General features: G+C 44.5%; 113 protein-coding genes, 1 pseudogene and 3 riboswitches (1 of these 117 running past the window's edge). Of the genes and pseudogenes, 24 read left to right on the plus strand and 90 right to left on the minus strand.

The features are described 5' to 3' along the window. Positions 1–200 precede the first annotated feature (200 nt). From BP97_RS0107310 to BP97_RS0107325, 4 genes are all read right to left on the minus strand, one after another. Complete coding sequence (locus BP97_RS0107310) at positions 201–995, minus strand: HAD family hydrolase (protein WP_028548503.1); 795 nt, start codon at positions 993–995, stop codon at positions 201–203. A gap of 54 nt (positions 996–1,049) precedes the next feature. Then, the gene (locus BP97_RS0107315; RefSeq protein ID WP_028548504.1) at positions 1,050–1,562 is read right to left on the minus strand and encodes a hypothetical protein; all 513 of its coding nucleotides are present in this window, start codon (positions 1,560–1,562) and stop codon (positions 1,050–1,052) included. A 269-nt stretch (positions 1,563–1,831) separates the two neighbouring features. Next, on the minus strand, positions 1,832–2,017 hold the full coding sequence (locus tag BP97_RS0107320; RefSeq protein WP_028548505.1) for a DUF896 domain-containing protein: 186 nt from the start codon (positions 2,015–2,017) through the stop codon (positions 1,832–1,834). A 153-nt stretch (positions 2,018–2,170) separates the two neighbouring features. Continuing rightward, a complete protein-coding gene (locus BP97_RS0107325) occupies positions 2,171–2,527 on the minus strand; it encodes a LysM peptidoglycan-binding domain-containing protein (RefSeq protein WP_156043170.1) in 357 nt (118 codons plus the stop codon). A gap of 150 nt (positions 2,528–2,677) precedes the next feature. Here BP97_RS0107325 and lexA point away from each other — a divergent pair, with 150 nt between their 5' ends. After that, positions 2,678–3,301, plus strand: a complete 624-nt coding sequence (gene lexA, locus BP97_RS0107330) for a transcriptional repressor LexA (RefSeq protein WP_028548507.1) — start codon at positions 2,678–2,680, stop codon at positions 3,299–3,301. A gap of 58 nt (positions 3,302–3,359) precedes the next feature. On the opposite strand, the gene BP97_RS35610 is transcribed toward lexA, so the two are convergent. The 9 genes from BP97_RS35610 to BP97_RS0107375 all read right to left on the minus strand — a co-directional run bounded on the left by BP97_RS35610 (position 3,360) and on the right by BP97_RS0107375 (position 12,186). After that, positions 3,360–4,277, minus strand: a complete 918-nt coding sequence (locus tag BP97_RS35610) for an alpha/beta hydrolase (protein WP_036745638.1) — start codon at positions 4,275–4,277, stop codon at positions 3,360–3,362. A gap of 54 nt (positions 4,278–4,331) precedes the next feature. Beyond that, a complete protein-coding gene (locus BP97_RS0107340) occupies positions 4,332–4,946 on the minus strand; it encodes a TetR/AcrR family transcriptional regulator (protein WP_028548508.1) in 615 nt (204 codons plus the stop codon). Between the two features lie 174 nt (positions 4,947–5,120). After that, positions 5,121–6,458 (minus strand): type I glutamate--ammonia ligase, encoded by a 1,338-nt coding sequence (gene glnA, locus BP97_RS0107345; protein ID WP_028548509.1) that lies wholly within the window; start codon positions 6,456–6,458, stop codon positions 5,121–5,123. A gap of 90 nt (positions 6,459–6,548) precedes the next feature. Continuing rightward, complete coding sequence (locus tag BP97_RS0107350; protein WP_028548510.1) at positions 6,549–6,962, minus strand: MerR family transcriptional regulator; 414 nt, start codon at positions 6,960–6,962, stop codon at positions 6,549–6,551. A gap of 99 nt (positions 6,963–7,061) precedes the next feature. Next, entirely contained in the window at positions 7,062–8,309 is a 1,248-nt protein-coding gene (locus tag BP97_RS0107355; protein WP_028548511.1) for a methionine gamma-lyase family protein, read from the minus strand. Next, a complete protein-coding gene (gene hflX, locus BP97_RS0107360) occupies positions 8,302–9,624 on the minus strand; it encodes a GTPase HflX (protein ID WP_028548512.1) in 1,323 nt (440 codons plus the stop codon). The genes BP97_RS0107355 and hflX overlap by 8 nt, the downstream gene beginning before the upstream one ends. Then, the gene (locus tag BP97_RS0107365) at positions 9,621–10,619 is read right to left on the minus strand and encodes an AAA family ATPase (RefSeq protein WP_028548513.1); all 999 of its coding nucleotides are present in this window, start codon (positions 10,617–10,619) and stop codon (positions 9,621–9,623) included. Before BP97_RS0107365 ends, hflX begins: the two co-directional genes overlap by 4 nt. Before the next feature lie 255 nt (positions 10,620–10,874). Then, positions 10,875–11,489, minus strand: a complete 615-nt coding sequence (locus tag BP97_RS0107370) for a histidine phosphatase family protein (protein ID WP_231506247.1) — start codon at positions 11,487–11,489, stop codon at positions 10,875–10,877. A 19-nt stretch (positions 11,490–11,508) separates the two neighbouring features. Then, positions 11,509–12,186, minus strand: a complete 678-nt coding sequence (locus BP97_RS0107375; protein ID WP_028548515.1) for an HAD family hydrolase — start codon at positions 12,184–12,186, stop codon at positions 11,509–11,511. 227 nt (positions 12,187–12,413) lie between these two features. Here BP97_RS0107375 and BP97_RS0107380 point away from each other — a divergent pair, with 227 nt between their 5' ends. Beyond that, positions 12,414–13,217, plus strand: coding sequence for a GNAT family N-acetyltransferase (locus BP97_RS0107380; protein WP_028548516.1), 804 nt, complete (start codon positions 12,414–12,416; stop codon positions 13,215–13,217). A 7-nt stretch (positions 13,218–13,224) separates the two neighbouring features. Here BP97_RS0107380 and BP97_RS35615 read toward each other — a convergent pair whose 3' ends face one another. The 21 genes from BP97_RS35615 to BP97_RS0107485 all read right to left on the minus strand — a co-directional run bounded on the left by BP97_RS35615 (position 13,225) and on the right by BP97_RS0107485 (position 38,623). Beyond that, the gene (locus tag BP97_RS35615) at positions 13,225–13,929 is read right to left on the minus strand and encodes a YdcF family protein (RefSeq protein WP_051620441.1); all 705 of its coding nucleotides are present in this window, start codon (positions 13,927–13,929) and stop codon (positions 13,225–13,227) included. Position 13,930: 1 nt separating this feature from the next. Further along, a complete protein-coding gene (locus tag BP97_RS0107390) occupies positions 13,931–14,335 on the minus strand; it encodes a VOC family protein (RefSeq protein ID WP_028548517.1) in 405 nt (134 codons plus the stop codon). Then, positions 14,335–15,300 (minus strand): ADP-ribosylglycohydrolase family protein, encoded by a 966-nt coding sequence (locus BP97_RS35620; protein WP_231506248.1) that lies wholly within the window; start codon positions 15,298–15,300, stop codon positions 14,335–14,337. The genes BP97_RS0107390 and BP97_RS35620 overlap by 1 nt, the downstream gene beginning before the upstream one ends. Before the next feature lie 143 nt (positions 15,301–15,443). Next, positions 15,444–16,148: a peptidylprolyl isomerase gene (locus BP97_RS0107400; RefSeq protein ID WP_028548518.1), complete on the minus strand. Its 705-nt coding sequence runs from the start codon at positions 16,146–16,148 to the stop codon at positions 15,444–15,446. A 164-nt stretch (positions 16,149–16,312) separates the two neighbouring features. Further along, positions 16,313–19,132: a transglycosylase domain-containing protein gene (locus BP97_RS35625; RefSeq protein ID WP_064745676.1), complete on the minus strand. Its 2,820-nt coding sequence runs from the start codon at positions 19,130–19,132 to the stop codon at positions 16,313–16,315. 161 nt (positions 19,133–19,293) lie between these two features. Continuing rightward, entirely contained in the window at positions 19,294–19,533 is a 240-nt protein-coding gene (gene hfq / locus BP97_RS0107410) for an RNA chaperone Hfq (RefSeq protein ID WP_028548519.1), read from the minus strand. 11 nt (positions 19,534–19,544) lie between these two features. Beyond that, positions 19,545–20,513: a tRNA (adenosine(37)-N6)-dimethylallyltransferase MiaA gene (miaA, locus tag BP97_RS0107415; protein ID WP_028548520.1), complete on the minus strand. Its 969-nt coding sequence runs from the start codon at positions 20,511–20,513 to the stop codon at positions 19,545–19,547. Next, on the minus strand, positions 20,510–21,307 hold the full coding sequence (locus tag BP97_RS0107420; protein WP_028548521.1) for a class I SAM-dependent methyltransferase: 798 nt from the start codon (positions 21,305–21,307) through the stop codon (positions 20,510–20,512). The genes miaA and BP97_RS0107420 overlap by 4 nt, the downstream gene beginning before the upstream one ends. After that, positions 21,308–23,383 carry a DNA mismatch repair endonuclease MutL gene (gene mutL, locus BP97_RS0107425; protein WP_028548522.1) on the minus strand — a complete coding sequence of 692 codons (2,076 nt, stop codon included), beginning with the start codon at positions 23,381–23,383 and terminating at the stop codon, positions 21,308–21,310. Positions 23,384–23,388: 5 nt separating this feature from the next. Then, positions 23,389–24,843: a S41 family peptidase gene (locus tag BP97_RS0107430; RefSeq protein WP_028548523.1), complete on the minus strand. Its 1,455-nt coding sequence runs from the start codon at positions 24,841–24,843 to the stop codon at positions 23,389–23,391. A 39-nt stretch (positions 24,844–24,882) separates the two neighbouring features. Beyond that, a complete protein-coding gene (gene mutS / locus BP97_RS0107435) occupies positions 24,883–27,654 on the minus strand; it encodes a DNA mismatch repair protein MutS (protein ID WP_028548524.1) in 2,772 nt (923 codons plus the stop codon). A 72-nt stretch (positions 27,655–27,726) separates the two neighbouring features. Then, positions 27,727–29,166 (minus strand): putative amidoligase domain-containing protein, encoded by a 1,440-nt coding sequence (locus BP97_RS0107440; protein WP_028548525.1) that lies wholly within the window; start codon positions 29,164–29,166, stop codon positions 27,727–27,729. Positions 29,167–29,309: 143 nt separating this feature from the next. Then, on the minus strand, positions 29,310–29,876 hold the full coding sequence (locus tag BP97_RS0107445; protein ID WP_028548526.1) for an outer spore coat protein CotE: 567 nt from the start codon (positions 29,874–29,876) through the stop codon (positions 29,310–29,312). A gap of 106 nt (positions 29,877–29,982) precedes the next feature. Continuing rightward, positions 29,983–30,963 carry an aromatic acid exporter family protein gene (locus BP97_RS0107450; protein ID WP_028548527.1) on the minus strand — a complete coding sequence of 327 codons (981 nt, stop codon included), beginning with the start codon at positions 30,961–30,963 and terminating at the stop codon, positions 29,983–29,985. A 141-nt stretch (positions 30,964–31,104) separates the two neighbouring features. After that, positions 31,105–31,956 carry an ABC transporter permease gene (locus BP97_RS0107455; RefSeq protein ID WP_156043171.1) on the minus strand — a complete coding sequence of 284 codons (852 nt, stop codon included), beginning with the start codon at positions 31,954–31,956 and terminating at the stop codon, positions 31,105–31,107. Further along, positions 31,949–32,740 carry an ABC transporter ATP-binding protein gene (locus BP97_RS0107460; RefSeq protein ID WP_028548529.1) on the minus strand — a complete coding sequence of 264 codons (792 nt, stop codon included), beginning with the start codon at positions 32,738–32,740 and terminating at the stop codon, positions 31,949–31,951. The genes BP97_RS0107455 and BP97_RS0107460 overlap by 8 nt, the downstream gene beginning before the upstream one ends. Before the next feature lie 46 nt (positions 32,741–32,786). Next, complete coding sequence (locus tag BP97_RS0107465; protein WP_028548530.1) at positions 32,787–33,800, minus strand: ABC transporter substrate-binding protein; 1,014 nt, start codon at positions 33,798–33,800, stop codon at positions 32,787–32,789. 154 nt (positions 33,801–33,954) lie between these two features. Next, entirely contained in the window at positions 33,955–34,824 is an 870-nt protein-coding gene (locus tag BP97_RS35630) for an ABC transporter ATP-binding protein (RefSeq protein ID WP_051620443.1), read from the minus strand. Between the two features lie 25 nt (positions 34,825–34,849). Continuing rightward, a complete protein-coding gene (locus BP97_RS0107475) occupies positions 34,850–35,893 on the minus strand; it encodes a FecCD family ABC transporter permease (protein ID WP_028548531.1) in 1,044 nt (347 codons plus the stop codon). Position 35,894: 1 nt separating this feature from the next. Continuing rightward, the gene (locus BP97_RS0107480) at positions 35,895–36,902 is read right to left on the minus strand and encodes a FecCD family ABC transporter permease (RefSeq protein ID WP_028548532.1); all 1,008 of its coding nucleotides are present in this window, start codon (positions 36,900–36,902) and stop codon (positions 35,895–35,897) included. 200 nt (positions 36,903–37,102) lie between these two features. Next, positions 37,103–38,623 carry a carboxypeptidase M32 gene (locus BP97_RS0107485; protein ID WP_028548533.1) on the minus strand — a complete coding sequence of 507 codons (1,521 nt, stop codon included), beginning with the start codon at positions 38,621–38,623 and terminating at the stop codon, positions 37,103–37,105. A 131-nt stretch (positions 38,624–38,754) separates the two neighbouring features. Between BP97_RS0107485 and BP97_RS0107490 the strand changes: the two genes are divergently transcribed. Continuing rightward, positions 38,755–39,081 (plus strand): iron-sulfur cluster biosynthesis family protein, encoded by a 327-nt coding sequence (locus tag BP97_RS0107490; RefSeq protein ID WP_028548534.1) that lies wholly within the window; start codon positions 38,755–38,757, stop codon positions 39,079–39,081. Between the two features lie 81 nt (positions 39,082–39,162). On the opposite strand, the gene BP97_RS0107495 is transcribed toward BP97_RS0107490, so the two are convergent. The 5 genes from BP97_RS0107495 to BP97_RS0107520 all read right to left on the minus strand — a co-directional run bounded on the left by BP97_RS0107495 (position 39,163) and on the right by BP97_RS0107520 (position 43,305). After that, on the minus strand, positions 39,163–39,717 hold the full coding sequence (locus tag BP97_RS0107495) for a beta-class carbonic anhydrase (RefSeq protein WP_028548535.1): 555 nt from the start codon (positions 39,715–39,717) through the stop codon (positions 39,163–39,165). A 132-nt stretch (positions 39,718–39,849) separates the two neighbouring features. Continuing rightward, a complete protein-coding gene (locus BP97_RS0107505) occupies positions 39,850–40,455 on the minus strand; it encodes a hypothetical protein (RefSeq protein ID WP_028548536.1) in 606 nt (201 codons plus the stop codon). Positions 40,456–40,599: 144 nt separating this feature from the next. After that, entirely contained in the window at positions 40,600–42,039 is a 1,440-nt protein-coding gene (locus tag BP97_RS0107510) for a sensor histidine kinase (protein ID WP_028548537.1), read from the minus strand. After that, positions 42,032–42,772: a response regulator transcription factor gene (locus BP97_RS0107515; RefSeq protein ID WP_028548538.1), complete on the minus strand. Its 741-nt coding sequence runs from the start codon at positions 42,770–42,772 to the stop codon at positions 42,032–42,034. Before BP97_RS0107515 ends, BP97_RS0107510 begins: the two co-directional genes overlap by 8 nt. Next, entirely contained in the window at positions 42,769–43,305 is a 537-nt protein-coding gene (locus BP97_RS0107520; RefSeq protein ID WP_028548539.1) for a DUF309 domain-containing protein, read from the minus strand. The genes BP97_RS0107515 and BP97_RS0107520 overlap by 4 nt, the downstream gene beginning before the upstream one ends. Before the next feature lie 153 nt (positions 43,306–43,458). Here BP97_RS0107520 and BP97_RS0107525 point away from each other — a divergent pair, with 153 nt between their 5' ends. The 3 genes from BP97_RS0107525 (at position 43,459) to BP97_RS0107535 (ending at position 46,316) form a co-directional block, all read left to right on the plus strand. Beyond that, positions 43,459–43,899, plus strand: coding sequence for a hypothetical protein (locus BP97_RS0107525; protein WP_028548540.1), 441 nt, complete (start codon positions 43,459–43,461; stop codon positions 43,897–43,899). A 29-nt stretch (positions 43,900–43,928) separates the two neighbouring features. Continuing rightward, positions 43,929–44,204, plus strand: a complete 276-nt coding sequence (locus tag BP97_RS0107530) for a YxcD family protein (protein ID WP_028548541.1) — start codon at positions 43,929–43,931, stop codon at positions 44,202–44,204. 174 nt (positions 44,205–44,378) lie between these two features. Beyond that, complete coding sequence (locus tag BP97_RS0107535) at positions 44,379–46,316, plus strand: glycosyl hydrolase family 18 protein (RefSeq protein ID WP_197035425.1); 1,938 nt, start codon at positions 44,379–44,381, stop codon at positions 46,314–46,316. A 120-nt stretch (positions 46,317–46,436) separates the two neighbouring features. On the opposite strand, the gene BP97_RS0107540 is transcribed toward BP97_RS0107535, so the two are convergent. The 5 genes from BP97_RS0107540 to BP97_RS0107565 all read right to left on the minus strand — a co-directional run bounded on the left by BP97_RS0107540 (position 46,437) and on the right by BP97_RS0107565 (position 51,645). After that, on the minus strand, positions 46,437–47,288 hold the full coding sequence (locus tag BP97_RS0107540; RefSeq protein ID WP_028548543.1) for an energy-coupling factor ABC transporter ATP-binding protein: 852 nt from the start codon (positions 47,286–47,288) through the stop codon (positions 46,437–46,439). After that, positions 47,285–48,088 carry a cobalt ECF transporter T component CbiQ gene (gene cbiQ / locus BP97_RS0107545; RefSeq protein WP_028548544.1) on the minus strand — a complete coding sequence of 268 codons (804 nt, stop codon included), beginning with the start codon at positions 48,086–48,088 and terminating at the stop codon, positions 47,285–47,287. The genes BP97_RS0107540 and cbiQ overlap by 4 nt, the downstream gene beginning before the upstream one ends. Further along, complete coding sequence (locus tag BP97_RS0107550; protein WP_028548545.1) at positions 48,081–48,365, minus strand: energy-coupling factor ABC transporter substrate-binding protein; 285 nt, start codon at positions 48,363–48,365, stop codon at positions 48,081–48,083. The genes cbiQ and BP97_RS0107550 overlap by 8 nt, the downstream gene beginning before the upstream one ends. After that, positions 48,362–49,129 (minus strand): energy-coupling factor ABC transporter permease, encoded by a 768-nt coding sequence (locus tag BP97_RS0107555; RefSeq protein WP_028548546.1) that lies wholly within the window; start codon positions 49,127–49,129, stop codon positions 48,362–48,364. Before BP97_RS0107555 ends, BP97_RS0107550 begins: the two co-directional genes overlap by 4 nt. 142 nt (positions 49,130–49,271) lie before the next feature. After that, positions 49,272–49,459: riboswitch (cobalamin riboswitch) on the minus strand. A gap of 113 nt (positions 49,460–49,572) precedes the next feature. After that, the gene (locus BP97_RS0107565) at positions 49,573–51,645 is read right to left on the minus strand and encodes a thioredoxin domain-containing protein (protein WP_442952356.1); all 2,073 of its coding nucleotides are present in this window, start codon (positions 51,643–51,645) and stop codon (positions 49,573–49,575) included. A 181-nt stretch (positions 51,646–51,826) separates the two neighbouring features. Beyond that, positions 51,827–51,907, plus strand: a riboswitch (ZMP/ZTP riboswitch). A gap of 48 nt (positions 51,908–51,955) precedes the next feature. Between BP97_RS0107565 and BP97_RS0107570 the strand changes: the two genes are divergently transcribed. Next, positions 51,956–52,567 carry a DJ-1/PfpI family protein gene (locus BP97_RS0107570; protein ID WP_028548548.1) on the plus strand — a complete coding sequence of 204 codons (612 nt, stop codon included), beginning with the start codon at positions 51,956–51,958 and terminating at the stop codon, positions 52,565–52,567. Between the two features lie 423 nt (positions 52,568–52,990). Here BP97_RS0107570 and BP97_RS0107575 read toward each other — a convergent pair whose 3' ends face one another. The 8 genes from BP97_RS0107575 to BP97_RS35635 form a co-directional block, all read right to left on the minus strand. After that, positions 52,991–53,350, minus strand: coding sequence for a GIY-YIG nuclease family protein (locus BP97_RS0107575; protein WP_028548549.1), 360 nt, complete (start codon positions 53,348–53,350; stop codon positions 52,991–52,993). A 40-nt stretch (positions 53,351–53,390) separates the two neighbouring features. Continuing rightward, positions 53,391–54,350: a cobaltochelatase CobT-related protein gene (locus BP97_RS0107580; RefSeq protein WP_051620445.1), complete on the minus strand. Its 960-nt coding sequence runs from the start codon at positions 54,348–54,350 to the stop codon at positions 53,391–53,393. Positions 54,351–54,481: 131 nt separating this feature from the next. Continuing rightward, a complete protein-coding gene (locus BP97_RS0107585; protein ID WP_028548551.1) occupies positions 54,482–55,597 on the minus strand; it encodes an AAA family ATPase in 1,116 nt (371 codons plus the stop codon). A gap of 27 nt (positions 55,598–55,624) precedes the next feature. Further along, on the minus strand, positions 55,625–56,104 hold the full coding sequence (locus BP97_RS0107590; RefSeq protein ID WP_028548552.1) for a DUF6530 family protein: 480 nt from the start codon (positions 56,102–56,104) through the stop codon (positions 55,625–55,627). Between the two features lie 358 nt (positions 56,105–56,462). Next, the gene (locus BP97_RS0107595) at positions 56,463–57,110 is read right to left on the minus strand and encodes a DUF2306 domain-containing protein (protein WP_028548553.1); all 648 of its coding nucleotides are present in this window, start codon (positions 57,108–57,110) and stop codon (positions 56,463–56,465) included. Between the two features lie 119 nt (positions 57,111–57,229). Beyond that, positions 57,230–57,862: an NAD(P)-dependent oxidoreductase gene (locus BP97_RS0107600; RefSeq protein WP_028548554.1), complete on the minus strand. Its 633-nt coding sequence runs from the start codon at positions 57,860–57,862 to the stop codon at positions 57,230–57,232. Further along, on the minus strand, positions 57,859–58,698 hold the full coding sequence (locus tag BP97_RS0107605; RefSeq protein ID WP_028548555.1) for an SGNH/GDSL hydrolase family protein: 840 nt from the start codon (positions 58,696–58,698) through the stop codon (positions 57,859–57,861). Before BP97_RS0107605 ends, BP97_RS0107600 begins: the two co-directional genes overlap by 4 nt. Before the next feature lie 28 nt (positions 58,699–58,726). Beyond that, positions 58,727–59,080, minus strand: a complete 354-nt coding sequence (locus tag BP97_RS35635) for a DUF6220 domain-containing protein (protein ID WP_036745639.1) — start codon at positions 59,078–59,080, stop codon at positions 58,727–58,729. Between the two features lie 198 nt (positions 59,081–59,278). Between BP97_RS35635 and BP97_RS0107615 the strand changes: the two genes are divergently transcribed. The 3 genes from BP97_RS0107615 to BP97_RS0107625 all read left to right on the plus strand — a co-directional run bounded on the left by BP97_RS0107615 (position 59,279) and on the right by BP97_RS0107625 (position 62,322). Further along, entirely contained in the window at positions 59,279–59,971 is a 693-nt protein-coding gene (locus BP97_RS0107615; RefSeq protein ID WP_028548556.1) for a response regulator transcription factor, read from the plus strand. Further along, positions 59,968–61,290 carry a sensor histidine kinase gene (locus tag BP97_RS0107620; protein ID WP_028548557.1) on the plus strand — a complete coding sequence of 441 codons (1,323 nt, stop codon included), beginning with the start codon at positions 59,968–59,970 and terminating at the stop codon, positions 61,288–61,290. Before BP97_RS0107615 ends, BP97_RS0107620 begins: the two co-directional genes overlap by 4 nt. 144 nt (positions 61,291–61,434) lie before the next feature. Beyond that, positions 61,435–62,322 carry a fructose bisphosphate aldolase gene (locus tag BP97_RS0107625; RefSeq protein WP_028548558.1) on the plus strand — a complete coding sequence of 296 codons (888 nt, stop codon included), beginning with the start codon at positions 61,435–61,437 and terminating at the stop codon, positions 62,320–62,322. Positions 62,323–62,477: 155 nt separating this feature from the next. On the opposite strand, the gene BP97_RS0107630 is transcribed toward BP97_RS0107625, so the two are convergent. From BP97_RS0107630 to BP97_RS0107660, 6 genes are all read right to left on the minus strand, one after another. After that, complete coding sequence (locus tag BP97_RS0107630; RefSeq protein ID WP_028548559.1) at positions 62,478–62,792, minus strand: hypothetical protein; 315 nt, start codon at positions 62,790–62,792, stop codon at positions 62,478–62,480. A gap of 120 nt (positions 62,793–62,912) precedes the next feature. Next, positions 62,913–63,116 carry a cold-shock protein gene (locus BP97_RS0107635; RefSeq protein WP_028548560.1) on the minus strand — a complete coding sequence of 68 codons (204 nt, stop codon included), beginning with the start codon at positions 63,114–63,116 and terminating at the stop codon, positions 62,913–62,915. 569 nt (positions 63,117–63,685) lie between these two features. Next, positions 63,686–63,880, minus strand: a complete 195-nt coding sequence (locus BP97_RS0107645; RefSeq protein WP_028548562.1) for a hypothetical protein — start codon at positions 63,878–63,880, stop codon at positions 63,686–63,688. Positions 63,881–63,901: 21 nt separating this feature from the next. After that, a complete protein-coding gene (locus tag BP97_RS0107650) occupies positions 63,902–64,141 on the minus strand; it encodes a cold-shock protein (protein WP_028548563.1) in 240 nt (79 codons plus the stop codon). Between the two features lie 78 nt (positions 64,142–64,219). Beyond that, a complete protein-coding gene (locus BP97_RS0107655) occupies positions 64,220–64,420 on the minus strand; it encodes a cold-shock protein (protein ID WP_028548564.1) in 201 nt (66 codons plus the stop codon). Between the two features lie 206 nt (positions 64,421–64,626). Continuing rightward, on the minus strand, positions 64,627–65,736 hold the full coding sequence (locus tag BP97_RS0107660) for a sensor histidine kinase (RefSeq protein WP_028548565.1): 1,110 nt from the start codon (positions 65,734–65,736) through the stop codon (positions 64,627–64,629). Positions 65,737–65,909: 173 nt separating this feature from the next. Between BP97_RS0107660 and BP97_RS0107665 the strand changes: the two genes are divergently transcribed. Continuing rightward, positions 65,910–66,338, plus strand: a complete 429-nt coding sequence (locus BP97_RS0107665) for a VOC family protein (protein WP_028548566.1) — start codon at positions 65,910–65,912, stop codon at positions 66,336–66,338. Between the two features lie 90 nt (positions 66,339–66,428). Here BP97_RS0107665 and BP97_RS0107670 read toward each other — a convergent pair whose 3' ends face one another. From BP97_RS0107670 to BP97_RS0107700, 7 genes are all read right to left on the minus strand, one after another. Beyond that, positions 66,429–67,301 carry an AraC family transcriptional regulator gene (locus BP97_RS0107670; protein ID WP_028548567.1) on the minus strand — a complete coding sequence of 291 codons (873 nt, stop codon included), beginning with the start codon at positions 67,299–67,301 and terminating at the stop codon, positions 66,429–66,431. Positions 67,302–67,389: 88 nt separating this feature from the next. Then, a complete protein-coding gene (locus BP97_RS0107675) occupies positions 67,390–68,079 on the minus strand; it encodes a DUF7002 family protein (RefSeq protein WP_028548568.1) in 690 nt (229 codons plus the stop codon). A gap of 402 nt (positions 68,080–68,481) precedes the next feature. Continuing rightward, a complete protein-coding gene (locus BP97_RS0107680) occupies positions 68,482–70,629 on the minus strand; it encodes an ABC transporter transmembrane domain-containing protein (protein WP_028548569.1) in 2,148 nt (715 codons plus the stop codon). Positions 70,630–70,858: 229 nt separating this feature from the next. Further along, complete coding sequence (locus tag BP97_RS0107685; protein ID WP_028548570.1) at positions 70,859–72,118, minus strand: ABC transporter substrate-binding protein; 1,260 nt, start codon at positions 72,116–72,118, stop codon at positions 70,859–70,861. Positions 72,119–72,180: 62 nt separating this feature from the next. Beyond that, positions 72,181–75,135, minus strand: a complete 2,955-nt coding sequence (locus BP97_RS0107690) for a hypothetical protein (protein WP_028548571.1) — start codon at positions 75,133–75,135, stop codon at positions 72,181–72,183. 13 nt (positions 75,136–75,148) lie between these two features. Then, a complete protein-coding gene (locus BP97_RS0107695; protein WP_028548572.1) occupies positions 75,149–76,513 on the minus strand; it encodes an ABC transporter substrate-binding protein in 1,365 nt (454 codons plus the stop codon). A gap of 32 nt (positions 76,514–76,545) precedes the next feature. Next, on the minus strand, positions 76,546–79,323 hold the full coding sequence (locus tag BP97_RS0107700; RefSeq protein ID WP_231506256.1) for a glycoside hydrolase family 2 protein: 2,778 nt from the start codon (positions 79,321–79,323) through the stop codon (positions 76,546–76,548). A 150-nt stretch (positions 79,324–79,473) separates the two neighbouring features. On the opposite strand from BP97_RS0107700, the gene BP97_RS0107705 reads away from it, so the two are divergent. Next, positions 79,474–80,406 (plus strand): ArsR/SmtB family transcription factor, encoded by a 933-nt coding sequence (locus tag BP97_RS0107705; protein WP_028548574.1) that lies wholly within the window; start codon positions 79,474–79,476, stop codon positions 80,404–80,406. 120 nt (positions 80,407–80,526) lie between these two features. Here BP97_RS0107705 and BP97_RS0107710 read toward each other — a convergent pair whose 3' ends face one another. Together BP97_RS0107710 and BP97_RS0107715 are read right to left on the minus strand one after the other, a co-directional pair. Further along, on the minus strand, positions 80,527–81,630 hold the full coding sequence (locus BP97_RS0107710) for a hypothetical protein (RefSeq protein WP_051620446.1): 1,104 nt from the start codon (positions 81,628–81,630) through the stop codon (positions 80,527–80,529). A gap of 138 nt (positions 81,631–81,768) precedes the next feature. Further along, complete coding sequence (locus BP97_RS0107715; protein ID WP_028548576.1) at positions 81,769–82,335, minus strand: TetR/AcrR family transcriptional regulator; 567 nt, start codon at positions 82,333–82,335, stop codon at positions 81,769–81,771. Between the two features lie 225 nt (positions 82,336–82,560). On the opposite strand from BP97_RS0107715, the gene BP97_RS0107720 reads away from it, so the two are divergent. Together BP97_RS0107720 and BP97_RS40625 are read left to right on the plus strand one after the other, a co-directional pair. Beyond that, positions 82,561–83,556: an ABC transporter substrate-binding protein gene (locus tag BP97_RS0107720; protein ID WP_028548577.1), complete on the plus strand. Its 996-nt coding sequence runs from the start codon at positions 82,561–82,563 to the stop codon at positions 83,554–83,556. Between the two features lie 225 nt (positions 83,557–83,781). Next, the gene (locus BP97_RS40625; RefSeq protein ID WP_028548578.1) at positions 83,782–83,985 is read left to right on the plus strand and encodes a hypothetical protein; all 204 of its coding nucleotides are present in this window, start codon (positions 83,782–83,784) and stop codon (positions 83,983–83,985) included. 148 nt (positions 83,986–84,133) lie between these two features. On the opposite strand, the gene BP97_RS0107730 is transcribed toward BP97_RS40625, so the two are convergent. Together BP97_RS0107730 and BP97_RS0107735 are read right to left on the minus strand one after the other, a co-directional pair. Beyond that, complete coding sequence (locus tag BP97_RS0107730; RefSeq protein WP_028548579.1) at positions 84,134–84,631, minus strand: DUF1854 domain-containing protein; 498 nt, start codon at positions 84,629–84,631, stop codon at positions 84,134–84,136. Continuing rightward, positions 84,631–86,820, minus strand: coding sequence for an ABC transporter ATP-binding protein (locus BP97_RS0107735; protein WP_028548580.1), 2,190 nt, complete (start codon positions 86,818–86,820; stop codon positions 84,631–84,633). Before BP97_RS0107735 ends, BP97_RS0107730 begins: the two co-directional genes overlap by 1 nt. Positions 86,821–87,196: 376 nt before the next feature. On the opposite strand from BP97_RS0107735, the gene BP97_RS40630 reads away from it, so the two are divergent. After that, complete coding sequence (locus BP97_RS40630) at positions 87,197–87,670, plus strand: HD domain-containing protein (RefSeq protein WP_051620448.1); 474 nt, start codon at positions 87,197–87,199, stop codon at positions 87,668–87,670. A gap of 710 nt (positions 87,671–88,380) precedes the next feature. Here BP97_RS40630 and BP97_RS0107745 read toward each other — a convergent pair. From BP97_RS0107745 to BP97_RS0107790, 9 genes are all read right to left on the minus strand, one after another. Continuing rightward, entirely contained in the window at positions 88,381–88,773 is a 393-nt protein-coding gene (locus BP97_RS0107745) for a DoxX family protein (protein ID WP_028548581.1), read from the minus strand. A 95-nt stretch (positions 88,774–88,868) separates the two neighbouring features. After that, positions 88,869–89,219 (minus strand): VOC family protein, encoded by a 351-nt coding sequence (locus BP97_RS0107750; protein WP_028548582.1) that lies wholly within the window; start codon positions 89,217–89,219, stop codon positions 88,869–88,871. 137 nt (positions 89,220–89,356) lie between these two features. Continuing rightward, positions 89,357–90,058: an FAD-dependent thymidylate synthase gene (thyX, locus tag BP97_RS0107755; RefSeq protein ID WP_028548583.1), complete on the minus strand. Its 702-nt coding sequence runs from the start codon at positions 90,056–90,058 to the stop codon at positions 89,357–89,359. Between the two features lie 115 nt (positions 90,059–90,173). Beyond that, positions 90,174–90,821 (minus strand): DUF1266 domain-containing protein, encoded by a 648-nt coding sequence (locus tag BP97_RS0107760; protein WP_028548584.1) that lies wholly within the window; start codon positions 90,819–90,821, stop codon positions 90,174–90,176. Continuing rightward, a complete protein-coding gene (locus BP97_RS40635; RefSeq protein ID WP_028548585.1) occupies positions 90,818–91,900 on the minus strand; it encodes a J domain-containing protein in 1,083 nt (360 codons plus the stop codon). The genes BP97_RS0107760 and BP97_RS40635 overlap by 4 nt, the downstream gene beginning before the upstream one ends. Positions 91,901–91,914: 14 nt before the next feature. Next, the gene (locus BP97_RS0107770; protein WP_028548586.1) at positions 91,915–92,565 is read right to left on the minus strand and encodes a DUF1266 domain-containing protein; all 651 of its coding nucleotides are present in this window, start codon (positions 92,563–92,565) and stop codon (positions 91,915–91,917) included. Positions 92,566–92,590: 25 nt separating this feature from the next. Continuing rightward, a complete protein-coding gene (locus BP97_RS0107775) occupies positions 92,591–94,585 on the minus strand; it encodes a J domain-containing protein (RefSeq protein ID WP_028548587.1) in 1,995 nt (664 codons plus the stop codon). Continuing rightward, positions 94,585–96,285 carry a molecular chaperone HscC gene (locus tag BP97_RS0107780; RefSeq protein ID WP_028548588.1) on the minus strand — a complete coding sequence of 567 codons (1,701 nt, stop codon included), beginning with the start codon at positions 96,283–96,285 and terminating at the stop codon, positions 94,585–94,587. The genes BP97_RS0107775 and BP97_RS0107780 overlap by 1 nt, the downstream gene beginning before the upstream one ends. A gap of 1,220 nt (positions 96,286–97,505) precedes the next feature. Continuing rightward, a complete protein-coding gene (locus BP97_RS0107790; RefSeq protein WP_028548590.1) occupies positions 97,506–97,973 on the minus strand; it encodes a hypothetical protein in 468 nt (155 codons plus the stop codon). A gap of 129 nt (positions 97,974–98,102) precedes the next feature. Here BP97_RS0107790 and BP97_RS40145 point away from each other — a divergent pair, with 129 nt between their 5' ends. After that, positions 98,103–98,273 carry a hypothetical protein gene (locus tag BP97_RS40145; RefSeq protein ID WP_156043173.1) on the plus strand — a complete coding sequence of 57 codons (171 nt, stop codon included), beginning with the start codon at positions 98,103–98,105 and terminating at the stop codon, positions 98,271–98,273. A 37-nt stretch (positions 98,274–98,310) separates the two neighbouring features. On the opposite strand, the gene BP97_RS0107800 is transcribed toward BP97_RS40145, so the two are convergent. Then, positions 98,311–98,496 carry a hypothetical protein gene (locus tag BP97_RS0107800; RefSeq protein WP_028548591.1) on the minus strand — a complete coding sequence of 62 codons (186 nt, stop codon included), beginning with the start codon at positions 98,494–98,496 and terminating at the stop codon, positions 98,311–98,313. Positions 98,497–98,524: 28 nt separating this feature from the next. After that, complete coding sequence (locus BP97_RS0107805; RefSeq protein WP_028548592.1) at positions 98,525–99,223, minus strand: PIG-L deacetylase family protein; 699 nt, start codon at positions 99,221–99,223, stop codon at positions 98,525–98,527. A gap of 127 nt (positions 99,224–99,350) precedes the next feature. Between BP97_RS0107805 and BP97_RS0107810 the strand changes: the two genes are divergently transcribed. Then, the gene (locus BP97_RS0107810; RefSeq protein WP_028548593.1) at positions 99,351–99,608 is read left to right on the plus strand and encodes a hypothetical protein; all 258 of its coding nucleotides are present in this window, start codon (positions 99,351–99,353) and stop codon (positions 99,606–99,608) included. 43 nt (positions 99,609–99,651) lie between these two features. On the opposite strand, the gene BP97_RS40640 is transcribed toward BP97_RS0107810, so the two are convergent. Next, the gene (locus tag BP97_RS40640; RefSeq protein ID WP_197035426.1) at positions 99,652–99,816 is read right to left on the minus strand and encodes a DUF3973 domain-containing protein; all 165 of its coding nucleotides are present in this window, start codon (positions 99,814–99,816) and stop codon (positions 99,652–99,654) included. A 219-nt stretch (positions 99,817–100,035) separates the two neighbouring features. Between BP97_RS40640 and BP97_RS0107815 the strand changes: the two genes are divergently transcribed. Both BP97_RS0107815 and BP97_RS35645 read left to right on the plus strand, forming a co-directional pair. Then, a complete protein-coding gene (locus BP97_RS0107815; protein ID WP_028548594.1) occupies positions 100,036–100,653 on the plus strand; it encodes a nitroreductase family protein in 618 nt (205 codons plus the stop codon). Between the two features lie 251 nt (positions 100,654–100,904). Then, positions 100,905–101,129 carry a hypothetical protein gene (locus BP97_RS35645; RefSeq protein WP_081823981.1) on the plus strand — a complete coding sequence of 75 codons (225 nt, stop codon included), beginning with the start codon at positions 100,905–100,907 and terminating at the stop codon, positions 101,127–101,129. Positions 101,130–101,168: 39 nt separating this feature from the next. Here BP97_RS35645 and BP97_RS0107825 read toward each other — a convergent pair whose 3' ends face one another. The 5 genes from BP97_RS0107825 to glgB form a co-directional block, all read right to left on the minus strand. Then, positions 101,169–102,008: an HAD hydrolase family protein gene (locus BP97_RS0107825; protein ID WP_028548595.1), complete on the minus strand. Its 840-nt coding sequence runs from the start codon at positions 102,006–102,008 to the stop codon at positions 101,169–101,171. Positions 102,009–102,101: 93 nt separating this feature from the next. Next, a complete protein-coding gene (gene glgA / locus BP97_RS0107830; protein WP_028548596.1) occupies positions 102,102–103,529 on the minus strand; it encodes a glycogen synthase GlgA in 1,428 nt (475 codons plus the stop codon). Positions 103,530–103,591: 62 nt separating this feature from the next. Continuing rightward, positions 103,592–104,692, minus strand: a complete 1,101-nt coding sequence (gene glgD / locus BP97_RS0107835; RefSeq protein WP_081823992.1) for a glucose-1-phosphate adenylyltransferase subunit GlgD — start codon at positions 104,690–104,692, stop codon at positions 103,592–103,594. 15 nt (positions 104,693–104,707) lie between these two features. Beyond that, complete coding sequence (locus BP97_RS0107840; RefSeq protein WP_028548598.1) at positions 104,708–105,871, minus strand: glucose-1-phosphate adenylyltransferase; 1,164 nt, start codon at positions 105,869–105,871, stop codon at positions 104,708–104,710. Between the two features lie 5 nt (positions 105,872–105,876). After that, on the minus strand, positions 105,877–107,802 hold the full coding sequence (glgB, locus tag BP97_RS0107845) for a 1,4-alpha-glucan branching protein GlgB (protein ID WP_028548599.1): 1,926 nt from the start codon (positions 107,800–107,802) through the stop codon (positions 105,877–105,879). Positions 107,803–108,014: 212 nt separating this feature from the next. On the opposite strand from glgB, the gene BP97_RS0107850 reads away from it, so the two are divergent. From BP97_RS0107850 to BP97_RS35650, 4 genes and pseudogenes are all read left to right on the plus strand, one after another. Beyond that, complete coding sequence (locus BP97_RS0107850) at positions 108,015–109,145, plus strand: peptidylprolyl isomerase (protein ID WP_028548600.1); 1,131 nt, start codon at positions 108,015–108,017, stop codon at positions 109,143–109,145. A 126-nt stretch (positions 109,146–109,271) separates the two neighbouring features. After that, entirely contained in the window at positions 109,272–110,135 is an 864-nt protein-coding gene (locus BP97_RS0107855) for a class I SAM-dependent methyltransferase (RefSeq protein ID WP_028548601.1), read from the plus strand. Between the two features lie 3 nt (positions 110,136–110,138). Further along, on the plus strand, positions 110,139–110,840 hold the full coding sequence (locus BP97_RS0107860) for an RluA family pseudouridine synthase (protein ID WP_028548602.1): 702 nt from the start codon (positions 110,139–110,141) through the stop codon (positions 110,838–110,840). A 194-nt stretch (positions 110,841–111,034) separates the two neighbouring features. Further along, positions 111,035–111,800: pseudogene (locus BP97_RS35650) on the plus strand (SDR family oxidoreductase). 120 nt (positions 111,801–111,920) lie between these two features. On the opposite strand, the gene BP97_RS0107870 reads toward BP97_RS35650, so the two are convergent. From BP97_RS0107870 to BP97_RS0107885, 4 genes are all read right to left on the minus strand, one after another. After that, positions 111,921–112,670 (minus strand): ABC transporter permease, encoded by a 750-nt coding sequence (locus BP97_RS0107870; protein ID WP_028548603.1) that lies wholly within the window; start codon positions 112,668–112,670, stop codon positions 111,921–111,923. Then, positions 112,663–113,424, minus strand: coding sequence for an ABC transporter ATP-binding protein (locus BP97_RS0107875; RefSeq protein ID WP_028548604.1), 762 nt, complete (start codon positions 113,422–113,424; stop codon positions 112,663–112,665). Before BP97_RS0107875 ends, BP97_RS0107870 begins: the two co-directional genes overlap by 8 nt. Positions 113,425–113,571: 147 nt before the next feature. Beyond that, a complete protein-coding gene (locus tag BP97_RS0107880) occupies positions 113,572–114,411 on the minus strand; it encodes a bifunctional 5,10-methylenetetrahydrofolate dehydrogenase/5,10-methenyltetrahydrofolate cyclohydrolase (RefSeq protein ID WP_028548605.1) in 840 nt (279 codons plus the stop codon). 63 nt (positions 114,412–114,474) lie between these two features. After that, a riboswitch (ZMP/ZTP riboswitch) is annotated at positions 114,475–114,556 on the minus strand. Between the two features lie 39 nt (positions 114,557–114,595). Beyond that, positions 114,596–115,003 (minus strand): MarR family winged helix-turn-helix transcriptional regulator, encoded by a 408-nt coding sequence (locus BP97_RS0107885; RefSeq protein ID WP_028548606.1) that lies wholly within the window; start codon positions 115,001–115,003, stop codon positions 114,596–114,598. Positions 115,004–115,249: 246 nt separating this feature from the next. On the opposite strand from BP97_RS0107885, the gene BP97_RS40645 reads away from it, so the two are divergent. Continuing rightward, positions 115,250–115,343, plus strand: the 5' portion of a protein-coding gene (locus BP97_RS40645) for a hypothetical protein (RefSeq protein ID WP_197035427.1). The gene runs 74 nt beyond the window's last position; 94 of the gene's 168 nt are visible here — the first part of the coding sequence; its start codon is at positions 115,250–115,252; the stop codon falls past the right edge of the window.

Consider the following 115,343-nt stretch of genomic DNA (forward strand, 5'->3'; position numbering starts at 1 on the left):
CCAATCTCATCTCAATGGCTTTCATCTTCACTTCTACTGGATAGCTTACTCTGGTTGTCAACGAAAAAACACCTCCAAGGTTGTCTCCATATCTTACGACATGGTTGCATTCTCTTGAAGGTGCTTTAATTTGTCTCACATTACGGGGTCAGTCCCTTTAACAAGGCTGAGGGTCTTTTATTATTAATCAAATGAATCCATTAGCCAATCGAATGAATAATGCCTTGAATGTCGCGCAGATTCTTAATTTCGTAAGAAGGGATAATCTCATCTGTACGAGTAAGCTCGTGGCGGTTAATCCACATATTTCGCATTCCCACACGCCCGGAGCCTAAAATATCCGTTATTAATTTGTCTCCAATCATAACCCCTTCATCAGCAGTAATGCCTAAAAGCTCCATCGCATGATTGAAAATAGAAGTTGCTGGCTTGCCTTCGCCAAAATTACCGGAGATAATAATATGATCAAAATAAGGTGCCAAATCAGGTACTCCAGCCAGCTTCTCATTCTGTAAATCCGGTGATCCATTCGTAAGCAGCAGCAGCTTGTACTTTTCTTTCAGCTGCTTCAGCACCTCGAACGTTTCCTCATAAACAATAGGACGATTACGACGCTCTGCTGGGAATAGCTCTCCTAGACGGTATCCAAGCTCAGGATCGTCGATGCCTAATGCTTTAAGCCCCCTTGTCCAAGATTCTGTCCTATAGGTTGGAGCAAGTTTCTGAAGCTTGCGGAAGTTTTCGTTTTCTCCTGCCGTAAAGTTAGCCCATAGCCCTTCGAATGGATTAATTCCAATCATCTTAGTAAACGGGAATGTCTCGTAGGATTCATATAAAGCACGCGCTTCCTTGCGAACCGCTTCTTCCAGAGCCGCAGGCTCCAATGAATAATGCTTAGCGGCTTCCTCACAAGTCGCCTGGAAAGCTTCCTTTACACTTCGATCGTCCCATAACAGCGTATCATCCAAATCAAATAAAACCGCTTGAATGCTCATCCTAGTTCCATCCTTTTCCCCATATAATCTGTAGTTGTCGAGAATGACTTTTATTTATTGTTCGGTTTTTAGCGCTACCGCATTGCGAGATGCAAATTCCTTAACCTGTTCTGACAACTCTTTCATATTAAATTGATGATACAATTTCGTAAATACCCATTTGGTATTGCTTGTTGTTAATGAGATGACAACGGTATCCTTTTCAATGGAAATTTCACGGATTTGTGCTGGCTCCACTCTACGATCTCCGGCAAACCTGCGGGAAACCAAGTAATCCTTACCGATTTTGAGAAAAGGACGACGCACCCAAAATATGAATAGCGCTAAAGCAATGTAGCTGCCCCCAGTAACCCAATACAAGTTATCATTTTCATAGTTGCCACGGAAAGCTATGTAGCAAAAGATACCTACACAAAACAGGAGCAATGGTACTAGCCAGCTGCGACCGCGTACGGTTACAGCGCCATCAGACGGAGTATCGTAAAGTAAGGGCTTACCTTGCTTTGCACGAGTTTTATTGACCTTTTTAGAATTTTTAAGAACCATACGTTCCCATTTACGAGACATGTCCCAATCTCCTTATAGAGGTGCGCTCGACCTCATCACTATACTTTGCTTCCAAACTCTTTCTGAATAAAAGGCTCTCTACCCTTTAACGGAACAAGACTGTACTGCGGTTTGAATGGAAATAATCCAAGCTTATCTGAATAATCACTGCAGCCTAAAGACTCCATTCATCGATACGCCAAAAAGTTGGAGCAACCGATGTGTCTGGTTTTCCAGATGTCACCATGTCCCCCCAAAAATTCAATACTGCATTCAATCTAATTCCTTAATTACTGCTTGTTGTCATCATCAACAAACTTAATGTTATCCAACTGATTGCGCAAGTTGCTTTTGAAAGCATTAATATAACGCTTTCTAAGTTCATTGCGTTCTTCCAGCTCTTCATCCGTCAAGCCAACCGATTTGGCCTTGCGTGCCAATTCATTAATTCGTTTGATGTACTGATCATGTTCCATCTCGTTCATGCGAATCCTCCTGGTATTGTCCGGCTTGTTTCAGCCACACTATGGCTTCCAATCAAGCACAGCAAAAAATGCGTCAAATTATACTTTGACATTACAGGATTCGATTGTCAAGAGCAGGCGATGCGGAACTGATATTCAACAAGCTTAGGGTAAGATCAGAACTTGCCCAACTTGCAATACATTAGACTTTAGGTCATTGATTTGTTTCACTTCGTTCATATATTCACGGACGTTTTGTCCTTTTCCTGCATAATGATTGGCGATACTCCAAAGCGTATCTCCCTTGGTTATTTCTACTGAATGTTTCATATGGCTTCCATTGGCAGCTGCGAACACATCCGAATCTCCGCCGATTAAGGAAACACAAATACTTACAATAAGTATCAAGATGGCTATGGTTAGCAGCCCTAGCATTCTCGTCGCTCTTCTAAACCGTCTCTTCTGCTTAATATGGTTCCCCTTTACCGAAACAACCGAATTCCGAATTAACTGTTCATTCATGTACACAACTTCCGCCCCCAAACATTTGTTCTGTTACCAAAATAACACGAACACTTGTTTGTGTCAACGCGATTTTCGAACTTATGTTTGTACGAACTCCGGTTCTGTGTTATACTTTGGATAATTATTACCAATACTGGAGTGATACTCATGAGCAAACTATCCAATCGGCAGCTGGCGATATTGGAATTTATCAAGAACGAAGTGAAAGATAAAGGTTATCCTCCATCTGTTCGTGAAATCGGAGAAGCCGTTGGACTAGCCTCCAGTTCGACAGTACACGGACATCTGGAACGTTTGGAAAAGAAAGGCCTGATTCGTCGAGATCCGACCAAGCCTCGGGCTATTGAAATAACAGACGGGTCCTCAACAGAAGGAAGCCAATTCGCACTTTCCGTTTCCCGTGTACCATTGATCGGACGAGTCACTGCAGGGGTACCTATTACGGCAACGGAAAACATTGAGGATTACTTCCCGTTACCTACACATTATGTTGGCGATCATAATGTATTTATGCTTAGTGTCATTGGAAACAGTATGATTGACGCAGGCATCCATAACGGAGACTATGTTATTGTTCGTCAGCAGCAATCCGCTAATAACGGCGATATTGTTGTGGCTATGACAGAAGATGATGAAGCAACCGTTAAACGCTTTTACAAAGAAAAAGATCATATTCGTTTGCAACCTGAAAACACAACCATGGAGCCGCTTCGTCTCAAGCACGTAACTATTCTCGGACGCGTTGTAGGAGTATTCCGCGACATTCATTAACGAACGGCTCATGTTAAATGAAAAAGCCAAGTCAGTATGCCTGACTTGGCTTTTGTTATTACTTTGCCCCTTGCAACCCACTCTTAACGAAAAGACCAATGTGTTCAAGAGCCTGCTCGCCTTCAGGCAAAATGCCTGCCAACTGCTGAAAAACACACCACATATGCTCCCATTTCTCCAGCGTGACATCTACTCCTGCAGCTTTTGCCTTATCGGCAAAACGAACGCATTCGTCGAGAAGCACCTCGTGATCTCCCACCTGTATGAACAATGGGGGTAATCCATGTAGATTTTGATACAACGGTGACATAATCTCTGGCTTAGGCATTATCGAGCCCAAGTAATAATCCGCACATAGTCGTGAGCTCGCAAGACTACCCAGTGGATCAAACTCTGAACGAGTAATATAAGACTCGCTATCGAAGTGTAGAAAGTCCGTATGGGGTGACAGACAGAATGCACCAGCCGGGAGCGGATCTCCTTTGTCACGTAAAGTTAACAATGTCATAAGTGCAAGGCAACCTCCAACAGAATCTCCGCCTAGAATAATTTTCTTATTAGAAATTCCTTTGTCTATAAGCCATCGATAAGCCTCCAAACAGTCTTCATTGGCTGCAGGATAGCGATGCTCCGGAGCAAGCCGGTACTCAATAACAAGCACTTTTGTGTTAGCGAACCTGGATATTCTAGCGACTAGATCGCGATGGGTATCACAAGAGCCAGAAATGAATGCTCCTCCATGGAAGTACAATATCGTCTCTGAATCCCCTTCGGGTACATGTTCCGATCTCACCCACTCCGCTTTCATGTTACCGATAGTTACCTGCTCGGTTACGACACCGGATGGCTTAGGGAGCGCGTTTAGAGCTGCGGTTTCTTCTGATCGGATCTCATCCACTGTTTTACCGATAAACGAGAAAGATTGTTTTAAATGCTGCTTAATGGCTGTTATCATTTCCATGCTCGACGATTGCATATTGTTCACCCTCCAAATTACTACTGAATATTCAGTATTATAATTATAAAAAAATTATTGATGATCCTGATGATACGCGCCGTGAGTGGACATCATGATTCTGAGGAAGAGTTCATCAAACCGCTTTTTCTCGACCTCGAAGTAATCAACCCATGAATCAGAGAAGCATAAATAGGAGAACAACGGGATTATGCCAGTAAAAAATTCTGCAATCCGTCTTTCATTAGGATCATAAGAATGATTAGAATTCGAAATAACGGCATTGGCCTGCTCCGCATTGATCATCGCATCGACGACTTTGTAAATAATCGGCTTCCGATTCGATTTCTTTAGGGAGTCTATAAACATGATTCGGATTATATCTGCGTTTCTTATTGCAAAGTCTTTGTATAACGTTTGAAGCCTGCTCTGCATGGTCTCTGCTTTGGATTGATGTGTGTCCTTCTTAGAGGTTTGCAGAAGTTCGCTATACTCCCTTATGAAATCTTCGAACAACACCTCCAAAATATGTTCTTTGCTTTGAAAATGATAGTATATCAATGACTTGGGTACACGTGCTTCTTCTGCAATCTGATCAATCCTTGCTCCTTCAAAGCTTTTCTCTGCAAATATTTGAATGGCTGCTTGCAAAATTCGCTTCCTTGCTTCAGGAATGTTCGTTCTCGGCATCTATTCACCCACCATTTAGTACTGATTGTTCAGTATTATTATATTCAATCACAAAGCATTTGTAAATAAGTGGAACAAACCTTTTTTGTAAAAAATACCTAGTCTGAATTATACTCTAAACATAAAAAAGCCCAGCACCAAAAGGTACCGGGCTTCCTTCGTATTCTATTGATCTTAATAAAGAGTCAGGTATTGCTCACGTTCCCAAGCATGAACCTGGGTACGATAGATATCCCACTCGATCTCTTTCAACTCAATAAAGTGAGCCAGTGCGTGGTCTCCAAGTGCATCGCAGATCACATCGTCGCGAAGCAGCTCATCCAACGCCTGCTTCAAATCAACTGGTAGACTTGGGATACCCTGCTCTTCGCGTTCCTCTTCGGACATGACATAAATGTTACGGTCTGTTGGAGGAGGAAGCTGCATTTTATTTTTAATGCCGTCCAAACCTGCTTTTAACATAACAGCAAGCGCAAGATATGGATTCGCAGCAGGGTCAGGATTACGAACTTCTACACGAGTGCTCAGGCCGCGGGATGCCGGAATACGGATCATCGGACTGCGGTTGCTCGCGGACCAAGCCACATAGCAAGGTGCCTCATAACCTGGAACGAGACGTTTGTAAGAGTTAACCGTCGGATTCGTAATAGCTGCAAAAGCACGAGCATGGCGCAAAATACCTGCCATATAATGTCTTGCTTCAGCACTCAATCCAAGCTTATCGCTCTCATCGTAGAACACGTTCTTTTTGCCGTTAAATAACGATTGGTGACAGTGCATACCGGAACCGTTCACGCCGAACAACGGTTTAGGCATAAAGCTCGCATGCAAGCCGTGCTGTCTAGCAACAGTTTTTACAACCAGCTTAAAGGTCTGAATCTGATCCGCCGCTTTAACGGCACTTTCATATTTGAAGTCGATTTCGTGCTGACCTGGAGCCACTTCGTGGTGGGAAGCTTCAATTTCAAAGCCCATTTCTTCCAATGTCAGTACGATTTCACGACGACAGTTTTCTCCCAAATCCATTGGAGCCAAATCGAAATAACCGCCTTGATCGTTCAATTCCATTGTCGGGTTGCCATTATCGTCTGTTTTAAATAAGAAAAATTCCGGTTCTGGTCCGACATTCATTGCAGTATAGCCCATTTCCTCAGCTTCTTTCAACGCTGCTTTCAGAATACCGCGTGGGTCTCCTGGGAAAGGTCTGCCATCCGGCAAATAAATATCACAAATCAGGCGAGCTACACGGTCTTCTGTAACCCATGGGAAGATGACCCATGTGCTCAAATCCGGATACAGGTACATATCGGATTCCTCGATACGAACGTAACCTTCAATGGAGGAGCCATCGAACATCATCTTGTTGTCCAGAGCTTTCTCCAACTGGCTTACCGGTATTTCCACATTCTTGATCGTCCCCAGCAAATCGGTAAATTGCAAACGAATAAAACGAACATTTTCTTCTTTAGCTATACGTAGAATGTCCTCTTTTTTATATGCTTTTTCAGTCACGGTCAATTTCTCCTCCTTAGATTATGTAAACTGACAGAGCATGTTCTTAAGACGAACGTTTAGGTGTAAACACACTCTGGTGAAGCTTTTTTATTTCTTAAAGAAACGCGATAGCTCGCCTTGGATCAATGATACTTGGCCTGGCCGCTTGCCGCCGCCTAATAACTGCTGCTTCAGCATACGATGCAACTGCGTATCGGTTAACTCTCTTCGCTTCACTTCGGACTGTTCATTCAGAACCGTTGCTTCCTCAGAATCTTTGGAAACAGGCAGGAGTACTTGCTTAATACCGGCAATGTTAACTCCTTTTTCAATTAAATCTTTAATTTCCAACAAGCGTTCCACATCATTAAAAGAATAAAGACGCTGGTTACCGCCTGTTCTTGCTGGTATAACAAGCTCGTGCTGTTCATAATACCGGATCTGCCTCGCGGTCAAATCGGTCAATTTCATTACTATTCCAATCGGAAAAAGCGCCATATTACGGCGAATATCATCACCCATGACCTGATCACCCCTGTAATCTAAAAACCTAGCTTCATTGTAACCTCACTACATAAACATGTCAAGTTATGTTAGGTTTATGCAATGTGTAAGCATTAATTACAGTAGGCCACGGTCCATCATATTCTGCAATGCGGTAAGTACACCCAGCTTGCAGTGGGAGTATGTTAGACCTCCTTGCATGTAGGCAATATACGGCTCGCGTATCGGTGCATCGGCAGATAATTCCAAGCTTCCTCCCTGAATAAAAGTACCCGCCGCCATAATTACAGGATGTTCATATCCCGGCATATCCCAAGGCTCTGGAACGACGTGAGCATCGACCGCAGATGCCTGCTGTATCCCTTGAACGAATGCAATCAGATGCTTGTCGCTGGTGAACTGAATCGCCTGGATCAGATCCGTACGCGGATCGTTCCAATGCGGATGCGTCACAAATCCAAGCTGTTCAAAGACAGCTGCCGCAAACACCGATCCTTTGACAGCTTGTCCAACCAAATGTGGTGCCAAGAACAGCCCTTGATAAATACTGCGGGTAGTACCGAGCATCGCTCCCACTTCCCCTCCGATTCCAGGAGCGGTCAAGCGATACGAGGCAAGCTCCACGTATTCACTTCTTCCAGCAATATAGCCTCCTGTAGCTGCCAGACCTCCGCCGGGATTTTTAATCAGCGAGCCGGCCATCAGATCCACACCTACTTGAGTCGGCTCCTGCATCTCAGTAAATTCCCCATAGCAGTTGTCTACGAATACAATCACATCCTGTTTCAACTGTTTGACGAAGCTAACCATTTCCCCTATTTGCGCAACCGTAAAAGACGGTCTCCACGAATAGCCGCGGGACCGCTGAATACCGATCACTTTAGTTCGTTCATTTATTCGACTGCGGATCTCATCATAATCAGGTGCACCGTCGGGCAGTAACGCTACCTCACCGTAAGCAATGCCCCAATCCTGGAGCGAGCCTTTCCCGTCACCTGGGCTACCAATTACTTTATGAAGCGTATCATAAGGTCTCCCTGTAATCATTAGAAGCTCGTCACCTGGTCTTAGAACGCCAAATAAGGCTGTTCCTATCGTGTGGGTCCCGGACACAAAATGTGGCCGCACCAAGGCGGCCTCCGCTCCAAACACTTCTGCATAAACCAAATCCAGTACTTCGCGCCCCCGGTCGTTATAGCCATACCCTGTCGATCCTGAGAAATGAAAGTCACTAACCTTATGATTCTGAAAAGCACGAATCACTTTCCACTGATTTTGGTCCACGATACGATCAATTTCTTTCATTTCCCCCTCAATTACCTGCTCGGCACGCTCCATCCATGCCGTAATTCGTTCGTTAAACATGTTCCGAATTCTCTCCCTTATCCTCTGCCTGATCCATGGCGTATGCGGCCAACAAATAACCCAGCTTATCATATTCTTTATTGTTCACTCTTACCTGCAGCAGCATGTCGTTGCCGTCCACGTCATTCTCAAGCACTTCCCCAACACGGTAAACAAGTGAAATCACGTCGCCTTTTTCTGCCGGAATGCGGAACGTCTTGCACTCACCCATCAACCGTGACTCGATCAATTCCCCTATTCGCTGCAAATCGGCTTCACGGTAAGCGGATATTCGTAAAAACTCCCCTTCTGTCGTAAGCATTTCCACCTGCTCCGGTGTGCACAAATCTACCTTGTTAAACAAAGTGATTTGTTCCTTCCCGTGAGCTCCCAGCTCCTGAAGCACTTGCTCAACAACCTTCATTTGCGTAGCCATCATTTCCGCTGAACCATCCACAACATGAAGGATCAAATCGGCTTCACAAGCCTCTTCCAATGTGGCACGGAAGGCTGCAACCAGATCATGCGGCAGATTTTGAATAAATCCAACCGTATCCGTCAATACAATTTCTTTTCCACTTGGCAGCTCCAATGTACGTGAAGTCGGGTCAAGTGTGGCGAACAACTGATTCTCCACGTAAACATCAGCTTGAGTCAGCTGCTTCAGCAGCGTAGATTTACCGGCATTAGTATAACCTACAAGCGCCACTTGGAAAACACCTGTCTTCTTGCGTCGCTCTCTATGTAACGTACGGTGCCTAACGACCTCCTGCAGCTGCTGCTTCAGCTCGTTGATACGATCACGGATATGACGGCGATCCGTCTCCAGCTTCGTTTCCCCTGGACCTCTCGTACCGATACCACCGCCAAGACGAGAAAGATTACTTCCTTGGCCCGCAAGTCGTGGCAGTAAGTAGCTTAGCTGTGCAAGCTCCACTTGGATAATCCCTTCACGAGTCTTCGCTCTTCCGGCGAAAATATCCAAAATGAGCTGTGTACGGTCAATAATTTTGACATCCAGAAATTGTTCCAGATTGCGAACCTGCGCACCGGACAGCTCCTGGTCGAAGATTGCCGTATTAGCATTGTGTTCTTCCAATAGCTGCTTCAGCTCTTCTGCTTTCCCTTTTCCAACAAACCATTTGTTATCTACGGATTCTTTATTTTGTGTTAACGTGTCCAGAACCACTACTCCTGCAGTCTCAGCCAGACTAACTAATTCGGATAAAGAATATTCAGGATAATAAGCCTCCTGCCTCTTCAGCTGCGGAGTGACTAGACTGACCAGCACGGCCCGTTCCTGTTCATGCTCGATTTTGTGTGTCGTTGGTTTCATAAATATTTATAATTCTCCTTTGCAGGTTTTCGCTCCAGCTTAACATCTTCAGGTCGAATCGTCATCAGATCCTGCTTGCTTGGCTGCTGAGTATGCTGATTCAGCAACCGCACCGCGTGGTTGCGCATCGCTTTTTCAATCATATTTCGCACATATCGTGCATTACTAAAGGCAACCTCGCTATCGATCAGCTGCTTTTCGCTTACGATTTGCTGGCGTATTTTCATTTCGGTCTGGGGGATCAGCGCATATTCGCGTTCTTTTACCATCATTTCCGCGATTTGCATCAATTGATCGACTGTGTAATCAGGAAAATCCAGCTGGATAGGAAAACGAGAAGGGAGTCCCGGATTGGTTTGCAGAAACTGTTCCATCTCTACCGAATAGCCAGCCAAAATAAGAATAAACTGGTTTTTGTGATCCTCCATCGCTTTGACAAGCGTATCAATAGCTTCCTTGCCAAAATCTTTTTCTCCACCACGGGCCAAGCTGTATGCCTCATCGATAAATAGCACTCCGCCCAGCGCCTTTTTCACTAGTTCTCTTGTCTTTAATGCCGTATGCCCTATGTATTCGCCTACGAGATCGGCGCGTTCTACTTCAATGAGATGCCCTTTGTTAAGCACCCCCATCGTTTGCAGCAGCTTGGCGATAATTCGTGCCACCGTCGTCTTTCCTGTACCTGGATTCCCTTTGAAAACCATATGATACACTTGGTTATTAGCCATTAGCCCAACTTCAGCCCGAAACCCGCCTATTCGCAGCAGGGCATAAATCTCGAAAACGAGCTCCTTTACGTTGTCCAAACCGACCATCCGATCGAGCTCCTTCATGATTTCACCGAATTGTCCTTGTTGAGACAGCGGTTTGCCATGAAAATGAGGCTCTGCCTCGGCGTTCATACTTATTGGTTCAGGATTACGCAATACCACATTGATTTGATGGGCATTCTTCGTAATCTGAATCTGATCCGTCGGTACGACACGTCCACTCATGCGTATCACCTCTTTACTTGGTGTTAGCAGTATACGCGGGAGCCCAGTTGAATGTGACCATTTTCTTTTCTTATTGTAAGGCTATTTTACAAAAATTCAAAATCTGATCGTCAGGAAATGTTTATTTAAATATATTAATCCCATTCATCTCGTTTCAAAACCTCCGTAGGTCTTAATGTCTTACTCTTTCTAAGTATAGTCGAATGGGGAGAAATTATTGAGGTAGAATTTGATTACATTTAATTAATCGCCTTATCAGCTCTGTAATTCACTCCAAATCCGCTCCATATCCTGATAAAGACCTTTAAAAAAAGTGATCCGGTAAACATCCGGGTTGGACAGCCGCTTCCAATGCTCGAAACCAATCCGTTCATCATAATGTTTCAATAACAGAGATATGATATTTCCGTGTGCGGCAACCAAATAGGAACCATGTCTCAGCTTCAGCAGTTCCGTTATTACCGTTACGATACGACCCGTTGCTTGCCTGCTGGACTCCCCTCCGGGATAACATATATCGGGCTCGTCAAACGTCCTTTTCAGACATTGCAGCCAATCAGCCCTGTCTTCTCCGCTTAAAACACGCTCGGCTAGCCCCTCATCCGTATAAATGGTTTTATTCATTTTTTCTGCATAAGGTTTAAGGGTTTGAACCGCCCTGATATATGGACTTGATACGATATAATCTATAGAGTAATCGGATAACCACGAGGATAAACGCTGGGCTTGATAACATCCTTCTGCAGTTAATGGCGCTTCTGCTGACTGTCCCTCCGCCTTGCAATGACGAACGATGTAAAGTGTCTGCAAACCCTCGTGCTGATCTACTTGTTGAAAATCGGCGAAAGTATGAAGTCCCTCCAAAAACATTAGACTCCCTCCTTATGAATCATCGGTCGTTCGAGGATCGGCTGAGAATAGTGGAGATAACTTCCTCCAACGGCATTTCAGCCATGGAATTCAGTCGCAAATCGTGTTCACCAAAGGACAAAGTCTTCGTTATAAGGTTCGGTACAATCACACAGTGCATCCCTGCTCTTTTGGCGGCAAGCGCACCGTTAGGCGAGTCTTCAAATGCAACGGCTTCGTGCGGTTGTACCCCAAGGTCTTCCAGCGCGAGTAAGTATAAAGCGGGGTCCGGCTTAGCTTTGACTACATCGTCTCTCGTTCTTATGCAATGAAATGCATTCAACAGCTCGTGCTTCTTCAAATAACCGGTAACCCATTGACGTGTGGAGCTTGAAGCAAGCCCTATCGGTAACCCCATTTCTTTACCTCGCTCCAAATAATTTAACACGCCGGGACGCGGCAGTTCTTGGTGCATGCGCTCTGAAAAATGTTCCCTTCTCCGTAGTCGAGCCGAGTCCACATCAAAAGGCTTACCAATACATTGCTCCAAATAGGAATAAGGTTCAAAAGATGAACCATCTGTACCAATGCAGCGCCCCCAAATGTCCAGAGACAGCTCCGCCCCATGCTCCTCGAACATCTTCTGAAAAGATTCAAATTCAGGTGTCTCTGTATCTATTATCAACCCGTCAAAATCAAATACGATAGCTTTAATCATCGTTGAACACCTCTGATATATAATTAATATGATTAAATATTAACCTCATGTACAAATGTAGCATATCAAGTGTCACATTCCATATTATACCATGTACGATGACTGGTTGAGGAAAAATTTTCTATTGCTAACTCCCATCATAAGGTTGACGAACTAACAATTACTAATGTATATTTATACATATTTTTGTATTTATATAAATTGAATGGACTGGAGGGTGCTGTTATTTGAATGATGAATTGAAAATAGGTGAACGTCGTCACTTAATTAAACTACTAGAGCAATTATCCTTCAACACTTGGCCGGCTGCTATATGCCATCCTTACGGTGACTGGAAAGTACGTATTTCGGATGGAACGACCAAAAGAGCTAACAGCGTGTGGACTTCATCCGACGGTTTCATTCCTGAATGCTCTACCTGGATGAATGATGTCGGCTCCTTTTACAAGAACACTGGACTGCCGCTTATATTTCAGCTTAACGAAATTTCACCAATGGGCTTGGACTCAGAGCTGGAGGAACAAGGGTTCTCAAAAGAAGCTGCCAGTACAGTCTTTATTGCGAATACGTCGCAAGTTATTGAAAGCACCCGAAATGACTTACACGATCATTCTCTTACCTTTACTGTTCAAGAGCAGCATGACGATATATGGCTCTCAAACTTTATGGAAGCGGAAGGGTTTGATTCCAAAACCTTGTCTTTCTATGACCGAATTTTTACGGCTATCGAGCCCACCAAAGGTTTCGTGAGCCTATACATGAACAATCGCTGCGTTGCCCTTGGCACATCCATAGTGGAAAAGGATTGGGCCGGAATCATCAATGTCGTTGTCCATCCGTCACTTCGAAGACAAGGAATGGGGAGAAGCCTTATTCATCAACTAGCCTGCTGGAGCGCTCATAAAAGAGCAAGCTCGATGTATTTACAAGTCGTAGACGGCAATACTCCCGCTACTAATCTATATCGCAGTTCAGGTTTCAGCCCATTCTATAAATATCATTATCGTGTAGAACCAACACAGGACAAGTAAAAAACAGCTAATGAATAAAGCCGATGATCCTCGCTTTGAGTGCAGAGGTATCCATCGGCTTCGATTCAATTCCAAGGTTGAGTAGCACTTTATCCAATTCCCACTTAGTCCATGCTAAGATCTCTCGACTTTTGTGCCAAGACATCATAAGAACTGCACTGTCCATCGGAGAAGCTATCAATTGATCGTATTCTAGAAACTTTGCGATATCCATCGCTCTGACGGCATGGTACCTGTGGGTAATGATGACTGCAGAATGCCATCCGTACTGCTTGAACAGTCTTTGACTGTATAATAAATTTTCATAAGTGCTGGTAGACTGCTTTTCCATAACTATTGCAGAATTAGGGATGCCTTGCTCAAGCAAATAATTCCTCATTCCTTCAGCTTCAGTAAGCTTGGAATACACTGAGTCCAATCCGCCTGAGACCAAAATCTGTTGAATTTGTCCTGTCCGATAAAGCTCTACTGCCCTATTCAATCTTTCTTTCAAAGCAGGACTGGGTATATTTTGCCATAATGCAGCTCCAAGAACAATACCGACATCTCCTCGAGCTTGAGGATTATCCGGGAAGGATTCCATCCTCCACAGCAAATATACGGTCCATATCAAGCACAGTATGACTAAGACCAGTGCAAGTCTAACTACACGGCTTAACCAGCTCATTAGTCGGGTAAATAAACTCCGCTTCTTGTTAACCTTAGACTGCATACTATTTCCACACCTTCATCCTATCTTCCAATGTACCTGTGAAGAGCTCAAGCTCGATCCCATCGGGATCAAGAAAATTGACACTCCATCCCCCGCCACGATGTATGGGCCCTCTAACCAGAGGGATGCCTGCTGTCTGCAGCTGCTTAACAGCATCAGAAAAATCGTCCTCCGATATGGAAAAGGCCATGTGATCCATACCACCCATTTCATCAGAAGCTGATAGTCTACCATGCTCATCAGAAGGTCGCTCAAGCAAGCAAATCCATGCACAGCCCCATTCCAAATACACGTCGGTTGCCCCGCGATGGACAAGCTTCATTCCAAGAATATCGATATAAAACGGAAGAGACCGCTCCAGTTTAGCGACTTTTAATGTAATATGATTGAAGCCGGTAACAGGGATCATGAGACATTGCCTCTGCTGCTGCCCAGCTCCTCGGAAGCTTGCATTAGTCCAGATGCCATTTGTTCTATATAGGATTTCATCGTGAGCTTGCTCAACCAATGCGAAGGGATCCGATTAACACCGTAGTAAGCACCAGCCAGCTGACCATAAATGGCTCCTGTCGTGTCCGCATCGTCCCCCAAGTTAACAGCCATTAAACAACCTTCCTCAAAGCTTGTGCTATGATAGAACGCCCACAAAGCTGCTTCAAGAGAATCTACGACGTAACCCGTGCCTTTAATATCCGGAGGCTGTTTTGTTTTATAAGATCCAGCGGCAACTTGCTCGATTTCCGGTACCAATGTGCGCTGCTCCCAGTACCCCTCAATGGGTGAAAAATGGTCGGAAAGGAGTTCATTTTTCTCCTTTCCTTGAAGTGCCCCCACAATTAATCCTCCATAATAACGGCATGCATCCACAGACAGCACATTTCCATGAGTCGTAAGGGAGCTGTCTCCAGAGCGATAAATTGCTTCACCCGGATGCTCGGCGAAATACATGGGGACCGGGGCTAGCCTCATCAGTGCTCCATTGCCTGCGGCCATCCTTTTAATGGATCCGCTAAAAGGCTCCAACGTTTGCTCAAACCGTTCCAATGCCGCTCGAACCGTATTGCCGATATCAAAGCAAGTTCCATTAGAACTCATGTACCCTTCGCGATACCACCGGACATAGCGCTGTATTTGATCTAGCGGATGAAACATTCGGCAATGAAGCAAGCTTTCCGCCAAGCATAGTGCCATGGATGTATCGTCGGTCCATTGCCCAGCCTCTAACTGAAATGGTCCTCCGCCAATCAAATCCCGTATCGGTTCAAAGCTTCCGGGCGCCCGAAATTCAAGTGTCGTACCCAGTGCGTCTCCTACTGCTAAGCCTAATAAGCATCCTTGATACCTTTCCGATTTAGGAACTAGTATGGTCACTTGAGTTCTCTCCCTTCGCTCCCTCATATAAACAACGCGAATTATTATGCTCTATGATTAGAGTAGAAGCAAAACAGCGCGGAATTCCTTCCACGCTGCCGATACTACATCTTATGTGAATGCTTCTAGATTGTATTCTTTTATTATTTTTCTGCGATCGTCACAGATTGAATTGTTACTTTTTCCTTCGGTTTACTTACTTCTCTTCCGTTAGATTCAACTGGTGTGGCCGCAATTTTTTGCACTACATCCATTCCCTCGGATACTTTACCAAAAATCGTATAGTTCGGGGTATTGTTCAAGCCTTTGCTGTCTTCACCTGTGCAAATGAAAAATTGACTTCCGTTCGTATTTGGACCTGCATTAGCCATAGCTACAATCCCCGGCTCGTACTTATAGGTCTTTTTCAGCTCGTCCTCAAACTTGTAACCAGGACCGCCCGCTCCAGTACCTTCAGGATCCCCTGTCTGTACCATAAAGGACTGAATGATACGGTGGAACGTGACATCATTATAAAAGCCCTCTTTGGACAAGAAAACGAAGTTATTGACGGTTTTAGGAGCATCTTTAGCAAATAAGTCAATTTTGAAAGTGCCTTTAGATGTCGTAACAGTAGCTTGATACGTCTTGTTCTGATCAATCTTCATTTCTGGCGGTGATGCCCAGCTTTTCTTAGTTTGTGGCTGCGGTGTTGCTTGACTTGCTGGCGGTTGGCTCGCCGAAGGCTGGCTTCCGTTCGTCTTACCTTGATCCGCTGCTGGCTTCGTACCACATGCCGATAGCAATAGTGTACATACTACGGCAACGGAAGCCCATTTTGAAATCTTAGCTGCTAGTGATGCTTTCATGATCCATCATTCAACTCCATACCTGTAATTTATGGACAAGTCCATATTCACTATTATACTACGAATGGCCAAATATTAACAAAACCTCCAAGATGGACTCTTGGAGGTTCCTGTATGGAGCAGCCGCATCGTGCGGCTCGCTTATTCATGCTTGGCACGCACGGTCAGCGCGTGCCTGATGCAGCACCGCTTGGCGGTGGCGTGGCCACTGCCGCATCGGTGCTGCCTAGCCCGGCACCATTGCCGGTGCCGCTGCCTTGCGGCGGGGTAGCGCCTTGCGCGCCCGCCCCAGGCGGTGGCGTTGCAGGGGCTGTGCCCCCTGCTGCGCCACCGCCTCCGCTGCCCGTGCCCGGGGCAGCGGTGTTCCCGGCACCGGAGCCTTGCGACCCGGTGCCTGTGCCATTGCCGGTGCCGGAGGTACCGGCGCCGTTGTTGCTGCCGCCGGGCTTCGGTGTTCCACCCGGCTGCTGCTGGCCGTTCGGGCCTTGTGTTCCGCCATTGTTGCCTTGCCCTTGACCAGAACTACCGTTATTATTGCCTTGACCTTGGGTTCCCCCATTGCCAGATTGTCCTGGTACGACGTTACCATTACCACCTACCGTACCACCGTTATTTCCTTTACCGTCAGAACCATTTCCGGATTGACCCGGTTTGCCTGTCTGCCCTTGATTACCATTTTGACCTTGGTTACCGTTAGGACCTTGGTTGCCCTGACCCTGACCTTGACCGTTCTGCTGCCCTTGATTGAGACCGTCTGCACTGTTATCGGCAGGGACTACCACCGTGGCTACATTGGACTGTGCTCCGGCAGACCCGCTTTCCGGATTAAGAGGAACAACAGCATATTGATAAGTCGTTCCTGGCTTAGCAATGTCCTTCACTTTGGTATACGGCGTCATCAGCATCGGCTCGGCAGGGAAATCCGTATCCTTTTCTTCCTTACGGAAGACCTGATAAGACACATTCTCTCCTACGCCGGTCCAGCTCAGCATGACCGAACGAACATCCTTGTCATACTCCGCCTTTAAATCACCGATAGCTTTAGGAGGGGCGCCTAATTCCTGCACGTTATCAGGCTTTTTAAACTGTGTCATCGTTTTTTGGGCAAGCGCCTTTTGCATTACTTCTTTAAAAATAACAGCCGGTGCTCCACTGCTCATCGTCACATAATGCTTAGCGTCCGCTTTGTCAAAGCCGATCCATACCGCTGCGCTCCATTCTGGAGTGTATCCTGTGAACCACAGATCGCGGTTGTATTTTTCAAGCCCTTTAATAACGTTTTGGGTAGAACCGGTCTTCCCGGCCAAAGGACGGTCGAACTTAGCCGCTGCCCCTGTCCCTCCGGACCCTACAACACCTTGCATAAGCCGAGTCATATAATAGGCTGTCTTTGGGCTCATGACCGATTTTCGTTCCTGTTTAAACGTAAAGAGGTCTTCTCCCTTATCGTTCTGAATCTTAATAATCGAATGTGCTTTGTTCAAATAACCGTTGTTACCGAAAGCGGCATATGCCGTTGCCATTTGAACAGGACTTGCTCCTTTAGTCAGACCGCCTAGTGCAATCGCCAGATTTCTATCCTTGACCGGGTCGAGCGGAATGCCCATATTAATAGCAAAGTCCATACCTTTCTTAACGGTAATCTCATTGAGCAGCCATATCGCAGGTGCATTCATTGAGAGCTTTACCGCATCAAACATCGTAACTTGCCCTCGGTATACCCCATCATAATTTCGCGGAGAATAGCCGCTATACGTAACCTCTTTATCCTGAAGCATACTGTATGGCGTATATTTGCCGCTTTCAATGGCTGGCGCATACGCTACAATCGGTTTAATGGAGGAACCTGGCTGCTGAGGTATCGTAGCCCTGTTCAAGCCGCGAGCTACATAGTCCCGTCCCCCGATAATCCCTACGAGACCACCATCCTCGTTATTAACGATGGCCATAGCTCCTTGCATTTTTTGCTCAGGACCATCTTTTTGGAAAAACTTATCGTTAGCAAACGTCTGTTCCATCACTTTTTGAGCGGTTGAATCCATAGTCGTATAGATTCTGTAACCATTGGTCAACACATCGTCCTCAGATAAGCCATAAATATCGTTCGCTTCGCTCAACACATAATCTGTGAACGTTAAATAGTCATTGCTGTTGGTCGCAGTCGTTTTCGGAGGTACATATTCAACCGCCTCCGCTTTGAGACGCTCAGCCTCCGTAATGTAGCCCTGATCCTGCATCAGCTTCAGCACTACACTTCGACGTTCCTTCGATTTTTCTGGATTCGATATCGGATTATAAGTGCTTGGTGCCTTTGGTATGGCCGCAAGTGTCGCCATTTGCCATATTTCCAGCTTGCTCAAGTCAGACACGTTAAAATATTTTTTGGCCGCGACTTTCACACCAAAAGCCCGGTTTCCAAAGAAAATTCGATTTAAATACTTCGTTAAAATTTCGTCTTTGGAAAAATTGTTTTCCAGTGCAACCGCAATCGACATTTCCGTCGCCTTACGGAAAAACGTTTTGTTGCTAGACAAAAACACGTTTTTAGCTAACTGCTGTGTGATTGTGCTTCCGCCCTCAACCGCACTCCTTGCCACGATGTCCTTTACTAGGGCTCGGCCGATACCCATGAAATCTATCCCGGAATGCTGACCAAAACGCCGGTCCTCCGTAGCAATAAAGGCTTCCTTCAACTTCTGAGGTATTTCCTCCGGCTGTACAACCTCACGGTTCTCCCTAGATAAAGTCGCTATCTCGGTTCCAGATACATCGTAGATGTGTGAGGCTTCATCCATATCCAGCTTGTCAATATTTTCCTTAAGCAATCTATCGCCGTTAATAATGATGAAAATATAAACACCTAAAGCACAAATCAGAGCTAACACGGCAGCGATAAATGTGAACATAAAAGCTTTTCCAGCACTGAACTTATTTTTTTTCTTCTTTTTCGGTTTCCCCGAAGGTGGTTTTTTCGCAGCAGACATCTCTCTCCGTCACCTCTTTTGTCTCTAAAAAGCTAATCTTATGATGTGGTAATAAAAGAACAACCCAAACACCACGGGTTGCTCTTATGGACGTTATTAAATTAGACGGTTCAAAGAGCCGAAATGTTGCGCAACGTCCTGGCCTCCGCCTTATTAGGCTTCTAGCCTTCGGCGTTGTTATCCTGCATCAATGAAACGGAACGCTGTGGGGTAAAAGTTGAAATAGCATGCTTGTAAACCATCTGCTGGCGGCCTTCACTATCAATGATGATGGTAAAATTATCGAACGCACGGATGATTCCGCGAATTTGAAACCCATTAGTCAAATAGACGGTTACTGGGATATTTTCCTTGCGCAGCTGGTTCAAAAATGTGTCTTGAATATTGATCGATTTATTCATCATGGGCCCCCTCAAATAAATTGACGTTCGATTTTTAGCTTATCTGCTATTATAGCATGAATCTGATCCAAGTGGGCAGAAAAATTTTCCAGATCACTAACGTCAACCCACTCGATATCCTTCATGTGACGAAACCATGAGAGCTGGCGTTTGGCGAATCTTCGGGTATCCTGCTTCAACTGGAAGACTGCTTCTTCCAATGTTGCCGCCCCGTCCAAATAGCCTAAAATCTCCTTGTAGCCGAGCCCCTGCATCGAGATGTGCTGCATTCCGTAACCCATGTCACGAAGGCGCTGAACCTCTTCCAACAGACCCTGCTCCATCATGAGATCGATACGCTCTTCAATACGTTTATATAGTAAAGCTCTGTCCATTGTCAACCCGACGATACATAGTTCGTAGGGAGACTGTTTTTTTTGTACCTTTAATTGCTCAGAAAGACGTTCTCCTGTTAAATGAAATACTTCCAAAGCCCTAATGATTCGACGCTGGTCGTTAGGATGCAGCCTTTGGGCTAACTCTGGATCTACTTCGCGCAGCCTTTCCCACAATGCTTCATTCCCATGCTTCTCAGCATACAAGCGCTGCTCTTCACGATATGCATCATCCGAACCGACTTCGCTGAATTGATAGTCATAGCATACCGATTCAACATAAAGTCCTGTGCCTCCAACTATAAAAGGCAAATTTCCCCTATTGTGAATATCCTGAATCAGCCCTCTGGACCTTTCTTGAAATTCCGCAACCGAGAATGGATGATCCGGATCATGTATATCGATCAGATGATGTGGTACTCCATTTTGTTCCTCTGGCGTTACTTTGGCCGTGCCAATATCCATTCCGCGATATACCTGCATGGAATCGCCTGAGATGATCTCAGCTCCGTACTCAGATGCCAGCCTAAGACTAAGCTTCGTCTTGCCAACCGCAGTAGGTCCAACAAGGACGAGCAGGCTGGGCTTAATCAAAGCCTCTGTCACAATCGTATCACTCCGTAAGCAATTTTCGTTGTTGAGCGGTGCTTTTCGTTAAATCCTAATCTTGCGAATTCACCGCTGTCCCGATGTTCCTTCATGACGACCGTCCTTCGGGCGACTCTTAACGCTTCAGCTACCGCTTGCTCTGAGAGCGCTCTTGAATCTGCAAGCCCCCGAATCGATCTGATGGAGCTGGATTCATGAATGGGCTTGCGGAACATCGGATCAAAGTAAACGACATCGAATGATCGATCTTCCTGCTGCTGTAAAAAGGCAAGATGATCCGTCTGATAAGTACGGACACGCCGCATTGCCTCTGTCATCCCCACAATGTCGGACTCGTAAGAGCCCAAACCATGTTCCAGAAGTAGGCATTGTAGCGGACTGCTTTCCAGCGCAGTCACCTTTCCTGATTCACCAACAGTAAATGAAAACACGATGGAGTCGGACCCAAGCCCCGCTGTACAATCCAACACTGTATCACCGGATTGAACTTGAGCAAAATGCATTAAGGTATCCTGCTCTCCGTTAAGGAGTCGTTTAATTCGAATAGCTGCCGTGCTGGGATGAAAAAACATTGCAGGCTGCTGTTCATGATAATACTCTATTCGCTCTCTGGATACAAGCAGGATGTCCATTTCTTTATAATGCTGCCTTAGCTGAGGTAGCGAAAATCGGGCCCTAGGCACGATTCGATGCGCCCCCGTTACCCCTTCAGTCTGTTGAAGCTGCTCTAGGAGCTGGCGCACAAGCTCCAGCTGTTCTTGTCTTGGATCATATGATGTTGTAATCAGCAACTACATCACCCGCTTAAACATTTTTTCCAGCTCGTAGGTGGAGAAGCTGATAACTATAGGCCGACCATGCGGACAAGTATAGGGATTTCTGCAGCCGGCCAACCGATCCAGAAGCCCTTCAATTTCCAGCGTGCTCAGGCTTTGGTTCGCTTTAATCGATGCCTTACATGAACACATGATAGCAGCCTTCTCACGCAGTTTTCCAAGATCAATGGCTTTTCGCTCAGACAACAGCCATTCGGTCATTTCCTCAACAAGAGCGCGTTCCTCTCCTGCAGGGAACCAGTGCGGATAAGCTCGGACCAAATAATCATTACCACCAAACGGCTCTATATAAACTCCAGCTTGCTCGAGCATCGGAACCTTTTCTTTCAGTCGTTCGGCTTCTGAAGGAGTAAACTCCAATGTTATGGGCACCAGGAGCTCTTGACTGGCTTCAGCCGGCTTCCCGAATTTCTCGTAATAATATTCGTAATTAATCCGCTCATGAGCAGCATGTTGGTCTATCAAGAACAAACCTTCCTCATTTTGTGCGACAATATACGTGCCGTGCATTTGCCCAATCGCATAAAGCTTCGGAAAGGCCGGAAGCTTGGGAGCATCCTGCTCCTCGTCAGCCACAATGGAACGTAGGAGCGCCTCGCTGGCTGCAGCCTGCTCTCTTGCAGTACGTTCCTTGCCGCGATCTCGAAAGTCCGCAGAATCCTTTCGTTCGGACGCCTGTGCGCGAGAAAATCCACCGTTGACGTCCCCGTAGCCTCCGCTTGTATTTGACGATCTGGCTTCTCTAAAGCTGTCTTCTCGGCTAACCAGTCGTTCAGATGAGCTATCGTTGCGAACGGAGCTTTTTTCTAGGTAGGTCGGGTTGTTGAAGCTCTGCCTTCTTTCATCCCTCTCCAAAGGGTTCGGCGTCCCCCATCCAGCCGCTGGCTGTCTATGGGATAATCCATTCTCTTCAGCTGTTGGAGATCCAACAGGCGGCATAGGGGACATAGGGGGCGAAGATGATGGACGATATAGCTCCATCTGTTCCTGTACGAACGCCTCCTTCTTCGGCTTGCCAGCCGAAGCTGCAGAAGGTATAAGGACCTGCTGGTTCAATACTTGTCTGACCTGCTGCTCGACGAACTGAATAAGCTCCTGCTCTTTACTGAATCTTACCTCCAGCTTGGCAGGATGAACATTCACATCCACAAGTGTAGGGTCTGTTTGAATATGAAAAGCAGCAATCGGATATCGGTTAATTGGCAGCAGCGTGTGATACCCCTGCAAAAGAGCGTGAATCAATGTGTAATTGCGTATATAGCGTCCGTTGATAACCGTGGAGATACCGTTACGATTAGCCCGGGTCGTCTCGGGTTTACCTATAAAGCCACGGATGGAGTAGTCTAGATGCTCCCCTTCAATAGGAAGCATATTTTTGGCAACGGCCGTTCCATAAATAGCAGCTATGACCTGAAGCATATCCCCATTCCCGATTGTCTGTATCAGCTGACTTCCATTATGCTTCAATGTAAACGCAATATCCGGATGTGCTAAACTCAACCGATAAATAAAGTCCGAAACATGCCCTAGCTCGGTTTGAATTGTCTTCATGTATTTCAAGCGCGCAGGCGTATTAAAAAACAATTCTCTGACCTGGATATCCGTCCCCCTCGGGGTAGCGGCATCCTCGAACGCTTTTACAGTACCGCCCTCGATTACCATCCGGTAGCCAAGACCGTTCGTTTCAGTGGATGTCACGCAGGTGACTTTCGACACCGCCGCGATACTCGGTAAGGCTTCACCTCTAAATCCTAGGGTACGGATGGAGAACAAATCCTGACTGCTCGCAATTTTGCTGGTTGCGTGACGAAAGAAAGCGACCTCGCAATCGTCCCTCTCCATTCCGGAGCCGTTATCGGTCACGCGAATCAGCTCAAGACCGCCCTCTTCAATCGTGACATCGATCCGAGTGCTTCCTGCATCGATTGCGTTTTCCACCAACTCCTTAACGACCGAAGAGGGTCGTTCCACCACTTCTCCAGCTGCAATTTGGTTGGCAATATGTTCATCCAAAATTTTTATTTTGCCCATAGAAATTACCCCTTAGAAACGCTTAATTCCACCTGTCCATCATTATCGGACCAATTCAACTCTGTGTAGTCCTGTTTAAATTTAATCACATTCAAATAGCTCGATCCGTTTTGAAGCGATAACGATCCGTCTGTTGTGGAATATGAATGCTGTGTACCGTTAACCGTAACATCAACGGCTTGCTGCTCGGCATTCCATTGAATCGAGCCTCCAAGAAGCGAACTCAGCAATCTGGAAGGCACATAAAGCTCACCATTGGAACGAACAACATCAAAGCTGTCTTCAACGTCAATCTGATTGACAGAAACGCCTTTTTTACTTAATTGTACATTAACACTGCTTAGACCTGCCTCGTGAAGCGCTGTGATAAGCTGCGGCACCTCTCCGTCCACTTCCAAGTCAGGATTCAAACCAACCTTGTTCACTTTGCGCAGCTTTGGCGTCAAGTATTCCTCGATGGTTACTTTCAATGCACCACCATTGGATAGAGGAAACACGGATTGTACGCTTCCCTTTCCGTAGGTCTTCTTGCCGATCACTTTAGTAACAACATTGTAATCCTGCAGCGCGCCTGTCAGTACTTCAGAAGCACTGGCACTATATTCATTGACTAGAATGTACAACGGAAACGGCTGCGTCGTTCCATTAGTGAACGTAACTGGCTTGTCCACATTGTTTTTGTCCTTCGTGTGAATTAGAACGCCTTCCTTCACGAACAGCTTGGCCATATTTTGGGCAGTTTCAACCAAACCGCCTGGATTATCACGCAAGTCCAGGATAAGACTATTGATTCCTTGCTTTTTCAAATCATCCAATTGCGCAGCAGTCTGTTCATCCGCTTCACTTGAAAATCCTGTAACTCGAATATATCCAACACCTTGATCGAATCGCTTATGGGTAACGACGGGGATTTGGATCGTTTGTCTAGTCATTTCAAGCACCAGAGACTGCTTGTTGCGTTCAACTGTGATAGAAACGGCCGTGCCTTCGGGTCCCATAATTTTTTTGGTTACGTCATCCAGCTTCAGACCCTCGGATAATTCGCCATTTACAGCAGTAATCCTGTCGCCTGGAAGCATGCCCGCTTTCTTGGCAGGTCCGTCGAAAACCTCTGTAATATAAGCATTATTTTCTTCGGCCCGGATACGCACACCGATTCCTACATAGTTATTTTCCAATGTATTTTGAAACTGCTTTAATTCGTCCGGCGTAAAATAGATCGTGTACGGATCTTTTAATGACTCCACCATTGATTGAATAGCAACATCCGTCAAACGCTGCTTGGTTGGAGCGCTGACATGATTTTGTTCGATCAAATCCAGTACTTCCTTAAGACGTGCCGTATCGGCATCCGATTTATCGGCGGCAAATACAGCAGATGCGGTTGGAAATAATAAGGTAAAAGAGATAAGGGCAGCAGCAGTGCGCCGTACCATGGATCGGTTGCCGATCGTTTTCATGTGGTGGTCATCCTTTCAATGTATGAAGCTAGAAATAATTTAAGATAATTGCTTTTTCAACTCGAATAAAAAGTTCATAGCCATCATTGGCGTCATATTCATTAAATCAGCCGTCTTCAATTGCTCAGCAACTTGATCCAGACGGGGATCGGACTTCTTCTTCGATCGGTCGGAAGCCGGCTCTGTTTCCTGGAACAAACTTAATTGAACGTAAGGAGCTTCTTTGACTTGTTCCGCCCTTTTCGTTTGGTCGGCAGCAGGTAGCTGCTCTTCTATGCGTTTCTGCTCATCGGAGATCATAGACTCCTTCTGAGGCTCTGGTTGGATCTGAATCCGCGCAGGCGCAGCTTTCTCTTCCACCGTACTCATTGCTGCTGACGCTTGGGATTGTCCTTGAATCAACTCAGCACGTGCTTCAAAGGCATGGAGCAGCTCATAGGAGCGGTCTATAATTCCATTAGGCAACCCTGCTATTTGGGCGCAATAAATGCCGTAGCTCGTGCTTGCCGCTCCTGGTATCAGCTTGCGGAGAAAGGTGACCTGGCGACCGCTTTCTTTAACGGCCATGCAGTAATTGCGAAGGCTTCCCAGTGTCTCCTCCAAGTGAGCCAGCTCGTGAAAATGGGTGGAGACCAACGTTTTGCAGCCAATACGATCATGCAAAAATTCGATAACCGCCTGCGCTATCGCCATACCCTCGCCTGTTGATGTCCCCCTGCCAAGCTCGTCAATGATAACCAAACTTTTGTCTGTTGCTTTGTCGGTCATGACTTGGATGTCCATCATTTCGACCATAAAGGTGCTTTGACCGCCGATCAAATCATCGGCTGCTCCGATTCGGGTAAAGATACGGTCAAGAATCGGAACCCTGGCGGACTGGGCTGGCACGAAGCATCCGATTTGTGCCATGAGACAAATGATAGCTACCTGCCTCATGTAGGTACTTTTCCCAGCCATATTGGGACCGGTAATCAGCAGCATTTGCCCTTCTTCAGGGCTCAGCCGCGTATCATTGGCTATAAAGACACCGTCCTGCATCACCGCTTCCACAACCGGATGGCGACCTTCTTGAACTTGAAGCTCGTAAAAGTCTCCAATCTCCGGACGAGTGTAGCGATTGGCAGCACTCACCGCGGCAAGGGATTGATACACATCGACAGTCGCAATCAGCTCTGCAAGCTGCTGGAGTCTCGAAATATGGGCGAAGAGCTTGTCCCTTAACTGCATAAAGAGCTCGTACTCAAGATCTACCATTTTCTCCTGTGCTTCGAGAATGAGACCTTCCTTCTCCTTCAGCTCTGGAGTTACGAATCGTTCCGCATTGGCAAGCGTCTGCTTGCGTTCATAGCGACCTTCTTCCAGCGAAGATAAGTTCGCTTTCGTAACTTCAATGTAATAACCGAACACTTTGTTATAGCCAATCTTAAGAGACCTGACGCCGGTACGTTCACGTTCCTGCTTCTCCAGCTCGGCAATCCAGCGTTTACCGTTCGTGCTGGCCTCTCGTAGTTGATCTAAATAAGCATGGTAGCCCGCTTTGATCATCCCACCATCGCGAACGGAAACAGGCGGTTCCTCCGTTATAGCTTCATCTATCCAGACCATAACGTCCTGACAAGGGTCGATCCTTGCGGTCAACTTGGCCAATGTAGCAGATCCTGACATCTCACACACCTGTTTGAGATTAGGCACTTGCTGAAGCGATGCCTTCAAGGCAACCAGGTCCCTCGCGTTCGCACTGCCGTACGAGATCCTTGCCACTAGACGCTCCAAATCGTAAACTTCCTTCAATGATTGCTTTAATTCATCACGAACAATCAGTTGATGATACAACCTATCGACGGCTTCCAACCTTTCCTGGATAGCGGATTCGCTCATCAGAGGCTTCTCAATCCATCTGCGCAGTAGACGACCGCCCATGGCTGTAATCGTCTTATCCAGAAGCCAGAGCAGCGTTCCTTTCTTCGTCCGGTCCCGAACCGTCTCGACTAGCTCCAGATTTCGGCGAGTGAATGGGTCCATGATCATATATTGATTAGGCTCATAAACCCGGATGTGCTTGATATGTACAAGAGACCTCTTTTGTGTTTCCTGCAAATACAGCATTAATTGCCCAACACATGACTTGCCCTCTGCGTGAAGGGCGGACAGCTCCGTAGCGGCAAAAAAATCGCCAAGCTGAAAGTCGCTATGTACATTTTTACTCGGTCGGGGCGTCACTACAATTGAACTTCCCAACGAGGAAGACGTATGCTCCTTGAGCTGCTCCAGCAGCTCTGGAGTTCCTATCAACTCCGATGGATGGTAAACATTCATTTCATCGGCTACTAGTGCCAGCGTTCCTTCCAAACGGGTAACAAACAACTCCCCGGTAGAGATGTCACACGCGGCAAAGCCGTAGATACCGACTCCCGTTTCCGTTACAGACACCATATAATTGTTGCTCGTCTCTCCAAGCAGCCTCGAATCCATTACCGTACCAGGTGTTACGATACGGACAATTTCTCGTCTCACGACCCCTTTTGCTTGGGATGGATCTTCCACTTGCTCGCAAATGGCAACCTTATATCCCTTTTCTACCAGCCGAGCTATATAGTTATCTGCCGAATGGTAGGGAATGCCGCACATAGGAATGCGCTCCTCGGCCCCCCCTTCCCTTCCGGTCAGAGTAATTTCAAGTTCCTTGGAGGCATTCACAGCATCTTCAAAAAACATTTCGTAAAAATCGCCCAAGCGAAAAAATAAAAAAGCGTCCTGCACCTCCGCCTTGATGGCTAGGTACTGCTCGATCATCGGCGTGTATTTAACCATGCTCGTTCCTCCATGCTACTTCATATCTGCTTGCATTAATAACCTGTTTCTATTAGTTCGTTCCTTATTATATCATGAATTAATAGACGATTCTTCTTTTCTATGAAAAGGCCCTATTTTCCATTTACGTCGAATATCCTCTTGCTCATTCCAAGCTTGCATCTTTAGAAGAAGCGATTTGACTGGTGCTATGTAGGATTCGTATTTACGATAATCTGGAAGCTTCATAAGGTCACTCCAAAGCCCCGGGATTAGAGGACGAATACGCGATTTATCCCCTTTATAATAAGCTTCCTGCACATCAGGCTCAGATAGCGGCCTAGCCTGAAGCTGGCGATAGTGATCTGCTATAAGCTTGGAGAGCGCCAACACCCCTTTTGCCACCGTCGGAGAAATCATCCAACTGGGGAGTACGCGATATTCAAACCCTCCGTGACGCTGTCTTCGAAAATCACCTAGAAAGCCATATTTCGGCTTCCTTCCTCCCGTTGTCCCATCCTCCAGCAGCACAAGTGGCAGAGCTAAATAGTTGTCCAAAGCTCTCAATAGCTCATTGCTAAGTCTAATGCCGCTAAAATGAATATGACCGCCAAGCGGAAACCCTTTTACTGGCATACCTCCTGCAACCCAATGCAGCGTACCGTCATGAATGCTTCTCGATGCCATCTGCATCGTTCGATGCAAGTTCACGATCATCTGCCTAACATCCTTACTCGGCTCCGGGCGCAGCTCTGCCAAAGGATAAATTTTACGAAAATTAGGAAGCACTATCGCATCACAACCGATAGGCCCTTCTTTGTCCATGAATTTGGATGCGAAAATTACTTTACCCAGAGGATTAAGCAGCAGAAACTCGGGATCCGCTCCCAGCATGACTTCATCAGCCGGCTGTCTCGTTTCTTCCTCCAATTCTTTTGTAAACCTCTGAATTGCGTCAGCAAATAGCTCCGCGAGCCTATCCGTAAGCTCCGGTACAGCCGACACCTCCAGAACGATTAATTCTCCACCAGGTCGAACACCTACTCGCACAACACCGTAATCCAAACCAAGCGCATAAACGCTCTTTATGGCTTCACGCTTGGCTCTCATTGCATGGTAGGAAGATGTCTCGTTCCCCGTCTCAGTAAATTCTGATTCCAGCTGTTGATGCAGCGGGTGAGGAGTGCCGAAGAAAATCCCTTTCGATTTTTGAAATAATGCCAACGCTTGAAGATGAAACACAGGGATGAGGTATTCATAAGTAAACCGCGGCAGCTCCACTTCCCCCTCGTTCATCATACGTACACCGTGAAGCAGCAATAATTCCGCTGTTTTGCGGGCGTTGGAGGCACGCAAGATACTTTTTACCGGTTGAATAGTAAGCTGCCCCGATTTCTCTGTATGGAAGCAGCCCCAATGGATGACACATGTTTTTTCCAGAGGAACTGCCAATCGTGTCCCGTGCGGAATATCGATTCGATCCAGAAGCATTTGCAAGGTCGGTTCATTGGAATGCAGTAAAAATACGCGCACGATAAGCAGCCCCCTATCCTTGGTTTACAAAAGTCATCAATTACACAAATGCCTATTTTTCAGGCGAACAACCATTTAAACAAAAAAGAGGGCTGACGCCCTCTGCCGAAATGAACTTAAGCTACATATAATGAAATTAGAAATCAGTTCAAATCGTCATCCAAGAAATCAGGATCAAGATCTTCAAAGTCACCATCTTCGGCATCGTCGAAGTCTACGGATTTGTCCTCGAAATCATCGTTCGCATGAGGGTTCACTACAACCCAGATTTTAGTTTCTGCGATCATTTCGACTTTGAATTCGCGCTCCACGCGAATTACGACACTGTCACCGCTCGAGGAGATACTTGCTTCCACGCAGTTCGGTTCTTGTGTGGCATTTGCCGTGACTTCGGCTGTCGACGGTCTGTGCTTCTTATCGAGATAAGAAAGCCCTACTGCTTCAACATAAGAGATCGTTTCTTTCGCAACATCTGTTTTGGTATTTTTATCATACGAATACCAAATGTTGATGTCGTAAGTACCTACTACTTCCACTTGATCTCCCGACTTCACCGCATCATACTGGTTGTTGATAATCCAAGCACCCAAAATACTCGTCGGAGCATGAGGTGGAGTGACCGTGTTCGTTACTTGCGAAAATTTACGTCCTTTGCCGCAAACAGCCTTCGTATAGATCTCTCTGTAATGCAAATCTTTATCTATTGACATCTTTTCAACCTCCTCCATACAATCATTCATTACAATTGTATGCAGGACATTCGTCTAGGGTGACAAAAACTTTTCTCTCTTTTTCGAGATTTTATACATTTTCATATTATGATTGTGATTGCGCCTTCTTTTGAGTTTCGGCGTTTTTTTGCTTTTTCTCCCGCTTGGCTATGTCCAGAAAGGCTCTAAGCTCCATCATAAGCTGGAGAAGCGCGGACCGCACTTCAAATTCCTCACGACTGACCGGCAAGGGCATTTGCCTATAACTGCCTACTAACGACTCTAACGCCTTCTCGGAGCGGCCTGTATAATACTCTACCTTAACGTCCTCGCTTAATCGTTCCAATACATTTGCGAGTAATTCACCGTGCGGCAAGGTTTGATACACTTGAGCCACTAACTGGATCATCCTCTCGATAGAATCCATCTGTTGTTTACGCATTATAAAGTACGATGCCCATTCCGATTCTTCTTGAAATAGCGCATTCTCCATCGAGCGTTGGGCTGCCTTAAGGCCCTTCTCCAATAAATCCTGCGCCTCCAACAGCTCACTTCCACTCCATATGTATCCGGTATCCTTCAAATGAAGAGATATTTGCACCAAGATACTTGATAAGTACGCCTCGAGTTTGCTGCGTATTTCAAACAGCTGTTTATGCTCACGAGGCATGTAGACGATATTAATTATGGTAGCTGTCCCCAAACCTACCAGCAGCAAGGCTACTTCATTTAGTATCAATTCAATCGTTATCGGCTTCGCCATAAAGATATGAAACATGACGACTGAGCTCGTTACAACACCATCTTTTAAATGCAAACGGACAAGCAGCGGATAAAGAATCAAGATACATAAGCTGATAACCCAAATTTCAAATCCTAGTAAGCCAAATAGGATAGCGGATAATGTTAGACCTACAAGGGATGCTGCAATTCGTTGAAAGGAAGTTCGCAAGCCTTTCTTCTTTGTCACATCAACGCCTAGAATCGCCAGTAAGCCGGCAGAAAGCGGCGAACGAATTCCGAACCATTGGGCTAAATAAATGGATGCAAGGACGGCTAAGGCCGTTTTTATAACGCGGATTCCCATCGTTATCCCTCTCTTTGAGTATATGCGACTCTGTTGATCAACTTGTTCTCTTATCGTTCCCCCAACTACGTCAAATTTACCCACCTACGGCTTGTACTTCGTCACTGAAGAAAAAAAGCTTCTTTCGAAGCCTCTCACAATTCACCGACGCTTGTTTCCTATCAGTTTGCCTTCCAAATAAGCGACCCCCTGGTACATCACTGTAGCTGCAATAGCTATGATTATGACGCTTCCGATGACCAACGTGAAATTAAACACCTGGAAGCCGTAAATAATTAAGTAACCAAGGCCTTCTTTGGAAACCAAAAATTCGCCCACGATTACACCCACCCAAGACAAACCGACATTAACCTTCAAAGTAGACACAATTGTCGGATAGGACGCAGGCAAAATGACATTTTGGAACACCTTGCGCTTATTGCCCCCGAAAATCCTAATCACTTTCGTATAGTTAGGATCAACTTCCTTAAAGCTTCCATACACGGTAAGAATCGTAATGATAACAGTTATGGAAAGCGTCGTAGCAATAATGGACAAGACACCGGGACCTAGAGCTACTATAAATAACGGACCTAAGGCAACCTTCGGCAAACTATTCAATACGACAATGTACGGATCCAACACACGCGACAGGAAGGATGACCACCAGATCAAGGTTGCTATGGCTGTACCGAACAGCGTGCCTAGCAAAAATCCAATGATCGTCTCCCACAGAGTAACCACCACATGCAGAAATAAGGAACCATCAACTAATTTCGTATACAGAAGCGCACCTATCCTGCTGGGGTAGCTGAATAACAGAGCATCGATCCAATGCAGCCTTCCGGCAACCTCCCACAAGCTCACAAATAAAAGCAATATGGTAAGCTGGGTGATTCGAACCCTCTGTGTCGTTCTCCGTTCCTGTGCCTTATACTTTTCGAATTCCTGTTTCGTTAGATGCTCGGCTTCGGCACGCTCCGGAGAAGGATTTAACGGTGTCATATCAATCATCCGAACCACTCCTATCCGCATCCATATCTTCAAATTGACCCCATAACAGATGGAACAAGTCATGAAACCCCGCTTCTTCCCTGGCCTTTAGGGGCAGTGCCGTACGAATCGCTAGAGGTACATCTACCTCCGCACGAATCCTACCAGGTCTAGGCTGCATCACAACGATCCGGTCGCTCATAGCGATAGCCTCGGAAATATCGTGGGTTACCAAAACTGCCGTCTTATCACGGGACCTTAGCGTAACAGACACCAGATCCTCCAACTGAAGCTTCGTCTGATAATCGAGGGCGGAGAACGGCTCATCCAGCAGCAATAAATCGGGCTCCGTCGCCAATGTCCGTACTAAGGCCACACGCTGCCTCATGCCTCCTGACAATTGCTGGGGGTAGCTGTCGGCGTAATCCGATAACCCCATGTCGTCCAGCAGTTCCAACACGAGGGCTTTGGAGGCAGCATCCCGTTTACCCATTAATTCGAGACCAATAGATGCATTCTCATAAATCGTGCGCCAGGGGAATAAGTAGTCCTGCTGCAGCATGTAACCCACTTTCGGTGTCGGCTGTTTGATCCATTCACCGGATATGCGCACGCTGCCCTGTGTAGGTGTCAGCAGACCGCTGATCAGCGACAGCAGCGTCGTTTTACCGCAGCCGCTGGGGCCAATCAAGCTTACGAATTCACCTTGATTCACATGCAGGCTAATCTGCTGAAGAGCCATCGTTGCACCCCGACCATTTACATAAACATGAGATAATCCATCTAGCTCCACAACGGCTTGCATATTGAAACCCTCCTCTCGGATTCAAGGTCTGTAAGATAAAGCATGATTACTTCACCGTTTGCTTTGCTTTTTCGGCGAACTGATTATTAACAAGTGTTTTATAATCTGCACGCTGCTTCAGCTCTCCCGCCGCTTCCATAACATCCTGTAAATTGTTCCATTCTTGCTCATCGATGATTCCATCGGTTGCGAATGACCCTTGATCCTTATAACGCTTTACAACACCCTTAATAATTTGTTTATCTGTATCTTGGAAAAATGAAGTGATCGTATCCGTTATTTCATCCACACTTGCGGTTTGTACCCAATTTTGCGCTTTTTGAACGGCATTCGTAAACTTCTGGATCGTATTCGTGTTCTTATCAATAAAGCTCTTTTTAGCCATAAATACGGTATAAGGCAGTTTGCCGCTTTCTACTCCGAAGGAGGCAATAACATACCCTTTTCCTTCTTTCTCGATGACGGTTGCTTGCGGCTCAAATAACTGCACATATTCACCCGTTCCAGATGCGAAAGCCGTAGGAATGTTGGCAAACTCAACGTTTTGGATGAGGTTCAAATCCTTTTGCGGATTGATTCCATGTTTTTTCAAAGTGAATTCTCCGGCCATTTGAGGCATACCGCCTTTGCGTTGACCTAGGAATGTTTTGCCCTTCAAGGTGTTCCAATCAAATGCACCCGTCTGCGGCTTGCGTGCCACCAGGAAAGTACCATCAGTCTGCGTCAACTGAGCGAAATTGATGACCGGGTCCCCGCTTCCTTGCTGTTGAACATAAATCGAAGTTTCCGATCCGACCAACGCTACATCAATCCCGCCGGAGAGCAGAGTCGTCATCGTCTTGTCTCCGCCTGCTGTCGTGGTGAGATCTACCTCCAATCCCTGTTCTTTAAAATAGCCTTTCGCTATGGCTACATATTCGGGAGCGTAGAAGATTGACCTGGTAACCTCACCGATCCGTACCTTCGTCACTTCCTCTGCCTTCTTAGGTCCACATGCGGTCAACGTTAATGCTGCCGTCAGCAGAATGGCTATTACTGCATACCATCTTTGCTTACTCATAGGCAAGTCCCTCCATCTGTTTTCTTTGATGGGATAGTCTATGCAATAGCCCAGAAAAAGGTTAAAGAGTGATGAAAGCACAAAAAAACCGCCTGAACTCTCGCTAAAAGAGTCAGACGGTTCTAACATGTTTGTATTAAAAATATATGCCGTTCTACGCTGTCGTAGGGACGCGTGTTTCGGATCGGTTATTCGAAGACGATGATTTTGGTTCAGATACAGGCGGTTCAAGCCCAACAGTTCTGCCTTTACCGTATGGGATACACAGCGGAGTACCATAGAACGGATCCTTCAATACTTGGCATTCCAGATCGAATACCCCTTGAATCATGGATTCTGTTACAATATCCTCTGGTTTTCCTTGAGCCCAGATCGCACCATTCTTGACGGCAATCATATGATGGGCATAACGGCATGCAAGGTTAATATCGTGAAGTACCATGACAACCGTCCGGCTTTCCTTTTCATTCAATTCGTACAGAAGATCCAGCACCTCAACTTGATGTGTCAAGTCCAAATAGGTTGTAGGCTCATCCAGCAGTACAGTATCGGTCCCTTGTGCCAACGTCATGGCAATCCAGGCTCTCTGACGCTGTCCGCCGGATAAGGAATCCACCGTACGTTCGCTGTATTCCGTCATTCCTGTTTCTTCTAGTGCCATGCGCACCATCCGCTCATCCTCTTGAGACCATTGCTGAAGCCAACTTTGGTATGGATAACGCCCTTGCTTAACTAACTGCAGCACAGTAAGCCCTTCGGGAGCCGTAGGTCCTTGTGGCAAAATCGCTAATCGTTTAGCAATTTCCTTGGTAGGAAGCTTTGCCAATTCATGTCCATCAAGGACAATCGTTCCTTTCTGCGGGTTTAACAAACGTGCAAGGGAACGGAGCAAGGTAGATTTGCCGCATCCGTTACTGCCGATGAGCACCGTAATTTCTCCTTTTGGAATGTTCACACTCAAATCTTTAAATATAGGTACGGTTCCATAGGATAAGCTCAAGCCTTTGGCTTCCAAAGCGTGCATCCGAAGTCATCTCCTTCAATCGTCTTCATGAATGGCGGTTTTTGTAAAGCAAATATACGAAGAATGGTGCGCCGATAACCGCCGTAAACACTCCTGCTGGTATATCAAGCGGTGTGAATAGCGTTCTTGCCGCCAAATCCGCTACAAGTAAAATCAAAGACCCAATTAATGCAGACACCGGTAAAACTCCACCGAATGCCGGTCCTACTAGCTTGCGTGCAATGTGCGGCGCCATTAAGCCGATAAAGCCAATCGCTCCGCCGATAGCTACTGCCGCTCCCGCCAGCGCAACGCTGAGCAGAATCAGTAGTGCCCGTTTAACTTGAACCGCGCTGCCGACACCGGATGCAATATCTTGCCCTAGCTCCTGAACGTTCACTTCTCTTGCCATCAGAAGAGCAAGCGGCAATAGTACGAGCACCCAGGGCAGCATGACCCATACATCTTTTTCCCAGGAAACACCATAAATGCTTCCTGTCATAAAGGTCATCGATTTATTTGCCAAAATAACAGGTCCGGATATCATAAGCATGTAAGAAATAGAACTGTATGCTGAGGACATCCCGATCCCAATCATAACCATACGCAAGGGTGATACGCCTTTCTTCCATGCCAAGATATAAATAAGAAAGGTTGAAATGAAAGCTCCTATAATAGCACATAAAGGGAGCCATTGAATGCTCATGGTGCTTCCCAAAAAGAAAAAGAAGCAAACGGCACCAAGCGAAGCGCCTCCCGTGATTCCCACAATGTCTGGTGAAGCCAAGGGATTACGGATCAGGCCTTGCAATATAGCACCTGAGACCGCCAATGAGCCGCCAACCAACACCGCGATAATCATTCGCGGCAAGCGAAGCGAGTTCACTATAAGTGTCTGCGTGTCGGAGCCTACTCCGAACAGCACCTTAATAACATCAATCGGCATTATTTTAACAGAACCAACACCGGTTCCAATAACGAAAACAATCGCATTAACGATGACCAAACCTAAAATGACCCAAAGCATCCTCTTACTAATCAGAAAAGAGAAAGCTGTTTTTTTTCCTCGAACTGTCAAATACTTGCTCATTCTACGATCTTCCTCCTTTACGTGCAATATACACGAAGAAAGGAACGCCGAGCAAAGCAGTGACAACCCCTACAGGTACTTCCTTCGGCATCGCAATAAATCTGGAGCCCAAGTCGGCAGTTAGAATTAATATCGCACCCAAAACCGCGCAATATGGCACGATCCAACGATAATCGTTGCCTACCAGGTAACGGGCTATATGAGGGATGATAATACCAACGAATACAACAGGACCTGCTACAGCTACTGAGCCCCCTGCCAAAATAACGATGATGACTGCAGCTGCTAATTTTATGTAAGCTGTTTTCTGACCAAGGCCCTTGGCAACATCGTCGCCCATGGCCAAAATATTAATATGGCGGGCTAAGATTAAAGCTCCTACAAGAGCGATAAGAATATATGGAGTGACAGCGGACAGCATCCGCAGTTCTCTTCCTGCGACGGAACCGACCAGCCATATCAACACTTGGTCGAATGCTTTCCCATTAGTAAGCAGCACACCTTGTGTTAACGAGGAGAAAAATGCCGTTACTGCGGAACCTGCTAAAGTAACTTTTACGGGTGTCAATCCGTCTCTTCCTAACGACCCAAGCAAATATACGACACCTGCGCTCACAGCAGCTCCCAAAAAGGCAACCCAGGTTAACGTCATCATGGATGCCGACGGTCCAAAGCCAACTAGCAGCACGATGAAAAAAGCAGCTCCTGAATTAACTCCAAACAAACTTGGCGATGCAAGAGGATTTCTTGTTAGAGCCTGCATATAGGCCCCTGCAACGGCTAAGCTGGCACCGACAGCTATAGCAATAAGCGCACGCGGCACTCTTGCCGTCTGAATAATAAGATGATCATTCGATCCGTTGAATGCCGAATAGGCTTCTATTACGGTTTTCCAGGAATAATTATTAACCCCAAACATGATACTGCATGCACATGCTACAGCACACAGAAGAATAAAAAAGATAAGTCCTGCCAATTTGGCCTTCGTGGTCTGAAATAAAGCTTTCATTGTGATCCTCTTCTGTCTCTCTATTAATTTAATAAGGAAAATTAGCTCTTTTTTATTCTATGAGAATCGTTATCAATTGTCAATGATTTTGAAAATCATTATCACAAATTTATGCAAAAAGAAGCCCATTTGAGACCACTGATCCATAGCCTCTCCGGACTTCTCTTTGATTTTGGAATTACTCCCTACATATGGGTGTATTACAACTTGTAAATATCCTTGTATTTATCAGTCAAGTAATCCACCAAATAATCGGGATTTAGCTCTTCACCTGTGACCTGCAGTATGATTTCATTCGGTGTGAGCTCCTTGCCGTATTTATAAATCTTGTCCGTCAGCCAATCCTTGATTGGGATGAGCTTGCCGTTTTCTATGAGCTGGTCAACATCTGGAAGCTCTTTACGGAGTGTTCTCATGATTTGAGCGCCATACATATTACCAAGCGCATAGGATGGGAAATACCCGAAGGAACCTCCTGCCCAATGGACATCCTGAAGCACCCCTTCTCCATCGTTGGCCGGAGCAACACCAAGGTATTCTCTGTACTTCTCGTTCCATACCTCCGGCAGATCGGCAACACGAACGCTCTCGCTGAATAATGCCTTCTCAATTTCATAGCGAATCATAATATGTAGGTTATAAGTCAGCTCATCCGCTTCGATGCGAATCAGGGACGGCTTCACTTCATTTGTTGCCCGGTAAAAATCCTCCACGGATACGGTATCGAATTGCCCTGCATAATTGCTTTGCAAATCTCCGTAGTAACGTCTCCAGAATGGACGACTGCGTCCAATCATGTTTTCCCAGAAACGCGATTGCGATTCATGAATCCCCATAGAAGTACCTGTACACAGAGGCGTACCGATGAGATCCTCGGAAATATTTTGCTCGTACAAAGCGTGACCGCCTTCATGAATCGTTCCGAATAGAGCACTGTTCACATCGTCAAGCAAGTATCTCGTAGTGATCCTGACATCTCCAGGGTTCAAACCTGTTGCGAAAGGATGCACCGTTTCATCCAAACGTCCGGCATCGAAGTCATAGCCCATTTGCTTCAAAATAAACAGGCTGAACTTTTTCTGCTTCTCTTTCTCAAACATTTGTCGAAGAAATCCGGTAGCAGGCTTGTTCGAGGACTGCTGTATCGCGGCGAGAAGCGGAACTACTTTTTCACGAAGGGCTCCGAAGACTTCATCCAGCTTAGCTACGGTCATCCCAGGTTCATACATATCTAATAAAGTATTGTACTTATGCCCCTCATAGCCCCACAGCTTGATAAACTCCAGGTTTGTCGCCACAATCTTCTCCAGATAAGGTTGAAACATCTTGTAGTCGGATGCTTCTTTTGCCTCTTCCCACACCGATTCGGCCTGTGAAGTCAGCACGACGTATTCCTGATGCATTTTTTGGGGGATTTTTTTGCTTCGGTCATATTCTTTCTTGCATTCATTTACAATGGTTCGATCCGTGCGATTCAGCTTGCTATACGTATCAGGTTCGTTGAAATACTCCAGCATTTCACCCATTTGTTCAGATACGGACAATGCGAAATACTCCCCGGACAGCATTCCAACAACCTCTGAACGTGTCCCTATCCCTTTCTTAGGCGCGCCCGTCCTCATATCCCAGTACAAGAGACCGATGGCTTCCTCGTAGCTTTTCATTTTTTTCAAATATTCCTTGAACTCTGTCAGCTTCTGTTCAAATCCTTGTGCGACCATTGGACAGTACCCCTTTCAAAGCGATTATCTAAATGATACTTCGTCTGGAAAAGAGAAGCAACTGGCGCGCGATCTAGAGGTTCAGTGCCTTCTATGGTAAACTAATGATATCGGAAAAGGAGAGGAAAACATTGCATATTACATTTACGGAGCAAGCCGTCGAGCAAATAAAAAAACACCATATAGACGGCCAGGAGAAGCTTAAGCTGGTTTATGATTCGGAAGGCTGTGGATGCGCTGTGAGCGGAGTTCCGACTTTGTGGATCGTCAATCAACCGGGGGATCGTGACTTGAACGCTGAGGGTACCCCCTATGACGTTTTATATGAGAAAAAACACGAGGTATACTTCGAAGATCGAATGAGTCTGGATTACCGCGATAACGGCGTATATATCCTTAAAAGCAGCGGTCAGATCTATAATGCCAACATGCGTTTGATCGATAAAAGAGTTCAATAATCAATTGCAGGACAGAACAGCGCGACCAGCTCCTTCGATACTACCTTCTGAATCGAAGCTGGCCGTGCTCTTCCCATGCAATCAGTCAGCGGATACGACGTCCAGTTTCCCCGTTGCCGGATCAATAATCAGGCCGTGAACCGGAATATCAGGCACAAGTGGATGATGTTTAATAACATTCACACTGTTCTTGACACTTTCCGCCACATCATCAAATCCTCTTAGCCATCTTTCAATATGTAGACCTGAATACTCAAGAATTTTAATGGTGTCTTCTTTGATGCCTCGTTCTATAAATTTCTGCTTGGTGGATTCCGGGTTCAAGTGGCTCATCCCGCAATCGTAATGTCCAATAACAAACACTTCGTCAGCACCCAATTCGTAAATGGCGACGATCAAACTCCGCATAATCCCTCCAAATGGAGTTGATACAACGCCGCCAGCAGCTTTGATGATCTTGACATCACCGTTTTTAATATTCATGCTTGCTGGCAGAAGCTCAATTAACCGGGTATCCATACAAGTTAAAATAACGAACTTTTTGTCCGGAAATTTGGACGTCAAGTAAGGCTCGTACTTCTTTTCCTCTACAAATACCTGATTATACGCAAGAATATCCTGAAGTAATTTACTCATAGAACCTCCACACCTCTTTGGTTGTCCGAATTACAGTAACGGTCTATTTAGATTGTCCTGTGAGAAATACTTTATCGCTTTTTATAGGTATTTTCAAGAAAAAATACTCTTGAAAGCTCTTTCGTTCAAGCATTATTTCCGTTTTTCCTCTTCTTGCAGCCTATTTTCCAATAATAGGATTAAACGCTGCTCCACATTATTGGATTTTTTTGTCGAGCTATCAGAAGTTAACTCCGAGTTGGGTTTCTCCATACGATTATCTTCCTGGTTACTCTCTTGGTCGTGTTCTTGACGGCGCATCTGAAACTCGCGAACCATGCGCTCTCTTTCCTCTCGGTCAAGCTTGTCCCTGTCTTTCTTTTCCTTCGTCGCCTGCATATGCTCATGGACGTTTTGCTGAAAATTGATTACAAACCTTCTTTGTTCTATGGTCAGGGCGCTCACAATGATCTGCTGATCTATCAAGGTGAGCTCTCCTTCTCTGCTGTTGCGTTTCACTGCAGGGAGCAGCTCTTCGGCTTGCTTTTTATTAATCGAAAGATGATCTTCTTTATCCATCTGGACCAGACTCTGAAATAAGATGACCATTTCCCGTTCCATATCACTTTGTACTTCTTCCTGCTTCGTTATAGAGGCTGATTGCTGCGTCTGCTTGACCGGCTCCTTCATCACACATCCCGCCAACAAGGCTGCTGCAATATATATCCAGGCCCCTATCTGAATGCAACGAGCGAACATAAGCCACCCCCCATATCAAGGACTTGTACCATCCTTCTCGAACGAGGTCCGCGTGAAAGAAAAAATCCCGCCTCATTCTTATAGAGACAGGATACTTTCTAACTTTGATGAAATTATGAGTGATTTGTGAAAATTATGTAAAAATCACCCTTTCTCTTCTATTAACGGAAAAGTCAGCTTAAAATCGGTGCCTACGCCTAACCTGCTAGTCACACTGATGGTCCCCTTCATCCCGCTGACTAAATGCTTAACAATAGTAAGACCGAGCCCTGTCCCGCCAGATACTGAAGTTCGCGAATGTTCTACTTTGTAGAAACGATCCCATATACGCTGCAGCTCCTCTTGATCCATTCCAATCCCAGTATCCCTAACCCAAATGACGGCCTGCTCGTCTTCCTCAACTAGCTCTACAATGATGATGCCGCCAGGTGGCGTAAATTGAATCGCATTATAAATCAAATTTTGCATAATTTGAATAAACCGATCGGTGTCCAATTCTACAATGACAGGCTCATCCTGGTCTGGCAGCAGCTCTTGCAGCACCAACTGTTTATCCAGAATGGGGGATCTCATCAGCATAAGAACATGTCCGATCACTTCATTGAGCGATATTGGCCTTGTTTGGAACACGTCGCTCCCATTTTGAATACGCGCCAAATCCAGCAGATCATTCACAAGCCTCTGCAGCCGCTGTACCTCGTTATCGCATATTTTTAAATAATGATCATACTTTTCCTCTGGAATGACCTTATCATTCATCGCAATAATGAAACCGCGCAAGGTCGTCAATGGCGATCTAAGCTCATGGGATACATTAGCCAGAAAGTCCTGTCGAGCGTCCTCCCACTGAACCAGCTGATCGACCATGAAATTAAAGCTTTTGGCAAGCTCACCGACTTCATCTCCTGAAGTAACAGGTACCCGAGTAGAGAAATCGCCTCCTGCAACCTCAAGCGCTGCACGATTCATTTGCTGCAATGGTCCGGCTAACTTACGGGATAATATGAACAATATGATCGCAACGGCAATCAGGGAAAACACTAACGGCACGATGATATTCCATCGGACGGCAGCCAATGCTTCACTAACTTCCAAGATCGGAACATTTAGAAAGACGACGATGGGTTGCCCATTCATCTGTGCTGGCGCGTAATAGGTCAGTATCCCTTCACGCGGCCTATGCTCGAACTTGTATTGACCAGCAACAAACCCGGTCTGTCCCTTCAAGCCTTCGATAAACAGGCTGTCCATCGCACTTGGAATGACAGAACCTTCCCGCTCTGAAGAGCCATTCAGCAAATTTCCCTTCGAATCAATCAGCCACACTTGTCCGTTAAAGCTTCTCGCGATAATCCTAATCCCGAATCTCAGCTCGCGTGTCGAGATGGTCCCGTCCGCAACGGAAGGCAGCATCTTGGTCACCTCGCTCATTCGGGAGGAAAGCAAATCTTTCTTATCCTTATATAACAGATCCGTAAAATAACTGTTCCAGAACAGCGCCAACCCGATAAAAAATAAAATACATGTCGCTAAAAACGACAAAAAGATCTTAATATAGAAGCTTCGGTACCACCGCTTAAACATGACGGGATACCTCAAAGGAGTATCCTATTCCCCATAAGGTTTGAATGGCCCATTCCGGGTTAGTGCCCAGCTTTTTGCGCAAATTTTTGACATGGGCATCTACCGTGCGCGTGCCGCCGCTGAAATCAAAGTTCCATACATAGCCGAGCAAATCTTCTCGGGAATAAACTCTGCCTGGATTCGATGCTAGAAAATGCAGGAGCTCGATTTCTTTAGGAGTCAGATCTACCCGTTCTCCTTCAATAGTTACTTTATATTGCTCGGGATCGACCATTAATGTTCCTATTCGCAGTATCGTTTTAATATTTTTGGTAGAAGAGACCGTGTTGGATGCAATCTGAGACTGTGTTCTCCTTAGTACAGCTTTAATTCGGGCGATGAGCTCATTCGGGTCGAACGGTTTCACAATATAGTCGTCCACTCCCAAATTAAAGGCTCTCAGCTTATCAATCGATTCACCTTTGGCAGTTAGAAAAATAATGGGAGTCTGTGACACTGGACCCGGGTCGTTACGAATATCGCCGCACAGCTCAAAGCCAGATCTATCCGGCAGCATAACGTCAAGTAAAACAATGTCCGGAGCTTGCTCCCTGATCATCTGCATCACTTCATTGCCTCTATAGACGATAAATGGCTCATACCCAGCATGCTCCAGATAAAGACGGATCACTTCAACAATATTCGGCTCGTCGTCTACTACGACCACTTTGCCGAGCTTCGTAAGATTGGTCATGACGTTCTACCTCGCTGCTGCGCTTTGGTCATACGGCTCTGCTCCCGCTCCGCAATAACGTTACTTCGATCGCGCAGCCTATGCTTATGAATAACGAACGTATTGGAGAAATCGCTGGGACACTGCCAATGCAAGCTGCTCTCCGTACACCGCTTCCTGCATTCGGCTACAAGCTGAGCATCCGTCAAAGGCAAATTCAAATCCTCATACTTGTTATTCGGATTCAATAACTGTTGGAGGCGCTCCTGCAGCATAGCTTTGAGCAATTCCGGATCTAGGCCTAACGCTGACATACCGCCATCGGTTAAATTGGTGATAGCGCTACTCATCATTTTTTGCGCCCCGTTCAGATTATTTCTCCGTTGATGATAAAGAGCGACCGCTATTTGAATAAGACCGACATAGCAGCTGGCAAGCGGGTCTCCCGGGTGCTCTTTCCAATATTCTTCCATAACCTCATGACATTCAAAATAATCGCGTTCTGCATGGAAATAAATTAAATAATCAATATAAGCTTGAGGATATGATGACATAAAACAACCGCCTCTTGTGGGTGAGTAATAATTTTTCTACTTTTATAGAACTATTGTACCAAGAAGGGATAAAAACTGAAACCTTTGTCTAGATTATTCGTAGTAACTTTTAGAAACATTATTTTTTACAAAATGACTTGGAGGGTCAAGACTATGTGGAAACGATTAACGATCATCATGATGGCTTGCGCTGTCGCCTTCTCGTTCAGTGCTGTAGGCGTGGCGGATGCTGCAAAGTACAAGTCCCCAAAGAAAAGCTACAGCCCGAGCAATTCTTCTACACAAACGCCTAACAGCGGTGTGAACAAGAATGATCCAGCAGCTTCGAAGCAAACGACTAATGGAGCAACCAACCCAACAACCGCTACGAAACCAGGATTTTTCAGCGGCGGCGGCTTCATGAAAGGTATGCTGATCGGTGGATTGGCAGGCATGCTGTTTGGCGGATTGTTTGGTAACATGGGAATGCTCGGAAATATTCTTGGATTGCTGGTTAACATCATGGCTATCTTTGCGTTGATTGCCATTGTGGTCAAGCTGGTTCAATATTTCAGAAATAAGCGAAATTTAAACAACCAGCCTAAACAGTACTAATCTGAAAGAAATGTCGAGGTCCTAGTATAATGAGATTATCGGAACAGGATATTATCAATGCAATTTGCATTCATTTTAGCGAGCGTAAGCAAATCCAGCCTAACCAGGTTGAGGTAGAGTTAATGTTTGACGATGATTACGGCTTTTCGGCAGAAGTATTCGCTGAAGGCAGAAGTCAAATCATTATCGCCGCTAACATGCTTGAAGCTATCGAAAGATACTTATTAACTCAAATGAACGTCCGGGTTTTCCGCGATCAAATTCATCTCAAATTGGAAGATGAGATCGTTGCGGATATCGACTAGTAAGGTCCCCATGCAAACGGTACTTAACCGTTCACATGGGGATTTTTTGTATGTCAATTTTGCAACAAAACGTCACTATTCTTCTACCAATCTATCTTTCTACTAATTACCAACGCAACTTCTTAGGTACGTTATGCGTTTAATAGGATAGATTTAGTAGAAAGAGGCTGATGCATGTTGAATCGCAAGACCGTACTGATCGTATCCGTCATGGCATTATTTCTCTCTTCCGCCGGATCGGCTATGGCTGCTGCGGACAAAACGTCCAAGTACCGTGTCTATCAGGATGACCGTATTATTCTGGAAACATCAGACTATAAGTCTGCGGAGAGCTATGCTAAACAATTTTCCAGCAGCCACGTAGAAGATATTTCTACACGCAAATGGTTGTGGAACAACTATCCGCGCTATAAAGTATATCAAAATGGCTACAGCAGCTCCTCCTGGGAGTTTGCTACGTTAGATCAGGCCAAACGCGAAGCTGCGAACTGGACTCATGCGAGTATTCGGGATCTTCAATCCGATGGCTGGGTATGGAATAATTATCCCAAATACCGCGTTTATCAGAGCGATGCAACCATGTCTTCGTGGGAATTTGCAACGTTGAACGAAGCTAAGGCTGAAGCTAGCAAGTGGGGAAATTCACATATTATTGATCTGACCACCCATCAGTGGGTTTGGGATAACCTTTCTGCTGCTTCTAAGGCTGAGCTGCGTGCTTCTGGCGACCGAATCTATCATGTCTATCAAGGAACAAATACGAGTGACGATTGGTCGTTTGCTTATTTGGAGGATGCCATTAATGAATCTCTCAAATGGTCCAACTCGACTGTAGTAAACAGTTCGAAGGGTAATCAAATCGTATTTTCCAATGTGAAGCCGTATAAGGTATATCAATACAGCCAGTATTTGGACGCGTTTCTGAATGTAGAAGACGCGATCCGTTACGCTCAACAGTTCTCCCATACGAATATCGTAAACGACGATCCATCCAACTCCGGCTCTAAACCTGTCATTTGGTCTAATTATCCTTACTATCAGGTTTATCAAAGCGACAGCTGGATTTCTGATTCTTCAAGTATTACAAATGCGCTCAGCTACGCGATGGGTTATAGCAATGCTTCCATCCGTTTGTTGGATGGCGGTACTACCATTTGGAGCAATTTTAATAAACTGCAATTCTGGGGTTGGAACGGCAGCTCCAGCAACGATACGATACGAAGTCAAGTCAATACTACATCCGGATTGGATGTTGTCTCACCAACTTACTTCACGCTGGCGGATGCCTCCGGCGGTTTAACAGACACTTCCAATAAAGATACGGTCACTTGGCTAAAAAGTCAGGGGTACTCTGTACAACCGCTTGTAAGCAACCAGTTTGATCCGACACTTACAACCCAATTTTTATCCAGTGCGGACGCTCAGACCAAATTCATTAATGCACTCGTAACTAAAGCTGCTGCTCTTGGCGTAAACGGCCTTAACATCGATTTTGAGAGCTTGGCAGGCAAAGACCGGGCTGCATACACTGCATTTATTCAAAAATTAACAGATACCGCTCACCAAAAGGGACTGCTAATCTCCATCGACCTGCCGCGCGGCAGTGTGAAGTGGAATGCTCAGACTGCTTTTGACCATGAGAAGCTCGGAAATATTGTCGACTATATCATTACGATGACTTATGACCAGCATTGGAAAGGAAGCACGGAAGCCGGTTCTGTTGCCGGACTGCAATGGGTTGAAGAAGGCATACAAGAATTTCTCTCCTATGGCATCTCTCGTGATAAGCTCATCATCGGCATTCCTTTCTATGTTCGTGAATGGCAAATCGACAGCTCAGGCAATCTCGTGAACAATCGGGCGCTGTTAATGAAGGATTTGCCTGCGTTAATGGCAAGTAAAAATGTGACTAAAACATGGGATGACAAGTTCAAACAATATCGTGTAGAGTATACTCAAGACGGAGATACTTACGTGTTCTGGTTGGAAAATGAAGATACCGTCAAAGCTCGTCTCGAATTGGCCAAGAAATACAACCTTGCCGGCGTTGCCGCTTGGCGGTTGGGCTATGATACCTCGGATCTGTGGAAGACGATGATTCAAGAAAAATAATTGTATATACAAAAAAAAGCTCCAAACGATGCGACGACCTTTCTTCGCTCTTCGTTTGGGGCTTTTTCTATCTGTGCTGACTAGGTTAGTTAGCACGAAACCTTTTCTTGGAATTATAAATTAATTAGTGAACAATAGTGAACGGTTTGTTTCCAAAAATCGTTTAAAGCCTGTCACATCGCGAGGAGCATCCTTCCCCTGCCGTACGAACTCAGGTATTGCGTTCCATAATTCAAGCAGCATTGGCTGCTCCAGGCCTAGCGATTTCAGTTCCTCTTCTCGACTAAATACTTCATAAGGGGTGCCTTCCCTTACACATCGTCCCTTATCCATAACGAGAATCCAATCGGCCCATGCGTAAGCCAAATTCATATCGTGTGTGGCCATAACAACCGTGATGCCTTGTTGGTGGATGCGATCTAGCTCCTCGATCAGCTGTTGCTCCGATTGTCTGTCCAAATAAGCTGTTGGCTCGTCCAGAAGCAGCAGCTTCGGCTCCAGCACTAACACCCCCGCTAGAGCAACCCGTTTCTTTTGCCCCAGACTAAGGTGGTGGATTGGCGTTTCTGCCAAATGCTGAATACCCATTGAAGTTAGCACATGCTCCGCCCGCTTGTTAATTTCCTGCTCAGAGACGCCGGCATTACGCAGCCCGTAAGAAATGTCTTCTAAAGGAGTGTTTAAAATAATCTGCTGTTCAGGGTCCTGGAAAACAAGCCCTACTTGCTGCCTAAGCTGCTTCAAGGCGTTACGGTCATATTGGAGCGGTGAGCCCTTCCAAGCAAGATGACCTTTCGTCGGACGATGAATGCCGATCGCTTGCAAAAAAAAGGTCGATTTCCCTGAGCCGTTATGACCGCAAATTGCCGTCTTGGTGCCTTCAGGTATTTTCAAATTCAGGTCATGAAGCGCTTGTACTTTCGTCCCAGGGTAGCTGTAGCTTAGCTCTCGCGCTTCCATAATTGGGTTCATCCCATATCCCTCCATCTCAACCAGCATTCCAGTGCTATTAACATAACAACCCCAATACAGCTCTCCCATATATAACGTCTTGGTACATGCTTACTTTGGTATGGGGCCATTTGAATATCTTCAGTAAAGCCTCTCGATACCATTCCATTCGCCAAGCCTTGATATCTCTGCATGGTTTTGGCAAACATCCGAACAATGAGTATGGCCGTATCCTTCAGCCTGCCTTTGAATCCTTGCTGTCCTCCTCTAGCCCGCTGGGACATATACATGTCATGTGCCGTATCCAAGAGAAGGAACAAGAAACGGTATGTAATCAGCATGATTTCCAATACCAATGAGGGCATGCGCAGTTTCTTCATAACTTGGAACAGTTCCGACATGGGGGTCGTGAGAATTAGTAATAACGATGCAGACAGGCATGCGATGATTCTGCAGAACAACTTGACCGCCAACTGCAATCCCGTTGGATTCAAATATAACGTCCAATGAGAATAGGAGATCAGAACTAACCCGTGACCGATGTTCTGCTCCGACTCCAACGAATGAATCTCTAACAAAATGGCCGGTAAGCTTGTCACAAATAATAACAATGAGCTGCAAAGAAGTAAGAAATACAAAGTAAGAGGAACCTTCGCATAAGCAGCGATCCAGATAGATATCCAAACAAATAAGAGAAGCTGAACGATCGGGTGTGACATATAGGATAATAGGATCAATAGAGCAGCGAAACCGCTCTTCCACATGGGAGAAACGGCCCGCAGCTCATTGCTATAAGAAATAACGTCGATCTGTCTAATCATTGGAACGTTTGGTTGCTCTTCCTTTAAATAAGCCGATCGTATATCCGATAAACCCGGCTCCCAAGGCGGCCTGTAGAGCAAATAGCATACTCTCCGTTTCAGGCGGTGGCTCGATCAATGAGGAGAACCACGGTTCATAGGATGGATGAAGCGTTTTGATCATTTCCTCTGCCGCATCGTCCGCCCCGCCGAAATCACCTTTTACAAATAAAAGAGGCAGCGCAGCCATTAAGACTACGGCAGCTAGAATTAGCATATTTTTCGAGTTGGTTTTCATGATTCGCGTGCTCCTTTCATTTTACGTTGAAGAAGGGACAATTCATTAGAGCTATAAGCTTGCAGCCAGTTCCAGATCAATACGGTGAGAAGACCTTCACTGATGGCTAACGGGATTTGCGTGATAGCGAAAATGCCGCCAAATTTGAGGAAGGATGCCGCAATACCGCCCTGTTCAGCTGGAAAAGCCAGTGCTAATTGTATCGAAGTGACGACATAGGTAGATAAATCCGCCATTGCTGCTGCCGTGAAGATAGCCCACTTTTGCTTACCTGTTGCTTGCATCATCCATCTATAAACAAAATAACCTACGATAGGTCCAGCTACTGCCATGGAGAATGCGTTAGCTCCCAATGTAGTAAGCCCGCCGTGAGCGAGCAGCAATGCTTGAAACAACAATACAATAGAACCTAACACACTCATGGGCAGTGGGCCGAACATAACCGCCCCTAACCCTGTTCCTGTCGGATGAGAGCTGCTGCCTGTTACCGAAGGAATTTTAAGTGCGGATAATACAAATGTAAAGGCTCCTGCCAAGCCCAACATAATTTTAAGTTCGGGTGTTTCCTTTGTAATTTTGATTAAAGCCCGCAGACCGAGAATAAAAAAAGGAACAAACAATACCCACCAGAAGACAGCCCAGCCTAGTGGCAGGAAGCCCTCCATAATATGCATGGCATACGCCGATTGTGGATCATTAACTAGTAAATACAGTGTAAATCCTAAGACTAGAAGCAACGTACTGCCCCATTTTCTCTTACTCATCCGATACATCCTCCAATATCATTTTTTTGAAACAAAAAAACCTATCCTGCTGGATAGGTCTCGGGTACGCAGTTAAAAACGACAACAACTCAAATAATTGTCGATTCATTCTTCGTACACCTCTCCTTTCCGCGAAGGGATTTGGGTGCATACAAATTAGGTAGGTCTCCTGGCTCACGGATCGACGCGTCTTTCGCCTTCCCCGGTCGTTAAACCGAGTGGCATTTTGAAAGAAACTCCCCGTATACAGTGGCGGGACCGCTCGGGATTTGCACCCGATTCCCTGTTACCCTTTGTCTTCACAAAGGCACCTAATTGATATTCATGATCCAATTATATTAGTACAACTATTAATCATTCGTTAAAGAAATCAAATCTCCTTCTTGAACTGCAAAAAAACCTCCTTGATCGAAAATGACTCTCCATCAAGAAGGCTATTCTTATTAAGGAAGCAGCGCTTCCTTGAATTCATCCAAATCCGTTGTCGGTGAATAACAAGCAAAGTTCTCACAAACATACGCTGTCGGCCTTCCGCCTATGGCCTGCTTGTCCTGAACTAAAGGCAGGAATTCACGAATCTTCTCTCCCTCTTCCCCTGATGGAACCAGGAATACTAAGGTATGCGGTCTGAAGCCTTCACGTGCCGCGGCAATCATCTCTGCTGTTGTATTGGATTGCGGATCACCAGCAATGACGATCTCGCTTGAAGGGCTGTAAGCATAATCCAAAGCAATCAGGAACATCGAATGACCTGTCGGATAGCGCTCAATAGAGCCTGCAAAGACTTGTAATTGCCTCTCGGCAATCTGCGATAACCTCGCATTATAGGTCAGCTTGGATAGCTTCAGGAAGTTCATCGCCGCTACGGCGTTCCCGGAAGGAAGTGCTCCGTCATAAATCTCTTTGTTCCGCGAGAACAACTGCTCGCTGTCGCTGCCATAAAAGAATAATCCTCCATGCTCCTCATCCCAGAACAATTCAATCATTTGTTCGTTCAGTTCAACAGCCAGCTTCAAAAACTCCAGTTCAAAGGATGCCTCATACAGCTCGATAAGTCCCCATACCATGAAAGCATAGTCATCCAAATAAGCAGCGAACGCAGACTCACCATCCCGATACCTTGCAAGCAGCCTTCCATCCCGTCGGCGTAGCTTGGAGATGATAAACCGTGCCGCTCGAGCCGCCGCCTCCAAATATTGTGGACGTTCCAGTACCTTATAGCCTTTAGCCATAGCCATGATCATAAGTCCGTTCCAGGAGGTTAACACTTTGTCATCCTTACCCGGATGGACACGCTGTTCGCGATAGGTAAACAACGTTTGGCGGCATCTTTCGATGGTTTGAGTCAATTCATCAAGGCTCAGCCCCTTGAGTCGCGCGTACTTCTCCATATCATGCAGGATTAAGTTTGGGATGCTGTGAGCTTCAAAATTTCCTTCCTCTGTAATATCGTACAGATCGCAATAAAGCTCACCTTCCTCATCACCTAACACTTTCAATATTTCTTCCGGCTTCCAGACGTAAAACTTCCCTTCTTGTCCTTCCGAATCCGCATCCTCAGCTGAATAGAAGCCCCCTTCAGGGTCTGTCATATCGCGAAGCACATAAGTGAAGATCTCCTCCGCAGTGCGGGAATACTTCGTTTTCCCAGTTAACTGGAATGCTTCCAAATAAGTCCATGCGAGAAGCGCATTATCATATAGCATTTTCTCAAAATGCGGTACCAACCACTTCTCATCAACAGAATATCTGGCAAACCCGAAGCCTATGTGATCGTACACCCCACCTTGCTGCATTGCGTCAAGCGTTTTCACTACCATTTGCAGGGCAGACTCCTTGCCGGTTCGATGGTAATATCGCATTAAAAACGAGAGGTTATGTGAGGTTGGAAACTTAGGAGCATCACCAAATCCGCCGAACGACGGGTCAAAGACTTCCTCAAACTGAGCACAAGCTTGGTTGAGTGTCTGCTCCGAAACCTCACCCTTCAAGTTCGAGAGCATTCGCTGTTCCACATCCGACACGATTTGATCGCTGGTCTCAACCACCCGCTCCCGATCTTCCTTCCACTTGCCCGCCAGCTGCGGCAAAATGTTCATCAGCCCGTGACGTCCGTAACGACGGTTTTTCGGATAATAGGTCCCTGCGAAAAACGGCTTCTTATCCGGAGTCATAATGATCGTAAGCGGCCACCCGCCTTGCCCTGTCATTGCTTGACAGACGGTCATGTACAGATGATCCACATCGGGCCTTTCTTCACGATCTACTTTAATCGATATGTAATGTTCATTTAATATAGCGGCGACTTCCTCGTCCTCGAACGATTCGTGTGCCATGACGTGGCACCAATGGCAAGTGCTATAGCCAATAGATAGGAAGATGGGCTTGTCTTCACGTTTAGCTTTCTCAAATGCTTCTTCACCCCACGAAAACCAATCTATCGGGTTATACGCATGTTGTAGTAAGTATGGCGATTTTTCATTTATCAAACGGTTAGGCTTTTGCCCCTCTTTTATCTCCATATTTATTTACCTCTCCTATAATCAATTGGTTTATGTTAATATTACGCATTTTGACAGAAAAAAGACACTAAACAAAATGTTAGCGTCGCTTATCGTTATTCGATTCTTCGTTTCTTTATTGCTTAATTGCTAATGTACTATTTTTCTGATAAATTAATTTTAGGAATTGGAATTTTTTAGTATGTGTTACTGGCGTAAACGTGGAGTACCACGAGGGAGCACATATTTCATAAAGCCGTACGCCTGGGCAAAGTATTTGGTCAAAGACCGAATACTTTTTTTATTATTCAAAGGAGATGAACCTATGGAACAGGCACGGCAGGCAAGAAATGTAGCGATACTGATATATGAAAATGTTGAAGTATTGGATTTTACTGGTCCATTTGAAGTCTTCACTGTAGGGAGTAACAGAGGGAAGGACTTCAAAGTTTATACTGTGGCTGAGCAAGAGTATCCCGTTATCGCATTGGGGAACTTGAGTATAAACCCAAGGTATACAATTCATAACTGCCCTCCGCCTGATATTTTGATCATACCTGGTGGTTGGGGTTCGAGAAAAGAAATGAATAATGAGACACTAACAAACTGGATCAGTAAAATTTCAAAAGATGTGGAACTTGTCTTATCTGTTTGTACCGGAGCACTAATATTAGCGAAATCAAACCTTATAGAGGGTCTGAAACTTACAACAAATCGATTAGCTATTAATGAGTTGAGGGAAATAACGCCGCAATCATCTACTATACTGGAAGATATTCGATATGTTGATAACGGAAAATTCATTTTCTCCGCTGGTGTTTCCGCAGGAATTGATATGTCTCTGTACGTTCTTGGTAAGCTGTTTGGAGCAGAAAGAGCTTCAGAAACAGCAACGTTGATGGAATATGATTTCAACATTAAATTACAATCGGAATAATAAATTGGGGTATTAAACTAATCAATACCATTTGTAATAAGATACAATCACTTGGAGGAAGCAAAACTATTCTATACACATTGGGACATACGGGAAATGATGATACTTTGCGGTTTTACAGTAATATTGGATTTAATGAAGTGAATTACGAAAAAGATTTCTTCAGATCCGACTACCATAGAGTTACATTTATTAAGGATTTAACTTGATGCCTTCTTATTGCCTGAAGGGTATCACCTCTTTGGTTTTTGGAATCTTTTTCTGATCGATATTTCTTGTTTTGCATACCCCGATAAAAAGAATAAACCTATTGCTATGAAAGCAACAGGTTTATTCTAATCCAATGAGTGCTTATACTCCGAAAAAATCGACAAGATGTAAACAATTGTATCAATTCCTGGCTTTACAGCCCCGGTCTAACAATTATCTCATTGTCGGCTTATTATATCCCTTATCTCCATAAGGCTGCAATTTCTCCAGCCACCGCTTTTCCAATTGCTTAACCTCCCAGCGAACGTCGGCAACTCCGTCAGTTTCCTTCTCCTCTAGAACCTCATAGGTGAAATTCTCAGCTCCAAATTCCTTCCAGTCCTTTTGAAGCTGAGAATTTACAAACCTGCCCATATCCAGTTGGGCCTGTAGGGTCAACCATTTGTTTTTAAGATTGGGATAACTATCTACGTAAATTTTACCGTTAGCCTTGTTCACTATTTGTATTGCACCCATGTAGGTCTTAATCTGCTTGTATTCCTCTTGAAGCTCCTTACGCTTGTTTTTGTCCATGGTTTCCTCTCCTTTCGCGTCTATTAAATGACTACAAAACTCATAAATACCGTGAGATGATCCGAACTAGCTTTGCAGGCAGCTCTGTTAGATTGGTAATATCCAAAAATCTCTCATTCCCATAGATTTGATTAATTACATCCTTGTCCTGGCCAATTGCGGCTGCAAGAAATGTAATTCCTTTCCGTTCATACTCGGCTATGGTCTGCTGCATGTCTTTAATTGCATAATTTCCAGTATAGTCATCCATGGCTTTGGGCTGCCCATCACTTATGCTGATCAATAATTTGGTCAGTTGGGCTGAACCCGCCAAACGGTCTGCCATAATTCTAAGAGCCATCCCATCACGGTTATTACTTCTGGCTCGAATCCCCATAAGTCTGAATCGATCATTGGAATCGGTTTTATCCCAATCAGTATAGGCATAAATCGACATCTGCTCCAGCTTGGAAGCATCCGCTGTATCCCCGTAAATCATTATAGGAATATGACAAAGCTGACAAAACTCATATACGGCTATCACCGCACGTTTGGCGGCTTCCAATCTTCCAAAAGCCGCCATGGAAGCTGACTCATCTACCCTAAGACCGACCACAAGAGAAGGAGATTCTGTTGGAGGTAGTTTTTTGGCGAAATACCTAAAATCCTTATATGCCACACTATCCGCTTGAAATTTGCTGCCATAGTATTGATTTCTCGCAAATTCGGCTGATGTTTCATGCTCCAATAACGGAAGTGTCTTCCTGGCAATCTCCCGTACGACAGGCACTAGCTCCTTACTTAGACTGTCATATTCCTCCTGGGCTTCCCTATCGTAATCGGGACGGTGAACAATGAGCTTAACCCCTTTATGAATGGAATCCGACACAACCTCCCTTGCGTCGCGATTCAGCTTTTTACGGTAATCCCGCTCTTTTTGTTGCCCTTCTTCTGACATGGTTTCAGGATTGGCCTGATGATATTTGGGAGTACCATTCTCCCCCCTATCTGAGCTTTCCATATCCGTAGAATCTTCAGAAGCATCGGATGTACTTTCGTCACTTTCCGCAGATTTTCTTAAAGCGATGCCTTGTTCCTCTTCCTTGCCTTGCTCAAAATCAGAATCATCAATATTTCCCCATGTTCTTATCTCTATCTCGTCAAAAATTCTTTTTTTTTACATTCAATATCAACTTTTTCTAGACCTGCTAACAAACCATGGCTTTTCAGTGCTTCTTCCAAGAGTTTGATTTCTTCGGAATCGGTTGTTATCTTGTAGATGACTTTATGATAAAGAGATTCTTTCGCTGAAGCACCTGCAGCAACCGCATCCGCCCAATAGAAAAATGAACGCATACCCGCCACGCCTTTTATCGCATTGACCCGGGCCGTCTTGTCTAGAATAATAATGATATCTGCTAAAACATCCAAAACCGCTTCATCCCTATAACCGGTTTTGGACATTGCCCGTTCAATCATGATTTCTTTGGTTGGCAGGTCCATCTTTTCCGTATGCTGAACTCTGTCACGCAGTGCTTCGTTTAATGGTCTGGTTCCTGCATAACTGCGGTTCGTTGTGATTACAGCTATGAAGTCTGGGTGTCTGCGTATGATTTCTGTAGGCAGGTTAATGCTGCCATCCAGCTCTAAAGCAGAGTTAAGTGCCATTAGCACCGCGGCATCCCGAATCACGGTTGGTTCTTGAATTTCAAGAAGATAGCCTTTTTGATAGGCTCTGACGATTTCAGAAGGGTAGAATCGATACTCAACCACTTCTTCCTCGGTGTTCTGTTCAATCCTTTTCAGTAATTGTTTCATCTTTAAGGCAGCCTGTTCCTGTGTAACTCCGAGCACGTTCATTAATACTTCAGCTGCGCTTTGAAAACCATCGCTTTCATATAATGCCTTTAAAACGACTTGATCCGACTGATCCATCTTCTCTAATCGTTCAGATGAAATAACCGGCAAAATAGCCCCAATAATATCTGATTTATCCATATCGGCAAAACAGGTCACTTTCGTATAGGGCAGCCCTAAATCAGATGACAATGCTTTGGCAAGCTGCGTTTTACCAGAACCTGCGTCACCCTCTAATAGAATATTGGCGATTTTCATTTCCCCGCGATTCCAGTTGCGCTTTATTTCTTTGCAAATACGCATTTCTTCTTCACTGATCTTATGAGATAGCGGCTTTTTCCAAATAAGTTCTTTTTCTATATCTGTCAATTGTCTTGTAGGTGACAAAACAAATTTTTCTTGGTCGTTCATCCTATTTCTCCTTTCCAACGAACACTCTTAATACCCCATTTCTTTTAATAGCCGGGATAATACACGCAGTCGTTCTCCAATCATTTCACCATCATCATTAAGAGCCTGAGCGAACAGCTTAATATCGTTATCAATCATGGGATTTTCTGCACATACGGATACACTCATAGCATCCCCTTGCAGCCCAATACGGTCAATCATCGTGTTATCAGGGTCATACATTTTCGGGAAGCGATACGCATCCTGAAAATATAAGTTGCTTCTGCAAATCAAAATGGCCAGGTCCAGAACACGATGCATTGGCAATTCTTCGGACTGCCTTGACCATTTCTCCCCTGTGTATCTCCAGACTTTGGCCGAGATATCTACTTTCCCTCTATCATTCCACTGTGCCAGCCCCAGGGATAAACCTTTTGCATCTGAGTTCCCTGTGTATCGGCCGTCAACCTGCTCATAATTTTCAGATACGACAACAGGTTTATGTTTTAATGTTGTTGGTATTTTCATTTTTCCACACTCTCCATTTGATATTTAATATTATGGTTCACTAATTTACTGATTTACTAAATTACTAATTTACTAAATATAAAATTATCATACTCATCATTTCTTCAGCTGTCAATCCGGTTATTTGAACAAAATTTTCTATTTAGATTAGGAAATGGAAAAATAGTGGACCAAGCACGGTTTATCCATCATTAGGGTTTACTTAGAGAAGGTTAATATTCTTCTTTGAACAATATATATCTTATGTATGCGCTAACCCTCCCTTTATTTTTTCTATGATCAAACACAAATGACCCGTAATATGATCACTTTTATTAAGTGTCCATTCGGGTCACAGTTCTTACAATTATCTAATTTTCTACCTTTTTTTGAAACGATTTACTATCATCCATTCGGCAATGATAACATTGACGACCAGACCAACCCATATATTGACTTCTAGTACCTGGTTTAGAATAGGCTCGAAACCTTGGAACGACATGCCCCTGTGTAATGTGAGATAGATCAGTATGCATAACGGAGTCACAAGCCGCGCACTTGCGGCGACAAGGGTAACAGCATAGTTGCGGATCATCCACACGCCGTGAGCCTCAAATCTTTTTTTCCTGGCTGTCCGATATCCCTTCCATCCGGTAAATAGCCAAAACGCCACCAAGGTCAAAAAGGCCATTTGCCGGATATAGCTTGACGTATACATCCCCACAACCAATCCTGTTATACTGCCGATGGCTACGAATCCCAGATAGAATCGACCGACCCTACGGTGGACATGCGGTCTTTTGGTCCGCAGACCAGGAAGAAATTGCAACCACCCTATAATTAGAGCTATAAATGATGCAAAAATATGGACGAGCAGCAGCGGGTAATGAAGACTAAACGAAGCGCTAAGCGATACTCGACTTTGCCCGGAATCCAATAAGACATATGGGGCTATCGCAAAGCCGGCGGCGCCTAACGTAAGTACGACAATCATTTTCCACCCGACCCGGATTTTGTGGTCGTCCATCATTCTTCCCCCTCAACCTGCGAGGCAATTCCCCATCCGATCCTGTTATTAAAGACGTTCGGCATCTTGCTCCCCCTTCTATTCGATCTAATTCATAGGTGGTACATCAACTATCCCAATTAATTGGATATTTCAACAACAGATTGATATGACGATGAATCCGTGACCGACTTTATCATGTAGTCAGCCAAGTCAGCACGCGAAATTCCTCTTGCTTTAGGCAAAGGCTTGTTAAAAGCAGTACGGTACTTTCCCGTCTTCGATCCGTTCGTCAACCGGGGAGGTCGAATGACAGTCCAGTCCAGTCCGGACTTCCGTACCTTCTCCTCCATCCGAGTCATATCTTCATAAGCGTATTTGTACATTTGTTGAATCACAAGCCGGATGACTAGCCGTTGCATCAACGGAGTATCGGGAGGAATATCCAATCCCGATGAGGATAAGCTGATTAACCGGCGTACACCCGCTCCTTGCATCGCCTTGATGATATTGCCTGCCCCTTCAGAGTAAACGGTCGTGGGTTTTCGATGATTTACACCGAGCGCAGATAAGACCGCATCTTTGCCTGCTATCCATTGGCTGAACGATGACAGGTCGAGGACATTTCCCCTGACGACCTCCAATCGTTCATTCCGAATGTCAACTGCTTCAGGCTTACGAGCGATTACGGTAACATCATGGCCCAACTGGATTGCTTGTTCAACGACTTGACGACCGGTTCCGCCCGTAGCTCCGAATACAAGAATTTTCATTTCTCGGCTCCCCCAGTAAGGCTTTCAACAAGCCATCGTACTATGGCTTTCTGTCCAACAATTGTTGGATGGAGTCCATCCACCCCTATGAATTTCGCCAACTCCGGTTGCCCAAATCCCGCTTGTGTATCTACGACGTGGTCAGGCATGCTCCGAATCATTTCGCCAACGGTGATAATGTCTTCGTTTCGCCAACTTAATTGCCCCATCTGAAAGTGTGGAAATGCGGCAATTCGCTCTTCGTCGAAAGTCGGTGGTGTGATCCACACCCATTGAGCTTTGGTGCGCGCGGCGGCTATCCGTCGAATCTCGTTTAAGTTTTTCTCGATTTCTTCTAAGCTGACTAACGTTTTGGCAGATTCGGGACCAAAGCGCAACACATCGTTGCTCCCGATCATGCAAAGGAACCAATTCGGGTTTTTGGCTACAATACCGCTGAAGCGGCCTAGTATTTGCGATGAGGTGTTGCCTGATATCCCTTCATTGATTAGACGTATCTCATCCTGGGGTCTCTGCAGCTTAAGCAAGTGTCTTAGAATTTCAAACCACGAGAGCAGATCATCTGTCGTGCTTTCACCTATTCCAATAACCGTTTCGCCCGCTTTGAACGGCAGCCGGTCAACCCGATCTGCAAAATCAGGTTGCTCCAGCAGCTGCTCTGCTGCTTCTTTCACTTGACGTATCATTTGACCTTTGATGTTCAGGTACGTTTCCAAATCCATGCCATAAATGGCCGCTAACAATTTGTCGTCGAGATGACGCGCAAAGCTCAGCAGCTTTTCGGGATGCTGCATTTGAATAAGTTTGGCCCATTGAGGGTTTAATAGAGGTTCCATCCGTTTACGATTCTCCTTTTCTAATTCCTTAAGGTGCTTTTGTTACCGTTCTGACCGAGCCCCAAAACAGCAGCAAGGCAATTAACGGGTGAAGCGCAGCGATCACACCCGTTGATGAGAAAACTTGAATCGTCAGAAATTGAAACACAACGAGCGCAAATAATCCAAAGCTGATCCAGCGTTTGAGTCCCTTTACTTCACTAACAAAAGTGAGCAGGAACATAACCAGGGGAACCAAAGCAAACATTTTTACAAACGATTTGTGCAATGACCAATTTGCAGCATCCGAAAAAGTTGCCATCCCGGCAATAAATACTTGGGCCACAATACAGGCTAAAAACACCCAAGCCAATATTTTGAAAATGAGGCCACCTATTTGCACATTCAATTCCTCCCTTCAGAATAATTTCGTGCATCAGCTTTTCTTACAATAACCTCTGAATATAACTAAACACGGAGTGAAAAAGTCACAAAACAATCAACGAACAGTTACATTCCACTCAATGAGACCACGAGTAATAACGGATATGCTACAATGATGCCAACTCATTTTTTATTTCTCATTTTTGGAGGATATGGTATGAATATCAAACGCACGGTTTTGATCGTTGATGATGATAAAGAAATCGTGGAATTAATGAAGGATTTTCTTGAAGACGAAAAGTTTGAAGTGATCGAAGCGTATAACGCTGCTCAAGCGATAGCTTCAATAGACCGTATTCGGGTCGACTGTATCCTGATGGATGTGATGATGCCGGGCCAGAGTGGACTGGAGCTTTGCAGGCAAATTAGGAAAACGCAAGATACCCCTATCCTATTCCTTAGCGCACGAGGTGAAGATGTGGACAAAATACGAGGGCTTAGCATAGGTGGTGACGATTATATCGTGAAATCTGCAACACCCGAGGAAGTCGTCGCCCGGATTAAAGCCGTTCTCCGCCGCTACGATAGACATGAAAAAGGACTTCTGCTTGAGCTTGACTTTGGCCGACTTGTCCTAGATGTAAAGGCACATGAAGCGAGAATTGAGGGGCGTCCAGTACCTATGACCCCCAAAGAGTTCGATATTCTCTGCTTATTCGCAGAGTACCCGCGTCAAGTATTTACGTATGAGCAATTGCTGCAGCGCTTCTGGGAGGGGATCGGTGATAAGCATTCCGTGACCGTTCATATTGGAAGAATTCGCGAGAAAATTGAAGAAGACCCTAGAAAACCAACGTTTATTACTAATGTTTGGGGTGTGGGTTATCGGTTCGAAGGGGTGCGCAAATGAAGCCTCTCCGCATACGTCAATGGATGTTGATCGGTATGCTCATCATCCTTATCCTCCCGAGGTTGTTTTATGAAATCCCCGGTCTTCTCGATCGTTATGTATTGGAGAACACCAAGCTTCAACAGCAGCAAATGGCCTTGGATACGTTGGTCCAGGAGGTTAGCGGAGCAGACACAACTCGTTGGCTTAATCCAAACTGGCAGGAAGCACTGGGAAAAAGGAGCACCACCTCGAATTTGGGAATCATTTTACTCGATTCTACAGGCTATCAGATCTATCAATCCATCCCATCTGGATCAGAAGCAACCGTGCATCGAGAATTAATCTTCATGGAAAATAGCCATTTGCGTGGGAAAGCCCTATTCTATGTTCCTGAACATACAAGCGAATTGGCGACAGCATTGGCGATTGTGGCTGGATTATGCGCTATTCTATTTATAGGATGGCAGATGGGCAGGGTTGTTGTGAAGCCTTTGGAAGCAATGAGCGCCGCGGCTAGACGAATCGCCAGTGGCGATCTGGATTTTCATCTTCCTAAATCTACCGTTTTGGAAGTAGCGGATGTACGTTCAGCTTTCCATGCTATGGGCAATGGGCTTCGGGAATCTCTAATTCGTCAGTCTGAACTAGAAGAAGAAAGACGCTTCTTCATTAGCTCGATTGCACATGACTTAAGGACGCCCTTATTTGCTTTACGAGGATTCCTAACGAGATTAGAACGCGGACTGGTAAGTCATCCGGAGAAGGCTTCAAGATATGCGGCGATTTGCAGCAAAAAGGCCGACCAGCTGGAGCGTCTTGTATCGGATCTTTTTTCTTACAGCCAACTGACAGCACTGAAAATGCGACGAGAGCCAGTGGATATAGGCACTCTTTTCACAGATATAGTCTCGGAATATTTACCGACAGCCAATGAAAGAGAAATAGAAATGGTATATAACGTAACGACAGAGGAATGTAATCTTCACGGTGATGCTCATATGCTTAGGCGAGCAATCGGAAATTTGATCGATAATGCCCTACGCTATACGCAGAGAAACGGTGTCATAACCATCCACTTGCATGTGGAGGAAACAAGAGTCCACTTCTCAATTGAAGATTCGGGGCCAGGAATTCCCGAGCATGATTTGCCTCATATCTTTGAAGCGTTCTACCGGGGGGATGACTCGAGGAATCCGGAATATGGCGGTACCGGGCTTGGACTTACGATTGCTCACCGTATTCTCAAAGCTCACCATGGTGATCTCACAGCTCAGAATAAAAGTCAGACAGGTGGCGCAATTTTTACAGGATGGATAGACCTCGTCTCAAAAAAATAGACCAATCGTATCCATTGGTTGATGTTAAGCTATCTTCCATTCGAGCTCGCACCGTACTCCAAGAATGTATGCTTGCAATAAAAAGTGCTATAATAAAAGGATTCAAGATTCCAACAAGTTCACCAAAGGGAAGGAGAAACATTCATGAATACAAATCAATTCGATCGAATCCGTACCGGAAAGGGCTTTATAGCGGCCTTGGATCAAAGTGGAGGAAGCACCCCTAAAGCTCTGCTGCAATATGGCATTAAAGAAAACAGCTATTCCAATGAAGAAGAGATGTACGCATTGGTTCATGAGATGAGAACACGTATTATTAAGAGTTCCGCATTTGATTCTCAGCACATTTTGGGCGCGATTTTATTCGAGAACACGATGGATCGTTTCATTGATGGGCAGTATACCGCGGATTATCTTTGGGAGAAGAAAGGCATAGTGCCTTTTTTGAAAGTCGACAAAGGGCTTGCCGATCTTGAAAACGGAGTTCAGCTCATGAAGCCCATTCCCGGCTTAAACGATCTTCTGAAACGAGCAAACCAACGAAACATTTTCGGGACGAAAATGCGCTCCGTTATTAAGGAGGCAAATCCTGCTGGAATCAAAAAAGTCGTTGAACAACAGTTTGCCATCGGTAACCAAATTGTAGAGATGGGATTGGTTCCGATTATCGAGCCGGAAGTGGATATTTACAGCGTGGATAAGAGCACATCGGAAAAACTATTAAAGGATGAAATTTTCTCTCACTTATCCACCCTTGGCAAAGACGTAAAGATAATGCTTAAACTCTCCATACCGTCGGAAGATAATTTCTATAGAGATTTAATGGAAGATCCGCACGTTGTACGGATTGTAGCTTTGTCAGGAGGTTACACTCAAGCGGAAGCAAACGAAAAGCTAACACGTAATCATGGATTGATCGCAAGCTTCTCTCGTGCCTTATCGCAGGGACTAACTGCAGGGCAAACAGACGATGATTTCAACACGATGCTCTCTAAATCCATTCATGATATTTATGAAGCCTCCATCAAATAAAGGTGCTTACTTGATCTTTCAAGTGAATCCATCAAGCAATGACTCCGGACTTTTCAAAAGCTCGGGGTCTTTGCTTTATAATTTAACAGCTTTATCTACGAAAAAAACCACTTTCTGGAAGTGGTCCGATAAATATTCAGCTATTTATACGGTTATTATTTAATAACGTCTATTTTAAACACGTTGTCTAATTTCCCAGTTTCATTCAGCCTTTTCTTTAAAGGAACTTTAATATCTCTCCCTAGTTCTTTAAAAAAGGTGTTCACATCACAATTTACATTCTCCAAAAACACTTTCAAAATACCTTCTGTTCTAATATTTTGGTTCATATCAACAGGTACCGAAATATCAACTGCATAATGTTTCATTAAAGTGTTGATATATCTTGTGAAAATTTCGAGTAATTCGCCATTATCAAAATTGTCAATTGCCATTTGTCCTCTAGTCGTAAATTTCAAATCAACTCTCACTTTTTATTATCCCCATTTCTATGAATTTCTGTGGTTCTTAGTGTAAGTTCACATCTATGTTATTATTCTTCCTCAGAAAAAAAGCTGCTCCTTTACACTTAGGAGCAACTTTGATTTGGATTAATAAATTTTAGTCACGTTCTCAGCTTGTGGCCCACGGTTACCTTGAGTCACATTGAACTGAACGCGCTGACCTTCATCCAACGATTTGTAGCCTTCGCCTTCAATCGCACTGAAATGTACAAATACATCGCTTCCGCCTTCTACTTCAATAAAGCCAAATCCCTTTTCACTGTTGAACCATTTTACTGTACCTGTTTGCATTTAAATTACCTCCAAAATATATTTAACATGATCATTTTCTCACAAATAAAAAATTCACACATTGAAAAAAGTTCCATCAAAAAAATGAGACTCTTTTCGACATGTGAATTAGTATCAACTTTTATAATATTTATAATACCACAGCTTATTCAATAAATCAAGAATACTCCAAAACAACTCCCTCTGCTATCCTTATTTTGTCAAACGAGAAAGCCACTTGCTTAAGTGGCTTTGCGACTTCATAGCACCTTCTCGTTCTATTCATAGCCCTTTGAGTCATCACTTAAGTGGTATATTACCTTCTTTTCATTTGGATACAGATAAGAACGATCTGAGTGCTGATGAATATAGTATTCATCCTTAGAAGTAACCGTTACCCTTTGTTGGGATTCCCCATCCAGATACTTGATATCCTTATGGAGAAAGGTACAATCTTTGTTTGCCATTAAAAATAGCCTAATTTGTCGTAATGAGTATGAGTGGTCCACAAGCAGCTCGTTCGGAATATCATTGAATTTGTATACGACCATCAACAACACCACCTAGCTACGTAATTTTGCTGCAAAGAATTATCTTACCTTGAATCTAAAATCCTTTTTGGGAAAATAATCACTTGCAATACAAACTGCATCATCATCATGCTGTTTAATAACGCCCCCATAATCAATAACCTGATTTCCGCGCCAGACCGAGACTGGAACCTTCCAATACATGGCGTTATCAAAATCCACTTGCTTAACGAGCAATTGATTTGGTATTAACAAAAGCATCACCTCGTATCATCATTAGCGAACGCCCGATATTTGCACACCATTTTTAAGCAATTTCAGGTCACCGTTTGAATTCACTACAATGGGCAACAGCTTTAAGCTGCTTACCATGGGAGAATGGCAAATCCGGCAAGTCGGTGTATAGGCAAATGTGAAGTTATCCCGCATCCAGCCCTTGCAGTCTTCTTTTGAACATGACCATATCTTTGTTTGCTCCTGCGGAAAATCTTCCATCATCTTTTTACGGTAATACATGGATTATCCCCCTCCTTTATAAAAAAACAACTGCCCTCAACTCAGCGAATTAAGGGCAGCTGCTATTTTTTACTTTTCTTACAACTTTACAACATTTTCGGCTTGCGGACCGCGATTGCCTTTTACTATGTTAAATTCAACTCGCTGACCTTCGTCCAGCGATTTGAAACCATCGCCAACGATTGCGCTAAAGTGGACGAATACATCATTGCCACCTTCTACTTCGATGAAGCCGAAACCCTTTTCGGCGTTAAACCATTTTACTGTTCCTGTTTCCATTTGAAAGCCTCCAATAAAATATTATATTCGAAAAAAAATAAAAGATTCGCATAATTGAAAAAGGTTCCGTCTCACAAATGAACACCTTTTACAATATGTGAATCCCAAGGTCTCAAATAATTGATTAATTACAATATAACACACTTATTCCAAAAAAGCGATGCTCGAATTTTAAATGTACGTTTATCAAATTCTATGAATGAGATTCAAGGAAGGCTGCCGGTTGTGCCATCCATGGGTAAACGAACTTCAAAGAGCGTACGAACCAAACTGCTTTGAGCCGAAATGGTACCTTGATGCTTCACTACAATATTTTTTGCAATGAACAAACCAAGGCCCGTACTCCCTTCTTGGTGAGATCTCGACTTATCGCCAGTAAAAAACATATCGAAGATATGTGGAATTTCTTCCGGGGAAATAGGATCTCCGAAATTGATGACTTGAATCACCACATCTTTCACATCATGAAAGCCTTTTATATCGATAAACATACCATCTTTTCCATAGCGAATGGCATTCGTCAGAAGATTCTCGAATACACGTGCCAACAGATCCCCGTCACCCAAAATATTCAAACTCGGCGTTACTTCCATTCGTGTTGTTAAATTGTTTTTCTCAAAAACAGGATATAATTCCTCGTTCAATTGACTGAGAAGCTCGCTTAGATCGAGTGAGTTTCTTTCGACTGTTAGCTTACCGTAGTTCATTCTAGTGATTTCGAAAAGCTCGTCAATCAATTTTTCTAACCGTTGGGACTTGGTAAAAGCGATGCTCGTGTAATGTTTCACTTGTTCCGCAGTCAACTGATTGTCCTTAAGAATGAAATCCAAATAACCTAAAACGGAAGTCAGAGGCGTACGTAAATCATGTGCTAAATTCAAGATTAGTTGTTCCTTGCTTGTTTCTGCAAAGTCCCCTCTCTCCACAGCTTGCTGTAATTTTTCACTCGCCAGATTGATATCTCTTGCAATGTCCCCAAACTCATCTTTGGTTGGAATATGGATACGACTGTTAAAGTCGCCATTGGCAAGCTGGTTAATTCCGTTGGAGATTTCGTGAAAATAGACGGCATACCGTTTGGTAAGGAGAAAGAAGAATAAAATCGAAAGAGGAATAAATATAAGTAAAAAGCAGTTAATATCTCCTACTTCTCTCATGAAATAACGAACTTTAGTCAGTGGATCCTCTAACTTGGTCGTGTGATAATAGGATTGAAGAATTTTATAAAGTATAAATGTAATTGTCCCGGAAAAAAGCATGCTTAGACCAAATAGCAGTATCATTTTCGACCGGAAGCTTCGAATCATTTTAGCCATTGGATGTGGTTCCCACTCCCCGTTTCATCATTACTGCCATTATATCAGATATATTGGTTTGCTTCCTTCTCTCAAAAGTAACAAACTTGTAGTTTAATTATTTATTTACAGGTAAATGATACTATATGGTAATAAACCTTGTCTCAATCATTAACCACCTAGGAGTGAAGCTAATGTCCGTTGATGTTTATCTGAATTTTAATGGAAATTGTCGAGAAGCCGTAGAGTTCTACGCAGAAGTCTTTGGTACGGAGAAACCGCAAATGATGACCTTCGGGCAAGCGCCACCTAACCCAGAATACCCGCTTCCAGAAGAAGCGAAAAATTTAATTATGCATGCGCGGCTCAATATCGATGGAAGTAATGTGATGTTTTCTGATGTATTTCCTGGTATGCCGTTTGTTGCCGGAACCAACATCAGCCTTTCTATCGTCAATAAAGACATAGAGAAAATAAAATCCTTTTTTCATAAGATGAAAGAAGGCGGCACTATTAACATGGAACTTCAGGAAACATTCTGGAGTAAATGCTACGGTAGTCTCAAAGATAAGTTCGGAATCGAATGGCAATTCAATTATGACAATGGCAGCATGGGCATGTAATCTCAAAACATAATGAAATAAATGAGGATATGGAACTCTTTTCTGTTTAAGAGGAGTCCATATCCTTTTGATTAACTAGACAAGATACTATTATTTTCTGACAACAGGAATCCATATTTCGCTTTTAAAAGTTGGGGATGCAACATCCTTACTCTCGTTCCACAAAATCTCTGGGCCCTCTGTTTGTTCATAGTTGGAGGATGGAAACCACTCGGAGTAGATGCGTCCCCATACATTTTGGAGTGTATCAGGAAAGGGACCGACTGCTTCAAATACAGCCCATTTCGATGCAGGTACTTCAAGCTGATCCAAATGATCCGGACATGCCTTCGTTGTTGCCACTCCGATATAATGATCGAGCTCTCCCTTCTCCTCCATTCGGCCTTCAGAAAAATTCGTCGATGCGCTAAGCAATCCAAGAGGAGTTACATTAGAAAGCTTCTTAAGACTAGAAATCGATTCATCATCTAAGCTTTGCCACATAGCTGCTATTTCCGGATTCACTCCATGGAATATAATAGGGACTTTTTTTTTGATCCCAACGATGCGGTAAGCCTCTTTTTCTTCGATACGGTAGTTCATTTCACTTCCTCCTTTAATGGTTAGTTGAAAGGTCATTTGAGGAAAGGCTTTTAATAATCGTCCCTTATTTCTGGCTTCTGACGGAGTAATGCCATGCAGCCCTTGAAACGCTCTTGCAAAAGAATCAGGCGAGTCGTATCCGTACTTAACCCCAACATCAATAATCCTTAACGGACTGTTTGCAAGCTCAAATGCTGCAAGTGTAAGACGCCTGCGACGAATGTATTCTGACAAAGACACGCCTGCAAGGAATGAAAACATTCTTTTAAAATGATACTCCGAGCAATAAGCCAGCCTAGCTACCTCTTTAAAATCAATCTCATCGGCAAGATTCTCCTCAATATAATTTAAGGCTCTATTCATGTTCTCAAGCATATTCATAAACATCCTCCTTTCCCCATATGTAGAATAGCAGAAGACCCCTTTACCCATCCGACAATTCGTGCACAATAAAGTAGTCATTTTTCATTCATACTTGCAAATCGGACCACAGCTTCTTCAGCTCTCTCCATTGCTCAGGAATCTCTATACATTTATTGACGTAGACTGCCTGTAAATACTGAGAAACGTTGTGAACCTGATCGAAAATAAGTACCTCCTTTATTTCTGATACTTTAGTGGGTACAGTGCCATTCGTTACGGTTCTAAAGGATCTTAAAGGAAGAAACATATCCGGACTCTTCCTGTAAGAACAGTTATTCGGAAACCGCGGCGAGCTGCCTGAGTCATATTTGGATAACTTCACTGCCGAGTAATGATTTATTAGCAACGAAGTCGCATCGAACTCTAAAACAGCAAACGCTTCATCCGGTTCTCTTCTAGAGTACGTATCCATCATCTTCTGACAATCCTTTAAAGTCGGCCAAAAAAATACATGCCTGTCCAGACAAGCCCGAAATTGTTCGAGCGTGCTGGAAGGATCTATCATCCTTTCAGGAATCCTTAAATGAGCATTTATTGTAATAGCATGCTCCGAATAATTTATTTCCTGGGCTTCTTCTCGGCGCTTGCCTGGCGATTTCGGATTTATTTTGTAGCTTGAGAATAGTGCATCCAATTGAACAATAGCCTGCAAATTTCTCACTCTTGTAAAATGAAAAAGGGACTTTCTATTTTTTGACTTTGTTATGGTAGCTATTGTATGTTCATTATTCTCCATGATTGGTACCTCTTCCTACAATCTATCTTTTAGATCATTCAACATCAGCAAAATCTAACTTTGTTATTATTTAACACTTGTGTACCCTATATACAATAGCCCGATATTGCAATAACTGCTATCGAAAGCATCCTCCTTTCTTGAATACTCATAGTATAGTAAGAGTTTTACAAAATGATCAGGTGCTTGCCGGATGCTAGTTTACAATTTGGACTAGCACATATACCGAAACAACAAAAAAACCATCGAGCTCACTCGACGGCACTAGTGTTTGGGGAAATTCTGGAAGTGCGATGAATCTGGGGCCAAAACACCTATCACCCTTTTGGCCAAATCTTCATCACTTACACAGCGTTTGCAATGCGACATTCCGTCATATCCCCTTATTTATTATAAATGAAATCATATTCTTTTCTGCAGTGTCTGTTCTAATGTTCGGACGATTTGCGGGTGTATCGCGGTTAATTGATGGAATTCTTCACGTCTCACGGATAACAGAACCGTTGGACCTATGGACCTGACCGTCGCATTACGCGGACTATTTGTGAGCAAAGCAATCTCGCCGAAGTGATCACCATCCTGCAAAACTGCAACCCTCTTTTCTCCATCACCATCAAAATGCTTCAAAATCTCCACCGAACCACGTACAATTATATAACATTTATTTCCTTCTTCTCCTTGACGAATAATCGTCTCTCCCTCTGAGCAGGTTTCAGTTGCGAACAACGCTGCAATATTTTGGAGCAACTCCGCCTCAATGCCTTCAAAGAAAGGTAGCTTAGACAGCCTTTGGACATCTACCGTAGCGTGAAGTCCGTCCTGTGACAGATGAAATCCATGCTGTTTTTCCCACATGCTATTGTAAACACCATGTAATTGCAGAAGCTCCTGATGCTTGCCTGATTCAACGATTCGCCCCTCTTGGAACACATAGATTTGATCCGCATTTACGACAGAGGCTAATCGATGAGTTACTGAGACAATCGTTTTCTCACCACGAATCTGTTGGATCAGTTGGTTGATATCCGATTCAGTAGCAGGATCCAGTGCGGAAGTTACTTCATCCATAAGAAGCAGTTTAGGCTTTCTCAGGAGTGCCCTTGCTATTGCCATCCGTTGACGTTCTCCTCCTGACAAGGACCCTCCCTCATGATGAATCCATGTATCATATCCCTCTGGCCAATTGGCAATGACGTCATGAATTTTAGCCTGCTTCGCTGCTTCCATCATTTCCGCATCAGAAGTGTCTGTTCTGTCTAGTATTAGATTATCTCGCACCGTTGTATGAAATAAAAAGGTATCCTGAGAAACTAACGTAGATAGATTTCTTAATGAAGCCTGGCTGACCGTTCGTATATCGTAGCCATTGATGGTTATGGTCCCTTGTTTTGGATCGTAATAGCGGGATAGGAGCTGCAGTGCCGTGCTTTTTCCTGAACCGCTTCCCCCGACAAAAGCAACATAAGTTCCAGCCTCAATATGTAAGTTGATGTCTCTCAACTGAAGGGTTTCATCGTTATACCCAAAGGAGACCTGATCCATCCGAATCGAAGGCAGCGTTGTAAGGAGCTCTACCGGCTTTTCCGACTCAGGTACATCAGTACGCTCATTAAATATTTCTCCGATGCGTTGAAAACTGATTTTTGATTCAATCAGATTGGGGATCAGGTAAGCCATGTTGGAGCCAGACTGTCCAACGCTCATAAACAAAGTGAAAAAAGCCATAAAGCCACCAACCGTCATCTCGTCATGGAAGATCAAGTATCCGCCGAAGCCAATCATGATTCCGTTCAAAATAAGCAATGTCGTTAACGGCAATCGCTCCATAATAGCATTGGTGATGTGCAACCTTAAACCTAATGTAAAAAGCTCATGAATCTGTTTCTTTGCCTGCTCCTTAAAGCGTTGCTGTAGATGTAAGCCTTTAATCGTTTTATGTCCTTTAACCATTTCGTCAATGGAATTGGAAAACCGCTCCTGAGCTTCTTTAGAGCTGATATTTACAGTCTCTGCTCTTTCTTGAAGCATTCTCGGTCCCACAAACATCAGCACAGAGCCAGCAAGTACAGCGAGCGTCAGCTTCCACTCAAGCGAGAACAACATAATGAGTCCAAGCAGAATACTTAAAGTCTCCCGTAAAAATAAAGGCATAGCTGCCCGTATGACTCGTTCTATGGATACCATGTCCGAAGCAAAGCGAGTTACTAAATCCCCGACTCTATATCGTTGATAAAATGGCAGTGATTGCTGCTGCAAATGGCTGAACAGGTCCATTCTTAGTCTTCGAATGACTTCCCCGCTGAGCCTGCCTAATGAATAATCCCCGCAAAGACTTGCCCCGATATTAAATAAGCCGCCGCCGATCAAAATGCTCAAAATACTAAGAAACACTTGAAAGTTCTTGGGGGTGAAAGCCTCGTCCACCAAATATTTGAGACTTAAGGGAGCAGCTACCGCATAAGCGACTTCTATGAAAATACTGGACACAAATAGGCCGCACAGAAGCTTGTATCTCGCAAAATAGCCCAGTAAAGCAGTTATAAGATTCAATTTAGATCGCGCCTCCCCATAATATTTAGATTACCTTAGTTTATAATGGCTGTAAACGGTGGTTCAGGTAATAACAGGACGATAATTATTAACTGCATAACATGTCAAACAAAAAAAGACCATGGGTTATCCAAGGTCTCCTCTAAGTCCTTCTTTCAACTATTTGGCCTTATAAGCGGCAATGTCCTTTATAGACTTCTCCTCCGCATTACGAAATGCGGTGTTGATATCAATCGTGCCCATGGAAACGAAATCCGATTAATGCCGAGTAGTTTGCGACAAGTTGAACATCATACTTTGCTCGGGGAGCAATGGGAGCAAATTGGTTATAGTAGACGGCTTTATAGTTTTTGCCTTTAAACGGTGAATCCTGACCGAGTGAGCTCTTGATCGATGGATTGTTAAGTACTGTCATGATACCTTGACGCGAGAGCTCCATTTGAAATTGTTCAGAGGTAAGATATTTCAGCACTTCCATCGCCGCATCCCGATTTTCCGTAAATTTAGTAATGCCAAAATAACTCGGATAGGCTTGAGAACCGATACCCGGCATGGACTTGAATGTAGGCAGTGAGACCATATCCCAATCCAGCGCCTTCATTTCATTCGGTAAAATAAGCGGCATGCTCGACAAAAAAGTATACATGGCTAGCGTCTGGTCTTTAATAAAATAACTAATAGGAGGTAGCTTCTTATTGTCTTTGTATCCAGGATCTTCGGCCGGCTTGATGAATACAGCTTCGAAAAACTGCTTCCAGCGTTCATCCTTATTTATGGTTGGCGTATCAGTGGTCAAATCGACGTTAGGGATGGACAGCTGATTCATTCGCAGTATGTGGTTCGGTGATGATGAAAAACCATAATATTGCTTCCCTTCATCCATTCGATTCATTTTCTTGGATAGCTCAAGTAAATCGTCCCATGTCATGCCGTCTTTCGGATAAGGGATTCCAAATTTATCAAAGATAGACTTATTGTAATATAAATTGGTACTGTTGTTGAAGACGGGCAGACCGTACATTTTCCCATCAGATATTTGTTTCATTGCCTCAATAATACTCGGCTCGAAACGAGTTAAATCCAGATTATGCTTACGAATCAAGTCCGTCATATCTACCTGCAATCCATTATCAAACATTTGACTCTCATAGTTTCCGATGGAATCGAAATAAATATCAATTTTCGTACTTGAAGCGATTAAATGCTGTAGCTCCGAGCTCCCCATATATCTTCTTATATACTTGATTGTATAATCTGGAAATTTCTTGCGGATTGCATCCCCAAAACGAACATTGAAGCTTTCCTCAGAATCTCCGTTGCTGGAGTAAAACACCAGTTCTACTGGCTGCTTCGGTTGCTCAATGGCAGTTCCTTTGCTTTCTCCGGGGTTAATAGCATCCTGTTTGATGTCTCCCGAGCAGCCCGCAAGTACAGCAATAAACACAATACTTAAAGTAATCCGTGTGAAACCACTTTTTTTGAACACCATAAATCTCCCCCCGGTTATTGCATCATCGAGATTGTGATGCTGCCCACCTCATTTAAACTCTATCAGATGCTATTAGAGTAGCTGATATATAAATCAACCGTTGCAAAGGTATCTGCCGGTAATCCGGAAGCAGCACTAATAAGTTTAATCGCTATTCTGTCGCCCGCGTTGAACGCGTTATTATCGTTAAAGGGAGCGACTAATGGATTCGTCGATGAAGTAGGACCTGCTATGCCGCTTAACCATAAGGAGTCGTTTTTCCATAGTTCAAATGTCAATGCAGCTGCGCTTGTTGGGGTACTTACATATACAGCGTACTTGGATAATACGCCTGACTGGGGCAGAAGATAGGCCTGAGAAGGATGGTTTTCTGATCTTTTCATGAGGGTTCCTGTTCCGGCACTGGATACATTGTCCGAATAAAAATGCAGCGTGTCGCCCGTTCTAGTGGGAAATATCCACTCAGCCCCATCCCACACGACATTCTGTTTAAGATCCGTATCGAAGTAAACGAAGCCTTTTTCTGAATGAAATGCAGCCGGTAGCGGACGTTGAGAGGTTGTCCCCTTACGCCTAGCCATCAACTCGCTGTCTTCACCATGATGACTGCGAAGCATTGCATAAAATTCAGGCTCTACCGGTTTGCCCTCGTTGTTGAAGTAATCCGTCAATTCCTTGGATAGCTTCGTATTGAGATGGAAATACCTTAGCCTGTTGTTCACATCAATAAAATCATACTTTGCCAATAAGTCAGGTCGGGATACATTGTCCAGAATGGGTGCGTGGATGGTGCAGTTCACGAAATAAGTACCTAACTCCGAAGCGAGGTAATACAGGTTTTTGTTATCATTGAGAGCGTCTGCACGTATATCGCATTGATCCAGTTGGATGCGCCCACGCAGAGGGCCTCCTTCAAAGGCATCTATACAGTTAACGACACTACGGCTTATGCAGACATCTGCAATTCCGCCTTTAAAATGACCGAAAAACTCTCCAACCTGAATGAAATCAATTTTAGGATATAACGCATACTCATCCGCATAAGGCTCTGTATGCAGTGCATTTAGCAAGAAGTTTACGTGGGTCGTTGATTGCGAGTATTGTACGGGTACCTTTTCACTATGGATATTTTCAAAGCGCATATAACAATTCGCCCTGACTCGCTGCCCGTCCATGCCACCCGATTTACCAGTATGGAGACTATACGGGTTCTGAATTTGTAATAAACGAACGCCCTTCTCTCGCCCACTGACCATAATATTACTAAACTCCAGATGATAGGGGAAAAAGACTCTTGCTCCTGATGAGGTTACTTTTGAAAATGAAGCGATCTTCATCATTTGGGCCGTACCGGTTACAGAAGCCAAGCCGGTATAATCAAACGTAAAATCATCGATCCGCAGCGATCTTCCATATCCAATCGGATACTTGTAATCGAAATCAAGGGGACTGAAATCGAGCCCTATCGCATCTGTAGTGCCGTTCTCCACCATAAGCCTGCACTTGTTTAGACGGATGTGTCCATCCCATTTGGCCCCATAGTCTTGTCGAAAACTCAGAAACTGGTTGCCAAACCGTCTCGTATTCTCGATAAACAGATCTCCGCCACCGGTAAGAGTAAACCCTTTATAACCGATTTCTGAATCTTTAACATACAAGTTCCAGCAGTGAAAATGGACGTCAATCCGATTCAATCGGCAATTCTCAACATGGAAATTTTTGAACAGGTTCGTTCCGAAAACTCCCCAATGTACCCATGAGCCTTCCGCTGTTAAGTTACGAAATGTACCGTTCAATACCCGGGTGCCCCCAATTCCGTATGTCCCCTGTGCAACATCCTGCCCTGTTCCGGCACGGTCCTTCTCCCACGGCAGAAGCCGGACATTTTCCAACAGCACATCATATACCCGCGTAAATTGATAAAAGCCGTTGCGGGGATTCATGGAGACATCGGCCTGTCCAGGAGCTAATCCGACCCATTGATTGCGTATAATCGTCCGGCTGCGCTCAATTTCGAAGCCATTATAATAATAGCCTTGATATGTCTGGCCGGGATTATTTCCAGATAAGTAGAACGTCCCGCCTTCAATGACCAGATAATTCTCATCACATGGATAAGCGACCAGCTTAGTGTAGTTTTTAAACGTCCATGCAATATCTCCGACGATTTTCCCATGCTCCTCCACATAGAAAAATTCTTCCTTACTCCACCCGGTGTTTCCCGCATATCCAGATCGAATACCGATACGGTCCTGCTCATCCTCAACAAATACAAGACAATTCTTATAGGCAGCCAGTTGATAGATAATCATGATTCCAGGCTTCATTCTGGAGAGGAACGCCGATTTCGTAGCTGCATCGAAAACGATGGGAATAGGCTCGTGACGGCTCTTCACCCTAAAACGTGGATTGGTTCTATTGTTAAAACTTTCGTCTATATGAAATTTCGTCTGCCCCCAACGGACACCCGTTTGTATTGTAATTTCATTCGTTGCCTTAATCCAAAACTCTCCGTTTTCACAAACCACTTGCAACCCTGCGGTATTGGCATATTGATGCGCTTTTTTAATCTGAACCCCATCATCATTCGTACCGTCACTGACCGTACCAAATTGCTTGTAATGAATATGGTCTGAAGGAAGCAGCACAGCTTGCAGACCATTCACCAGTGTGATCACACTGCCTCCGTCCTCACGTAATATGCCTGCTCGGATGATATAGTCGGATGCACCTCCGTCACCCGCTTGGTAATAGCCGGCTGTTGTTGCATAGGTACCTTCGGTCAAGCTGCTATCTGATTTCATGACTGCAACGGAAGGATAGAAGCTGCGCTGCATACTAGATCCACCGATATTCCCATAAGTAGCTTGCGTTACCGACGCGCCCCACCCGGTGCTAGCCATGAGCGGCTGAGCTGCCATAACGGCTCCCGCTCCGCCGATTGCCGTCAAAAACTCGCGACGGCTAATCGGCGCAGAAGCTTTTTCCCCTTGAGTGTTGTTCTTCCCATTGTCCATAACCTAATCACTCCTATTGTCGTTTATTTCCCCTATAGGCTTGATCCATTTGCTCTCCCGCTTTTCTAAGCGTGGTGTTCAGATCGTTCTTACCCACGACATAATCATTGAAGGATTGCACTGCATATTTGACAAAATAACTGTCTGGAAGCAATCGCTTAGGCGGCAATCCGGTTGTCCCTGAAAGTACACCTTTCCAGTTTTTATCCTTCAGGTAAGGAATGTTCGATCCGAATTCTTCGACAATCGTTTTGGTTTTCATCGCCGGCAAGCGGCCTTGAAGAGACATCATTTCCTGGGACTCTTTGGAAGTCAGCATTTCCAATACACGAAGCGCATCTTCTTTCTTTTTGCTCGTCGGGCTAATTACAGCTACATGAGCATCCACTTGGCTTGTAACACCAGGCTTTTCCTTAAAGGTAGGGAACTGAACGACGTCCCATCTAAGACCTGCTTCTCCGGGTTCCTTCATCTGATTGTTACGATTTTTGTAAGCCCACATTGCCAGCGTTTTGTCCTTCAAAAATAGTCCGTCCCCGTAGGTTGTCAACGTATTATCTGGAATCGTCCATACGTTGTATGCGGTTTCAAATACTCGTTTCCAGAGCTCTCCTGTCATTGCAGAGGTTTGGGTAGATGGGTCGATAAAAGGCAGTGAAAGCTGGAAGGCCATTTCCGACCAGGTCACATGAAGACCCTTGTACGTGCCGTTGCTCTTAGCAGTGATTGTCTTGCCAATGTCGATGGCCTGCTCCCAAGTCATTCCATCTTTCGGATAAGGAACGCCTACCTGATCAAAAATATCTTTGTTATAGTACATGAGCTGGAAATTTTGTGCATATGGAATTGCGTACAATTTCTTGTCCTCCGATTCATTGCGGATGGCATCAAGAAGTACGGATTCCAAACTAGTTAAGTCGAACTTTTGCTTAGCTATCAGGGTATCCAATTCCGATGCAAGCCCTAATGTTTTAAGATCCTTCACACCACCGTTCCAATTGAGAAAAATATCCGGCACATCTCCCGAGACGACAAGACTTTCCAGCGTGATGTCTTTAACCGGTCTAACTACTTCGAGTGAAATATGAGGATATTTCTTACTCAGAGGCTCCTTAATATAATTCTGAATTTCTGTATCGTTCAAGTAAGACTCCGAAGCATACAGCTTAATTGTTGTGGGCTCATAACTAGCTGGGACAGGCTTTTCTTGGGGCTCTGCACTCTTGCTGTCAGGCGTACTACAGCCGTTTAATAGCATAATACAACCCATAAAGACGACCAACCCTTTAGACGATTTCAGTTGAATAACCCCCTGACATATTAATACACAGATGTAATTGAAAGAATCGAGCGAGGTTCCATCAAGCCCTAGAGTCATGAACGGAACCTCCCGCTCTTACTTCATGCGCTTTACTTGCAATGAACAATCAAATCGATCGGGTACCGTCCAGCATTACGTCCGTATAAGGCTAATCCGCCTTCATCCGTTTGCAGCGTCAACTTGAGTTTGCGGTTTCGGTCCAGTCTACCTACAATACGGCCAGGTATGCTGAGCTTATACAAGTATCCGTAAGAACCCGCCTCTTCCAGCTTGTTCGCAGCCTCCTGATAATGCCAGGACAGGACACCCCGGCTATCTGCAGGATCATCTGGAAGTACGAACGATTCTATTCGTTCCCCGTCAATACTTACTTGCAGACGTGATTCGTGACGCTCGTCATCCGTCATATAGTACGTATTCGGATTACGTTCCGTATTGGCATCTGCTCCGTGCATGAACGATATCTCCGATTTGGCGTACGTCTCTCCTTCGATGTTACGAAGAAGAAGTCGCTTCGAGCTGGCTTCGAACAAAATATCAACATCTTGAATCACGCTCAATGCCTCTGGATTAGGAAGGGCAATTTCATATTCAAATGAACCCTCACCTCCTCCATTCACTTTATTACATTGAAGCGCGTTCCATTGATAGGAATACGTATGATGTTTGTAGTCTGCAATCGGTACGTATATTATTTGTCCGCTTCCTTCATTGACTTCAGGAGACATATTGCTGCGTACATCGAAGGTTGTGAAATTACGCATAATGACTTCACCATCTTCACTCAGCAGTTGTATGGCTAACACGGCAACGGCGTCATGCTCCGGCAAACGGACTGATAGTGGTTCCAGCGAAGAAACGCCGTAACCGTCCCATTCTACTGAACTGCTCCCTTTAGCCTGAATGATACGATCACCTAAATGGTCATACCATAGCTCCCACAATAAAGAAAGCGTTTGCCCGAAATACCGATCCGAGAAACTAGATCTTAGAAGCGGCACACTAATTAAGCTATCCGCATTTACCGTTTGGCAAGGAGGTGCATCTATGACAATAAAATCCGGCGAATGCAAGTCTCTGAGCGTCATTCCTGGTACGAACCATTCATATCCAAACTGTTTATCCGTCCCGTTCAACCGATAATAGCCGTTAAATTCATTAATGACATCACGGAATTCGGTGAAAACAAAGCCGCATAATTTATCATGACGCCGGAATTCGTTCAACATGTATCGGTAATGCCAAGCGATATCGCTATCTCCTGCCCCGCCTTCGATACCCCATACATTACCGCATTCACTGTTCATCAAAGGAGCATCGGACTGTTGGTTGCCTTCACAATAATTAAAGGTTGAGCCAGGGAATGTCTGACTTACGATTTTGCTCACATGCTCTCGTACTTGTTCATATCCATTTAAATAAAAGTGCCATGTATTCAAATCCGATTCCACATGATCCCAGTTGCAAGGGGAGTTATCCTCTACTAAGCGCGTAGGGTCAAGCTGTTTGGCCCATTGATATATTTCCCGCACCCATGCTTGCGTCTCCGGTAAATATTGAGAGGCTGGTATCCAATCCCTTGTTTGGTCAGGCGCCTTGTCATCTGTCTTCAGTCCCCATGTCTCGTTGAACATAACCCAGGAGAAAATAGAAGGATGATTCCTATCCCGTTCGATTACTTCACGAGCTTCGCTCTCATACATCGCCCGCGCCGTCTCATCTGGATTCCCCCAGAAGCAAGGCATATCTTCCATGACCAGAATACCGAGCTTATCTGCCCAATACAGTTTTCGCGGCTCTTCCGGCTTAATGTGGATCCGAACAAAATTAAGTCCGAGCCGCTTCATCAAGTAAATCTCATCCCTCATCTCCTCATCCGTTGGATAAGTAAAGTAGCCAGCCTCGTGATAGGACTGATCAAGGGTACCATTCAAGTACACGGGTTTGCCATTCAAAGTGATCCAGCGGTAATCCCGCTTACCGAAGAGTGCTGTACCAATCTCCCGTATGCCAAAATAGGTGGAAACAGCATCCACATCATCTCCGCAATGAAGTCTCAATTCACCCTCATACAAAAACGGCGTCTCTGGACTCCACAAACGCGGTTCATCCACTGTAAATGTAGTTTGCACCTCATTCTTGCCCTCGACAAGCTCCACTTGCACCTTGTGATTTACAGCTCCCCTGTCAAATTGGAATGTCAATTCGGCTATGCCGGAACAATTAGCTTCAATCGTTGCTGCTACCTCTACACATCCATCTAGACGGGTTACTATTGTAGCCGCCTTCACATAATTCTGCCGACGTGATTCCAACCATACCGGCTGCCATATGCCTCTAGTTTCACCGTATCCTTGCTTGCCCCGAGCTTGATAACTGTAGTCGTTATCCTCCACACGCACCACAATCACATTGTCGGCATGATTCAACCATAAATTCGAAACTTCAAACTCAAATGTACCGTAGCAGCCTTTGTGTGAACCAACGTGTGTTCCGTTAATCCACACATCACATGCATAGTCCACGGCTCCAAAACAAAGAAACATTCTGGAGTCGTCCTGCTCGGGAATCCAATGGATAGTACGCCTGTACCATCCAATTCCTTTCTCATTACGACCAATTCCAGAAAGCGGGCTAACCCATGAAAACGGAACCATAATGCTGGATTCATAGGACGTCTCTCCATGATCCTGCCACATCTGATCAAGCCCGGTATCCTTAGGGTCAAATCGGAATGACCATGTACCGTTAAGTGAAATCCAATCCTTTCTTTCCCAATCCGGTCGTGGGAATTCTGGGCGTGGGATATCCGTATCGGGCATCTTATTGACGGGGGTTAACATCGGATGAACACAACCTTTCTTCATTTTCAACCCCATTCTACTCCTTGTATATATAAAATGCAATGTATATTATGTTTATATTATATATATTTTTTTCAATGTTCATTTTATTTTTACAATGACGTTTTTTTGTTGTACACTGGAACTATCATTCTATGGATAAGGAAGAACCTAATGAGCGAATTTAAACAAGAAATGAATCGATACCCAGCTTCACGAATAACCGAGGTAGCAAAAGCTCTATCGGGAGATCTTCGCGTTCGGATACTGGAAGCGCTTGGTGACAGATCGATGAGTGTCTCTCAGCTCGCTGAAGCTCTTGGGGTTGCTCAGCCAACCATGACGATCAATATTCAGATGCTTGAGCTAGCCGATCTCATCGTCTCTTCCCCCGGTGCAAATCGGGAAAAGATATGCTCGGTCACCTGCAAGTCCATTCTGCTGGAACTGCCCGTTAAACCTGGGGATGGACTTCACCATATGGAGGAAATTCACATGCCGATAGGTATGTATTCCCATTGTTCGATAAAGCCTACCTGCGGAATGGCAGGTAAAGACGGTGCTCTCATTGGATCCATTGATGATCCACGTGTCTTCTATATGCCAGAGCGCACCGATGCTTCTCTTGTATGGTTCTCTGGATCCGGAAGCATTGAGTATTATTTCGCCAACCCCATGCCTCCCGGTGTCCCACTTGATGAGCTTAAATTAAAAGCAGAGGTCTGCTCGGAAGCACCGAGCTTCAACATGAAATGGCCTTCAGACATTTCGGTTTATATTAACGATTTATTGGTAGGAATATGGAAAAGCCCCAGCGATTTTGGAGACCGTAAAGGCAAGTTGACACCGGATCGTTGGTTCCATGGCACCGAGTATGGCGCTTTAACTGAATGGAAAGTAACCAAAGAAGGCAGCTGTGTGAACGGGGTTCGTACTTCGGAAACTACATTGGACGATCTTCTTCTTCATTACAGGGAACCAATTCGCATCCGGTTTGAGGTAAGTAAGGATGCGGAGCACCAAGGCGGGCTTAACTTGTTCGGATCGGGGTTCGGAGACCATCCACAAGATATCGTCCTCTCGTTCATTCGCAACGTCGACCGATAGACATGGATAGAAGCATTATGAAAAGATACCCTGATGATCCCCCAGAAAAATAGGCCTGTACTGCCACTGGCGGTACAGGCCTATTTTTATTTTCCCTGCTAAACTAAAGCTACTCTCTCTTTATTCATCAAAAAGACCGCACTCACTCAAAAAAGCGGGAACATATCCGTTGCCCTGCGCCCATTTGGCAGCCGCGAACAGCTTGTCCCGATAATCCGCTTGATAAGCCTTGTAGTGAGGGTAGAAATATTGTTCATGAATGAGTATCTCCAGAAATCCTGCTTCAGAAGGTGACTCTTTTAATTGTTCCAGTGATGGGATAATATCTTCCACATTCAATCGGTCTAACACCGCATCGATTTTAATAAATATGAGATCTTCACTATGATCTTTCCAGAAATCCCGTTTTCCGGCATGTTCCGTTTCCTTATTGTCTAAATAATAGGATACGGCAGGTTTGCCACCAGCCATACGGAAGTAGCCCGCAAATCCTTTAAACCCAAATTGAAGCAAAGCTCTACAAGATTCCCGAGTAACCTCTCCCCAATGAATCGTAGTAACGGGATCGAGAAGCTCTTCCCCGGCAAACCGAATGATTTGTTCCGTTACCCGTTCACAATCCCGTAAAACCTCTGAGGGGTCGGCATTCCAATAAGGTTTATCCGGTTCGTTCTGCAAAGCATGAAACGTCAAGCGCATCCAATGTGAATTGGCTTTCCATTCTTCCTTATACTTATCCGGCATCTGCGATAGGTTAAAGCCATCTGTCTGATAATACACATTAAAGTGCACTTTTGTTCCAAACTCTTGATGCAACTCTTTATAGATGGACAAGTAGGGGTTTTCGAAGATCGAGTGGTACTTAAGTTGATTATGTGCAATATCTTGGAGAAACCAGATATTATCGTCAACCGATAGTCGATATTTATTTACCGCACTCTGAATCCAATATACGTTATAGCACACACTGTATCCAGTTTCTTCGTCTTTTATTGAGATCGTATTCCGGTAATTGTCCAGCACAATCTCCGCATAAAAGCCTTCATTCTCCGGTATTGCTCTCATCCCGTTAACAATAAGCTTGAGCTTATTAGACGCTGCAGCAATAGTCACCTTCACGTGCAGATGTCCGTTCTGCAGCCAACCATCATGCTCATTTAAGATATCACCGTCTAGTGGAAACACGACTTCCCACTCGTTATCCATTATCAAAGGATTTGTCACAGTACTCAATCCCCTTCTATCGGTTATACGTGCAAAGCAGCATATCTTTGTTGTGGTAATTTTTACCTTATGCAGTTTATCATATAATCTGGGAAGACATCTATATAAATATCATTTTGTTAATCCTTCAAAGACATGCTATAAATGAGCTCGAATCGAAACAGTCAAATCGCTCACTAACCGACCAATTTCTTCCGGCGATAAATGAAAATGATTCAAAGTCCATTCAATTAACATCAGATGAACGATTGAAGATAAGGATTTATGAGCGTAAAATCGGTATGTATACTCGGGACTTTCATTGTTTTCCTCTATGGTATCCATGGACAATTCGTCAAAGAAGTCGCAAATGCTTTTATAAATAAGCTGTCTTATTTTGCGGTCCTTTAACTCAATATTATAGATCAGTGAAGAAGGGGCGTTGGATTTCCAATTACGGAATAATATGACGAACATTTCCTCATTAAAAACAGCAGTGTCCCCGACATTTTCCCACATGCCTTTCATCAAACTATCCAGGTAATTTAGTAAAATTTCATCCTTGTCTTGATAATTGCGATAAAATGTTTGTCGAGCAAGACCAGCCCTATCCGTGATCTCAGTGATTGATATGTGAGAGTATGCTTTCTTTTCCATTAGCTGAAATAAAGCGGTCTGAATCCATTCTTGTGATCGTAAAGCTTGCTTCCCCACCTGTTCACTCAAAGTGTTACACATCCTCTCTTTTGTCTATTTTCATGGAAAATAATTCAACAAGCATTGCATGAAAATGCGATTTATATTAATGTTACAACTATACCACATGTTACACCTGTAACTTTGTGATCTTCGTAAACTACTGCTTCATTAAAAATGAGGGAGACGTCTGCGTTTTTTTGATTGATAATGATTATCATTACTACATCATGGGTAACGAAAGGGGAATTTCTGTTGTTTAGTTCAAAAAAATGGGTGGCATTAACTTTATTTCTCGTATTGTCACTAGTTGTGAGTGCATTCGGTAGTCCATCCAATTCAACCAATTCATCAGCAGCCAAAGCGCCTGAGGCAAAGAACAACGATGCAGCTAAGCCTGCAACGCGCACAGTCAAACATGCAATGGGAGAAACAACCATTACCGGAACGCCTCAACGTATTGTAGTTTTAACCAATCAAGGAACGGAGTCCTTACTCGAGCTCGGCATTAAGCCAGTCGGTGCCGTTAAATCGTGGATTGGCGAACCATGGTTCGATCATATCAAGGACAAAATGAGCGGCGTACAAGTCGTTGGAGACGAGACACAGCCTAATCTTGAGCTCATTGCCAGCTTAAAGCCTGATTTAATTCTAGGAACCAAAGTTCGGCAGGAAAAAGTGTATCCGCAGCTATCCAGCATAGCTCCGACCGTGTTCACGGAAAATCTCGGCGACAGCATGGTTGAAAATTTCAAGCTGTATGCTCAAGCATTGAATAAAGAAGCTGAAGGAATGGCTTCTCTAGACAGCTTCAACCAGTCCATTCAACAAACCAAAACAGCTCTTGGAGATAAAACGAAAATGCGCATTTCCTTAGCACGTTTTCAGCCTGGTAAGGTTCGCGTCTATTACAAAAACAATTTTGCAGGCGTCATCCTTGAACAGCTAGGCTTCGCTCGTCCAGAAGCCCAAGACAAGAACGATTTCACCGCAGATGTAACAACAGAACAAATAGCTGTACTGGATGGCGATGTGTTCTTCTACTTCACATCCGATCGTGAAGGTGAAACTGGAGCCTCCAAAACGGCTGAAGAATGGTTGAACAGCCCTATCGGTAAAAACTTAAATGTTATTAAAAAACAACGGGCATTTAACGTAAATGAACCTATTTGGAATACATCTGGCGGTATCATTGCAGCTAAACTGCTTATCGAAGACATTAAAACTAGATTTGAAAAATTAAGCTTGTAGCCCCAGTTTTAAAAAAGCTTTCTTCTTTGAGATTATTTTTCTCATTGAAGAAAGCTTTTTTAATGTCAGGCAGCAATTAAACAGCGTCTATTGATGCTTTGTTTCTACATTTGTAACATTTATAAAATTTTCAGAAAATTAAAATTATTTGATTGACTTGTAAATGCTTACACATTTACTATTTTTTCTAATAGGACTAATTGACTATACGAGGAGTTGAGATGTATGAAACCTATTATTGTAGATAGTTCCAACGCATGCTATGAGGATTATGTCGCATTTTCCAAGCTCTCGAAATATGAACTTGCAGCTCTTCAAAAAAACTATTATTCGGAGCTTCACACCTTGAGGCATGAGTTGGAATTGCTTCTTCTTGAGCTCCAAACATCTCATCTTCAATTACAAAGGTCCTATAGTAAAACGGCTTGACCTCAAAGAATGATAACTTATCAGATCGCTAATTAAGCAAACATTATACATTAAACGTAAAAAAGAAGCTGACGTTTCCGTAAGGTGGATACATCAGCTTCTTACATTTATTTATACCATAGTTTACTTGCTATAAGAATACGGTTAATTATAAAATTTTACCCCACTGCTTACGACTGTGAGCATCCAACGCGTTAATATCTTCAATCTCGCAGCGCCGCCCTTCGATGTCCGATATTAAGTAACGACCCGGAGCCGGAGACTGCAGGTGCTCGTGCAAGTTCCGAAGAGCTAATGTCATCGAGCCTAGAGTAGTTTCTACTTTCCATATCCAAAGCGCCGGCTTTTGAGCTATTTTCTCAATATGGGTGATCCTCGGAATCAAATATCTCAGATTAAGCTCCCTCTCGGCTTCTTCCCGACTAGCGTCTTCAAGCTCACTAAGCTTAAGTATAATACCTATTTCATCCTCTTTGGGAGTACGTACGGAGATATATTCCGTCGGTCGGGAAAATGGATAGGCGCGATATAGCAATACCTCTGGATAATCTACCCCATCAATTACTGCCTGAAGCACCCCTCCCGCACTACGGCCTAACCATACGTTCTGGGAATCCAGCAAAACAATTTCGTAAGGATCACGCATTAGCTTTGCACCCCCTTAATTTTGGATAGCTCCCGTTGGGCCTCAACCAGCTTGTGATAGGCACCTTGTTTATCAATTAATTGTTCGTGGGTGCCAATCTCAACAATTTGACCTTTATCCAATACGACCAATCGGTCCGCGTTTCGTAAAGTGGACAACCTATGCGCTATAGCAAATGTAGTACGGCCTTTTACAAGACGTGATATGGCTTCCTGGATTTGACGTTCCGTCTCGGTATCCACCGATGCCGTTGCTTCGTCTAAAATAAGAATACGCGGGTCGTGCACGATAGCCCTTGCGATAGCAATACGCTGCTTTTCACCGCCAGAAAGGCGATGCCCCCGCTCCCCGACCTTAGTATCATATCCATCCGGAAGTCGGACGATAAAATCGTGTGCATTAGCAATCTTGGCTGCTCTCATGATCTCTTCTGGCGTAGCATCCGGTTTGGAATAGGCTATGTTCTCCGTAATAGTTCCATCAAATAGAAATGTCTCCTGCAGAACAACACCAATCTTCTTCCTCAGATCTTCCTGCTTGATCTTCTTCAAGGGAATGCCATCTATCGTGATATGTCCTTGATTGGGATCATAAAACCGACAAATCATATTAATAAGCGTGGACTTTCCTGCACCAGAATGTCCGACCAGACCAATCATTTCTCCAGGTGCTACGTTCAGGTCGATGTTTTTCAATACAGGATGATGCGTTTCGTAACCGTAGGATACTTGATGAAGCACCACTCTGCCTTCTACCCAGTCCATTGGAACAGGCTCGATATCGTCCGGTACATCCGACGGAGTATCCATAATTTCGAAGACGCGATCCGCCGCTGCCATCGCTCGGCTGGTCCAGTTGAGCGCTTGGCTGAACCATTGAAGAGGTCCGAACAGCATGCCCAAATATGCAGTAAAGGCCATCAAAGTTCCTAAAGATATTTGATCGCGAAGCACCATCCATCCACCGAAGTACCAAACAAGAATCGCACCTGAAGTGGAAATAAGAGCGAACAACGGGAATACGCCTTGCCACATACCGTCTGCTTTAATATTTTGCTCAACCAACTCTTTATTGGCATCACCATAACGCGACATTTCCGTAGGCTCTTGACCGAACGCTTTCACGACGCGAATCCCCTGTAGCGCATCGCCTACCAGCATATTCAGACGGTTAATAGCTCTCCAGTGACGATACCACCGCGCACGGATTGTTGGCCATATGACCATCGAAGTTATCACGATAAGAGGAGTAGGGATAATGGCATAAATAGCAAGCTTCCAATCGAGACTCGCCATCATAGTTATAATCGCCGCGAGCATCAGCACTTGACCTGCTATCCACATGATGCCATCCGTTAAAAACTGGCGCATAGCTTCGGCGTCACTGTTGACTCGACCAATGAATTGCGAGGTTTGCCTTCGATCGAAAAACCCGAGTGACAGCCTCATTAGCGAAGAGTAGATATCTTTGCGGATATCCCCCATCAGCTTGCCCCCAACCCATACCCCCATATAGCCTCGTAACGTTTGCATAATGGATAGCATGACTCTGGCTCCGGCAAGACCCAGTACGAACCAAAGCAGTGCAAGGCTGAAGCTCTTAGGTTGTAATACATCATCCACGATCACTTTTGTAAGGAATGGCGGAACGAGCTCCATCATTGTAGCTGCTACCAGCATCAGCGCAGCTGTCGTCATCTGGACGCGATAAGGCTTTGCATAGCTTAAAAGTCTAGCCGCCACCTTACCTTTGTCTGTACATACAGAGCATACCTGTGTCCCTTCTAACAAAGGCGTTCCGCACTGCGTACATCGTCTTGGCAGATCTTTTACAGATGCAGCAGGAACCTCTTCTTTAGTGGAAAGCGCTTTAATCAGTTTGGACGCGAATCCAAATTTCCCCGCATGGCTAGAGGTATAACGGATAAGCGCTACTGGGCCCTTCCCCGTATCGGCTATCAATGTGCCGCCGCCTATCGCCGATACAATGCGGCATTCGGTAATACCTCCAATAGGCTGTTCCCGTAGTACTTCACCATCTGCATTGAAAACCTTTACTTCCTCATCCATAACAATGAGCCATCGCTCACCGAAATGGCCTTCCTCATCCACATCGGCCATCGCAGCAAACATGGGCTGTGAAGACAGGCTGGCCTCTATGGCATGTGGAAGTTTTTCCAAAATGGACATGAATTCTTCTCTCCTTTACTTGAGCGCATCTGGCTTGAACCGATTCTGATGTCTCTTCAGGGAGCTACTCTTCGAATCGCGAAGTGGTACTGCATCTCTCAACCTTACTTATCTTATGATGACTGCTTTCAAAATACCAAGGGAAAGAATGTTTATAACAAAATATACCAGTCACTAAACAAACATACGTTCTCACAACGAGTATTTTAGCAAAACTCCATATCAAAGTAAACCATTATTTACCTAATATTCATAAATTACGTACATCCAATATAAAAAAAATCAACCTATGATTTCGTCTCATGGTATGGAATAATAAGGGAGCCTTGCGGTGAAATGGATTCATTGTATATTACCTACTTTAGGGGGGAACAAGATGAATTTGAAAAGTTCTTCAAGACTGGATAGTATCCGAGTCATTGTTGACGAAATGCTCCTAGCCTTAGCCGATGCAAATAGAAGACGCAATGGCTATGTTCATCTGTACGGTGTATCCAGCTTTGCTTCCATGCTTGCCTACAAAAGAGGACTTCATGCAGAGCTTGCAACTATCGCCGGCATGCTACATGATTACTATTTTTATAAAACGGGAATATCGACCTTTCGTGCCGAGAACAGCGCAGAAGCGGTAAGGCCTATTCTTAGAAATACGGGGCTTTTTTCAAAAGAGGAACAACGAACCATCCTTCGCTCCATTTTTTATCAGAACAATCAAATGGGCCAGCATGGCGTTGATGAGGAGACAATAAAAGAAGCGGTGATGCTGCATCATTACTTCCACAATTCAAAGGATGCACTTTGCCCTAATAGTATCGAGAGATTGCGTTCACTACTATTTGAATTGGCTTGAATGGGCTCAGCTTCTTGAGGTCTGTTGCTTCCATAGTGGAATGGATGAAGATTTCACACCTTCTAGAGGGGGTATCGTAATCTATGAAAAACTACTCTCCGACAAGTCCCATGACCATATCGGGATTGTCCTGTCCTGCGATAACGACGAACTGATCGTCGCCGAAGGAAATAAGGATAAAAAGAATCAATCCGCAATAGTACATCGAGATCGTAGGAAATGCATAGCTGGCTACATCCGTGTAGATAACGAATATCAGTACTCATTTGCAGGTGAGTATGAACCTATCCTGCTTAAGTTGTCCCATCATTTCCAGCCTTTATATTTACTGATAATTGTCTCATCCCAAATTTGAACCTCGATATACCGTTCTGGGCCTTGACTTCCGTCTGCATTCCATTCTTGAGGAAAACCATACAGCTGAATCAAGTCTAAGATTTCTTGTTTCGTTAGACGTTGCCTCGGTATGGTTTTCCATCCTTATACCGCATCGTGGGAAATAAATCCCCATACGTGAAGCTGATGCTTTGCTCTTCAAATTCATCCAATACGATCTTAATCTCGTGACCGTTTCTATACCAATCCTTAATCCATCGGCATGGACCGAGCGTCATGTAATGAGGATAATGACTTGCTGAGCTTCATCGTCACTCAAGCTGGACAAATTAACAAAGGCGCCACGTTCCGTTTCATAATAGGTATAAATAATGTCATTTAATGAATGGAATAAGCTTGCGTACGTTCTCATCTCTCAGCCATAATCCTCCCCAAGTCAGAACAGCCAGGTAGATAGGAAATAAAGTATGGGTAAACAGCGGAGCATCCATTCGAATATGTGTGGCTACCACTCCGCCAAAATATGCGGTTAGCAGCAGCGCACCCAAAACCGATGTACGTGGTATGGCATATAGAATGGTAGGAATGAGACCAAGAACGCCAATGACAATAATGTGATGCTCGGCATAGCCAAGCGAGACGGTTCCTTCTACAACGGGAGCCGGTTTAATCAATTTGAACACACCATCAAATAACATGAACAGAATAACTAGCCAGCCCATGATCCTTGCTGTCCACAGCCGACCTTTTGAAATACGAGCATTCATGATTTATCAACCTCTCTCAAATTTTGATAAAACCATAGTAGCATGAAACCTTCGGCCTCATTTCTTATAAATTGCTCTTTTCAGCTTGGCTTCACTTAGGTATGGGCTAAAATGTTGACCAACTTGCCAAAGGGATCCCGGACATAAAATCGTCGAACACCCCACGGCTCATTTGCCGGTCCGTATTCAATGCGAAACCCTGCATCCTTCATACGAGTATAAGCAACATCCACATCATCGACTTCAATCGATAGATCTGGCGTAGGTGTAGAAGAACCGCCTTGCGAAGCGACACTAATTTGAATACTCATCTCCTGATTCGACCCGTAAGTCGCTATCCATCCATGATCCATTAATAAATCGAGGCCGAGAACATCTTGATAGAAACTTTTGGCTGCAGCAATATCTCGAGCATCTATATTGGTGACAATTCGTTTGACGATCATTATAAACCTACCTCCATCTATGGGCAGTGAGCTTCCCGCTATCCCGCACTGTCATACTCTCATCCGCATGTTCGATCATCCGTTGAATCCGCTCCAAATCGCCAACCGACCGTCGTATTCACGATGCTCTGAATAATTTATTGCATCAGTTCAGCAACCGAATAAGGGAATAACGGCTTGCTCAGCTCCAAAATCGCTTTTGCATAGTCCTGTATTTCCTTTTGAGCATCATGCTCCAGCCTTTGATTAAGGAAATGGCACACGGATTGCAGAGATGCCGTCCAGTACCAACGAACGTACATGCCATAGGATGGTAAAAACAATCGCGCCTGTTCCGCACACACTCCGTCGTCTAAAGCGGCTTCATACTTTTGGATTCCCAGCTCGATATAGTCGATTAATTGCTGAGTCAATTTCATCCCAATCTCCTTATGTACCGCTTCGCCGCTGCCTTGTTTGGAATTAGCCGGTTTACCTCTCCATTCTTCTTCCTGCGGAATATAAAATGTTGGCTCCTCCGTAATGTATCTTCTACTGGATTCATTCCATCCCTCAAGACTATCCCCTGTTCCCTCCATATGAGCGGAGCCGACTACATACTTCCACCATTGTCTGGCTACCATTAAAGGAGCGTACACCTCGAACTGCATCATGACATGTCTAAAAGGTGACGTATGACCTTCTCTCGCCAGAAATTGGATCAATCGAATATCTTTGCTGTCCAGTTCATGGGATTCTTTGGCATAGGATACTCGCGCCGCATTAACAATCGTTAAATCCGATCCCATATGATTGACAAGCCTTACGTAGCCTTTATCTAGAACTTGAATAAATGACATTAAAATCAACATCCCCTTAAAGCGTATTGGCATAATACTAAAAACATACAGGTTACAGAACAGGGAGATTATACCATAGCATCATGGAAATGTGTCCTTTTTTTACAAGTAATTTTCACCTTAGATTTAAACCGGTTAATGGGCTTTCAGCTCCGGTTAGCAGCTTGATCAAGAAACCATTGTAATTCTTCACGTAATCCAAGGAAGGAGTCGCATCGAAAAAATCCGCACCCGCTGCATAACTAATTAAATATTCCTTCCAGTTGGTGTATGATTCTCTGGCATTCTGAAGGCTCATTGCTACTATCCTCCATTTATCCTCTTCCGTTAAGTAGCCAAGATGATATCCTGCACAGCACAAATAGACACACCAGGAATGGTCGAATGCGGCGATGCCTTCCGCTGGGAGACGCATCAAATAGTAATTAGCTACCAGCAGCCTCCTCGTTCGTCTTTCCCCCTCCGGTAAGGATTGCAAATAAGGGTTCCTTTCCGATTCGGTAAGTCCTGACAGGAGCATACGATAATCTTCAAACTCCTTACGGATTCCCGTATCAAACAACCACTGAAGCGTTGCTCTTAATGAGCGGGGATCGTCGATTCTCCAAAGTTCTAGGGCATTGCGAAGCCGTGTTTTGTTCTCAAAAACCATATGCATTTTATTGGCAAGAGAATAAGCCATCTGTCCTTTCATGCAAAAGGAAGAAAGTGCATTAACATAAAAAGCCAATTGCTTGCGTAGTGTTGGGTCGTAGTAGTTCAACGAATGCTCCCCTTTTTCTTATCAAGTTCAACAAGCTGAATAACGGCTTCGATATCAAACGGTTGAATATGCGTTATTCGTTGGTACATTTCCTTTGCGTTCTCGATCTCCCTTAACCTCATATAGCATTTTCCTGCTAATGCTAATGCGTCCAAATGCTCCGGTTGATGAGACAGGATGTATTCTAAATCTCGAAGTACTTCGTTGAACCGCTCTCTTGCATAGTTGACTCGCGCCTTGACCAGGTACAAGTCAAGATCATTGGGGACGATTCGAATGCAATGATCTACGGCAGTTAATGCTTCAATCAAGTTTCCCTGCCTGAGATAAAACTCACCTCTCAGACGCAGCAAATCCGGATCATCAGCAAATAAAGCATGCGCCTTCGTAAGCATTTCCTCTGTAAGTTGCATGTTTTTTTCCTTCAATGCCATTAATGCCTTCAAGCGGTAGTCCAAATAAGTCTCCAGCTCTTCAAATTGTTTAATGTATGTGTAGCGCAAGCTAGTTGAATAAAGCGGATCAGCGAATACGTGCAGGAAAATATTTGGAAACTGTCTAGCAAATGAATCTCTATCCTTCCGAATAGCATCTTTCCAATGAAAACTACTTTCTAATAATCCCCATATCCCCCTTGGCAAATGAGGATGCTGGTCTATAAAGCCGGACATTTGCTCTCTAACAGCATATTGAAGCCTTATATTCCACATCACATCTTCTTGCATGAGGTTCAACCAGGATGTTAGCTCAATACGGGAAGCCATATTATTATAGACAGCATGGACTTTTTCCATGAAATCCTGAAGAGGATCTTCTTGGGTTCTCCCCTCATGAAAAGAAACATTCATTGAATGCGAGGAAAAGATGAAGACATGTTCGTCTTCATCTTCGTCAGTGTGACTAATCGATTGACTCTTACGTTTACAGTTTAAGATAGCCTGATCGTAAGCCTCTCTAAGCTTCTGATATCCTTCCGGATCTTCCTCGGGATGATGCTGCTTCAGTTTTTGGACATAAGCTTTCCTGATTAAGGATTTATCTTCAGTAGGGTTTATCCCCAAATGGTGCCATATATTCATGGATTCATCTCCGCCTAACTACCTAAATGCGCTTGCCTTAGTGGACTGGAATGGGACACGAATAGTTTCGTCAGTACTGCCTTATTCTCACTAATATAATCGGAGTTCCTGTTAATGGAATTAAATGCAGAACCGACAGTAAAACTCACTAAATAGTCCTTCCAGTTTGAATAATTACTTTTTACAATCTGGATGACCTCACCGATATTAGACCACTTCTCTTCTTCAGTTAAATAATCCATCTTAAGTCCAGCGCAGCATTTAAATACTGTCCATGTATAATCGACCGCAGCTATCCCTCCGGAAGGCATACGCCCTAAATACTGATTTACTATAGTTAGCTTATATTTCCGATTCGCATCGCCCGTTTCACTCTCGATGTACTTCAATCTACCGTCTTCCGATAGAGAGGACAAGATACAACTTATGTCTTCAAACTCTTTTCTCTGTCCTATCGTTATGGAATGTTTTATGTTTTCTTTCAGAGTATCTGCATTTTCGATCTCCCAGTGTTTAAATAAATTCCGCAAATAACTTCTTTTCGTATAAATCCAATTTGGATTTTGAACGTGGTAATCGGCATCCCTTCCTACTATGCACATGGCTGTCAGTGCATCGACAAAAGGTTTATAAGTAAACGATGCTTCCTCAGCGGAAGTATTCATAGTTAATCGTCTCCTCTTCTATCCATTAAGTATACCGGATGAACCTCCACACTCTCCCTACTTCCCGTAATACAGAAAGGTAGTACAAGAAGAGTACGAAAATATATATGTAAATTCGCAATGGAATGCTTTTGCTGGTCTCCTTAGTTGGCTTCTCATGTGAATCCAAATAATTATCTGCTAGAGGATTCTGCGTTGAAACTGCCGCCTTGGGGTATCGTTTCTTCCACTTCTCGTATTCACTTAATAGAGCTGAATCCATGACACGAGTGGTTCCATCGAGCTCGATCGTTTTGTTATCATATATTTCTTTACTCTGTTGATAATTAGTCAACAAAAGAATGGGTGTACCATCACCATCCAAATATCCGACACTCAGATACCCGCTGATCTTGGACAGGAGCCCTTGCTTTTCTACCTCAATCGTAGATAGATATACCGTCTTTTCTTCTCCGTTATCACCCTTTATCTGAAGTTGATTCATGCCCATATAGGCTGCATTATTCAGCTTCATATGCACAGCTTTTATTTCCGGAGGGAGCTGCTCCAATTCTCCTATAGAATGGATTGTCTTTATTTCTATCGGTTTAAAAGCATTGGCAACATATTGAATCGGAGTTTCCCCTGTGTGCTTCACAAAAGATGCCGATATGAAAAAATGAAGTGCAATAATAACAATCAGACTGAACCATTTACCCCCAATGAGAAAAAAAGCACTTTGCTTAAGCCGCTTCCTTAACGGCGTTTTCCCAAGCTCTTTCCTTAGCTGTTTCAGTTCTCTGCCACTGCCTCTTTGCTTTTTTAAAGCTTTTGCTCTTTGGGATTGAATTTCAGCTACGGCTAGGATAGCTTCAATATCATTGGCATTAAACTTCAGAATTCGGTTATACATTTCAAATGCTGAATCAGGGTCCCCCAGCTTCATATGACAGCTTCCTGCCATTGATAATGCAAGGCTATGGTTAGGATCTTGATCCAGAATTCGCTTAAGATCCTCCAATGCATCCTCCATTTTTCCTATATGAATTAATAGGCGCGAGCGGTACAAATAGCCGTCGACTTGGTCAGGTAACAATTGAATGAAGCTGTTGCTTGCCGTCAGTGCCCGAGCCATATCACCTGTTTGTACATAGCACTCGATAAGTAACCGAACTACATCCGGGTCGGATTTGAAGTATTCTGAAGCCTTTCTTAATGATCTCTCAGCTGCTTGGTAATCTTGCTCCAATAATGCCAATAAACCCCGTTCACGGTATCTTAGAAAGGAATCATAATCTACATCCACCGTATCCAGCAGAGCTGTATAACCCATATGCAATACCTGTTCATGTCCTACCGCATACGCGTACACTTTGGGATACTGTTCCTGAAATCTTTCTCTATCTTCCACCACCAGTTCTTTCCAATGAAAGGTATTCTCAAGGAGACTCCAGACCGCTTCAGGCACAAAATAATGATTTTCCATAAAATCAAGAAGCCTGATTGAGATCCTGTTCTGCAGCTTCACGTTCCATATGACGTCCGCATTCAGTTGTTTTCCCCACTGCTCCGAATCAATCCTCGATGAAAAGTTCTCGTACAACGCTTCTATTTCTTCAATAAACCGCTCCACAGGGTCTACAGGATCGTGAAATTCATGCTGATCTGTATAGTGCAGCAAACGCTGAAAATGATATGAATCAGATTCTGTCTCCTCATCAATCTCAGCATCCTCCGCGTTGCTCTCGTCATAGTACATCTCTGCTTCCTGTAAGTCTTCTTGCCTTCTATCCGTTCGTTCAAGTTCAAGTGCTGCTGAAGCTTCCTGCAGGTAATCTTCAGTTTCTGTAGAACTCCGGTTCATAGCTCTTTTGGTCCGCTGCTTAGCGTCCTTCACCGCTTGATCATATGCTTCTCTAAGCATCTGATAGCCTTCCGGGTCTTCTTCTGGATGATAAAGCTTTAGCTTTACTGCATAGGCTCTCTTGATGGCTGACACATCATCAGTCGGTTCTATGCCGAGAATTTTCCATACTTGCATTAATAGTCACGCCACCTCTCCAAATGCTCTAATTGCTTTTTGAGGAGTGAGGAAGCTTTTTTAACCTCCTGCTCATTTTGAGAAGCAAGAACACGTTCAAACTGCTCCAGCAAAAATGCAATCTCCGATCGCTTCTCACCCAACGCTTCCTCATACAGCCTTTCACCCTTGGCCAGCAGCAGCCTATTCTCTGTCCGTTCACGAGGATGGATCTTAATATCCTTTAATTGTTTCAGTCTTTCTTCGATTTCCTGTTGAGTGAGCTTGCCTGGATTTTTCTCAATAATGGTTTTCTGCTTCACTCCGGTGCTTACGGTTGTGACCTCTACCTCTAAAATTCCGTTAATATCGTAAGTGAACCTTACGTCAATCGCTTGCTCTCCCGCTTCATCGGGTGGCACTTGCACCGATAGCTCACCCAGCTTAATATTATGGTCTACTCTTCGGCTCTCGCCTTGATAAACGATGACTCGAATGCTCTTCTGCTGATCATGGATAGTGTAAAACGTCTCCACCTTGCTAACCGGAATCGGTGTGTTACGCTCAATAATCGGACTAAAATGACCACTGTCGAAGTTCCCGTTCCCCATAGTCTTTGTAATTTCAATTCCAAGTGTATATGGGCATACGTCTGTAAGAACAACCTCTTTAAGCGCCTCGTTTCTTTCTTTAAGAGCTACCTGTATGGCAGCCCCTAAAGCAACAGCTTCATCCGGATTAATCTGACTGAAAGGCAGCTTCCCGAACATTTTGCTGACAACCGATTTAATGACAGGCATACGAGTTGCACCGCCGATCAAAATAACAGCATCCAAGTCATCCGGAGAAAGGGAAGCATCGCGCAACGCCCTCTCTATTGGATGACGCAGCCTAAGAATTAGCTGGCCGGCTATTTTCTCAAACTCGCTTCGGTCCATTGAAAGCTCGTACTCCTGAGCCTCCCACATAAAGCTCATTTGCCCAGCATTTCCGCTGCCAATAGCACGCTTGCATATCTCAGCCTGCTTGAATAGTGCCGAACGAGCTTTGAAGTCCAACTCCTGGTAATCTATCCCCTTGGTTTCCGCAAAATATGAAACAAGCAGTTGAGTGAAATCCTCGCCGCCCAAGTAATTATCCCCGGCAATGGACTGCACTTCCATTACACCCTCAAAGAACTCCAAGATAGACACATCAAAAGTACCCCCACCCAAATCAAAGACGAGGAATTTCGTATCCGATTTCTGCTGGTGGAGACCGTAGGAGATCGCTGCAGCGGTAGGCTCGCTAATAAGCCGCTCTACTTTCAAGCCTGCGATTTCTGCCGCGAGTTTGGTCGCCTTGCGTTGGGTGTCGTTGAAATACGCCGGGACGCTAATGACCGCTTCCGTCACTTCATGTCCGAAAAAAGCTTCTGCATCGGATTTTAAGGATTTCACAATAAAGGAAGATAACTCCTCCGGTGAAAAAGAGTAACGGCCGAGACGAAATATTTTCTCAGTCCCCATATACCTCTTAAAGGTTGCAGCTGTAAGGTCCGGATGAGTAATTAACCGTTCTTTGGCAATTTGACCTACGAGTATTTCACCGTTTTCATCCACACTTACTATAGAAGGGGTTAATCGTTCCCCAAGCACATTCGGTATAATAGTGGGACCGTCTTCTGTCCAATAAGCAACCAGACTGTTTGTTGTTCCCAGATCAATACCAATCATTGTCATTAATTGCAACCTCGTTTCAAAATGTATTGGATTAGGAAATTCATCTTCTTTTTCCATATTTTTTATTATCGGATAATTACACGATTTTATTAAGTTTGATCGCCTTAACCGAAGGATTGACTTATTAGGGTATAAAAAAACAGGATGTCAACTTGTGAAGTGACAACCTGTCTTATATTCTTCATGTATTCATTGGATCGCAAAATAGATATCTACTTCGGACTCCGACGAATCCGGTCCCATAAATCGTTCATCCTATACTTCGAATTCGATTCCACCGGCTGGTTTTAAACCGAGCTGCGGAATCAGGATATTATTGTATTAATTCCATAGCTTGTAAAGCCTCCTATCATTCAGTAACTAATTAAAGGACGTGATTCGTCCTTAATTTAATAGCTTTACAAACAAGAAAACCAGCGTACATAAACAATAGTCCAAGCACTGTATTAGCAATTAAATAGTAATGGACATAGTTTGCACAATAAAATGGCAGCTCCTCACACATCAAATTATACCCGGCGCGGGGAAAGTCCCAACCATACCACGACCTTGGAAACCCTTTTGCCAATAAAGTAGCTAAGAAAACAAGCACAAGCTTATCCATTATTGACGTAACGATAAAGGAATGAAGGAACGCCGTCCAAGTTACTCTCCTAAACACGCCATTCATCATTAAACCTACAAGGAAATATGGAATTAGACAAAAAAAGAAACCGTAATACATCCATGAAAACGGCCTGGACTGATCCGCAGGAATCGTAGTGAATACGGAATATGTTGTTCCAACAAATAGATAAGTCGGTATGTAGGACATCAGAAAGACGCTGCTAACCAACAAAGATTGGGTCATAAAGAGTCTACATGTTTTGCACCGGTTCATATCAATCCCCCTTAGTTTACGATGAGTTTTATTATTTACTAGCAAAACTTCGTAACGGGTTTCCTTACTTGTGAAATCTGTAAACACCGCACAGATCGATACTTTCTGATTCCAAATCTAATAGAGTAGCGATTATCATCCCGTGACATACCACCATCACATTGGAATAGTTCCTATATCGATCAAGGACTCATTGCTTGTCCTCCATACAAATGGTATCTATAGTTCATCATAACACATACCATAATTGGTTGTAATATCCATTCCGTACAGATTGCAGGATGCCTGAATAATGTGAATGGTTTCAAACCTTTTGAACAAAAAAAGAAAGCTTGATCGCTCAAGCTTTCCTAACACGCCTATACTTTTTACCAACCATCATAATAATAGGCGTTCCTACAATTGTAGGTAAAAACCAGAAGATGAGGATCGGTAGGTAATTCAAGCCTGGAATGCTATGTCCATTAACGACAAGCACAGCGGTAACGACTCCTATATAGGATCCTAGCATCCCACCGATATGCCTGCCGAGCCAGTCGACCCGTCGGCTTTTTTTGGCTGTATATCCGTAAAGTGCCATCGCATAAGAAAAGATTGCTATATAAAACAAATAGGCACTCTCCGACCAATGCATAATGGCCATACTGATTGAGCTGAGAAAAATGACTATATAACCAGCATGATAAATTTCTCCAAAAACCGTGTGCCATCCTTTTCTTTTCCTGACCAATGCCGATACAGCACCCGTTATCAGACATACCGTGCCTGCAACTATATGCAGTATGAGAATGAGTTCAAATACATCCAATGGATACCCTGCCTTATCTCTTTAATTTGTAAGCTATTTTCCCTTGAACATCCAATTTAATCTTGTATTGACTGCTAATAATTGCTACTATAATGCTCTACCCCAAATAACTTACACCAGGTGAAATCAATGGATTCAGAAAAGTTTTATGAAGAACTTAAGCTTTATCGTGGCGAGGATCGGGCGAAACTAGTAATGCAGCAGGTCAAATCGATTCTATCGAACAATCAGCAGCAGAAATGGTGGCAAAAAATATCGCTGTTTAACAAGCCGAAGACGGAACCTAAGGGCTGGGATTAATAGGAGGGAACCCCCTCCCCATTCCTTGTAAAAAACTTCAGCCTTCACCCTCACCTTCGATACTAAATACAACCCATTTATTGAGTTCTTCTTTATTTTTCGAAAATTCATCATGCTTCATTACTGCGTACTCGTTCGTGTCCGGAAACCAAATCACGTAATAGGACTTATTCGATTCTCTGAATAATTTTTTGGCCATATCAATAGCATATTGTTTTGTCAAATGAACGACGCTCCCCTTGTATCATCTCTTAGATGATTCCATCATAGATCGATTTCTCTAATCTCGGAGGGTACCATGCTCCTCTTTCCCAAGCAAGAACAAACGATTCATACCGTCGATTCTCCGGAAACGACTCCAGATCACCGAAATATCTTCGAATTGCATAAATCTGCGATTCATGAGCGTGCAGCGCTTCTGCTTTCATAGACCAGTACGGTTCCGTATCTAGTGCAATCGAGGGATGATGACCGTTTTCTTTTAATGTGTTGGAAGATATGTAATAAAGCTTTTGAACAGACGGGCAGCGTCCGCTTAGAACAGCAGAGGTGGCTATCTTGGAAATGGTCATATGGTCAGGATGAAAATTCCCGCCGTCCTCTGGAAAAGTGACGACCACTTCGGGCTTATGTTCAAGAATAAAATGAATCACCCGTTCAATAAATTCGCCTTCCTCGATTTCTTTTAGTTTACCGTCCGGATACCCCAGATGCTCCACCTGGCTTAATCCAAGAATGCTTGCCGCTTTCATCATCTCCTGCTCACGCTGTGCTCCGAGCTCTTCATTCGTTAGATGCCCTACATCACCATTCTTTTTCCCGGCGTCGCCTCTGGTGGCCAACAGAAGAACGGGCTTCTCCCCCTGCTCTGCAAGCTGCTTAATAAGGCAGGCACATAGAAAGCTCTCATCGTCGGGATGAGCAAATATAAAAGCGGTTGTTCGACTCATCATCATCCTCCTCCTCACCCCTTATTATATCAATAGTTCGTGATAGAGATAAGAGTAGTTCAGGCCCGAACAAAAATTAATAGAAAAGCATATAGTATACCATGTCCTACTTGAAAGGAGGAATACTATGTCTACTAATCATAACTATAGAATATGCAAGCAATATATGCAGCAAAATGTCCGAATCACTACCGTTCAAGGTATCACTTATGAAGGTACAATCGTGAACGTCGATCATCAAAACGTATATATTCAAGCGCTTCGCCCGACGGGACGAAATAAGGCTTCCATTTCTTTCTTTCCCTTCGTGCTGCCTCTGGTCTTATTTGATCTGCTAGTCATTGCTCTATTGGACAGCCCCCGTTTCGGTCGTGGCTTTTGGTAATTGAGAAGTCCCTCATCGACGAGGGGCTTTTTTATTTGTCAACTTATGCAGTTGCCGGTTGCTCATTCTTACAATAGGGTTGCAACTGTTGGCATAGTCCCGCATGATATAGCTTGGAATCATAATAGTGAAATCCGCTCTTAAATACGACTTCTTCAGCTGTATATCGAAAAGAATGCAAATTTTTACAAAAAATACAATAGTACATAAGTCGCACCTCTTTTCCTTAATCATTATCAATTTACACATACTAATATGAAGAAAATATGATTATTATGCAGATTTTTGTGAATTTTTTGTAAATAAAAGAAAACGTTGGTGTATTGTTGTATTATTAAATTTAGAGAGTTATTAATGTACTGTTGCTAACAAATTATAAGTATGTTATATTACATATAATTCCTATTGGAAAGGTGGTAATTATTAAATGAGTAATTCCAGTTTGGTTCTTAATCAGATTCAAGAAGAGGTTCAAGGTCATCGTAAATCCGAGTATCCCGTCAATCCTGTTTTTCTGAATCGCTGGTCTCCTCGTGCCTATTCCAATCAAAAGGTTTCGGATGCGGACCTACTCACCGTCTTGGAAGCTGCTCGCTGGGCGCCGTCCTCATTTAACGACCAGCCTTGGCGTTTTATTGTAGCCAAAACGGATGAGCAATTGGCCGTTTTTCATCAGTTTCTAAATGAATTCAATCGCTCGTGGGCAAATAAAGCCCCCGTATTAGTGTTAATTGCTTCGGACAAAACAAGAGCCAATGGCGACGCGAATCCTGCGCATACATTCGATGCAGGGACCGCTTGGGGCTATCTCGCGCTTCAAGCAAAATTGCTCGGTTTAGCCACTCATGCCATCGGTGGGTTTGATAAAGCCCAAGCTCGTACCCTGCTTAACGTTCCTGACGAGTTTGATCTGCATGCTGTAGTGACGATCGGTTATCAGGGAGATGCAAGCCTGCTACCGGAACCTCTCCAGCAGCGTGAAGTACCTAACGAACGCAGACCGCTTCAAGAAATCATTTTTGAAGGAAGCGTCCCATCTAAATAAACGCAACAAAGCGGAGCCGTCTGAGCTCCGCTTTTTTTCAAACCTTTTACCTCCCCCTGGGAATCCGTTAGTTTCTCCTCAGTCTTTACAGGACGAAGCATATATGCGACACAATGATAAAACCTTGCACTTTACGCGTAAGGTTCCATTCTATTTATGTCATATTCAAAAAAATGGATACATATAATGAATATCATGTCCAATTATGGAACAAGCATGAGCCTATAGCAAAAAGGGGAGCGTGATTGCACGTGTGGGAAAGTGTACTTAAAAAAGAACAGTGGGAAATTCAAGTCGATCAAGATCATAAATCAATCTTACTTAATGTATCCACAAATCCTCAGAACGACGAGACCGTTTCACTTCAATTAGATCAATCCGAGCTTTTTGAGCTCATTCATACGTTTTTGTCTATTAACCGTTCCTTCAATAACGAGACAATGTACTATGATGATCTAGCTGCCGATCATTCATAAGTGAGGGATGCAACACCCTTCCGAATGATCGGGGTCTTGCTATGCCTCAAGCAATCCCAGCACGTACTTGGCTACTCCATCTTCCGAGTTCGATTCTATGGTCCTATCCGCCATCGCTTTAAGCTCAGGTTGGGCATTGGCAACCGCTATTTTCGTGCCTGCTGCTTCAAATAAACCAATATCGTTCAGATTATCCCCAAAAACGACGATATCCTCTGGCGAACAGCTCATATGTTTCGCCCACATTAGCAGCCCATCCCGTTTATTTGCTTTTGGATGGCTTACTTCCAGAAAATAGTGGTCTGCAATGTAGTTGTCCGGCATGAAATGCAAATGTACGGCATCGTTAAATTGATTACGTATTGCCTTCTCTAAGGGCTCCAGTTCTTCTTTAGGGCCTATGTAGGTAAGGATCAACGTCTGATACTGATCAGAATAGATTAGCTCTGGGAGCTCGCGAAAACGAGTGTCATTGGGTCGGCTGGCAACAAACTGCAGTTCGCCTTTCCGTTGGAGAGGTTCATGTAGAACTCGTTCCTCGTTGTGGTCATCCAGAGCAAACCATAAAGGACTTAATCCAAATGTCTTGCCTAAGCGTATAACTTGATCGGTGAGCAGTGCTGAAAGAAAGGCTCCGTCCAGCTTTTTCATCTCGATTGGATCGAATAAGAGTGCTCCATTGTAAAGAACCATCGGATACTTCCATTTAACATCTCCGACAACGACGGTAGAGCTCTTGTAGCTTCGGGCTGTGGCATAGCTCATGACGATGCCTTGATCCAACGCTTTATTGACGGCCTCCTTGGCAAAAGGCGATAGTATGGCATCCGAACGAAGCAGCGTGCCGTCCAAATCGGTTACAACATAATGAGTTTTCAATCAGGATCCCCTCTTCTGAATGCATATGAAAACATAAACCAACGCCTATAAGACGTTGGTTTATTATCGTTCAATAAAATATTAAGTCAAGCACTAATTGACCAGCTGTCCATACAAAGCAGCGTACTGTTGCGCGGATTTGCGCCAGCTGAAATCTTTCTTCTTAATATTGGCCATAATCTTGTTCCAGGCCTCCTCATCGTGATACAAATTCACGGCTCGTTCCACGGTATACAGCATGTCATGCGCATTGTAATGTGCAAAGCTGAAGCCCGTTCCTTCACCGGTAGTTTCGTTATAAGGCTGCACTGTGTCCTTCAGTCCACCGGTTTCACGAACGATTGGAACTGACCGGTAACGCATGGCTATAAGCTGTCCGATGCCGCATGGCTCAAACTGAGAAGGCATTAGGAACAGGTCAGAACCTGCATAAATTTGGCGCGCCAATCCTTCATTGAACGTAATGTTCGCCGACAGCTTGTCCGGATAACGGTCTGCCGCCCAACGGAACAACTGTTCAAAACGATGTTCTCCTGTGCCAAGAATGACCCACTGCGCATCGAGTCTTATTAATTCTTCAATGACCCGATCCATTAATGCAAGCCCCTTCTGATCCACGAGTCTAGTTACGAGCGCTACCAAAGGTACGTCCTTATTAACCGGAAGGCCTAGTTTTTCCTGAAGCTTGACTTTGTTCAATTGCTTTTTGGGTATGGAATCTCTGTAATTGACTTCAAGATGAGGGTCATTCATTGGATCAAATTCCTCGTAATCAATACCGTTAACGATACCGAGGAGTCGTTCACTTTGGCTTCGCATCAGGCTATCCAGATACTCCCCGTAAAAGGGAGTCTGTATTTCCTGCGCATAAGTCGGACTTACCGTTGTTATAAAATCAGAATACAGCAAGCCACCTTTCATAAAGCTGGCTCCGCCGTATTGCTCAAGTGCATACCCCGAAAAATGCTCGTCTCCCAAAGCGAAGAAATCTTTGAATTGCTCTTTGGCGAAGACTCCCTGATATTTCAAATTGTGAATCGTCATTACAGTTTTAATATGCGCATATTCAGGCTGATAGCTGAAGTGAGCCCGGTACAACACAGGTATCATACCAGCTTGCCAATCATGGCAGTGGATAATATCGGGAATGAAGTCGATGTGCTGCATTGAATCCAGTACCGCCCGGCAGAAGAAAGCATAGCGTTCAGCATCGTCCCCATATCCATAGCAGCCCCGACGATTATAATAAAACTCGTTATCTACGAAATAAAAGATAATACCCTCATGCTCCAACTTCGTAATACCACAATACAGCTCTCTCCAACCCATTTGCAATGTGAAGGTAGCGACAGTCTCCATAGCTTGGGTATAAGTCTCCGGGATGTCCTCATACTTCGGCAGTATAACTCTAACGTCAATCCCCTGCTTGGCCAGCTCCTTCGGTAATGATCCGATTACATCGGCCAAGCCTCCCGTTTTGGCAAAAGGTACGGCTTCCGACGCGGCGAATAACACTTTCATGGCTTCCTACCACTCCTTTATTATTTTGCGTGCTAGAAAGTCATTTCCAACACGCTATTTTTTTATATTACTTTGGTCTTGGAAGCAATAAACGGTGCTTGTTTGTCTCCTGTCAGTACTCGACCTCGACTGATGAACACATCTTTATCAAGGATAGCATTCTCAATTATGACGTTTTCTTCAATTTCGCAGTTTTGCAAAATAATGCTGTTCTTCACGTAAGCTCCTTTACGGATCTTAACCCCTCGGAACAAGATGCTGTTCTCGACCTTGCCTTCAATCGTGCAGCCATTGGCTATTAGAGCATTTCGCGCGTGCGCGTTTTCAGCATATCGGGCAGGAGGCTCATCCTTAACCTTGGTGTAGATTAGGTTTTTCTGGAAGAACAGCTCGCGCCAAATCTTCGGATTCAACAGCTGCATGCTGTGTTTGTAATAGCTTTGTATCGTATTCACTACGCCAGTATGCCCACTGTGCATATACCCGTAGACGCTGAGCTTATCGATATTTTTCATAATACCGTCTCTTACCAAATGATCGTATCCTTGCGCCAAGCAGGATTCCACCATATCCAGCAGCAGCTCCTTGCTCATCACATACATTTCCATCGAAATGTTGTCATTGCGCAATCGTCCCGAGTGATCCTCCATAACGGTGACTCGACCGTCTTCCTTGACAGCTAGCCGGCGAAACTTAGCGAATTCCTCATCATCCGCCTGCTTATAAACGACTGTAATATCGGCATTGTTCTCCAGATGTTGATCTAATACGTCGTTCAAATCAATGTTACACACGATATGGCTCCGAGAAATGACAACAAACTCTTCCCGAGCACGGTAGAAGTAATCCCGATGGCTATAAAATTGGAATAAATCGCCGCGCGCCATTCCCGTTGTTTCATGAAGAATCGCTGGCAGCAGAAAAAGCCCGCCACGTTTACGATCCAGATCCCATTCCTTCCCAGAGCCAAGATGATCCATTAAGGAACGAAATTTATGCTGAGTAAAGACAGCGACATTTTCAATACCGGAATTCACCATATTCGATAAAGTAAAATCTATCAATCGGTATCTCGCGCCGAACGGCACCGAGGCCACGCAGCGGGAATAGGTCAGTTCTTCCAGATCGTCCGGCTCGTTCACCAGATTGATAACGCCCATCATACGCTTCATAAGAACTCACCCTTTCAAGTTGGCCATCGCTGCCATATTGATAATCTCATTACCACCGATCAAAACAATATTGGATTGCTCGTCAGGCTCGCCAATCACGCAGCCATCCTCAATTACAGTACCTTCACCGATAATAGCTTTGTATATTTTTACGTTGTTCCCGATGCGTACATTCGGCATAATCACGGAATCTTTAATAAAACTTCCTTCTCCGACCTGTACGCCGTAAAACAAGACGGAATGGTCCACTTCTCCGAACACACTGCAGCCCTCATTAACCAAACTGCGGTGTATTTGTGCTGTTGGAGCTATGTATTGACCGGGGTGGCACGGGTTTACCGAATAAATGCGCCATTCGCGGTCATTGAGATTGAATTGCGGTTCATTTTCCAATAAATCCATATTGGCTTCCCACAGGCTTTCAATCGTACCAACGTCTTTCCAGTAGCCTTCGAATGGATACGCGAACAGATTTAGTTTTTCACGCAGCATAAGCGGAATGACATCTTTGCCGAAGTCTTTGCTTGAATCCGGATTGGTTTCGTCCATGCTCAAATAGGTTTTGAGCACCTGCCAGTTGAATATGTAAATGCCCATGGAAGCCAGATTGCTCTTAGGCTCTTTCGGTTTTTCTGCAAATTCCACGATTCGTTCTTCGTCATCCGTACTCATAATGCCGAAACGACTCGCTTCTTCCCATTTGACCTCAATGACGGCAATCGTCGCATCGGCTCCCTTTTGCTTATGAAAATCAAGCATCAGATCGTAATCCATCTTGTAGATGTGATCACCCGAAATGACAAGAACATACTCCGGATCGTACTGCTCGATAAACGATATATTGCGGTAGATCGCGTTAGCTGTCCCTTTATACCAATCCCCTCCCTGCTGCTCCATATAAGGAGGCAGTACGGTGACGCCGCCATTCTTACGGTCTAAGTCCCAAGGAGTCCCAATGCCGATATATGTATTTAAAACCAAAGGTTGATATTGTGTAAGAACACCTACGGTGTCAATCCCTGAATTCGTGCAGTTACTAAGTGTAAAATCGATAATACGGTACTTCCCTCCAAAATGAACAGCAGGCTTTGCCAATTTATTGGTCAATACGCCTAAACGCCGCCCTTCCCCCCCTGCAAGCAGCATGGCCACACACTCTTTTTTTCGCATCCAACCTATCCCCTTTCTCTTTTACCCGCTGTTGCTTTACGTCGAATCTTTACAGGCTCTATAAAGACTGTTGATAACGGTGGAATTGTAATATGCAAACTGAACGGCTGAGAATGCCATACAACCTTATCGGTTTTCAGCTTGCCCGTATTCAACTGTCCGGACCCGCCATAGACAGGGGTATCACTATTAAACAGTTCCCTATATTCTCCTGCATACGGAACGCCGATTCGGTATCGGGCGTGAGTTACCGGTGTAAAGTTACATACTGCGATTAAGAAATCATCTGGGTCGTTTGATTGTCTGATAAAAGTGACGATGCTTTGGTTGCGGTCATGCGGATCAATCCAAGTAAAGCCTTCGGTCCGATGGTCCAGCTCCCATAGTGCTTTTTCTTGTAAATAAAGGTGGTTTAAATCGTGGACGTATTGATGCATGCTGCGGTGGCTGTCATAGGTGAGCATCTCCCAATCCAAATCCTCGAGATCCTTCCACTCATCGAACTGACCAAACTCGCCGCCCATGAAAAGCAGCTTTTTCCCAGGATGTGCCATCATGTATCCGTACAGCACCCTTAAGTTAGCGAATTTTTGCCAGTAATCACCCGGCATCTTGTTGAGAAGAGATTTTTTGCCATGAACCACCTCGTCGTGCGACAGAGGGAGCACATAATTTTCGGAGTAAGTGTACATAAACGAAAAAGTAAGCAGGTTATGCTTGCCTTTACGGAAATACGGGTCGGTCTCCATATAACGAAGCATATCGTTCATCCAGCCCATATTCCATTTGTAGTTAAATCCAAGACCTCCGTCATGAACAGGTGCAGTGACTAGCGGCCAATCGCTGGAATCCTCGGCCATCATGAGCGCGTTTGGGTAGTGAGAGAACACCGTTTGATTTAGCTTTTTCAAAAAAGCGATCGCATCCAGGTTTTCGTCCCCGCCCTGCTCGTTAGTAATCCATTGTTCGCGCGGCTTCCCAAAATTCAAATACAAGAGGCTGGCTACCGCATCAACACGCAGCCCGTCAATATGAAACATATCCATCCAGAACAACGCATTGGAGATTAGAAAGCTGACGACCTCCGGCTTAGAGAAGTCAAATGCCATCGTCCCCCACTGCGGTTTCTCCGCTCGGGCAGGATCTTTATGCTCGTACAGCGGTTGTCCGTCAAAATGGCGAAGTCCATGATCATCCTTAACAAAATGACCAGGAACCCAATCCATAATAACTCCAATACCGAACTGGTGGCATCGGTCCACAAAATACATGAAGTCCTTCGGTGTTCCGAAACGGCTAGTAACCGAATAATACCCGGTCGCCTGATATCCCCATGAGCGGTCATACGGATGCTCGGATAAAGGCAGCAGCTCGATATGGGTGTATCCCATATGCACTACATAGTCAACCAATTCGTCGGCTAGCTCACGGTAAGTGTAGTACTGATCCTCGGGCTTCTTTTTCCAAGTGCCCATATGAACCTCATAAATGTTCATCGGACTTGTGTACGGCTTTTGCTGTTTTTGCTGCCACTCCTGGTCTTGCCATTCGTAGCCCTCAAGCGAAGTCACTCGTGATGCCGTGCCCGGCTTCAACTCGGAATAAAAAGCATAAGGATCTGCCTTCCATACCAATGTTCCTTGTGCCGTTACGATTTCGTACTTGTAGTACTCGCCTTCCCGGACCCCTGGAACAAACAAGCTCCATACTCCCCAGGTGCTAACCTTCTGGAGTACGTGATTGCTTCCGTTCCAAAAGTTAAAATCCCCAATAACTCGGATTTCACGGGCATGCGGTGCCCAGACGGTAAACCGAACGCCAAGGGTGCCTTCATGTTCCGTAAAATGCGCTCCCAGCACCCGGTAACTGCGGAATAAGCTTCCCTCGTGAAACAGGTAAAGATCTTCCGGACCGGGGATTACGCTCATCATAGGTCATACATCCCCTTTTTGTTCAATTTTGCGGCCTCTAATAATCAAATACTACATCGGGCTGCAAATTCCTTTGTGTAATTTCCAAATTCTACAGCAATTCTGAAAACATGCATATTTTTTAGCGTCAGGCAGGAGATTGCCTTTTTAGCTTGAATAAATTGTACTGGACTAAAACATGGATTCAGAAGAAGAGAGGATGAACTACCCCAATGAATGACAAATTGAAAGGCCTTGTGCTCGGACTATCCCTTGGCGTCATGCTGACCGGATCGGTCGCGTATGCCAGTGGAACACAAATTGAAGTATATTTTCAAAATATCAAATATATGTTTGACGGAATCGTGAAAACTCCGACCGAAGAACAAGGTCAAGGGTTTATCTATAACGGGACCACCTACGTTCCACTTCGCTTCGTAAGTGAAGCTCTTGGTAAGGAAGTTCAATGGGACAACGACACCCAAACAGCATGGATCGGCAAAAAGGTGGATATGGCTGGCGTCGTAGCTACTTATGAAGGCGGTCAAGTGACCCGTGGCGATTACGAGAAATTTGCAGCCATTCTGCGTATGACGAACCAAGAATATGCCGCCAAAGATAATGACAATGCATTCAAACAATATGTTATTAACCAAATTATCGCATTTCGCATCATCAACAGCAAATTGAGCAATGACCTACGCGCTTCAACCGTCGAATCCGCAGAGGGTCAAATTACCGAAGCACAAGCGTTTTTGAAGGCCCACGCAGCAGAAATGAGCAAGCAAGGAATTACCGAGACGGATATCCGGGATTATGTGCAAGGCGTTGTGGCAACCCAAATGTGGCTGGAATCGACTGCCGACGAAGCTTCTATCAAAGCGGACTATGACCAAAAAGTAAGCAGCAATGATGAAAATGTAATCACAGCATCGGTTCGACATATTCTAATCATGAAAGAAGATGACAAAGGGCAGGCACGCTCCAAAGATGCAATCGATCAAAAAGTCAAAGAAGTGCAGGATAAGCTGAAAAACGGCGAGGATTTTGCCGCATTGGCCAAGCAATACTCAGAAGATCCTGGTTCTAATAAGAACGGCGGTTTGTATACCAACGAACCTGTTGTTAAATGGACGGATGCATTCAAGAAAGCGACGATTTCTCTGGAGCTTAATAAAGTAAGCGATCCAGTAGAAACCGAATACGGCTACCATATTATTCGTGTTGAGTCGAGAAGCTTTATTCCTTACGAGGATGAAGAACTCAAGGAGACACTAAAAAATAATTTGATTAATTCAAATTACAACCAATTTATGACTAAGGAGCTTCCAGCCCTGATCGAAAAAGTGGATTTACCAAAATAAACTAACGTACACCAAGACCGGGGCCCTTCCCCGGTCTTTTCGCATGGCATTGTGTAAGCAATTAGTGTAAAATGTGGTAGGATCAATAGATATACAAAGGTAAAACCAGAGAAGGAAGGTAACGTCATGTTTGCAGCACACGATTGGAAAGATTATGAATTAATCGATACGGGCGACGGGGAGAAATTGGAGCGTTGGGGAAGCATTGTGCTTCGGCGGCCAGACCCGCAAATCATTTGGCCGATTGGCAAGGAGACAGGCCAATGGCGAAATGCCGATGCCCACTACCATAGAAGCTCCAGCGGCGGCGGCCAATGGGAAAATAAACGGGATTTACCTGAACGCTGGACTATCTCCTACGATAAATTGTCGTTTCATATCAAGCCTACCAGCTTTAAGCACACCGGCCTATTCCCGGAGCAAGCAGCGAACTGGAGATGGATGATCGATAAAATTCAAGGATCAGGCCGTAAAATTCGCGTCCTGAATCTTTTTGCCTATACTGGAGGCGCAAGTGTAGCCTGCGCTTATGCAGGAGCAGAAGTATGTCATGTTGATGCATCGAAAGGCGTAGTTCAATGGGCCAAAGAAAACTTGCAGCTGTCCGGACTTGGTGAGCGCCCTGTTCGTTTTATTACGGATGATGTCTTTAAGTTCGTACAACGTGAACAGCGCCGTGGCAGTAAGTACGACGCTATCATTATGGACCCTCCGTCCTATGGCCGCGGTCCGAACGGGGAAACCTGGAAGCTTGAGACCAACCTGTACCCATTTGTCGAGTCCTGCATGCAAATTATGTCGGACAAACCGTTATTCATGCTTATCAATTCCTATACAACAGGCATTTCAGCTACGGTTTTGAAAAATATTTTGGCCATGTCCATGGGTAGATCGTACGGTGGAAATATTACCTGCGGTGAAATCGGCCTGCCGATTACCACTTCGAAGCTAATGCTCCCTTGCGGCATTTTGGGACGTTGGGAGGCATAACAGATGGCGCAAGCCTCTCTTCCTTCCATTCCCGTATTATATGAGGACAATCATGTCATTGTCGTTGTCAAGCCGGTAAACGTTCCAACACAAGAAGACGATTCTCACGATCCGGATCTGCTGACGATGATCAAGCAGGACTTAAAGCATAGGCACCAAAAGCCGGGCAATGTTTACTTGGGACTCGTGCATCGATTGGATCGGCCTGTGGGTGGCGTAATGGTGTTCGCAAAAACCTCAAAAGCTGCTTCCCGTCTTTCCGACGCGGTTCGCACTCGTTCCATACGCAAAATTTATACAGCCGTTGTGAACGGCAAACCGAAGCAGCCTCAAGGAACTTTGACCCACTACTTGCTGAAAGACTCCAAAACCAACATGGTTTCCGTAGTTCCTCCAAACAAAGCCGGGTCTAAAGAAGCAGTGCTGGACTATCAGGTCATCGATCATATCGAAGGTCTCTCTCTAGTTCGAGTTGAGCTGCATACCGGTCGGCCGCACCAGATTCGGGTGCAATTCTCTACTATCGGATGTCCCCTGGTAGGAGACCAACGTTATGGAGCTCACTTGACCAAGCCGGGACAGCAAATCGCTCTTTGGTCAACGGAGCTCAGCTTCGAACATCCTACGACAAAGGAAACGCTAAGCTTCCACTCTCAGCCTCCTAAGGCTTACCCGTGGTTTCTCTGGAACGATAGATTCAAATAAACTAAGGACCTGGCCATTTGGCCAGGTCCTTAGTTTATTGAGAAACCAGTTTCTTCGAGATAATTTGCTCTATAGTTAGATGGGTATTCCTCGGAGGAGTTTAAGTTGGAATACTTCCGACGAATGAGAGAGCAAGATTTCAATCATACCCATGTGTTATAACTAACATGAATTCCACATAAGGAGATGAGGGTATGAGTAAATTAAAAGGTAAAATTGCATTAATCACCGGTGCTAGCCGTGGGATCGGTCGCAGTATAGCTTTAGGTCTGGCACGTGAAGGGGCATTAGTTGCCGTACACTATGGTAATAGAAAACAAGAAGCAGAAGAAGTAGTTCAAGAGATTCAGCTAAGCGGTGGTTCTGCATTTTCCATATGTGCTAACCTAAACGAACTTAACGACATTCATGCTTTGTTTGCTTCATTGGATGAAGTCCTCCAGAAACGTACAGGCGATAATCGATTTGATATTCTGGTTAACAATGCCGGAATCGGGCAATATGCAACCATAGAAGAGACGACAGAACAATCTTTTGACGAAGTCATGAGCCTTCCATGTGAAAGCACCACTTTTTATCATACAGCAAGCTTTACCTCGTTTAAAAGATGAGGGTCGAATCATCAATATCTCATCAGCAGTTACAAGAATCGCCCTCCCTAATGTGTTCGGATACAGCATATCTAAGGGCGCCATCAATACACTTACCTATGTCTTGGCTCAACATCTAGGGACACGCAAAATTACGGTAAATGCTATCTTACCAGGGATTATTGATACCGAGATGAATACGTCCACTTTACAAGATCCTGATGGACGATTATTCGCTGCTGGGCTTTCTACCTTCAATAGGTGGGGACAGCCAGAAGATGTAGCCGATATTGCAACCTTCCTTGCTTCATCCGACAGTCGCTGGGTAACAGGCCAGTTGATTGATGCAAGCGGCGGATCTCATCTATAATTAATCGGCAATAACCGTATTATACTTTGATTGACTGCAGTTCCTTCGATTCTCCAGATGAATTAGCCTCAATCACCGTGTTCGATATCCCCTGGATAACGGACGCGGTATTTCCACTGCTTAGAGGGAACGGAGTCTATCATCTTTGGTAAACCATAGTTTATAGCTTAGCAGACTTAATATAATGCTGGTTAGTGCAGCCGATGATACTAAAGTGAACATAATGAGAATTTGATATTTTACAGCTTCTACCGGATTGGCGCCTGCGACAATCATACCGGTCATCATCCCAGGCAGCTGTACCAGACCTACTGTTTTCATTCCGTCAATGGTAGGGATCATACTGGATTTGACAGATCGCTTCAACGGCTCATGAATGGCCTGCCGTGAAGTGGCTCCTAGAGATAGAAGCACTTCAATTTCTCCCTTAGAAGCCTGAACCTCTCGCTTCATCTGGTTAATAAATAGACCGGAAACTACCATAGCACTACCTATTGTGATTCCGCTCATAGGAATAATATATTGAGGAGTCTTTTCAATAATACCCAATCCTAGCAAAAGCCCCATTGTCATACCTTCCGTCGTTGTGATCGCTAGAGCGATACGCCATCGAATACCGGACAACCCTTTGCCTCTCGCACCTGCATTCCAAGAAGCTACACCGATCATCATACATAAGATAAGAATTAAAAATGCGGTATGTTGAGCATTAAACACGAACTGCAGCACGTAGCCTATCAGTAATAATTGAACAGCTGAACGAACGGTTCCAATTGCGATATCTTTGCCCAAGCCAAGCTTTTGCCACATTGAAACAAGGATTGTAATAACAATAAATACAAGGGTAAAACTTAACGCAACATTATTCATCGCTGACTCCTTCATCACCCTTCGAAACTTGTAAAAACTGCCGCCCTATCTCCGAATCCGGCCTTTCAAAAAAGTCCTTTGTCGATCTGTCTTCCAACAAAGTATGGTTCGCCATGAACCAGATGCGTTGACTAGTATAGCGAGCTTGCTCCAAATCATGTGTTACCCAAATCATAGAGGTTCCTTCTTTACTATGCCACAGTTTCAGAAGCTGTTCGACAGATTGTTTGCTCTGCAAATCAAGGGAAGCGGTAATCTCGTCCAGCAGTAAAATTTGCGGTTTCATCAGCAACGAACGGACTAAGGCTAGCCTCTGCTTCTCACCCCCGGATAAATCTGACGCTTTCTTGTTCCAATCCAAGTAGTCCAATCCGACATCGCGAAGTAATTCGGCTGCAAGCGATTCATTAAAGGGTGTGCGATGCAGAAGGCTAACCGTCTGTAAATTATGCTCTACCGAGCCTTCCAGCATCACCGCATGCTGAGCAACATAGCAAACCTTCTTACGCCAAGCCTGTGGGCTCCATTCCGAAGCCAAGCGTCCTTCGTATTGAATCGTCCCCTCGTCTGCAGCATCGAGCATGCCAATGATTCGCAGCAGCGTGCTTTTACCTTGGCCTGATAACCCCAATAGTGCAATAATCGAAGGCTCAGTTAAACGGGCAGTCACTCCTGAAAATAAACACTTCCATTCGTCCTGCTGCAGAATGTTTTTTCTTAATCCATTGATCTCCAATGCGGAAAATTCCTTCAATTGCTGCTCCTTTCTAAAGCTGTTATATCCTAACGTTCCATTTCGTACATTTCATTATAACTTTTTCCTTCGAGTTTAGCATAGGGACACCATAGAAAAACCAAAGACCGTTCAGGAATTCGATCCCGTACGGTCTTCTCAACAACTCTATTTGATTGATAATCTCTCCGCCGCGTCCACGGTGTGCTTAAGCAGCGTAGCAATGGTTACAGGGCCGACCCCTGCGGGTACTGGAGTAATTGCTCCTGCTTTATTCAAGCAGGCATCATAATCGACGTCACCCACATTTCCTTTGTTATAGCCTGCGTCCATTACAATTGCACCGGGTTTAATCCAGTCACCTTGAACGAATTTCGGTTTGCCCACAGCAGCAACTACGATATCTGCCGATCTTACAATTTCATCCAACTGGTTCGTCTTCGAATGGCATATCGTCACCGTAGCATTTCGGTTAAGAAGCATTAACGATACCGGTTTGCCCAGAATAGGACTCCGACCAATAACAACGGCATGTTTACCTTCGATTTGAAGGTTGTAAGCATCTAGGATAGCCATTATCGCAGCCGGTGTGCAGGAAGGATATAATCCAAAACCGAAAGCCGTTTGTGCAAATCCTAGAGTTGTTACGCCATCTACATCCTTATCGATACTAATTGCCTCGAAAGCGGCCCGTTCATCAATATGATGTGGCACTGGATGCTGGAGCAAAATCCCGTGAACCGTACCGTCTTCGTTCAGTTTACGGATCTCATCAATTAACTGCTCCGTTGAAGTACTTTCCTCAAGATGAATACGCCTAGATTCCATCCCTAATCTTCTACAAGCATTTCCTTTCATTCGCACATACGTCTCCGATGAAGGATCGTCTCCGACTAGAATCGTAGCTAGACAGGGGGTTACGCCAATATCTTTTAAACTTTGAATTCTTGTCTCCAACTGCTCCTTGATGCTAGTTGCTACACTTGCTCCATCCAAAATCATACTCATTTGCCGCTCATCCTTTCATTTTTTAGAATAAAACGCAAAAAGGCAAGAGGAGAGAATCCCTCTTACCTTTGCCCAGGCGTACGGCCAAAAACATCCTATGTGCTCCCTCATGGTTCCCCATGTTCCGCCAGTTACACATAGTTTAAGTTACATACATCATATACTTTTATTCACTATTAAGCAACTAGGCGTTTGCAACTTTACCTAACAAATAAACGAGGAGCTGTTGATTATGAGCGGAAATACGACTTAAGTAGTTTTGAAGAAAGCGTTCACGAATGACAACACCTCTTGCACATTCTTCTTTACCTTTTTCAGTCACTTGCACCCAAACGATTCGTCTATCCTTGCCGTCACGTTCTCTGGATATTAATCCGGCCTTTTCCATCCGGTCCAACAAGGTCGTAATGGCTGCCGGTGTAGTATCCAAAAATTCAATGAAATCTGACGGTTTCATCTTATCATGACCTGCCAAAAGCTCAAGCACCGTTAATTGCCCTTCCGTCAGTGTAGGAGATAGCTCGGTTTCCATGTGGCTGCGCAAATCCTTGGACAGCTTCCACCATAACTTAGCAAATTCCTGAGTAATCACTGATCATCACTCCTGCATCTACTATACTTTTATTTGCTGAATACTCTGCTATGAATCATCCGATTCTTCTCTTGCTGCATCCTTATTATACCATTGTCTTCGTATGGTTTAAAGGTTAACAGCATAAATACTTTAAGACATTAAACGATAAAAATCAGTAACATTAGACCCTATTCAACATATATTGCTACATGGGCTTTTCACTATAAGCGGAGCTTGTCATTTCATGTGGAGGAGTGATACCAGATGGAGGCTTGGAAACAGTTGATCGGGGAAAAAGCACTACAAAAAGGAATAATTAACGACCCACAATGGCTTGAGAAATTGGATGAGCCAATGC

This window comes from Paenibacillus sp. UNC451MF, from assembly GCF_000686845.1.
Classification (GTDB): domain Bacteria; phylum Bacillota; class Bacilli; order Paenibacillales; family NBRC-103111; genus Paenibacillus_S.

Coding starts and splice junctions, on each gene's coding strand:
- BP97_RS0107310 (WP_028548503.1), bottom strand. CDS start 995: ATGAGCATTCAAGCGGTTTTATTTGATTTGGATGATACGCTGTTATGG.
- BP97_RS0107315 (WP_028548504.1), bottom strand. CDS start 1,562: ATGTCTCGTAAATGGGAACGTATGGTTCTTAAAAATTCTAAAAAGGTC.
- BP97_RS0107320 (WP_028548505.1), bottom strand. CDS start 2,017: ATGGAACATGATCAGTACATCAAACGAATTAATGAATTGGCACGCAAG.
- BP97_RS0107325 (WP_156043170.1), bottom strand. CDS start 2,527: ATGAATGAACAGTTAATTCGGAATTCGGTTGTTTCGGTAAAGGGGAAC.
- lexA (WP_028548507.1), top strand. CDS start 2,678: ATGAGCAAACTATCCAATCGGCAGCTGGCGATATTGGAATTTATCAAG.
- BP97_RS35610 (WP_036745638.1), bottom strand. CDS start 4,277: ATGCAATCGTCGAGCATGGAAATGATAACAGCCATTAAGCAGCATTTA.
- BP97_RS0107340 (WP_028548508.1), bottom strand. CDS start 4,946: ATGCCGAGAACGAACATTCCTGAAGCAAGGAAGCGAATTTTGCAAGCA.
- BP97_RS0107350 (WP_028548510.1), bottom strand. CDS start 6,962: ATGGGTGATGATATTCGCCGTAATATGGCGCTTTTTCCGATTGGAATA.
- BP97_RS0107355 (WP_028548511.1), bottom strand. CDS start 8,309: ATGTTTAACGAACGAATTACGGCATGGATGGAGCGTGCCGAGCAGGTA.
- hflX (WP_028548512.1), bottom strand. CDS start 9,624: ATGAAACCAACGACACACAAAATCGAGCATGAACAGGAACGGGCCGTG.
- BP97_RS0107365 (WP_028548513.1), bottom strand. CDS start 10,619: ATGAGTGGACGTGTCGTACCGACGGATCAGATTCAGATTACGAAGAAT.
- BP97_RS0107370 (WP_231506247.1), bottom strand. CDS start 11,489: ATGTTTTTGGAGGGACTTCATACTTTCGCCGATTTTCAACAAGTAGAT.
- BP97_RS0107375 (WP_028548515.1), bottom strand. CDS start 12,186: ATGATTAAAGCTATCGTATTTGATTTTGACGGGTTGATAATAGATACA.
- BP97_RS35615 (WP_051620441.1), bottom strand. CDS start 13,929: ATGCAGTCTAAGGTTAACAAGAAGCGGAGTTTATTTACCCGACTAATG.
- BP97_RS0107400 (WP_028548518.1), bottom strand. CDS start 16,148: ATGAAAGCATCACTAGCAGCTAAGATTTCAAAATGGGCTTCCGTTGCC.
- BP97_RS35625 (WP_064745676.1), bottom strand. CDS start 19,132: ATGTCTGCTGCGAAAAAACCACCTTCGGGGAAACCGAAAAAGAAGAAA.
- hfq (WP_028548519.1), bottom strand. CDS start 19,533: ATGAATAAATCGATCAATATTCAAGACACATTTTTGAACCAGCTGCGC.
- mutL (WP_028548522.1), bottom strand. CDS start 23,383: ATGGGCAAAATAAAAATTTTGGATGAACATATTGCCAACCAAATTGCA.
- BP97_RS0107430 (WP_028548523.1), bottom strand. CDS start 24,843: ATGAAAACGATCGGCAACCGATCCATGGTACGGCGCACTGCTGCTGCC.
- mutS (WP_028548524.1), bottom strand. CDS start 27,654: ATGGTTAAATACACGCCGATGATCGAGCAGTACCTAGCCATCAAGGCG.
- BP97_RS0107445 (WP_028548526.1), bottom strand. CDS start 29,876: ATGTCAATAGATAAAGATTTGCATTACAGAGAGATCTATACGAAGGCT.
- BP97_RS0107450 (WP_028548527.1), bottom strand. CDS start 30,963: ATGGGAATCCGCGTTATAAAAACGGCCTTAGCCGTCCTTGCATCCATT.
- BP97_RS0107455 (WP_156043171.1), bottom strand. CDS start 31,956: ATGATTGATATGACACCGTTAAATCCTTCTCCGGAGCGTGCCGAAGCC.
- BP97_RS0107460 (WP_028548529.1), bottom strand. CDS start 32,740: ATGCAAGCCGTTGTGGAGCTAGATGGATTATCTCATGTTTATGTAAAT.
- BP97_RS0107465 (WP_028548530.1), bottom strand. CDS start 33,800: ATGAGTAAGCAAAGATGGTATGCAGTAATAGCCATTCTGCTGACGGCA.
- BP97_RS35630 (WP_051620443.1), bottom strand. CDS start 34,824: ATGCACGCTTTGGAAGCCAAAGGCTTGAGCTTATCCTATGGAACCGTA.
- BP97_RS0107475 (WP_028548531.1), bottom strand. CDS start 35,893: ATGAGCAAGTATTTGACAGTTCGAGGAAAAAAAACAGCTTTCTCTTTT.
- BP97_RS0107480 (WP_028548532.1), bottom strand. CDS start 36,902: ATGAAAGCTTTATTTCAGACCACGAAGGCCAAATTGGCAGGACTTATC.
- BP97_RS0107485 (WP_028548533.1), bottom strand. CDS start 38,623: ATGGTCGCACAAGGATTTGAACAGAAGCTGACAGAGTTCAAGGAATAT.
- BP97_RS0107495 (WP_028548535.1), bottom strand. CDS start 39,717: ATGAGTAAATTACTTCAGGATATTCTTGCGTATAATCAGGTATTTGTA.
- BP97_RS0107505 (WP_028548536.1), bottom strand. CDS start 40,455: ATGTTCGCTCGTTGCATTCAGATAGGGGCCTGGATATATATTGCAGCA.
- BP97_RS0107510 (WP_028548537.1), bottom strand. CDS start 42,039: ATGTTTAAGCGGTGGTACCGAAGCTTCTATATTAAGATCTTTTTGTCG.
- BP97_RS0107515 (WP_028548538.1), bottom strand. CDS start 42,772: ATGACCAATCTTACGAAGCTCGGCAAAGTGGTCGTAGTAGACGACGAG.
- BP97_RS0107520 (WP_028548539.1), bottom strand. CDS start 43,305: ATGTCATCATATCCTCAAGCTTATATTGATTATTTAATTTATTTCCAT.
- BP97_RS0107525 (WP_028548540.1), top strand. CDS start 43,459: ATGTGGAAACGATTAACGATCATCATGATGGCTTGCGCTGTCGCCTTC.
- BP97_RS0107530 (WP_028548541.1), top strand. CDS start 43,929: ATGAGATTATCGGAACAGGATATTATCAATGCAATTTGCATTCATTTT.
- BP97_RS0107535 (WP_197035425.1), top strand. CDS start 44,379: ATGTTGAATCGCAAGACCGTACTGATCGTATCCGTCATGGCATTATTT.
- BP97_RS0107540 (WP_028548543.1), bottom strand. CDS start 47,288: ATGAACCCAATTATGGAAGCGCGAGAGCTAAGCTACAGCTACCCTGGG.
- cbiQ (WP_028548544.1), bottom strand. CDS start 48,088: ATGATTAGACAGATCGACGTTATTTCTTATAGCAATGAGCTGCGGGCC.
- BP97_RS0107550 (WP_028548545.1), bottom strand. CDS start 48,365: ATGAAAACCAACTCGAAAAATATGCTAATTCTAGCTGCCGTAGTCTTA.
- BP97_RS0107555 (WP_028548546.1), bottom strand. CDS start 49,129: ATGAGTAAGAGAAAATGGGGCAGTACGTTGCTTCTAGTCTTAGGATTT.
- BP97_RS0107570 (WP_028548548.1), top strand. CDS start 51,956: ATGGAACAGGCACGGCAGGCAAGAAATGTAGCGATACTGATATATGAA.
- BP97_RS0107575 (WP_028548549.1), bottom strand. CDS start 53,350: ATGGACAAAAACAAGCGTAAGGAGCTTCAAGAGGAATACAAGCAGATT.
- BP97_RS0107580 (WP_051620445.1), bottom strand. CDS start 54,350: ATGGAAAGCTCAGATAGGGGGGAGAATGGTACTCCCAAATATCATCAG.
- BP97_RS0107585 (WP_028548551.1), bottom strand. CDS start 55,597: ATGAACGACCAAGAAAAATTTGTTTTGTCACCTACAAGACAATTGACA.
- BP97_RS0107590 (WP_028548552.1), bottom strand. CDS start 56,104: ATGAAAATACCAACAACATTAAAACATAAACCTGTTGTCGTATCTGAA.
- BP97_RS0107595 (WP_028548553.1), bottom strand. CDS start 57,110: ATGGACGACCACAAAATCCGGGTCGGGTGGAAAATGATTGTCGTACTT.
- BP97_RS0107600 (WP_028548554.1), bottom strand. CDS start 57,862: ATGAAAATTCTTGTATTCGGAGCTACGGGCGGAACCGGTCGTCAAGTC.
- BP97_RS0107605 (WP_028548555.1), bottom strand. CDS start 58,698: ATGGAACCTCTATTAAACCCTCAATGGGCCAAACTTATTCAAATGCAG.
- BP97_RS0107615 (WP_028548556.1), top strand. CDS start 59,279: ATGAATATCAAACGCACGGTTTTGATCGTTGATGATGATAAAGAAATC.
- BP97_RS0107620 (WP_028548557.1), top strand. CDS start 59,968: ATGAAGCCTCTCCGCATACGTCAATGGATGTTGATCGGTATGCTCATC.
- BP97_RS0107625 (WP_028548558.1), top strand. CDS start 61,435: ATGAATACAAATCAATTCGATCGAATCCGTACCGGAAAGGGCTTTATA.
- BP97_RS0107635 (WP_028548560.1), bottom strand. CDS start 63,116: ATGCAAACAGGTACAGTAAAATGGTTCAACAGTGAAAAGGGATTTGGC.
- BP97_RS0107650 (WP_028548563.1), bottom strand. CDS start 64,141: ATGTATTACCGTAAAAAGATGATGGAAGATTTTCCGCAGGAGCAAACA.
- BP97_RS0107655 (WP_028548564.1), bottom strand. CDS start 64,420: ATGGAAACAGGAACAGTAAAATGGTTTAACGCCGAAAAGGGTTTCGGC.
- BP97_RS0107660 (WP_028548565.1), bottom strand. CDS start 65,736: ATGGCTAAAATGATTCGAAGCTTCCGGTCGAAAATGATACTGCTATTT.
- BP97_RS0107665 (WP_028548566.1), top strand. CDS start 65,910: ATGTCCGTTGATGTTTATCTGAATTTTAATGGAAATTGTCGAGAAGCC.
- BP97_RS0107670 (WP_028548567.1), bottom strand. CDS start 67,301: ATGAATATGCTTGAGAACATGAATAGAGCCTTAAATTATATTGAGGAG.
- BP97_RS0107675 (WP_028548568.1), bottom strand. CDS start 68,079: ATGGAGAATAATGAACATACAATAGCTACCATAACAAAGTCAAAAAAT.
- BP97_RS0107685 (WP_028548570.1), bottom strand. CDS start 72,118: ATGGTGTTCAAAAAAAGTGGTTTCACACGGATTACTTTAAGTATTGTG.
- BP97_RS0107690 (WP_028548571.1), bottom strand. CDS start 75,135: ATGGACAATGGGAAGAACAACACTCAAGGGGAAAAAGCTTCTGCGCCG.
- BP97_RS0107695 (WP_028548572.1), bottom strand. CDS start 76,513: ATGACTCTAGGGCTTGATGGAACCTCGCTCGATTCTTTCAATTACATC.
- BP97_RS0107700 (WP_231506256.1), bottom strand. CDS start 79,323: ATGAAGAAAGGTTGTGTTCATCCGATGTTAACCCCCGTCAATAAGATG.
- BP97_RS0107705 (WP_028548574.1), top strand. CDS start 79,474: ATGAGCGAATTTAAACAAGAAATGAATCGATACCCAGCTTCACGAATA.
- BP97_RS40625 (WP_028548578.1), top strand. CDS start 83,782: ATGAAACCTATTATTGTAGATAGTTCCAACGCATGCTATGAGGATTAT.
- BP97_RS0107730 (WP_028548579.1), bottom strand. CDS start 84,631: ATGCGTGATCCTTACGAAATTGTTTTGCTGGATTCCCAGAACGTATGG.
- BP97_RS0107735 (WP_028548580.1), bottom strand. CDS start 86,820: ATGTCCATTTTGGAAAAACTTCCACATGCCATAGAGGCCAGCCTGTCT.
- BP97_RS40630 (WP_051620448.1), top strand. CDS start 87,197: ATGAATTTGAAAAGTTCTTCAAGACTGGATAGTATCCGAGTCATTGTT.
- BP97_RS0107745 (WP_028548581.1), bottom strand. CDS start 88,773: ATGAATGCTCGTATTTCAAAAGGTCGGCTGTGGACAGCAAGGATCATG.
- BP97_RS0107750 (WP_028548582.1), bottom strand. CDS start 89,219: ATGATCGTCAAACGAATTGTCACCAATATAGATGCTCGAGATATTGCT.
- thyX (WP_028548583.1), bottom strand. CDS start 90,058: ATGTCATTTATTCAAGTTCTAGATAAAGGCTACGTAAGGCTTGTCAAT.
- BP97_RS40635 (WP_028548585.1), bottom strand. CDS start 91,900: ATGAATATATGGCACCATTTGGGGATAAACCCTACTGAAGATAAATCC.
- BP97_RS0107770 (WP_028548586.1), bottom strand. CDS start 92,565: ATGAATACTTCCGCTGAGGAAGCATCGTTTACTTATAAACCTTTTGTC.
- BP97_RS0107775 (WP_028548587.1), bottom strand. CDS start 94,585: ATGCAAGTATGGAAAATTCTCGGCATAGAACCGACTGATGATGTGTCA.
- BP97_RS0107780 (WP_028548588.1), bottom strand. CDS start 96,285: ATGACAATGATTGGTATTGATCTGGGAACAACAAACAGTCTGGTTGCT.
- BP97_RS40145 (WP_156043173.1), top strand. CDS start 98,103: ATGGATTCAGAAAAGTTTTATGAAGAACTTAAGCTTTATCGTGGCGAG.
- BP97_RS0107805 (WP_028548592.1), bottom strand. CDS start 99,223: ATGAGTCGAACAACCGCTTTTATATTTGCTCATCCCGACGATGAGAGC.
- BP97_RS0107810 (WP_028548593.1), top strand. CDS start 99,351: ATGTCTACTAATCATAACTATAGAATATGCAAGCAATATATGCAGCAA.
- BP97_RS40640 (WP_197035426.1), bottom strand. CDS start 99,816: ATGTACTATTGTATTTTTTGTAAAAATTTGCATTCTTTTCGATATACA.
- BP97_RS0107815 (WP_028548594.1), top strand. CDS start 100,036: ATGAGTAATTCCAGTTTGGTTCTTAATCAGATTCAAGAAGAGGTTCAA.
- glgA (WP_028548596.1), bottom strand. CDS start 103,529: ATGAAAGTGTTATTCGCCGCGTCGGAAGCCGTACCTTTTGCCAAAACG.
- glgD (WP_081823992.1), bottom strand. CDS start 104,692: ATGATGGGCGTTATCAATCTGGTGAACGAGCCGGACGATCTGGAAGAA.
- BP97_RS0107840 (WP_028548598.1), bottom strand. CDS start 105,871: ATGCGAAAAAAAGAGTGTGTGGCCATGCTGCTTGCAGGGGGGGAAGGG.
- glgB (WP_028548599.1), bottom strand. CDS start 107,802: ATGATGAGCGTAATCCCCGGTCCGGAAGATCTTTACCTGTTTCACGAG.
- BP97_RS0107850 (WP_028548600.1), top strand. CDS start 108,015: ATGAATGACAAATTGAAAGGCCTTGTGCTCGGACTATCCCTTGGCGTC.
- BP97_RS0107855 (WP_028548601.1), top strand. CDS start 109,272: ATGTTTGCAGCACACGATTGGAAAGATTATGAATTAATCGATACGGGC.
- BP97_RS0107860 (WP_028548602.1), top strand. CDS start 110,139: ATGGCGCAAGCCTCTCTTCCTTCCATTCCCGTATTATATGAGGACAAT.
- BP97_RS0107870 (WP_028548603.1), bottom strand. CDS start 112,670: ATGAATAATGTTGCGTTAAGTTTTACCCTTGTATTTATTGTTATTACA.
- BP97_RS0107880 (WP_028548605.1), bottom strand. CDS start 114,411: ATGAGTATGATTTTGGATGGAGCAAGTGTAGCAACTAGCATCAAGGAG.